The sequence below is a fragment of the Halomonas sp. BL6 genome, from assembly GCF_006228115.1.
Lineage (GTDB): Bacteria > Pseudomonadota > Gammaproteobacteria > Pseudomonadales > Halomonadaceae > Vreelandella > Vreelandella piezotolerans.
Map to the genome: position 1 here is coordinate 33,500 of NZ_VDGL01000002.1, position 115,343 is coordinate 148,842.

A 115,343-nucleotide genomic window follows, 5' to 3' on the forward strand; every position below is an offset into this window, starting at 1 on the left:
CGGCATATGCCAAGCGCCACATTAGTTGCGCTTGGCATGATATAGGTATTCCTATGGTGATTCATGAGATCTACTCTTTACAATCGAGCTCACGCTCTTAATCACGTATACACCCCACCGTCACAGATGAAACTTTTCTTCTACAACTTCGATATCCGGAAGGTTACTTGTCAAAAAACTCAACACTTTATCGCGCTCACCTTCCTTGCAATAAATCTCCCGGATACCTTCCGGTATCATCTCGTCCATTTCAGGGTGATACCAAGGCACATTCAAACCAATGATATCTCTTCCCGGATAAAGGTAAATTTTGTCAGCTTTACGCCAATCGTAGTCGTGGTGTTGCATTCCATGCAGCGCTTGATAGCCTTTTGATGTCCCCATCATCCAGGCCGCAAAGCCCATTGCCAGCGGCCCTAGGCTGGTAATGAGCAGCGAGGGGTCCATGAGAATCAGCACCAGAACAATCGGCATCAAAATAATAGCCGACCATTTCAAAAATGGTTTCACAGACTCCATCTGGGGTTTCCAGGAACACTCCTCTGCATATTTATCTGTAAAGCGGTAGACAAGAATGGTAGTCTGGTGGGTCATACTCATAGCAATCAATATTAACAAAACAAACATTCCCCCTCCAATCAGAGTCCTAGATAGCAAGCCCCCCCCTGCAAATGAAGACAAATAGGCTGAAACCAAACAAATCACAAAAAATACACAAAACAAAATATTAGCCACAAAAACATTATAGTTACGCGCTCTAATCTGCCAGCTCATTACGGCAGGCTCATCCCCATACTTCCATGGTATCTGAGAGACATAGTCCTGTTTGGGTTGTACAAACCACATATCAATATCCTTACTCTTCTAAACTCATGGGTACCGTGATGTCAAAGCGGGCGGGCAGGCTGATACCTTGGCCTTCTTCGCTATTGGGCTCGATCTCTTTTTTGCCTCGGGCGGCATTCGGCTTGTAAAAGGTAAAGCCTAGGCTGCTTTCTGATGATGCGAGCAGCGTCTCTGCATAATTCACTGTCATTACAAACGGCTCGCGCTCAGCCTGCTCACTGGCGGGAATCCAGGCTTGCCATACGCGTACATCGCCAGTGTCATAGCCAGCGTCGGCGGGTAGCACGGCCCCCCGTTCACCTTGTTGGGTGGGGCTTTGTTCATAACTGCTGGCAGGTGCCCAGAATCCGCCGCGGGCATTTTCGGATAGCTTGACGGTTTCACCCGCCAGCACAGCGGGAAAGGCGATTTGCACCCAGCAGCCCTGATACGTACTGCTCATTTTGCCCGTCCCGTAATAACTCATGTTGGATGTGTCAAACTCCAGATCAGTGACACTGGTGAGCTTCACAGTGGGCTGAAGCAGAATCTCCATCAAGGCCTGCCACTCGCTCTTATGCCCCTCATCACTGGCTTCCCATGCCAATTCTCCATTGCCCCACGTACTGGTATATAGCCACCCCCGCACCCCCTCACGGTTATAGCGTGCAGCAAAGTGAGAGGCGATTAGATGAACGACACCCGCAGCAAACAGGGCGATCGTAACCTTAGGGCCTAGTATCCAGGCAAATGCAAACCAGCGACCCAAAGCAGCACCACCAAGCTGAAAAACAGCCGTAGTGGTAATAGCTACTCCCGCTAACATTTTTACAGCAAGCGCCAATTGCTCTTGACCACTTGTCGCCTTCCCTAAATCACGATAGCTTTGATACGCCTCCAAACCAGCAGCAATTGCCCCAATAGCTGATAGCCCCGCCATGCGGGTAGCCAATTTAGCAGCAAGTCGTGCAGCCTGGGCGTTATTTGGTGAGGCACTCCATTTAGAAACACCAGCTCCTGCCACCGCTTTCATATTTCCTGATAGCCTGAATTGCTGCTTCGCATACTTGTTCCAAAACGGCATGACCCACAAACTCATGACAGCCACCGTCGCAGCCCCCGTGGTCGCGGCCAGTTGGCGCATGCCTTCCTCATCCACACCTTCCTTTTGGGCGGTGCGAGCGGCATCGATGAAGTTGTAGAGGTTCAACCCTGCGATCAATAGCGCCAGACCACCGCCTAACTGCTCTACACGGTTTGCCATGTGGCGGCGTGCGGCACTGGCACCACTGGCCAATTTCACACGGTGTTGTTCACGCAGTTCGTAATAGCCCGCACTGGTGAGGTTGCTGGCTCGGGTCTGGTTGCCTGCTGCGCTTTGATCGACAGCCCCACCTCCAGCTCCCTCGTTAGCCGTGATACGCTTGGGTTCGTTGAAGGCGTGTTCGTAGCGTTGCTGCTCTAATGCCTCCAGTCGTTGGCTACTGGCGGTGCGCTGTTGGGCACTCTGGCCTTCACGGCGGCTGCGTAACTCTTCCGTGCGAATTTCGCCAGTGAGTCGCCATGCCTGCTCCCGCCATTCGCGATGCCTGGCTTCGTAATCGAGATCGATCGTAATGTCAGTAGCGGCTACGTCCGGGTGGACCATGACCACCATCATGGAGTGCACCAAGGCTCTGGCGGCTTTCTCCATGGACACTTGCCCCTTGGCGCTCAACGAGGGCAGAAACTGGTAACCAACCGTTTCCCAAAGCTTTTTGGAGGCGCTGCTGACCTCGCTGCGAAGGGTATCGAACGCCTCCTGAACATGCGGGGCAAGCGCTTGATAGGCCGGGTGGCGTTGTACTTCTTCCAGCGAGAGCACGCCCAGCGCGGCATTGGCTTGGCTGACGACCCCTGTCGCTGTGACACCACTATCAGCGGGCTGACCATCCTCGGTGCCTTGCGCAATGAAGTGACGCGCAATGGTGTCGAGAGCTTCGGCAAGGGCCGGGTCGAAGTTGCTCATCGCCACGCCGATCAATGAATCACGGTTGTGAAACGTATCATCCAGCCATGCACGGCCAACCTGCGTGGCACCTAGCACTTCGACGACCATGCACCCCCATTCGTGCATCGCTCGGTTTTGCTCGGCATCGACGGTATCGAAACACAGCGATTGAGCTGAGAGGGGAAGCCGTTCGAGCCACACCGTCAAATCGGCCAGGCTGTTGTCGATATGGGCTTGCAAGCGTTCGAGCGGTGGTGCTTTTTCGGCCAGAAACGCAATGGCCTCCTCCAGCCTGACATCCAAACGTGGCAGTTCTTTTCCATGCCACTCTTCGTAGAGCGGGCTATGACGGTCCGGTGGCGTCGGCATGCCCAGCGCGATCAACTCCTCACGCAGTTGCGTGACGCGTTGCTCTCTACGAAGCAGGGTATGATCTGTCCCATTGGTGACATTTTTCATGGCATCGAGCAATTCACCGGTCTTGAGCATGATGTCTCGATAACGCTCAGGATCCTGGCGAACGTCGTCACTGATCAGGTCGTCAATATCGATCAGACACAGCGCTTTGACGACTTGAGCGATTTCAAGTTGATGGCCGTGCTCTTCCAGAAAGGCTTCTAACTCAAGCTGCCGTCCCACCAAGGCCATCGTCAGATCATTAACGATACCCAAATCGTCATCCAACGCGACGAACAAGGCTTCGTCATGGTTGTCCACGGCGGCCAGCACGCTGTCCTGGGTGATCTCGGGTTTTACGGCCAACAGCGGATAGACAACACTCTCCTCATCACCATCACTGGCATCCTCCGTCTCGGCTCTCTCAATGGTCGAGACGGTGGTGCTGGTAAAACCATCCACCGCACCATTGGGCGTGATATCCGCCACGTGCTCTGCCAACTGGGTCAAGGGACCCACATGGGCCGAGAGAGAGGTGCCATCGGCGGTGTCACTGATCGCCGACATCAGGTTCACGGAGCGCATGGTTCGTTGGCGCGCCTCGGCGTTTTCCAGCATGTGCTCGCGAATACGCTCGGTCCACTGCACCGGAGAGTAGGCCAGGGCGATAGCGTTGCACGTCGAATAGGTCAGGTGCGGCTCACCATTGAACGTGGCGCCTTCCACGACATACTCGTCGATCCGCTGCTCGCCATCTTCCTCAACCCATACGTAAAGCCACCCGTCGCGTAGCTGCCTCAGCGTGTAACCACGGGTGTCGATAGCCGGGTAACCGGGGCCTTGCCACTGTTCAGACAAGGGGTGAGGGTGGGGAGCACCCGCCTGTTCAGGCGCTTCATCGATGGCATAGCGCACGGGAAACAGGGTGACATCCAGCAGTAAAGGACACACACCGCCGCCAATGGGCGTTTCATCGAAGGCGGCATTGCGTGCCTGAGCATCCGTGTTATCCATGAGTGTCCTCGTCGTTCAAGAGTGATGCCGGGGCTCGGTCATGTGGCGTGGCTTCCTGAGTTCGGCTCCAGGCATCCAATGCATACAGTTGCTCTTGCCTTGAGCGCGGCTTCGGCTCGGGCAGTTGCGCCCACCAGCGGGCATAGAGCCCATACGGCTCGGTCATGAAGTGCTCACCCCACTCCAGGCTCAAGCTCAGCCAAATCGCCAACTGCCGTTCTGTATGAGCCCCCCACGCAATGGCATCGTCCAGGCGATCATCGAGCCATTGCCCGCGCTCCGCCGACGGCAACTGACACCACGACGCCACCGCGTGCTGGTTGAAATGATCCGCCAAGCGCTCTTTGAGCTGCCATCGATCGACGGCATCCAGCGCGGCGAGCTGCGCGCTTCCCATGGGAGGAAAAGAGCGCTGCCACCCATTTTGCAGGGAGGCCTGGCCAGCACAGAACGTCTGCCAGCTCACGGTACGAGGTGCGGCCCAGAGAGGCGCCCAGTCCGCCACCCACCAAGTGTCGAGGGGCCCCATCAGCTCAGCTGGCAAGGTATCGCCATAACTGCTCAGCCAGTGACGGGTGACCAGGGGGTCCGCAAAGCGAAGCAACTGCTCGTGCCCTTCCACACTGAACGTCACGAACTGGGCCAGGTGGTGGCTCAACTCCCTCATACTGGCGTGACTACTCAAGAACGACAGCGCCCGATATAGCTCGGCATCGTCGTTGTCGCACACGTCACCTAACAGGCCATCCCCCTTAAGATGCACCAGAATAGGCCCCTGCTCGGCCAGCGATGACCAGCGGGTCATCAGGTAGAGTGGTTCGATATCTCGAAGGTCATCACGGCGATATAAGCGCTGAAGCGCATTGGGGAAGCGTACGCCGTCTACCAATGCATGCGTCACTCTCTGGGGGCGTTCCATCTAGCGATTTCCCTGGCTCGAATCTTCGCAAATCTCGCAGCGGGCCGGTGCCTTGAGCAGCGTTTTAAGCTGGGCCGGGCGGTTAATGGGCGCAACCGGCTGATGGCTTTCTGCCTCTGCCTCCTCGGGCAGCCTCGGCCCCTGCGCCGCTTGTCCACTCCCCGAACCCGGGCTGCCGCCGGAATTGATCTTGACCTGGGGGCCCACCAGGGTAACGCCGCTGGGGTCGATCTTGAGGAAACTGCCGCCTGCTTTTAGGGTGATTTCCGCACCGGCTTCAATCACCACCTTCATGCCCGCTTTGTGATGAATCTCCTGTCCTGCTTCTAACAACTGCGACTGGCCCACCTTCTCGTGGCGGGTGCCATCAATGAGTAAATGATCGTCGCCATCGATTTGGGTGTGGCGGTTATTGTGCACCGTGTGGTGGTCGTCGTTGTCGATCTCGCTGATGCGGTCGTTGTGCACCTTGAGATGGCTGTCGTGGCGGATCTCTTCGGTGCGGTCGTTGAGGGTGAGCAGCTCCAGGTCTTTCTGGGCGTGGAGCCAGATCTGCTCTTCGCCTGCTTCGTCTTCGAAGCGCAGCTCGTTGAAGCCTTCCGCCTTGTGGCTTTGGGTGCGCAGTACCGTGCGGGTCTTGTGTTCCGGCAGCGGATACGGGGCGGTGTTCACTGCGTGATAGGTACGCCCAGTGACCAACGGCTGGTCCGGGTCGCCTTCCAGGAAGGAGACGATGACTTCGTGACCTATCCGCGGAATGGCGATACTGCCGTAACCGCCGCCGGCCCAGCCCTGGGCCACGCGTACCCAGCAGCTGGCGGTGTCGTTGGGTTCGGCGTAGCGATCCCAGGGGAACTGGACCTTGACCCGGCCGTGCTCGTCGCAGTGGATCTCTTCACCTTCTGGGCCCACCACGAAGGCGACTTGCGGGCCATCGACACGAGGTTTGGGATTGGGTGTGGCGCGCCAGGGGGTATCGCCGGGGATGAGGGTGACCTGGTTGTAGTAGCGGGTCATGCCGTTGGCATCCCCTTGGGTCACTCCATCCTCTTCCAGGGCCTGGGGCTGCTCACCGTAGTGCACCACGTCGATGGCTTGCCAGTCGCGGTTCAAGGTGTCGGTGTCGTGGTCGGTGAGGGTTAAGCGGACCCCGGGAGCAAGTTCGGGCAGGTCGCTGTCGGCGTGGGCGGTGGTGGTTTCCCGGCGCAGCTGTTCCAGGCGGATACGGCTGAAGGGCTTGCCGGAGGCGTCCTGCTTGTAGCGGCCGGGGTAGTCGTAGTGCTCGTAGTCGTCCCGCTGGCCGTGGCTTTCTACCTCGCGGCCCAGGTGCTCGTGTAGCTGGGCGTAGGCGGGTTTTTTGAAGCTGTAGTCCTTCAACGTCGCCGTGGCGGCGGCTACCCGAGCGGTCTGGCTGAGCTTGCACACATGGCGCGTAGGCGCGGTGCCACCTGCACGGCTGTGGTAAGTGCGCTCACCGACGTTGGTCAGTACCTTGGGGTCATCGGCGAAGATCAAGCGGTGGGCGCCCCCATCTCTCTCTTCAAATTCATGAAAGAAGAACAAGCCTTCTTCCGCGGCGAGGCGCTCGATAAAGGCGAGGTCGGTTTCCCGGTACTGCACGCAGTACTCGCGCTCGGCTAACTCGCGAGTCACGGCAAAGCTCACATCGGTAATGCCCCGCTCGTCGCACAGGGTATTGATGATGGTCAGCGGGTCGACCTTTTGGAAGATGCGCGAGTTGTGGCGCAGCGAGAGCCGCCATAGGGCGGGGCGCAGCACCAGCGAGTAAAACGTGCGGCGGTGGCCGCGGTCGCCGCGGCCAAATTCGCTGATGATGCCGTGTACACGGCGCAGCGGCTCGCCATCCTGCCAAATAGTGAGGCTCGCTTCGCGGTCCAGCAGGTCGGCGGCATCCAGGCTGCCGTCACGGCTGGCCAGGTTCAGCGTCAGTTCGAAGGGCTGGGAGAGGGCTTCACGATGGGTGAAGTCGATCACGGCCACGTCGACAACGCCGGGTAGCGTAAGTGTAAATTTTAGAGACATGTTTTCACCCTTGATTGGCTACGCTATCGCAATTACTTGCTCCACTTAGATCTTTTTTCTCGAGCTTATAAAACCAACCATCTAGAAATAACCATAATTGATGATCCACCACTTCGAATACATACCCTTCATTTGGGGCTGAAGCGTTATAAGCTCGAAACGTTACAACCGTCTCTCGTTCCACGCCATGACCGTAAAAACTCCCAAACCTTTGCTGATAATTGGGAACCTCACCCTCTTCGGTCATAATAGGATGCTTAGCAATTCTATAGAGAGGTCTTTCATACACTTCCTCGCCCCAGAGCGAAAACTCATCCTCACTAATCAGCACGATCTCATGCTGCCTGCTCAATGCCTGCTCACGGGTTGTCAAACCACCACGATACCTTTCTACATCTGTTACACAGTAAGTACCGTAAAAATCCTGATCAGATATTTCCTCTGAAGCAGCCACATGAAGAAAAACTGACGCAAAAAAAAAGCTGGCAGCTAAAACAGCCTTATAAAAATTCACCATCTTTCATATACTCCTCTTGAAAACATTTCCCACTCGGCATTTCGTCGATTAATCAGTCCTTGACTAATCTGTCCTTGTGTTTTATTCCACGCTTTCCAAGCATCCTCAAGAGAATGATAAGGAGTATCAGACTGGGGATCATTAATCAGTTTGACTACTGACGATGAGCTAAAACCACCTACACCAATATTGTAGGCAAGCATCACAGCCGCATCGAATTCATGAGTTTCAAGCGGGACATCAATGGAACTTTTTACAATTTCAATGAAGGGTTTTAAGTCATCTTGAAATAATTGTTCAGCTTGACTTTCGGTAACGCCAGACTGATAAATCGACCATTCTTGCCGTGAAATCAGATGTCCATAACCTATTGTTGCTCCAGGAACCCACTGATCAATATTCGCTCCATTTTGATCGTCGTAAGGAGTCAAGCGAAGTTGTTCAACACTTTTTAGCCAAGCTGCGCCCGCATGACTCAAAGTAACGGATTCCACTCCACCTGAAGCATTATGCTCACTTGCATCCAACTCTTCAGCAGGGAAAGTATTAACCACACTGACATTTGGATGGCTAACAAAACCACCTACTATATCCCCACCTTCTCCTGTGCCAGAACCAATAACAACGCCGCCGCAATCCACCGCGTGGCCTGTCAGCGCGGCGGGTTTGCCGTCGATCAGTATGGAGCCTGAGCCCTGGGCAATCGTGCGCGGGTGGGGTGGATGGTTGGGCTTGTCATGGGGTTCCAGCGGGTCGCCGACGCGGGCGACCGGTTTGCCATCCATGATGACCGTGCCGCTCCCGGCGGTGACGGGGGTGGGCGGGAACCCGTCATGATCGGTGCCCATGTCACCCACGAGTACGAACTTTTGACCCATCGTTGGTTCTCCTTTTCCTGTGTCACGCTATCCGACGATCATTCATCCCATTTGGCGGGTGCTTCGTAGGTGGCCACCTCGAACGCATCGACGTATTGACGCGTGAAGCCTGCAGCTTCGAGGCTATCCACAGCCGAGTAGCAGGTCAGCGGCAGGCGTATCTGCAGCGGCACGCCGCTCAAGCTCCGCCTGACGGCCCTGAGTAAGCGCGTTCCATGGCCGCTTCCTTTCCACTCTTTGCTAATGTAGAAAAAACGGAGCTGCCAGGCGGCTTCGTCATCCGGACGGCAAGCCAATACCATACCCAGTGGCGGCCCCTCACCATGACGAAGGGCCAGCAAGCGCCCTTGCCAGCGGGCCACTTGCCCCTCTTCGCGCTGAAGCCAAAGGCCTTGGTGAACGGTGAACTCCAAGGCCCGCCGCAAGGTGTCCAATGCGCTGTCATCGCGTAGCAGCCACGGCGAGTGTCCTTTGGCATCGGCTTGGTAAACGGCCTCGATAAAGCGATCGATGTCCTCTGGTCGCGCTTCTTCCAGAGGGCGCGAGCGTTTACCCCCATGTCGTGCTGGCCGTTTGGGGGAAGGTTGCGCGCTGAACAGCTGCTTAAGTTTGGTCAGCATCATCCCTCCGCTCTGCATAGAGCGCCGAGGGCAGCTGGAAACCAGAAGCCAACGGGCGAGTAAACGGATTGGGGGCGCTATCGGCGAACAGGCGATAGCGCATGCTGCCACCATCGACGTTGAACCGCAGTTCCAGCTCACGCTCGCTGACGCTGGTGATATCCGCTTGTTCAAGCAAGCGGAACCAGGCCCAGGCACCCTCCTGGCTAATGCTGCGCGGCGAACGGTTCACTTCACTGGGTACCATGGTGACGCGGCTTTCCGTGCCGCTACGCAGTGCATTGGGCCAAATCATCGATACCCGCTGGCTGGCACTATGCGCGTATTCAATGAGCTGACCATCGACACTGATCACGCTGCGCCGCTTGTCGGGACTTAAGCTGACAGGTTCTAGGGCAAACTCCACGTCAAGCGCGCCGTCGCGGCTAAAGTAGGCGCGACGAATCTGCTCGGCCTGCTGAACAGCGGTGTAGAGGCTGTCGCGCAGCAGGGAGTTTCCTTCTGCATCGACCAAGTACTCCGGCGCGCCTTCGATGAAGGGCTTGAGGCTGTCCTGGTAGAACGCGTCTAGGGTGCCGTTAGGCGCAAAGAACGCTTCGAAATCACTGAGCGCGACTTCCCGATTCGCACTGGGCGACAGCGGGTAGCGGCCCGCCAATCGCTCTTGATAGGGAGCCACCACTTCGTCCAGCCACTGGCTCTCAAGATGGCGTGTTGCGCTTACCATCATCAGTTCCCAGCTTTGGTTGGCCAAGTTATGCAGCATCCGGCCAACTGGCTCGGGGGTGTTGTCGGCTATCCGCTGTAAGTTGTAGATAGGGTCGTTACCACGCAGTGAGAGGCGGTCACGAACGGTAATGAAGGCAGCGCGTCCTGAGTCGTTCGCCTCCTCTATATCCATCAGGTAATCACGCAGTGCGGTGACGGCTGACTTGATCTCCTCAAGCGACGAGGGGTTGTCGTTACGCGCCTGACTGAGCTGATTGATCGGCGTGAAAGGCTGCTCGATGGCCAGCGCCAACTGGTAGCGCTGGGACTGCCTTAGTGCTTCTCTTGCCTGATCATCGTCGACGGGAAGCTCAGGGTACAGGCTGGTATTGCGAGCCACTGCATCCAACAGCCGGTCCAGCGGACGCTGCGCGCCGACGAGCGCATCGGCCACGACGATGGCTTGACGAATATCGGGCAGCGGCACCAGCTGCGTGTCGCGCAGGGCATCACGCCAACTGACGTGATAATCCGCTACGTAGTGCTCTCGTAGAGCCGCTTGCAACTGTTGACGGTCGGCGGCGCTAAAGTCGATGTCGTCGCGTTGGCCGAGTACCCAGGCGTCGATCAGCGCCAGCTCGGTGGCACGGTCTAGCTCTTGCAAAAAGTAGTTCTCGAAGCCATTGCGCGTCACTAGGTGCGGTAATTGAACGTGTTCGGGATTGTCATTGCGCGACATGAACACCGTATCGAACAGCGTGCCCACGCTGCGGCGTAGATCCAGCGGTTCACCCTGGCGGCTGCCTGCCGCCTTCAGCGCGGCATAAACACGTTCATCGATAGGCTGGCGTGCCAACTCCTCTTGCGCCGCCGCAATGCTCCCTTGCAGCGGCGCCATGGCCTGTTCGGCGCGGGGGCTGCCTGCCGCGATGCGCCCTTGTAAGTCACTATGCGCCATGGCGTAGTCTAGGTGAGTGAGCAGCCGCTGCTGAACATCGCCCTGTTGGGGAAAGAAGCTCTGCCAGCGCTGGGCCATGTAGCGCTCGACACGTTCGGGTTGACGGCCGCTGTCATCCGACATCATCCGCAGCACACGCAGCAGCGCTAACTTGGCATTGCTGCCCGGCTCGGCCCGGTTCATGTCATCCATGATGCCTATCATCAAAGCGGGCAAGAACTGATGCTCGAGCATCGCTAGGTAGGCTCGCTCGACCTGCGCGCCGATGATATGCCCTTGATACAACCCCATGTCCGCCAAATAGGGCGTATGAGTTTGGTAGCCCTCGAAGGTTTCCAGCGCGTAGCGCAACCGATCGAGGGGCTCCAATAACTCATACCCGGAAGGGTCATCACTTTGAAACGCTTCTGGCTGGGTCGCTAAGAAGGTCTCGGCACGCTCTTCCACGGCCGCCAGCGAGACGCTGTTTTTCTGGTAGAAATGCGCCCAGCCGCCGACTAAACCGACTCCCATCACCAAACAGGCAACGAGGCTGAGCGTGCGCATACGCTGGCGGCGCTGGGCCACCCGAGCATTATCACCCGCTAACCCTGCCTCGGGATAAATGATCTTTTCGAAGAGTTCTTCGGTAAAGTACAGCGCACTGCGGGTGGCCCGATGCGCGGGCTGCACGCTATCGTCCATGCCGTAACGGCGCGCCGCTGCATCCACGAAGGGGTCTTCCGGTACGCCCTGCTGATACACCGAGGTAAAGTAGGTGCCGCGCACCATGGCGGCGGTCGAAAAGCGGTCGCTGGAGAGCGCTTCGGTCAAAAAGCCCTGCAGCACGTCACGCAACCCTGCTAATTGGCGAACAAAACGGAAGACCGATTCGCGCTCTTCGCGGTCGCGACACTCGGAGAGCATCGTCGGTAACAGCTGGTTCAAGCGCGACAACATCGCGTCGTAATCCGCCTCGAACTCGGCTTCCCACTGGCCTGGCGTATGCATAGAGGCAGGGGTGAAGGTGAAGCCGAGTGGCGCTTTGCGAGCGGTGCGCGAGTAGTGGCGGAAGAAATCATCGAACCCGTGCAACAAATCCATCTTACTGAACGTGACGTAAACGGGCAGCCGCGTGCCGTGGCGCTCCATCAGCTCGCGTAACCGGCTGCGCAACAGCGCCGCGTAAGCTTTACGAACGGCGACCTGGGCATGGCTCAAACGAGCAAGATCCAATACGAGCACCACACCATCCAGCGGTCGCTGGGCTCGGTTGCGCTCGAGCCATCCCACGAAGTGGTACCAAAGCCGGCTCTGCAGCGCCTGGGGCTCGCCCTCTTCCATCGCGCCTTGGGTCAATAGCTCACCATCCGGGTCGATCAACACCGCTTGATCGCCAATCCACCAATCGAAGCCTAGCTGGCCTTGCTTGCTGCTCTGCCCCGAGGCCTTCATCACATGGGTGAGCGCAAAGTTTTGTCCAGACCGGTTGATCAGGCTGGTCTTACCCGCGTTTTCTACGCCCATGACGAGGTACCAGGGCAAGCGATACCGACTGTTAGCACCGCCGCCCAAACTCTCAGTAAGTTCACTCAGCACGCGATTGAGCGACGCTTCCTGCCGCTCGACTTGGCTCATGATGGGGTCTTGCTGCCGCGCCTCCTCTAACTGCCGCTGCTCGTCCAATGCCCGCAGGCGGCGAGCGAGGCGAACGCCCCACACAATGGCGGCTACCGTCACGACCGCCAGCGTGGCCAACAAGCGATTGGTGAGCGGTGCCAGCGGCCTCATGCCACGCACTTCCCAGCTTGGCCCCCACCACCAGATAGCGACAACCAGCACGATCAGCAGTACCGACCACAGCAGCGTAGAGAGCCTGAGCAAGCCTTTGGCTTTGTTACCGTGCGCATTGGCTTGGTTGTGCGCTGACTGTGCCCGCGATAACCCCGGCACCCAGCGACTTAGTTTCGACATGAAAGTTGACCACATGAGCCTTTATCCCTCGTCCCTTCTGATGATGTCCGTTGTTAGTGCGTCTCTTGAATCGCCGCTTTCAGGCGTGACACCAAGCCCGGTTCCCACTGCTCTAATGCAAGGGCCGTCACGAGTTGGTGCAGCGTTTGGTAGTGTTGCTGAGCGAGGCTTTCCAAACCCGCCTCTTGCAGCAGCTCCGCACTGGCCAACCGCCAGTAGGCGCTGTCGCGCGGAGATCGCGCTCGGCTAAGGCCTTGATCCAAAATTTTGAGCGCCGCGCCTACATCGCCGTTTTCCATGGTTTCCCGGGCTTCTTCCAAGCCCGACTGCCAGGCATCGTTTCCACTCCCAGCGCCATCGCTACTCCCTGGGCTACTCTGAACCCATCGCGCCGTCTCCCCATCGAGAAACGCCACGCCGTTGTTGAACGTCAACGCGTCAATCCCCGGCAGCCGCTCGACGAAGCGCTGCGTCTCGTCACGAATCGCTTCGGCACAGCGTAGGTGCCCGAGCTGTTTCGCCAAGCCAGCGCTCATGCGATGGCCCTCGAGCCAATAGGGGCTGAGCGCCAAACTATTTTCAATCCGCTGCCAAAGTGCATGATCGCCGCCTTTTGCCAGCGCTTCGCGGTAATCGGCGATCCTATCGGCAGACACGGGAGCCAGCTCGGTCTTGCCGTTCTCTTTTGCGGCCGGGAGTGCTTGAATGGTGTTCCACACCGCATAGCGACGCAGACGATACGCCAGCGGCTCACCGATGGATTGCTCTCCGAGAAACTCCGCCATTTTGAGCAGCGCTTGACGGTTGGCGCGCTCATTCCCCGCTTCCAGGCGCAGCTCGGGGGCTTTATGGGCAGAAGATGCCGCCGGTGCTGCGCCTGCCGACGGACGCGGTGCCGTGGAAGAGGACTCCGCGCTTGGCGGTGCCGATGGCTCAGTGGGTACCCGCTGTTTTGCGGGACGCAGCGCCAGCAGTTGACGACTGAACTCCTCCAGCGACTCGCTCGGCAGTGATTTCTCAGCCACTTGGTGCTGCAGCTCTTGCAGCGATGCTTGGCAAGCCTCGAACTCATCATCGGCGTTTTGGAAATCCACCCCCGCCAACAATTTGACGCTGCGCTGCATGAACTGCTGAAACAGTCGAGGGCGAAGCTTTTCACCCCGTTTCCCTGTAAAAGGATACGCATGCTCCCACCAGGGTTGGGCAATGCTGCGTGCCAGCAACCGCAGCGAAAGGGCAAACCGAACGCCATTGCCGTCGTGCTGTAGGCAGTGAAGCAGGTGGCCCACCACTTTTAGGTCTTTACCTCGTTCACTCAACATGCGAATGGCCAAGCTTTCCGAGGTTTCCCACTCGACGTGAGCGTGCTGCAGTGATCCCACTTTCATCATCTCTTCATCGAGCGCGAGATAATCGTGACTATCCTCCACCGGATCACCCACCAGCGCGCCCTCTGCGTTTGCAGAAAGCGGTGCCAGTATTGGCTCCAGGTGAGATTCTGACGTAATGCGCATCGTTCGTTGCTCCTTTACCAGCGGCACGCATTGCGCAGTGGTTGAATAGATTCTCGCAGCCCCGTCACGTCGAACCGCAAACCGTCTAGAGCGCCCACCTCGCTGCGCAGGGACAGCTCATTGGTGCTCAGCAGTTGCTGAAGCGTTTCGATGGCGGGAAGCCCCCGGCCGCCACTCAGCACTTGTCCGCCATCGCGCACGCGCCACTGCTGTTGCACGGAACCGCCCTCCCCTGAGAGTCGAAGGTCTACCCGGGCATCAGTCAAAGGGCTGGGGAGGTGCAGTTGAAAGCGAGTAATGAGTTTTTCGCAGGCCATCACCAAAACCGGGCGAGGTGGCGTCGTTCCCAAGGCAGGCGCGCTCATCAACACGTCATTGCCCGAGACTTGGACGATGAGACCGACATTCTCTTCTTCACGCGCCGCTTCTTGCTGCTCGATGTCGTACCACAGTGCGGGCATGTCGACGCTGTTCGACGTGCCCTCTCCGACTTGGAACACCGCGTCGTAGCAGTGCAAGCGTTCCAGCCGGGAGGGCTCTTCGCCGCAGTCGCGGGCTTGACGGAGCAAATCTGTCTCGGGCTCTGCATGGAGACGAGGGGGGATCAACACACTGATCAAAAGCAGGCCAGCCAACAGCCACCAATGTTTAAGCAGCATCGTGTTCATTTACCATCCAACTCCAGTTGCTGGCACTTATGCGCCAGCGTTCGCTTTGGTAGCCCCAGGCTTTCCGCTGCACGTGCACGGTTTCCTCCAAAACGCCGTAAACGCTGACGAATGATCGAGGTCTCCACCTCACGTAGCGCTTGGCGCAGGTCGTCGACTTCGTCCGAGAGAGGGAACTCATTGGGCATGACCGCCTCCAGGGCGGTAGGCGTTACCACGTCCTGATGCTCCCCAGGCAGAACATCGACGTCGATATCAGCGCCTGCGGGCGTCATGGCGCAGGCGTAGTCCACGATATTTTTGAGCTCTCGCACGTTGCCTGGGTACTCTCGACGCTTCAGTAAACGCAGGGCAGCTGGCGTAATACCGATGTCGTCGCGCTCTTCGCGCTGACAAAACGCGGTAATGAAGGCCTGAGCCAGTAGCGCAATATCGTCCCGTCGCTCGCTAAGCGGCGGTACATTGATGGGAAACTGGCCCAAACGGTAGTAAAGGTCCGCTCGAAAGCGCTGCTGCTTGATCTGCTCTTTAAGCGGTTGATGCGTCGCTGCCACCAAGCGTAAATCGGCGCAGCGCTCTTCACTGGCACCCAACGGCCGATACCGACCGCTCTCCAGTACGCGCAGTAGCTTCGCCTGTAGCGCTAACGGCATATCGCCAATTTCATCGAGAAACAGCGTGCCGCCGTCGGCTTGACTGATCAGACCTTCACGAGCCTTGTCAGCACCAGAAAAAGCCCCCTTGGCATGGCCAAACAGCTCTGACTCCAGCAGTGCTTCGGGAATGGCGGCACAATTGATGGCCAAAAACGGGGCCTTCGAGCGCGTCGAGAATTGATGAATGGCGCGCGCCACGCGATCTTTACCGGTGCCCGTTTGCCCTTGCAGCAAAACGGCAAGCTGTGTCTCTGCGGCGCGAATGATGTGCTGGCGCAGGGAGCTCATCACGGCCGACTGACCCAACAGGTCATCGGCGAGCCGGTCGGCCAAGGTTTGACGTCGAGCACCGTCGTTCAGTTTGGCCAACGATGCCTGCAGTGCTTGGGAGCGATGACGCTCTCCTTGCTCCCGCGTCAATCGCGACCACAATCGGCAAAGCAGCGCTTCGAACGCGCCCATTTCCGGCGTATTTTCCAAAGCCGTGAGCGTCTCTCGCTGCCCGACTAGCAAAAGTGCGCCCAGCCACTCCCGCGCGCCGTCCAGCGCACGTAGCGGCAGCACGTTGAGCTGCAAAGCGCCGCTCAACGCCGACAGCTGGGCCTGAAAGCCAGGATGGTCGAGCCGGATGCGCGCATCTGCCACGCTCAGCGCTAACGGCTTATTGCTGCGAATGACATGGGCATAGGGATGGCTGAAATCGGCACAGTCGAACTGCAGGTCGTCACTGTCCCGCCCCAGCCAGCGCCCGCTCCCCTCCACGTAGAGACACTCGGCTAGCGTCAAGCCCAAGTGCCGTTGCAGTAGTTTGGCCGCCTGCTGGCGTAACCCACTGGGAGAGCTGCTCTCGACCAACGTGAGGGCAAACGGCATACCCGCTAGCTCGACGGGCAGCCGTGAGGGGAAAGCAGTAGGGTAAGCAGCGGGCAGCGTCATGGTGTCAAGCCACCTCCGCAGTAAAGGTACCATCCGTTCGATCGATCCCGAGTGAGACGCGCTTGACGGTTTCGCGCTGCGCCATGCGCGCCAACAGCGCTCGCGACAGCGGTGGCAACAGCTCGCCATCGATCACTGACTCCAGCATGCGCGCGCCGTTTTCACTGCGCGTTGCGCGCTCGCAGATGGCATCCGTCAGGGCATCGTCGAGAGTGATCTCTGCGTCGCGGTGGCGCGCCTGAATACGTTTGGTCAGTGTCGCCAGCTTGGCATGGACGATATTGCGCAGCGTCTCGCCCGCCAGGGGCAGATAAGGAACGGTTTCCATACGCGCCAGGAGGGCAGGCTTGAAGAAGTCGGCGAGAACGGGGTAGAGCGCGGCGTCCAGCGCCTTGGCATCATCGCCATGGGCGACGATGGCTTCGTAGCCCAAATTCGACGTCAGGAAAAACACGACGTTCTTACAATCGATCAGCCGCCCCTCTCCATCCGCAAGCTCGCCCTTGTCGAACGCTTGGTAAAACAGGTTGAGCACGTCCGGGTGGGCTTTCTCGACCTCGTCCAACAACACCACCGAGTAGGGCCGCTGGCGGATCGCCTCCGTCAAGAGCCCGCCCTCGCCAAAACCGACATAGCCCGGCGGCGAACCAATCAGACGAGATACCGTGTGCTTCTCTTGGTATTCGGACATGTTGATGGTGGTCAAAAATTGGCGTCCGCCATAAAGCTGCTCGGCAATTTGCACGACCGTTTCGGTCTTGCCCACGCCGCTAGGACCGACCAGCAGGAACGCGCCCAACGGCCGCCCGGGGCGGCGCAGGTCGGCACGGGCGGTGAGCAGATGGCGATGGATCCGCTCGATGGCAGCCCCTTGCCCTTGAATTTGTTCGCCCAGATAGCGAGGCAATTCGGTTAGTCGCGTCAGCTCATCGCTGGTCATTCGCTCCACGGGCACACCGGTCCAGTCACCGATCACTTGCGCGATCTGCGCTTCTTCGACGCTGGGAGTCACGAGCGCAAAGTCTTCCTGAAGTTGGGCTAGCTGTTGTTCTCGCTCGGCTAACTCACGCTGCCACTGTTCAGGCAACGCCTCTTGCGAATCATGCTCGAGTAGTTGGCGGTGCAGCCCCACGATGGCATCCACGCACTCACGCTGCGCCTGCCAAGCTGCTTCAAGGGTCGATAGCTCGGTTTCAAGGGTCGACAAGCGCTCATCCAACGCGTGGCGGGCAGCCGTGTCCGGCTCGCGACCCAGCAGCGTCTCTCGGGCTAAGTGATCACGCTCGCGCAGCGCAGCCGTATGCTCGCTCTGCAGATGGCTCAGCTTGCGAGGCGGCGTATCCAGTGCCTGCGCCAGCCGCGTGCAGGCGGTATCCAACACATCGATGGCTTTGTCAGGCAACTGTCGCCCGGCTAGATAACGTGCGGAGAGTGCCGCCGCCGCACGTAAACCGCTATCGCCGATCAGCACTCCGTGAGCACGCTCGTACACATCCCGCAGGCCACGCAATATGACCAGTGCCTGTTCGACGCTGGGTTCAGAAAGCGCGACGGGTTGGAAACGCCGCGATAGCGCAGGGTCTTTTTCAAAGTATTTTTTATACTCACGCCACGTGGTGGCCGCGATGGTACGCAGCTCGCCCCGGGCCAGGGCGGGCTTTAGTAAATTGGCCGCATCACCGCCACCTTCCTGGTTACCGGCACCAATCAACGTATGCGCTTCATCGATAAACAGTAGCGTCGGACGCGGGGCATTCTTCACTTCATCGATGACGGCCTTCAGACGCTTTTCAAACTCACCTTTCACCGCCGCACCGGCTTGTAACGCGCCTAGGTCGAGTGTCAACAGCTCGACGTCCGCCAGGGCGGCGGGCACTTGGCCTGCCACGATACGTGCGGCCAAGCCCTCTACGACGGCGCTCTTACCCACGCCAGCGTCGCCAATCACGATAGGATTGTTTTTACGACGCCGCCCTAGAATATCGAGCATTTGATCGATTTCCGGGTCTCTACCAAGCACCGGGTCCAACTTGCCCTGACGGGCTTGCTCCGTTAGCGACGTGGCAAACCGTGCCAGCGCGGTGTCATCGTTCTGCTGGGTAGGCGATCGCGATGCCAAGGTCGACGCCTCTTGCGGCGCCTCGGCGGATTCAGCGGTTATCCGGTCAAAATGACGGCGTAAATGCTCACGATTGATGTCGGCTAGCAGGCGCACCGATCCGCTAGCCAAGTAGCGGTCTGGGTTATGCAGCAGCGCGGTGAAAATCACCCCACTACGCAGCGTCAGATGTTGATACTCGGTCGAGGCCAATAACCACGCGTCTTGTAGCAGCTCGATGAGCAGCGGAGAAAAGCTGGGGGTGGCCACCTCGAGGGTGCGTGGAGGACGCAACTCTTCGGCCAATTGGGCACGCAAGTGCGACGTATCCAGATCGATATGCTCACAGATGCGGCGTACATCGCACAGCGGCTGGTCGAGCATGGCTTGCAATAAATGCCCTGCCGTCACTTCTGGAGCTTGCTGCTGCGCGCATAGTACAGCCGCCTGTTCGAGGCCTTGTCTCGCCACCGTGTCAAGACGGCCAATCAGTGCGGATAGCTCTACCCTGAGCATGGTGACTCCTAACGATAAAGTTGGTTGAGAAGGGACGTAATTTGGTCCGCTTGTTGATCAAGCGACCAGGAGAACGCGAGGTAGACCCCGACCATGGCAATACCGAAGAGGGCAAAGATTCCCCATGTTGGGAAACGTGAGCCTCGGCGCTGGCGACCCTGAACGACGTTATTCAGCGGTGTCGTCAAAGACTCGTCGGCAGGCTCTTTCAGCCCCGCCAGCTGATCCCCCAAGGCGCGCACGACTTGCTCATACTCGTCGCGGCCATGCGACATCACCCGATAGCGTCCCTCGAAGCCCAAACAGAGGCACAGATAGATGAACTCCAGCATGTCGCGATAACGCTGCGGTTCTTGTTGCAAACGTGCCAAGATGGAAAACACTTTTTCCCCACCCCAGGTTTCATTGTGAAAACGCGTCAGTAACGAGTGTTCGGCCCATTTGCTTTGGCGCCCCCAGGGCATTCCCATGACCGCTTCATCAATGAATGAGCACAGCACATAGCGATACGCCAACAGGGTCGCCCGGTCATAGCCTTGTTCGGTCAACTCGATATCGATCGCCGCAATTTCGTCGACGACTTGACGGTACAAACGCTCCACATCGCCAGCACTGTCTAACTGACGTACCCGCACGACCATGCCCAAAAGACTACTGGCGGCATCGACCAAGGGGTTGAGATTGTGTCCACGCAGGCGAAACCAGTAATCTTCGTCGGCGTCGAGCTGCTCGGCATGGCTATGAATGAGATGCTCAAGGCCGCGCTCGTTGATCAAATCCTCGTGTCGCCCCTTTGCATGAAACGCGCGCTGCCGGGAGGTGCTCAGTCCATCACTCACTAATTGCTGCATGATTTAACTCCTGATCGCCCAGAACTGCATTTCCAACCCGGGGAACTCGCCCGCCACGTGGAACGCAAAACCGCTGGCACCGTTGAGCATTCCCCACGCTTCGCTTTGGCGGTCCAACTGGAAGTAGGTATAGCCTGCGTGATACGGCAGCTCACGAGGTGCCACTGGCAAAGGCTCGAGCGGTACGCCGGGTAGCTGTAAGCTGATCAAATCGCGGATACGCTCGACGCTGGCGACCTTCGTTTGCTGCAGAAATAGCTTGCGCAGCCGCTCGTTGGGCATGTCGGCACGCACCGCTAGAATGAACTCGGCGGATTCGATCAAGCTGAGATCAGACAGCGGCGCCACCAAGAGGCCAAATCGACGAGCCTGCAATTGAATCGCCACGGCACGTGGCTCGAGTACCGTCGAGAGCGCTTGACGCAGCATTTTCATCAGAGGACGGAACGCCCGCTCGGGATGATCGTGATCGTAAGCGGGACACTCTGGCGGCAAGCGCGACTCGTCGGTAAACGTGACCAGTTCACAGGCGATTTCGTGCATGGTGTCGTAGAGGCGCTCGGGATGGAGCTGACCTAGGCGCGCTAGGTGTTGGAAACGGGGCTGGGCACGGTTCAACAGTTGTAGCAGCATGAAGTCCGATACGTCCGCGACACCGGCTTGATGGGGTGTCGATAGCCGCTGAGCAATGTTGCGTGCACGCTCGCGCATCAACCCGGCCATTTCGCCGACAAAGCGCTGCAAGCCCGGAGCTGCCTGAACGTTGAGCAGCGTGGGCAGAAACTGCTCGTCCAGCACGAGGCTACCGTCAGGACGCCGTTCGACGATTCTGGCAACGGCTAAACAGGCGTAGCCGCTACGATCTTCTTTTTCTAGCAGCAAGCGGGGCGATACGCGGGCCACGTCTAGCTCGGCAGTGGCACCTTCCCGTGAATGCAGGTCGCGCACGCTACGGCTCAGTAACCGATAGCGAGCAGGCAGATCATCACCAGGCCAGCGCACTTCTCCTACGCCGTCTGTCGCTAGCGGTAATCCCAAATAAACCACTTGGTTCGTGATGCTGGCGTCGTCGATCTCCAACGGTGTGGGCTCGACATCATCGGCCGGTAAATGGAACGCCACGCCGTCCGGCATGACCCCACTGGCTCGACTAATCGCCACACGCCCGAAGCTGAGGAATTCGTTGTTCAATTCCAAAGAGAGAAAGCCGTATAGATAGTGGCTAACACCCTTCAAGCGGGTATCCAACAAGCCTTCCAAACTTCGCTGTTGCTGTTGGAAATGCTGCGGTTTGATGAAGAGCCCTTCGCTCCACACGACTCGGTTGCGGGTCGCCATTACTCTTCCTTCCTTAGTGCTACTTCGCGGTCACGCAGGTGCACCAACAGATGGTAGTGCTCGCCTTGGCTGGTGATTTTCACGACCTTTTTCCATTCCGCCTCGTTGGGCGAGGCATAAAACGCGATGATGCCGATGTAACGCGTATCCTCGTCTACCTCGAAGGGCTCGTAGAATTTCCACTGGCCGGGAAGCAGGGTGAAGTCATCATGGGTCAAGTAGTTGGTGCCCAGTGCCTCCTCTAGATCGCGCTGCAGCTGTCCCAGATCCGCGGCCATGAGCATGGAGTCATCTTTCAGTTGCAGTATCTGAAAGCGCAGCGGCGTGCCCTCGCCATCCGCATTAGGGTTGGCGTTGGGCTCGGCCACCATGCTGAGGTCCACGAGAGAGGGTCTCTCTTCTGGATACCCCACAGGGATAGAAGGATCACGGATCACTTGCCATGCCTTACCCGTGGCTTCCCGCGTTGAGGCACAGCCGACCAGCACTAAACAGAGGCACGCCACTGCCGCCAGCCGAACTAAACGGACGGTGCTCATGCTTCCTCCCGCTGCTGGCGTCGAACGGACTGGTCATAGCCCTGCTCGAAGACTTCCCAAAAGAGTTTTTGAAAGCCTTGCTGACGGCCAGAGTTAAGCTCCCGGTAATAGTGCTGGTACATTTCCCAAGCCCAGCCACCTTCATCGTCGATACGAGCGCCCGCGCCTCGGTACGCATGAAAACGCTTGAGCAGCGCATCGGGAGAGAATGCATCCAGAATGGCCCCCAGCGCTAAGCCAATGGCCTCTTCGACGGCGGCTTGGTGCTGCCCTTGATGACGCAAACTTTCGGCCACCGCCTCGGGAGCTGACAGATGCACGGGGCTGCGCTGGGCGGAAAACAGCGTTTGTGCCGTCTCATCAAAGGAGAGCCCCAAACGTAATGGGTTATCCTCGATGGGCTGGAGCCGACGATCCCGAAGTGGGTACTTACTGTCATTCTGCGCCTGTTGTAGCAAGCGCAAACCATCCACGGCGGCGCGTAGTGTTTGGCCGGCTTCTTCCAAAAATGCCTGCTGCTCTTCGCTATCACGAAAAGGTAAATCGAGCCCCATACCTCGCAATAGGGGATCAGCGCCTACATGGCCCAGCGCTTGTGTCGTAGGGGTTTGCCAGCGATCCTCGAGCTGTTCACCCACCGAGCGCTCTAGGTCGTTAAGTTGCCGCTCATCCATGTCACTGCTCCTCTGCCTAAATGTGCCGTTAAAGGTTTGCCTACCAGAAAGGTTGACCGTTTCGCTGCGCGGCGGGTGATGCCGAAAAGGGGCTTCCTCGAGAGGTTCTATCGGTGATACGGGGGCTGACCCGCGATCCAACGCCACCATAGGATCGTGCTGTAACGAGCCAGGCATGACACCTCCTAGTGCCTCAATGGGGTCGTCTTGCCTGGACTGCTGACGATGCGAGTACTCACTCCCAATGGGCGCTTTGTCATACGGGTGCGTCATATCCTCATGTTCTTCATCGATCAGCGTTGTGATCGAGTGCACGCCTGGCTGCCACCCATGGCGGTCGCCCAAATGCACTTTTAACCGATACTCACCTACGATCAGCTCATCGCCATCGCGCAGAGCGACTTTTCGGCCCCTCCCCACGGGCAGCGTCGCGCGATTGATGTAGGTATGGCCACTGGCATCCACCAAGCAAAACTTGCCATCGATCTTAAGGATCTCAGCATGATGAGGACGTATCAGGCCGACATGATCTTGAAGCAGCCAGTCATCTGCGTCGCTTGCTCCCAGCGTGCCGCCTTCTTCATAAAACACGTGGCTGCTGGAGGAGCGACCCTCTAGCTGTTCACTGTTCAACACAACCAACGTAATGACATCGAAAGGCTCGGCGTGCATGGTTTAACTCGTCATTTGAATACGGACACGGCGATGCGTCGCGCTGCCGTCGCCGTCAGGGTTTACGAATGTCGTCCAGCCCAGTTGGCAGGAATCAATCTCGCCCAACTGCATGGGCCTCACGTCGCGCTCAAGCAGCTCGAGCTCCAGGTCGTAAGCCAGCGGCTCGCGCAAAACGAAACTCACCAGTGTCCTCAACGGCTGATGCTCGACGCCATCAGGAAGAAAATCGCGAAACCTCTCCAGGGTTAGCCCGCGCAAGCAAAGGGCAAACTTGCCGTTCACATCGGCCACCCGTTCGCCTGCCACCATGTCCTCACCAAGCGTCATGCCCGTGAAACCAGCCCGGCTACGCTGGTCCAGCGGTATGTCGACCCAGCGGTGTACCCACTGCTCGATCTCGACCGTGGCAATGTCGAAACAGTGGCTGACGATGCCGCTGACCACGTCCGGCGAACGTGACCGACCGGCCAGCAAGCCGGCATACGCCAGCATCTTGCTCCAGTTGATCGGTGTCTCACCGCGTAGGTTGCTGTCGGCAAGCCCTACCAAAGCAAAGACGGTGGCGGAAAAACCATCCTGGGCATCGTCTTGATAGCGCACGTAGTGGCGATACTTGCGCCAGCTTCGATGCAGCAACGTCAATAAGCGGTGATTGAAGAAGTCTAAAAAATCACCCGCCGCCCCTTCCTGATGCGCCGACTCATGCGCCAATGCTTCTAGGTAGTAGCTAGGCAGCGGTGACTGCGCTCCCTGTAAACCAAGAAAGCTGACTTGCAGGGCATACTGCCCCTCCTCGTTCATTTCCAGAGCCAGCACATCACTACTCGGAAACCCCAACGACGCCGAGGTGGTATAACGCACCCGCTGAAAAGCAGGCACGCTACCGCCATGCCGCTGCTCCAAATCATCCCCGTGATGACGATGCAGCAGTTCGACCAGTTGAAAGAATTCGTAGCGACGCGCGCCGTTGAACAAGGGCGCCAGCGCTACATCAGAGGCTGCTGCCCCACTTGCAAGCTCCATACATAGCGCTCTTGGTTATGACGATTGACCACCTGCAATTCGTGAAACGAATTGATGCTGGCGTACAAAGACAGAAAGCGTGCTAATACGCTGCCAAAGAGATAGAGGCTGCCCTCATCGCCAAACGCCTCTTGATCAAGCGTCATGACCGAGCGCAATCCGCGTACTGGCAAACCTCTGCGTAAACGGTCGACAGGCTGCGTCTGAATATCCACGATCCCGGCCAGGCGCTTTTGTGCGATGCGTTCTGCTTGCCGGTCGACCAGCGCTCGAAAGTCGTAGGCTTTCAGCACGGCACATAGCGCATCTCTATTGAGTAGCGACAGATAGTTCAGCGATAAATTGGAAATCAGCACCCACAGCAAACCATCATCGATGGCGGGCCGCAGTACGGGCGTGGGCTTGGTGATATTGCGAAATGCTGCGAACGTGGGGCTTTTCTCGGTGCCTACGCACACGTCACCAATCGTGAGCTGCTCGGGCAGTTCACGATTACTGCAGGTCAGGCTCAATGAGATGGTCTCCCGCAGCCCCAGACACTGCTGCTCATCGCCTCGGATGAAGGCAATGTCGTGATCAAATCCATCACCTCTTACGCTGTTACACACCCGCACCCGGTAATGCAGCGTTTCGCGTCCTCGGTCGCGCTCGATTTGATGCTGAAAGCTCTCGAAGGGCACGTAACGACGCGCGGCTGCCTGTACGCTGTTTTTATCGCCCTCCAGACGCCCGACGACGTCATCGACACTGAACGTTTCGAAATGCGCGGGAGTTTGGCTACTAGGCCGAATACGATAGTCACTTCGCTCCCCCGTCAGGTCGATAGGTTCAGCGTCATGCTTGAAGAGGTTGATCGCTGGCGTGCAGTACAGTGCCAAATGCTCGTCTTGCACCCGCGCATCCGTCGGTAAAGGGCGAGAAAACTCGAAACGAAGCGTGGCTCGACGACCGGGGGTCGCAGGCAGGGTTTGCGCGAGATGTTCTACATCGAAAAAATGGAAGGCCTCGGGGAAGCAGAGATACTCCTGCAGGATTCGATACCCCTGATGCACGTTTCGCGGGTAGGGCAGCAAGGCTTGGTCTCCATCGAAGCCAACCGCCTGTAACGTATCCGCTGGCAGCCTGTACGCAACGCCGTCGATCTCCAGCTCTAGTCGCGCCAGATAGTGACTCATCCACAGATACAGCGTCCTTGCGGTATATGAATCTCCACCCAAATAGAGCCGTATCGCATCGATACCCAGCGAGTTCATAGGCTGGTCACTGTGCACGGACATCGCCAATTCGACGACGGAGCTCTCCCGGGTATGCCGCGCAGTGACACCGTCATGTGCCAATGGGTATAACGCAACATCATGACAGGTGCGAAATAAGCAAGCCGTGTTGTTAACCGCCACGCTCGCCAGCTCTGTCCCACGGTCAACGACCTGCTGTTGGCTCAACGCGTTCACCTGCGGCGTGAACTGCACGACCGTCATACTGGGCACCGGACGTAAATAGTTTGGCCACAGCATGCTGATCAGCGAGTGGGTCAGCTCAGGAAACTCATCCTCGACTTTTTCGCGCATGCGCCCCGTCAGAAAGGCAAAGCCTTCCAACAGACGCTCGACGTCCGGGTCGGTGCTGCGTTCCGATAAAAAACGGCTAAGGCCAGGGTTTGCGTCGGCAAACTCCCGCCCTTGTCGTTTCAGAAAATTGAGTTCGTCTCGGTAGTAGCGATTGAGCATGAGTGCCTCGTTGGTCTATCAGTTGAGACACTGATAACGCTTGTTGTTGAGCAACAGGTCGATCGTGGTGTGCGTACTGCTGTTTCCTAAAGCCACCGTTGCATGTACTTGAAAGCGCAGCTGGAGAGGGTCACCTGAGTTGGGCAACGACTCGACGTCGACATGCTGGACGCGTGGCTCATAGCGCTCGATACAGTGCCGAATGGCCTGCTTGATATTGAGTTCCAGATCCAACACACCGATGGTGGCATCATTGAAATCCAGCAGGCCAAGCTCGGGCACACTCGCACTGTTGCCAGGATGACTATTGAGCAAATCCACCAAATGCCGTTTGATGGACGCAACGACGACTTCCAGCGGACTCTCGCTCGCCTCTGCATGGTGCGGTTGAGGTGCGGCAAGACGCTCGAACAAACGGTTGCCTAATCGCCTACGACTGCTCTCCATTGCCATCCTGGCTCCACCCTCTTATTCCTTGTCGAGTCGACCGACCAAAGACAGCTCGAAGTTGGCCCCCATGTATTTGAAGTGCGGGCGAACGGCCATCGACACTTGATACCAGCCCGGATCGCCTTCGACGTCGGACACTTGGATAGAGGCGGCACGCAGGGGACGACGGCTACGAACATCGGCAGGCGGGTTCTCCTGGTCAGCTACGTACTGGCGAATCCACGTGTTGAGCTCGCGTTCCAGGTCTTGGCGCTCTTTCCAAGAGCCAATTTGTTCACGCTGAAGCACTTTCACGTAGTGCGCCAAGCGGTTGATGATGAACATGTAAGGCAGCTGAGTGCCCAACTTGAAGTTGGTCTCTGCGGCTTTCCCTTCCGCCGTATTAGGGAACACTTTCGGCTTTTGAACGGAGTTAGCAGAGAAGAAGGCTGCGTTATCGCTACCTTTACGCATCGTGAGCGAAATAAAGCCCTCTTCGGCCATTTCGAATTCGCGGCGGTCGGTAATGAGCACTTCCGTTGGGATTTTGGCTTGCAGCTGACCGAACGCCTCATAAGTGTGCACGGGGAGATTTTCCACCGCGCCGCCACTTTGCGGACCAATGATGTTCGGACACCAACGATATTTGGCAAAGCTGTCGGTCAGGCGCTCTGCGAGCAGATAAGCGGTATTTCCCCATAGATAGTGATCGTGGTTTTCGCTGACGTTCTCGCGGTAGTTGAACGTCTTAACCGGGTTTTCGATGGGGTCGTAAGGTGTTCGCAATAAAAAGCGAGGGGCCGTCAAGCCAAGATAGCGAGCATCCTCGGACTCACGCAGACTGCGCCACCGCGCATATTTCGGCCCTTCGAAGATCGCTTTGAAATCCTTGATGTTGGGCAGCTCTTCGAAACTGTCGATCCCAAAAAAGGAGGGCGCCACGGAAGACATGAACGGCGCATGAGACATGGCGCCCACCGCCGAAGTGTACTGCAGCAGCTTCATATCAGGAGTCGAGGGTGAGAAATCGTAATGACCGATGATGCCCGCGACCGGCTCACCGCCAAATTGGCCATATCCTGCATTATAAACGTGGTGATAAAGGCCACTCTGGCTGATTTCGGGGGCAAACTCGAAATCTTCTAACAGCTCCTGCTTCGTGGCATGGAGCACATCGAGCTTGATGTTCTCACGAAAATCCGTGCGATCTACTAGCAGCTTCAAACCGCGCCAAGCAGACTCCATTTGTTGAAAGCCACGATCATGGAGAATTTCATCGACTTGATGACTAATTTTACGATCGAGTTCGACGATCATACCGTCGACGAGCGACTTATTGACGTTTTGCACCGAATCACTATTGTTCAACAGCTCTGCAATGAACGCGGCCACGCCTTGTTTGGCGACATCATAGCCTTCATCGGCGGGTGCCATACGCGTTTGAGCCATTACCTGATCTAGCAGGGAAAGCTCTGATTCTGTCTCTGTCACTGCTGCAGACTGCTGCTTTGCCGTTTTGCTCATTGCCATGCCTCGAAATCGTTGACGGTGGGATCGCTAAGAGAACTGCCAAGGCTCACTCGCCCTGGCGGTCCGACTCCAGTAGCTCCAACTCGCTTAATAGCTGCTGGCGAGCGTCTTCGTCCTCCAGCAGTTTTTGCAAACGATCACGGAAGGCGGGCACATTGCCCAGCGGCCCTTTCAAGGCGACCAGCGCTTCACGCAGCTCGACCAGCTTACGCAGTTCGGGTACCTGCTTGGCAACGGCATCAGGGGAGAAGTCATCCAAAGACTTGAACGACAGGTCGACCGCCATATCGCTAGGCGTTTCATCGTCTGCAAGGCGGTTCGGAACAGAGGCCTGAAGCGTTAGCCCAGCCTCACGCATGACCGATTGAAAATTATTCTTGTCGACGGAAACTGCTTGGCGCTCCTCAATCGACGTCTCTTCCTCACCGCCTTTGAAATCACCCACGACCAATAGCTTGAGAGGAAGCTCCGTTTCTGATTGTTGATCCCCGGTTGCCGGCACATACTTGATGTTGATGCGCTCTTTTGGCGCGACAGTTCCTTGTTTAGCCATGCGGATAAGCCCTAGAGAAAAGTGACCGAATGTAACCGCGAACGGTTCTCAATCAGTGAAAATTACCGAATTATTCTTCTCCATGCCAACCGCTCTGAATATCAGATCCTGACAACCTAATCGCCAACTACTGCCTAGATAGCTACCGTTTCATTCATTTTTTTAGGAGTTAGCAGCTTTATAAAACAAAAATACTTGCAAAGTATAATTTGTAAGATATTTCTTACAAAAACTATCGGCAATCTCTTAAGCTAATAGACAGAAATCACTTACAACAGCCATAAAAAACGACCGTTTGATCCGGCCAATTAGTCAACTATGATCCCCCATCATTCATGTCTTTGACTTCATTTAAAGCTACATTTATTAACATCTGCGTGCGATCTGCCACAAAGACTTAATACGCCCTGTATGGATTAGGCAACCTTTTGCCAATGGCAAGAGGTTGCTTAATGACAGGCAAAAAATTGCCTAATTAAAAATAAATAGCCTCGATATAAAAATTCAAGTGCTTGTTTTTAAATCGAACAGCCAGAATGGCATCTGTATTGCAATAACACTGCGTCCATCGGACAACGTTAACTCAATCCGTCAAGGAGCAGACTTATGCCAACTCCATGCTATATCAGTATCGAAGGCCAAACTCAGGGCAATATCACTGCTGGCGCATTTACCCCTGATTCAGTGGGTAACATCTACGTGGAGGGCCACGAAGATCAAATGCTGGTTCAGGAATTCAAACACGTCGTCACAGTTCCTACTGATCCGCAGTCTGGTCAACCGTCTGGCCAACGCGCCCACAAGCCATTTATCTTTACCGTTGCATTGAATAAAGCCGTGCCGCTCATGTACAACGCGCTGGCATCCGGCGAGATGCTGCCGAACGTAGAGCTCAAGTGGTACCGCACGTCGGTAGAAGGCAAACAAGAGCACTTCTTCACCACGACCTTGACCGATGCCACGATCGTCGATATCAACCTGCGCATGCCGCACGCTCAGGATATGACGAAAGCCGAATTCACCCAGCTCATGGATGTTTCCCTCGCCTACCGCAAAATCGATTGGGAACACACCGTGGCCGGCACGTCGGGTTCCGACGACTGGCGCGCGCCCATCGAAAGCTAAGTCCCCTTTCGATACGCAAAAGGCCCTCCTTATGGAGGGCCTTTCTCGTTATTACCGCCAACTCATACCTATCACACGAACCGGCCTAGACCGACCGCAGAACGTAACCGGTCCATCGTGACCGTCGCCTCTTCTCTGGCACGCTCGGCGCCTTTTTGAAGTACGGCTTCGATATGTCCGGGATCTTCCATCAACGCATTATAGCGCTCCCTTGGCTCACTGAGATGCGCGTTGAGGTAATCGAACACTCGGTCTTTCGCCTCCCCCCAGCCAATGCCTTCAGCGTATTGCTCGCGCATATTCGCCGTCTCAGCATCGCTGGCGAAAGCAGCGTAAATCTGGAACAGCGTGCAGGTATCAGGATCTTTCGGCTCACCCGGCTCGAGCGAGTTGGTTTTGATTTTTCGCACCAGCTTTTGCAGCTTTTTCTCGCTAACGAACAGCGGGATCGTATTGTTGTAGCTCTTGGACATTTTGCGACCATCCAAGCCCTTCAAGACCTCGGCCTTTTCGCTCACCACCGCTTCTGGCTGAGTGAAGTACTGACCTTTGAAAAGATGATTGAAGCGACCCGCGATGTCTCTCGCCATTTCAATGTGCTGAATCTGATCGCGCCCTACCGGCACCTTGTTGGCGTTGAACATCAGTATGTCGGCGGCCATCAACACCGGGTAGCCAAACAGCCCCATGGTGATACCTTTATCGGGGTCTTGGTCGCCCGCTTCTTCGTTCTCGGCCACGGCGGCCTTATACGCGTGAGCACGGTTCATCAACCCTTTCGCGCAGACGCAGGAGAGCATCCACATCAGCTCAGGGATCTCATGGATATCCGACTGACGATAGAAAATGGCGTTGTCGGTATCCAGACCCAGCGCCAGCCACGTGGCCGCAATCTCTAAACGCGACGCTTGCACACGCTTGGGCTCTTGGCACTTGATCAGCGCGTGATAGTCAGCGAGAAAATAGAACGACTGCACGCTCGGGTCTTGGCTTGCTTCGATGGCAGGCTTGATAGCGCCCACGTAGTTACCAAGGTGCGGCGTTCCGGTCGTGGTAATCCCGGTCAGCACGCGGGTTTTGGCTGTCTGACTCATGATCTGAATCCAACTGAATGAAGGTCAAAAACGATACGCTATTGTACGCTTATTGCCAAACCACCGCTGCCTCTGCTCCTACTTCATGAGGGTTTTCGCGGCGAATGAGCAGCGGCGCACTTTGTGCGACCACCGTCCCGCTCCCTTCGAAGGTGGCTCCCATGGCCATGACCCATCGCTCGCTATGGTAAATGACCGGCATATAGAAACAGCTGTGCTGGGGACAGTGATGCGATGTCGATACTTTGGCGTGCGTGCCATACTCCTCAAAACGTGCCGTCTCGGGCGCATCCAGCAGTGGAGCGCCCTGCCAATCGAGTTCCTCCCAACGGGCCAAAGCTTCTGACGCCGCCGTTTCAGATCGCATTTGCGCTTGTATCGATGCACGAAAGTTACCTGCCAAGCGCTCGTCGATCAGTGCCGTTTGCATACTAACGAGCGCCATGACCAACGCGCTGGCCAGCAGTACCATGACGATGACCAAAGCCGCGCCCTGCTGTTGCTTCACTCCGCTCTTCTCCATGGTTATTCCCCTTGGGGTGCCAGTAGACTGGCACGGTGCGTTACATGAAAACGCAATTCGCTGCCGCCGGGGCCTAATGGCAATGACACGAGGCTATCGGCGCCGTCAGCCGTTTGGCTTCCCAACGGTACATCGCGTTCGCACGTACTCGTCGAGGGGGTGGCAAAATTGACCATGGGTTGAGCGCGCGACATGTCTTGCAACGTACAGCGGCACTCTTTGGCGACGCTCTGGCAACGTAAATGATAAAACGCCTGCCCCGACGCATCATAAGGCCCCTGCCGTCGCAGGGTTTGCGTCATCGTCGTCACTGCAAAAATCAGCGCTTCCTGCTGGCGACTCAGCATATCGACATGGCGATGGGTTTTCAGCGTGCCTAGAAATAGCTGCCCTGCCCCTAATACGATGACCAGCCCTATCGCCATCGCTACCATGACTTCCGTTAGGGTAAAACCGCGCTGCCTTTCCTTTAGCACAGAGACTCCTCGACCCTTACTTCAAAGCGGTAATAAGAACCGATACTCCATTCTGCCCCCGTTCTCATCCTGGGGCGTATCGAGTTGCACCGTGACATCGAACTGGCAGCCCGACCGGCCAATCCCACTTTGGCCCGGATTCACGCTATGTCGTAGAGGGGCCCCCTTCGCCAGAAACCAGGCGTCACGCCACGCGTTTTCAATCGAGGCGACCGGTACGTCTTGGCACGCTTCTATATGAGAGATGGCGGCCCACACACGCTCTTGCGCGTCCAATGCAGCCACGGAGGCCAGCGACCGTTGATAACCGCTGTGAGCGCTTTGCATCGATTTCAGCTGCATTGCGGCCACACTGAGCACTCCCACTGACAAAATGACGAGCGCGACCAGCGCTTCCACCATAGAGAGTCCTCGCTGGTGTGTCTGCATTACCAACAGACTACCGGCGTGCGCTCGCCGCGCGCATTGAGTTGAATATCGCCATGACAGCCATCGGCCTGAGGGGTGGTCGCAATGAGAAGAAAACCGCCGTCACTCTCCCCCCCTGCCGCGACAGAGAGGGTGTAGTTGCCATCAGGCGACGTCGTGGTGATGGCACAGCCGGTGTAGTTGTATCGACGAGAGTAGCAGCGCTCCATTTCAGAAGCGGCTTGCAGCAGCCCCGCATGCGCATCAGTGCGAAGCGAGCGTTCTACATAGCGTGTGTAACTGGGATAGGCGATACCTGCGACGATGCCAATGATGGCCACGGCAATCAGCATTTCGATGAGGGTAAAACCTTGCTGGTGAGTCTCCTGCTCGCCAGCAAGGGAAAATGAAGGGCTAGACACCGAGTCAGCTCCTGTATCGGTTAAACCATACTTCGAGTATGTCGGAAACCGATACGCTTTGCATCACTCGCTGACGTCTATTCACTCACGCAAGTTCACCGATGAGCGCTTCAGCACACTCATCTTGTAAAGCGCGTTACTCGCTGACGATCACTCGTTCACGCAGCTCTCTTGGCATCGAGAACGTAATCGTCTCTTCACGCCCCTGCAGTTCGACGGGGGCTTCCGCGCCCAGTGTCTGCAACTTATCAATGACGCCTTTGACGAGCACTTCAGGGGCGCTCGCCCCGGCAGTGACGCCAATACGCTTGACGCCGTCGAGCCAAGTCGCATCAATTTGCTCAGCGTTATCGATCAAATAGGCAGGAGTGCCCATTCGCTCGGAAAGCTCACGCAGCCGGTTGGAATTCGAACTGTTGGGGCTGCCGACCACCAAGACTAGGTCGCTATCCGCCGCCAACTCACGCACCGCGTCCTGACGGTTTTGGGTGGCGTAGCAGATATCGTCCTTACGCGGCCCCTGGATGTCGGGAAATTTTTCCCGTAGCGCGTCGATCACCTTGGCGGTGTCGTCCATGGAGAGTGTGGTTTGCGTCACGAACGCCAGTGCCGAGGGGTCGTTCACGACTAAGTTGGCCACATCCTGCTCGTCTTCGACCAAGTAAATCTTGCCGCCATGGGAGGTGTCGTAGCGCCCCATGGTGCCTTCGACTTCCGGGTGGCCTTCATGGCCAATCAAAATGCACTCCTGGCCGCGCTTGGCGTAGCGCAGCACTTCCATATGCACTTTGGTGACCAGCGGGCAGGTGGCATCGAACACCTTTAGGCCACGCTGTTCTGCGTCTTGCTGCACCGCGCGGGAAACGCCGTGGGCGGAGAAGATGACGATCACATCGTCGGGCACTTCGTGAAGCTCTTCAACGAAGACCGCGCCGCGTTCACGTAAGGTTTCCACCACGAAGCGGTTGTGCACCACCTCATGACGCACGTAAATCGGCGGACCGAAGACATCCAGCGCACGGTTGACGATATCGATCGCGCGGTCGACGCCCGCACAAAACCCGCGCGGGTTGGCTAGCTTGATCTGTACGGGCTGAGATGACTCTGATGACTGCATAAAAGCGCCTTGATGCAACCTGCATCGCTCAGGAAATTAGTGTTTGGTGATCGGCGTGACGTCGAGCACTTCGACATCGAATGTCAATGTGCGCCCCGCCAGCGGATGGTTGAAGTCGACCTCGACGCGGTCACCATCAATGGCTTTGACCACGCCAGGCAATTCCGTTCCCGCTTTATCGGCAAACGACATCACCATGCCGATCTCAGGCGATTCGTCACCAAAGTCTTCCCGCTTCAGCGTTTGAATGTTCTGCGGATTGTGTTGGCCAAACGCATGCTCTGGCGTGATATCGAACGAGCCGTTCTGGCCTGCGGCCATGCCTTTGATGGGATGCTCGAAGCCGGGCGGCAGATTGCCATCGCCAAATTGGAACGTCGCTGGCGCTTTCTCTTTGGTGGAATCGACGACCGTGCCATCTTCCAGCTTCAGGGTAAAATGCAGGGTGATTTCCATCCCATCGTCAATTAGGTAGTCCATGGTGCCTCACTCATTGATGTTAAGAAGAGGATGACTGCGCGGCTTTCTTACGCCGACGCTCACCCATGACCGACTCCCAAATCAAGCCCACGGCCCCTAGGGTAATGCCGATATCCGCCACGTTAAAGGCAGGGTAGTACCAGCCCGCCGCATGGAAGGAGAGAAAATCCACCACATAGCCGTGGATCAAGCGGTCGTACAAATTGCCCAACGCGCCTCCGATGATCAGCGGCAGCGCGATGGCCAACAGCGTCTCATCGGCGCGCACCCGAGATAGCCACACGGTGAGACCGATACTGGCACCGATGGCAATCGCCGCAAAGAACCAGCGCTGCCAGCCGGGATGCTCGGCTAAAAAGCTAAACGCCGCCCCCGTATTATGCAGCAGCGTGAGGTTGAAAAATGGCAGCACCTCGACCGGCTGAGCATAGTTCAGGAAATGGCTAGCGGCGTACTTGGTGGCCAAGTCCACTACGATGATCGCGACGGCAAGCCACAACCAGCGCAGCGGCCGCCGCATGGGCGGCCGCTGGGAGTGTAGATCGTTCGCTGAAGAGGCGTTAGGCATAATGACGAATCTCACCGCTACCGTCGGGTAAATTACTCACGCAGCGGCCGCACAGGTCAGGATGCTCGGCAATGCTGCCTACGTCCGCCCGATGATGCCAGCAGCGCTCACACTTGGCGTGCTCACTGGCACTCACCGCGACCTTCAGACCAGCAAGCTCGGTGCTTTCGGCATGGGCGGCCTTTGCGAGCGGCGCTAAATGCACTTCACTAGTGAGCATCACGAAGCGCAACTCGTCGCCAAGCTTGGTTAACGTTGCGTGCAGCTCCTCATTGACGAACAGCGTCACGTCGGCCGCCAGGCTGCCCTTGATCACTTTGGCATTACGCGCGTCTTCCAGGCACTTGTTCACCGAGTGCTTCACTTCAAGCACCTGCTCCCAGAACGCCCGGCCCATTTCGGCACCCTCGTCCAGCGTGGAGAGGCCAGTGTAGTAGGTCTCCAGCAGCACGCTATCGCCACGCTCGCCGGGGATATGCTCGAAAATCTCTTCGGCGGTGAAGGACAGAATCGGCGCCACCCAGCGACTCAGCGCTTCCACCACGTGATAGAGCGCGGTTTGCGCGCTGCGGCGGGCCAGCGAGTCGGTTTGGGTGGTGTACTGGCGATCCTTGATCACGTCCAGGTAGAAGCCGCCTAGCTCCCGGGCGCAAAAGCCGTGCACCTGCTGATACACATCCAGGAAGCGGTACTCCTCATAGGCGTTTTCGATGCGGCCTTGAAGCTGTGCGGCACGGTCCACCACCCACTGGTCCAGCGCCAGCATATCGCCAAACGCGACTTGATCCCGCGCGGGATCGAACCCGTTCAAGTTGGACAGCAGGAAGCGGGCAGTGTTACGGATACGGCGATAGACATCGGCGGTACGCTTGAGGATTTCATCCGAAACGGCCATTTCACCGGAGTAGTCGGTCGACGCTACCCATAGGCGCAAGATATCGGCCCCCAGCTTATCCATCACGCTTTGCGGCGCGACCACGTTACCAATGGATTTGGACATCTTGCGGCCCTGGGCATCCACCGTGAAGCCGTGGGTCAGCAGCTGGCGATACGGGGCATGACCATCGATCGCTGCACCGGTGAGCAGCGACGAGTGGAACCAACCGCGGTGCTGGTCGCTACCTTCCAGGTATAAATCTGCCCGCGGGCCGCTTTCATGACCGTGGGGGTGCGAGCCGCGCAGCACATGACGGTGGGTAGTGCCCGAGTCGAACCATACGTCCAGCGTGTCGGTGACTTTCTCGTAATCCGACGCCTCTGCGCCGAGCAGCTCGGCGGGGTCGAGCTTGAACCATGCCTCGATGCCCTGCTGTTCCACGCGTTTGGCGGCTTCTTCCATCAGCGACACGGTGTTCGGGTGTAGCTCACCGGTTTGCTTATGCAGGAAGAACGGAATCGGCACGCCCCAGTTACGCTGGCGAGAGATACACCAATCTGGGCGGTTGGCGATCATGCTGTGCAGGCGCGCCTGACCCCAGGCCGGGGTAAACTCGGTGGCCTCGATACCGGCCAGCGCGCGCTCGCGCAGAGTCTTGCCATCTTTGCCTTTGATATCCATGCCAACGAACCACTGGGCCGTGGCGCGGTAGATCACCGGCGTTTTGTGGCGCCAGCAATGCATGTAGCTGTGGGTGATTGGCGTGTGAGCCATCAACGCGTTCACGTCACGCAGTTTCTCGATGATGTTCGGGTTGGCTTTCCAGATCATCTGGCCGCCGAAGAACGGCAGGTCATCGGCGTAAACGCCGTTGCCCTGTACCGGATTCAGCATGTCATCAAAGCTCATGCCATGCTCACGGCAGGTGACGAAGTCATCCATACCGTAAGAAGGGGCAGAGTGAACGATACCGGTACTGCCGACTTCAGACTCGACGTAATCCGCCAGATAGACCGGCGATAGACGGTCGTAGAACGGGTGGCGGAAATTGATCAGGTCCAGATGTTTGCCCTGAGTCGTCGCGACCACCTCGCCTTGTAAACCAAAGCGCTCCAAGCAGCTCTCGACCAGCTCTTCGGCTAGCAGCAGCAGGCGCTCACCGGTGTCGACCAGCGCGTAGGTGAAGTCGGGGTGAACGTTCAGCGCCTGGTTGGCGGGAATGGTCCAAGGCGTAGTGGTCCAGATGACCACCGCCGCAGGCTTGGCCAGCTCGCTCAGACCGAACGCCGCTGCCAGCTTGTCGGCGTCTTCCACGGGGAAGGCCACGTCGATGGCATCGGACTTCTTGTCAGCGTACTCGACCTCCGCCTCGGCCAGCGCCGAGCCGCAGTCGAAACACCAGTTCACCGGTTTCAAACCTTTGAAAACGTAGCCCGCGTCGACCATGTCGGCCAGCGCGCGGATTTCACCCGCTTCATTGGCGTAATCCATGGAGCGATAAGGGTGGTTCCAGTCGCCAATGATGCCCAGGCGCACGAAATCCACCAGCTGGGTTTCGATCTGGGCACCGGCGTACTCACGGCACAGCTCACGGGCTTTATCCGCCGGAAGGTGCTTGCCGTGGGTGGTTTCCACCTTGTGCTCAATGGGCAGGCCGTGGCAGTCCCAACCCGGCACGTAAGGCGCATCAAAACCCGCCAGGTTTTTGGACTTAACGATAATATCTTTGAGAATTTTATTAACGGCGTGACCGATATGGATACTGCCGTTGGCATAGGGAGGGCCATCGTGCAGTACAAACAGCGGCGCACCCGCACGGGCTTCGCGCAGGCGCTGGTATAGGTTCATGTCCTGCCACTGGGAAACACGCCCTGGCTCCTGCTTCGGCAGCATGCCGCGCATAGGAAAGTCGGTTTCTGGCAGGTTTAGCGTGTGCTTATAGTCCATAGTCCGGTCAGCCGTCGTTTGTATCGGCGGCGTCATCCGCCGAAGTGAAATCAGAAGAAGCGGTCTCACGCCCAAGCGGGGCCGAGGCCAGCGGAAGAGAGAGTGCAATGCCAGTCTCTACGGCCGCAAAGTAACGGCGCGCCCTGGCTTGGTCATGGTGAATCTGTGTTTTCAGTGCCTCGAAATCGTCAAACTTCACTTCCCCCCGTAGCCGTGCGCAGGGGTAAACCGTCAGCCGCTGGCCGTACAAGTCGCCCTTAAACGCCAACAGGTGAACTTCCAGCGTCGGGCGTTTGGCACCTACCGTGGGCCGGAAGCCGACATTCGCCACGGCAGGGTGGCGCTCGCCATTCGCCAGCTCGGCCACCACCGCAAACACGCCCCGCAGCGTCAGCGGCTGGGGCAGCAGCGGTAGGTTCGCGGTTGGCACGCCAATGGTGCGCCCCAGTTGCTGGTCGCGCACCACGCGGCCATGCAGCGAGTAGGGCCGGCCCAACAAACGGGCAGCTACGTCGAAGTTGCCGCTGGCCAGCAGGGTGCGCACACGGGTGCTCGACACGCGCTCGTCATCGACCTTGAAGGTGCGGGTGTGCTCGACGCCAAAACCGTGGGTACGCCCGACTGCTTCCAACAGGCTGAAGTCCCCCTTTCGGTCGCAGCCAAAGCGAAAGTCGTCCCCCACCACCAAGTGCTTGACACCCAACCCCTCGATGAGCACTTGATCGATGAATTCACGGCCGGTCAGGCTACGCAGCGCATCGTTGAACGGCAGACAGAGCACCTGCTCGGCACCGTGGTCGCGTAGCAGGCGCACCTTTTCGCGTAGCCGTGTCAGGCGAGGCGGCGCTTGATCACCGGCAAAAAACTCGCGGGGCTGAGGCTCGAACACCACCACGGTCAGCGGAACGCCCAGGCGCGCAGCGTGCTCACGGCACTGCTGCAGGATCGCCTGATGCCCCCGGTGCACCCCATCGAAATTACCAATGGTCGCCACGCAGCCACGATGGGACGCTGTCAGATTGTGCAGACCTCGAATGACGTGCATGGCACCCCTGTTTTAAAAACGTTAGGTTTTAAAAGCGCTGGCCGTGATCAAAGCGTTTGATTATAGCGAACACGCAGGCCAGGTGCAGGAGTAGATCATCGCCCCCAACGCCTAACTTAACCGTTCATTCTAAAGTGGCGCAGCCGCAGGCCAAGCGCCGTTAACCAGATGAAGTAGAGCCCGCCGCCCAACACGACCAGGGCCGCCACCCACCCCACGCGCTGCCATAGGCCGAAGTCGAGCCATGCCTGCCACTCAGGCGAGACGATCAGGAGCGCGAGACTCATGAGTACGCTGCCACCGATCAACTGTACGCCAAACCGCCCCCAGCCCGGCTGGAACACCAACACCTGCTGGCGATAGAGCAAGTACCCCAGCAGCCCTGCATTCAAAAACGCCGAGAGCGCCGTCGCCAGCGCCAAACCCGCGTGGGCCAGCGGCCAAATCAGCAGCAGGTTGAAGACCATGTTCGCAACCATGGCGATAATGCCTACCTTGACTGGCGTTTTGGTGTCTTGGCGAGCAAAGAAACCCGGCGCGAGCACCTTGATCAGCATAAAGGCCACTAAACCGAAGGCGTAGGCACGCAGGCTCATGGCCGCCATCTGAATATCGTTATCGGTCATCGCCCCGTAGTGAAACAGAGTAATCAAAAACGGCTCGGCCAGTACCGCCAGTGCCAATGCCGCTGGCACGCCCAGCAGCAGCACCACGCGAAGCCCCCAGTCAAGCATGGCGGAAAAGTGCTCGGTGGACTGCTCCGCGTGCCGCTTGGAAAGTGCAGGCAAGATAATGGTGCCAATCGCCACTCCAAACACGCCAAGCGGTAGCTCTACCAACCGATCCGAGTAGTAGAGCCACGAAACGCTCCCCGCCGCCAACAGCGATGCCAGCACCGTATCCAACAGCAAATTGATCTGCGACACCGATACGCCAAACAGCGCCGGGGCCATCAGTTTTAAAATACGCTTGACGCCGTCATGGGCAAAGTTGGGCCACGGCGTGGGCAAAAGCCCTAAACGCAGTAAAAACGGCACCTGAAACGCAAGCTGAGCCGCCCCTGCAATCAGCACGCCCCACGCCAGCGCCATGGCGGGCTCTTCCATCAGGGGCATCAAAAACAGCGCCGCACCGATCAACGACAAGTTCAGCAGTACTGGGGTAAATGCGGGCACTGCAAAGCGGTTCCAAGTGTTCAGCACGCTGCCTGAGAACGCGGTGAGCGAAATGAGCAGCAAATACGGAAACGTCAGCCGCAGCATATCGGCGGTCATCGCTAGTTTATCAGGGTCGCGACCAAAGCCAGGGGCAAACAGCCACACCAGCCAGGGCGCGCCCAGCATCGCCAGCGCCGTGATCAGCGCTAGCAGGGCCGTCAGGCTGCCCGCCACCGCGTTCAAAAGCTCACGGATCTCCTGCTTGGTGCGCTGAGAAGAGTACTCCGAGAGCACCGGCACGAAGGCTTGATTGAATGCGCCCTCGGCAAAGAGACGGCGTAGGAAATTGGGAATCTTGAACGCCACGAAGAACGCATCGGAGCCATTGCCCGCCCCGAGGAACGTCGCTACGACCACATCGCGCACCAACCCCATCACCCGGGAGAGCATGGTCATGGCGCTGACCACCAATCCAGAACGCATCAGTCCTCGGCGGGGTGGCGGCATATTGGCATGCGGTGATGTATCGGCGCTCATCAAGTACTTTCCTACAGGCGGCTAGAGGCTAAATAGAGACTCGCACATCGCCTGCTAGGCGACGTTCAGGCACAAAAAAACCGGCCGCAGCCGGTTTTTTTATGGCGCCTGCCGGCTTACGCCGCCAGAGCCTTAATGCGCTTGTTCAAGCGGCTTTTCAGACGTGCAGCTTTCTTCTTGGAAAGAACGTCTTTGTCAGCGATACGGTCAACGACCGGCTGCATTGCCTTGAACTCTTCCATCGCTTTGCCATGGTCGCCGGTGTTGATCGCTTTGATCACACGCTTGATGTAGGTGCGGACCATGCTGCGCTGGCTGGCTTTCAGGACGCGACGAGTCTCGGCCTGGCGGGCGCGCTTGCGTGCTTGCTTGCTGTTCGCCACAGGTATCTCCTTGGAGAATAAGGGCTGCCTATCAACGGCAACGAATTTACTATGTGTTTGTCGGCTGGCAGTTGCCAAATCACGACATTTCCGTAACAACCAATTGATCTAGCAGGGTTTTCAACACTGCTAAATAGTGTAACGAGCAGTCTTATAGCTGCCCGCTCACGGGTCTTGTCTGAGAGGATGGCGTAGTCTATCACGCGCAAAGCGGGCTTACTAGCCGGTGTCAATGCTTTTCGATGGTGTACTTACGGCAGTGCCTGGCACGTGGGTGCCAAAACCTTGCGCAAAAAGCGCCGCGTGCGCTCGTCTTGGGGATTGGTGAAAAGCTGCTCTGGGGGGGCCTGCTCGACGATTTGACCTTCGTCCATAAATACCACGCGGTCGGCGACGTCTCTGGCAAATTGCATCTCGTGGGTGACCACGATCATGGTTTGCTTCTCGGCCGCCAGTTGCTTCATGAGAGCCAGCACTTCCTCCACCCACTGCGGGTCGAGCGACGAGGTCGGCTCATCGAACAAAATGACGTCGGCATTCGCCGCCATGGCACGGCCAATGCCCACCCGCTGCTGCTGGCCGCCGGAGAGCGATGCAGGGTAAGCATCCGCTTTATCCGCCAAACCGATGCGCGCCAGAATCTCCCTAGCGCGAGCGTGGGCCTGCACCTTGGGTAGCTTGTCCACCACGATCATGCCTTCGCTAATGTTTTCCAGCGCGGTTTTATTGGCGAACAGGCCGTAATTCTGAAACACGAAGGCGGTGCGACGGCGCAGTGCCAAAATATCCGCCCGACTCGCCTTTCGCGCATCGACGCGCACATCACCGACGGTAATATGCCCTGCCTCTGGGCGCTCTAGAAAATTGATACAGCGCAGCAGGGTCGACTTACCGGTGCCCGATGGGCCGATGATCACGATGATCTCACCCTGCTCTAGGTGTAAATCGACATGACTGAAGACCGGCTGCTGTCCAAACTGCTTGCTGACAGATTCAAGCGTGATCATCGCTGGTACGCCTTATTCAAATACGTTTCCAAGCGGCGCTGGCCCCAAGAGAGTGCTTCCACCACGACCCAGTAGATGATCGCCACCAACAGGAAGGCTTCCAGATACAAAAAGCTGCCCGATGCCTCTTTCTGGGTGGCCCCCATCAGCTCCGTCACGCCCAGCGTAAAGGCCAGCGAGGTTGCCTTGATCATATCGATGAAGTAGTTCATCAACGTTGGCGTGGCCACGCGGGTGGCTTGCGGCAGGATAATCCGCCGCATCAGCTGCGGCTGGGTCATACCTATCGAGAGCGCCGCTTCGGTTTGGCTACGGTCGATACCCACGATGGCCGCACGAATGGATTCCGCCATATACGCCGAAAAGTGCAGCGTCAGGCCCAATACCGCTGCGGTCACGCCATTAATGGAAATCAGCGCATCGATGAGCTGGGGCAGACCGTAGTAGAACAGAAATAGTTGCACCAACAGGGGCGTGCCGCGAAAAAACGAAATGAACAGCAGCGCGGCGCCGTTCAATACGGGAATCTTCAACACCCGCACGACCGCCAACAAGCAGGCAATGACTAACGCAAATACCATGGCGATGCTCGCCATCTGCAGCGTCAGCGGTAAATAACTCAGCAGGACCGGCAACAGGCCCCACATATACTCCACATTTAGCATCGTCGTATCGCTTATCAACAAAACGGCCGTGGTCATGCCACGGCCGCCATCATCAGAGGTTCGCCGAGCTTATGGCGTCGTGATGTCAGTATCGAACCATTTCTGGGAGATTTCACCCAGCGTGCCGTTTTCACGCAGTTCAGACAGCGCAGCGTCGACGCGGTCGCGCTGCGCCCGCCCCTCCTCGTCGTCACGGAACGGCAGCGCGTTTTCGATGGTGGTGAACGGTTGACCTGCCAAGGCGAGCGGCAAACCGCGCTCACTAATGACCTGGCTGGCGCTCACTCGATCCATCACGAAAGCATCGACACGGCCCAGCGCGACATCCTGCTCCACATTGGATTCGTAGGTGCGGATATCGATCTCGTCGGCGTTCGGCTGCTCACGCAACAGCTGCTCGTAGTTAGAGCCTAGGTTCACCGCCACGCTTTTGCCGGACAAATCGTCGACGCCTTCGATGGTGTCGTTACCGGCACGTACGACCACTTGGGCACCGTCGTATACATAAGGCGCGGTAAAGGCATACTTGGCTTTGCGCTCATCGGTGATAGTGATTTGGTTGGCAATGGTATCGATGCGACCCGATTCCAACATGCCCGCCAAGCCCGAGAAGCTCGCGGTCACGAATTCGATCTCGTCGCCGGTGATCTCCCCTACTGCATTCATCACATCGACTTCGAAACCCTTCAGCTCATCTTGCTCGACATAGGTGAACGGGAAGTAGCCACCCGACATACCGACACGCAGCGTGTCGGCCTGAGCAGCCATGGATGCCCATCCCGCAACGCCCAAGGAGAGCGCCATCACAGTCTTTTTCAAACGGCTTACGTTCATCATACGGTTTTCCTCATCGGGCCTTAGGCCCCTCGTAGAGACAGGGGCACTGGCGTCGGGGTGCCCGTCACCAGCGCAATGCCGACAAGATACCAGCAAAAAAGAAATAATAAACCGCCTGCTTATGGTTTTTTGGAACTAGCCATATCTCAAGTTGACTGCATCGACTCGCCGCCCAGGCCGACGACCTGCTCTAACTGCTCATAGGCATGACGAAGCCACACCTTCATACGTTGGCGCTCGGCAATGTTCATCAGGCGGCGGTCGTTGGCCACCGCCCAGAAGCTACTGTTATTGAAATCGATTTTTTGGGTGAGCTTGGCATGCAGTCTTGGAAGCTCGATGAGCGCCACCCCCTGGTCAAGAGCTTGCGTATAGGTATCTGACTGCAGAAAGCGCTCGAAATGTTCGCCGCGGCCTTTGTTCTGCACCACCACGATGTCGACGGGTTGCGATGCGTAGCGCGCCAACACCTGAGACAGCAGCGTCACCGAATCGGCGCCATCGTCCATTACGTGCCACCACACGACTTGCATACCCAACTCATCGAGCAGGCCGAACACATCGGTTTCATCGATCCAGCGATTGATGGGCTGGGCCGATTGCGCAGCCAAGTCGATGATCAAATCGCGATCCGGGTGCTCCTCGACCGCCGAGAGCATGCCGTCCAGGCTGTCGTCGTCGCCTACCACCACCGGCGAGGCGTACTCTTGATAAAAGCGTGAAAACGTACCGTGGGAGGCGTCGCAATCAAAGCCCAAAAACGGCCGTTCGTGATCGATGTAGTACTGCGCCAACACCCGCGCCGTCATCGACTTGCCCACCCCACCCTTCTCACCGCCAATAAAGTGAACCTTACCCATCCGTGTCTCTCCGCCGTCGGGCCCGATGCCCTGTTGAGAATTTAGCAGGAAATTAGTTAGCAAGCAGAATAGGTTGAACGAAGTAAAATAAGAAAGAAATGAGCGAAAACGTAAAGAAAATCAAATATAATAATGAAGACAACCATCCAAAATGCTCACTCGCTAACGGCATCAAAAAAAATAATCTTTAGCTACGAACTCTGAAACACATTAGTCAAATCAGCAACAACCAACGATGATGCTTAAAAACAGGCACCACACGAAATCTTAAAGACACCAAAACGAGATGATAGTTTGGCTAGGCATTAATCTTTTAAAGAGTAACGTCTAGCCTTCTTATAACTAAATTAAAGCATACGCTTCAAGTACCCATCTGGGGCAACCGTAATCATAAGCTTATTATGGATATCCTTATCTATTTTAAATCCGTCATGCTTTGAAAGATATTCCCATACAGCTGTTTTTGGGTTATTGCCAGGCCCCCAGGGGCGGTCAGGAAACATATCAGCAGACATATCTTCTACGATAGTGTCAAAGACTACACAATAGCTGCCAACACTCGTCAATGGCGCATAAGCTTCCAACTCGGCCAGGACGTGGTCATGGGTATGGTTAGAATCTAGGCATACCAACACGCGCTCATACCTCTTAGCTATTTGTTGAACCTGTTCAATCACCTCAGGTGCAATACTGGAGCCTTGAATCATTTCGATACGTGAGGACAATGGGTGAGCTTCAATAGCCTCCCTATTATGCGCGCGAATATCGATATCGATACCCAACACTTTGCGTTTAGAATACTTGGGATTAATGGTTTTGCCAGTTTCGATGGCTTCGCACAAATCTAGTAGCGCGAGCATGGATGCACTTAGCATCAATGAACCACCGTGCGCAATACCGGTTTCTATAATCAAATCCGGCTTAACCTCCCAGATAATCTCTTGAATAGCAATCATATCTTGAGGATACTGGATTATAGGGCGCCCAAGACACGAAAAATGATATGTATATTTATGAACAGCACTTCTATTTATCCAGTCTAATGACTTCTCCAACAAAACCTCATCATCCCCCAAAGCAGCAGTGTTTTTTTTAAACTCATCAAGAAAGATTTCTTTTTGATTCAACATCATCAAGCCTCATTTATTAGTTTTCACTACTTTCCCAGGATTACCTACGACTACTGAATAATCAGGGACATCTTTAGTAACCACTGCACCAGCACCGATAGTGGCCCAACGACCTATATTAATTCGAGGAAGAATAGTTGCATTTGTGCCTATAAATGCTCCATCGCCGACTTTACAGCAGCCTGAAATACTAACAGCATGGGCTATAAAAACAGAGCACCCGATCTTGGACTCATGACCGACAACAGAAGCCATATGAATGCTTGTATTATCGCCTATTTGAACCCCTGCCTGGAGAATAACTGATTCTTGCAAATAAACACCCACACCTATCTCCGTCATCGCCAGGTCTATACTTGGATGGATTAAATTAACTAATCGCCCACCGGCATCAATTATTGATTGAGTTGTTTGGTGACGGACAGCCGTATTCCTTGTAATCAAATTGACAAAGCCAACATTTTCTGCCTTCAAATCTGAAACTTTCTCCACACCACCTAAAATAGGCAGCCCATAAAAAGAAAGGCCCTTTTTTTCAGGATTATTATCAAGCATACCTCGAAATTTAACATTTGGAGAGACACGCTCTACAGCACGTATCACACGCATGGTTTCAGGATTTGACGCTCCAAGAAGATAAACATTCATTGAGAACTCCGCGCTTTTCCCAGCATTTTCAGAAGTACTTCTATCACTCTCTCAATTTCGTCACTATGTATATCATGATAGCTTGGAAGATTGATCGCTCTTTGATGAAGAGTGTAAGAATAGGCATTAGACAAAACTGGCTTGAACATAGGTAAGCTAGATAGCGGCCAAAAAAACACACGAGCATCTATATTTTCGGCGGCAAAAGCATTCTGTAGCATTTCTCGCGAAATACCTGTCTCAGGTGCAAAGACGACTGTCGGCATCCATGCCCCATTTATTGTCCCAGGGGGCTCAAGGTTAATACTGACTTCAGTAACGTAAGCTAGCTTTTCATGGTAAGCAGCCAATATTTCTCTTTTTTTATTTATTAACTCATCGATACGCTCCATTTGCGCACACCCTATTGCAGCTTGAATATTAGATATTTTGTATTTAAAACCAACTTCATCAGGCCAAAACTGCTTTACCTGACCACGCGCTCGGCCATGATTGCTTAAGGTTAGCACTCGCTCATAAAGTCCCTCATCGTTAGTAACGAATATCCCCCCCTCCCCAGTCGTGAGGGTCTTGGTGCCATGGAAAGAAAAAGCACCAAAACTCCCCATAGAACCTGCCCGCTTACCATGATATACGGAGCCGATAGCCTCAGCTGCATCTTCAATTATAGGAAGACCGTATTTTTCACCAATCTCCAATAACCGATCCATTTCGCACAGGTTACCGTACAGATGCACAGCGACTATGGCTTTTGTGCGAGGGGTAATAGCAGCTTCTACTTTTTCTGGGTCAATGCACCAGCTATCAGGCAATATATCCACAAAGACAGGTTCTGCACCTAAGTGTACGATTGGAGCCGCAGTAGCAATCCAGTTGCTATCAGCCATAATCACTTCATCACCAGGGCCAATACCGAGCGCAGCCATCCCCATATGCAGTGCTCCGGTACAACTAGAAGTCGCTATAGCGTAATTTACATTCAAGTGCTGTTTAAACAACTCCTCAAAACGGTAAATGTAGTCATAACACTGCTCTCCCCAGCCATTAGCAGCAGCATCGGTTGCATAACGCACTTCTAGATCCGTGATGGAAGGTTTAGTGTACGGTATTCTCGTTTTCATAAGACCCTCAGCTCTGGAACAGCTGTTATAAATTTCACCCCACTCTTTTCAAGATCTGCATTCTGATGCCTGACTTCTTCACAAATATTCCACGGTAAAATCAAAACATAGTCTGGTTTTTTAACAAAAAGCTGATTCGGCGAAAAAATTGGAATATGACTGCCTGGCATAAATTTCCCTTGCTTGGATGCCGCAGCGTCGCACACTAAAGGAAGCAAATCTGGCTTAACTCCAGCATAATTAAGCAAAGTGTTTCCTTTAGCAGCTGCGCCATAAGCAGCAACTATTTTTCCTGCATTTTTTTGTTTTATTAGAAAACAAAGCAGGTCATTCTTGATTTTGTTAGCGCGAAATTGAAAGTCAAGATAAACATCCAATTGCTGCATACCACGGATTATCTCTAGGTGCAATATTTTCGAAACTGATTGATGATCTTCTCTATCATCATCATCATGACAGCCGTATATACGCAAACTTCCCCCGTGAGTATCCAACTCTTCAACATTCCAAATACGTAGGCCCGTGGCCTGGAAAATACGGCTTACAGTGGATAGCGATAAATAAGAGTAATGCTCATGATAAACAGTGTCGAACTGACAATGCTCAATCAATCGCATTAGATGGGGAAATTCTAGAGTGATAGTACCACCTGACTTAAGCACCGACTTAAGCCCACGCGTGAAATCATTAATATCAGGCACATGAGCATAAACATTATTACCGATAATTAAATCTGCCTGCCTGCCTTCATGAGCCAGTTGTTTACCCAGCGCTTCACTAAAAAAATCACGCAGAACAGGAATGCCTTTCTCTTCCGCGACCATAGCAGTGCTGTCGGTTGGCTCGATGCCAAGGCATGGTATATCCATGGCAACAAAGTTTTTCAGCAAATACCCATCATTAGATGCCACTTCGATAACTAGACTGTCAGTATTAAGATTCAGCTCACTAGATATCTGTGTAGCGTATTGTTCAGCATGTGCCAGCCAGCTGCTAGAAGTACTGGAGAAGTAAGCATAATCTGGGCTAAAAAGTTCGCTGGCATGAGCATGATCTTCCGTCTGCACTAGCCAACATTCATCACAAACCTTAACTCTTAACGGGAAATATTTTTCGGGTTTAGCAAGATCAGCTAGCGTAAGATAGGCATTGGAGTGTGGAGCAAAACCTAGGTCAAGAAACGTGTGATTTAAAGATGCCCCACAATGTCGACAGTTCAAAGCACAACTCCTTCAAAATTATTGTCAATTAGTTTATGAGAAGCGTCTCGATCCGATAATTTTTTTATAGGTAGTGGCCAATTAATCGCTAGACGAGGGTCCTGTGGATGCACCCCTCCTTCCATAGCAGGCATATAACTTTGAGAATGAAAATAGAGCATTTCAACGTCATCACTCAAGGTTTGAAATCCATGTGCAAAACCTTCCGGTATCATCAAGGATCTCTGGTTATCTGCACTCAATTTTTCCGCGTGCCAATGGAGAAAAGTAGGTGAACCGTGACGTAAATCGACAGCCAAATCCCACACCGCACCCTTCAAGCAAGTCACTAATTTCATTTCAGTGTAAGGTGCATATTGAAAATGTAGGCCACGAACAGTACCATTAAGACATGTAAAAGTATGATTAATTTGCATGATAGGAGCATGCCAACCGGCCTGCTTTAAAAATTCAGCACAAAATAATCGCTGAAGATAGCCTCGATGATCTCCAACTTGATGCCTTTGCACAAGCATTAATCCATTCAACGGGGTGTTGCTCACGTTCAGCAAGCGCATTATGATTTCATACCTTAAATATGTGACTCATAGGTAGTAATATTTTCTAGACAAAGGGCTTGCGCTGACTCCCCTGCAAGCTGTCGTCGGTACCAATTCATCGTACAGGCTATAGATTTCGCCAAGTCCCATCGCGACTCAACACCTAGTGTAATACGTGCTTTTGCTGTTTCTAGAGCCAACCAATTTGCTTCATGCGGCCCTCCACAACCATCACCCCACTCAATCTTACCGCTCCCAAATGATTTGCACGCCTGTGAAATGACATCTCTTACAGTAGCTGCCTCATGAGAGCGGGGGCCGAAGTTATAAGCACCTGCTTTTTTGGGATCTTTATAGAGCTGCTCTGCCAGATTCAAATACCCATAAAGTGGCTCTAGCACATGCTGCCAGGGGCGAACCGATTTTGGCCGTCTAATGTATAATGAGTGCCCAGCGCTCCAGGCACGCACGGCATCAGGCAATAAGCGATCCTCCGCCCAATCACCTCCACCAATTACATTACCGGCACGGGCCGTCGCCACAGCAACACCTTGCTCTAACAAAAAAGCATCCCGATAACTGGCTACTACCAGCTCAGCAGCAGCCTTACTAGCACTATAGGGATCATGGCCGCCAAGATTATCAGTTTCGCGATACGGATATGGCTGCTCTAGGTTGCGGTAAACCTTATCCGTAGTAACCGTAACAACTACACGCGCGTTCTCCAATCCTCGCAAGCTATTAAGCACATTGGCTGTACCTTGAACATTGGTAGCATATGTAGCCAGCGGGTCTTTGTAGCTAGCACGCACTAATGATTGTGCAGCTAAGTGAAATACTATTTCTGGTTTAGCTTCTTGTACAACGCGCGAGACGTTATGAGCATCGCGGATATCGCATTCGTAGCTCTTTAAGCTGTTATCTACATTGGCAAGCATGTACAAATTTGGGTGCGTATAAGGCGCTAAAGCCAGCCCTGTCACTTCAGCACCCAAGCGCTGCAACCACAAGGCTAACCAGCCTCCCTTGAAGCCTGTGTGGCCGGTCACCAGCACTCGCTTGCCCTGCCAGAAAGACGATGATTCCTTATTCATGACCACAGTTTCCAAGGAGCTTTACCGGAATCCCAAAGATGCTCTAAATAATTTTTTTCACGCAGAGTATCCATGGGTTGCCAAAAACCAATATGTTCAAAAGCTTCCAACTGTCCACTTTTAGCAATGTTTTCCAGTGGACGGCCCTCCCATGAACTTTGGTCCCCATCAATAAATTCCAAAACTTTTGGATGGAGTACAAAAAAACCACCGTTAATCCAAGCGCCATCACCTGGTGGCTTTTCCTGGAAACCACTTACCGTAGTTCCATTTCGAAGCAATGCTCCATAACGACCTGGAGGTTGTACTGCCGTTACAGTAGCGAGCTTTCCATGCTGCTGATGAAAAGCAAGTTGAGCGGCAATATCTATATCGGCCACTCCATCGCCATAGGTAAAACAAAAAGATACTTCATCACGTACATATTTTGCGACCCGCTTGAGGCGCCCGCCTGTTAAAGTTTCTTCCCCTGTATCAACCAATGTGACCTTCCATGGTTCGGCATGTTTATCATGCACTTGCATTGTATTGCTTGACATATCAAAAGTTACATCTGACATATGCAAAAAATAATTAGCAAAATACTCTTTGATAACATAGCCTTTGTACCCGCAACAAATAATAAAGTCATTAACCCCGTAAATAGAATACAACTTCATTATATGCCAGAGAACCGGCTTACCACCGATCTCAATCATCGGCTTTGGCTTTAAGTGTGTTTCTTCAGATATTCTGGTACCAAGCCCGCCAGCTAATATCACGCACTTCATAAACGTCTCCTTTTAACCGAACCTAGCCCTGAGAATGTCATCCACACTCACAATAAGTTTTTTACGAATCAAGGGGTCAGAATCTTTAGACAACTTACTCAAATCATCTAAGTAATAATCAAAGAAATCTTTCCTCTCAAGCTTCAATGGTCTTCCTGCAATTCTTTCATCTTGACTTTCCTTCCTTTTACCAAAAAAGCGTCTATAATAAAAAACATTTGACAAGTTCTTTAGCTTTCCATGCCAAAGAAGATGACTTATCAAAACATGATCAGGCGACAAGGTCACTCTAAACTCAAAATTCTCCAAAGCCTCACGAAGAAAAATTGCGTGTACCACAGTACAATTTGAAAGCTCAGCAACAGACTTCAAATAGCGACTTTCCTTTTTATCATCAAAAAAATCATAAACCCCGCTCTCTAAAAAGCCAATTTCTTTTGAGTTTTCAGCTACCGCCACTGGTTTACCCATCACCATGGATACGCCCGAATCTCTCACTATACTTTCAATAACCGTTGAAAGATAAGAGTCTGACAGAAAATCATGTCCACCTAGCCACATAAAATATTTCGACCGACTATTCTTAAATGCGAACTCAAAATTACCAGCAGCTCCTACATTACCTTGGTGTTGAAATATTTCAAATCGGTCATCCCCTATCACCTCTTCACAAATGATATTCAACGTATTGTCTGTGGAGCAGTTATCTGAAATCAGAAACTTTACATCGCCAAAGTCTTGTTTTTTCAATGACTTAATGGTTTCACGTATATATTTTTCTTCATTATAAACCGGCACTCCTACACACAGGGTAAATTCACGCTGGTTACACTCAAGCTCGCTGGGGTCATAAATCACTTCACGCTTCAACTCTGGCTGTTTCATTTTATTAGCCAAGCCATCCACCACCAAGTACCCCTGAGCTTTCTCCCCATCCACCTGAGCTAACAACGCATACGCCATATCCTTGATGCCGTACACCGTATACAAAAAGAACGCGAGCCTCATACATTGTTCTTGGCTCAACTCCGCCATACGCTCATGATTTGGCAGGAAAATAGCATCGGCACTTGCCAATTCTGTCGCTTGTCGCTTCTCTGCGGGCATACTTAAGGGTAGGTAGCTGCGGTACTGCTCGTTGTTGAAACGATAAAAGCGGAAACCGTGGCGAACCATCCAATTCTGCACTTCGGCTAAGTTGGGCTGGCGCTGGTGGGTTGGCTGAAAAGCTAACTTCACCTGCACAAGTAAGGTATTAGCCAAATATATATGGCCATTTTCCAAAATAGCTATAGCATCGTTCAAGCTATCTAATAAAAGTAAATCAATACCTGGAAGCCCTTCAATAGCATTAAGCGGCACCGTACTCGTAGGCAGCATTGACAGCACACGAAGAGGATCATCCTGCTCACCAGTTTGCTGCTCCTCTAAAGGTTGGAGTGTACCTGTTAACTCAGGGTCCAACGTTGCGTACAACGTAGCATCCTTACCATCTCCTAATGTAGCGTGAGGGTAGTGGTGCCATTCGCCAAGCTGTTTTAGATCACCAGCCTGCTTAGTTAGTAAACTCCCAGGATCGAAGGTAATGACGGCAAAGTTGCCTGTTTGCATCCACTCGGTGAATTTTGGATGTCTGGCAAACAATGTGCCATTGTCAATGACGGTAATGGGGCTTTCCAGGTTCCACTCAAAATCCGCTTCTTGAAACTCTGGTTTTGCTTCTACCTTCGCTAGCTCAATTGGCTGACCTTCATCAGTAAACCAAGCATCTCCCTCTTTATTAAAAGTGAGTGCTTCTGGCGCTTTGCCTTCACAGTGACGCTGCCATATACCACGCATCGCCTTCGTAAAATTTTTAGCAAAACGAGCACCGTCACATACAGGAGACTCTTTTAAAATCGTGCGCAACGCGGCGCGTATGACCGCTAAATTAGGTAAATCGCTGGCAAGCTCTTTTGCTCGTTTCCGGAAGTCATACCAGTTATCGGTAACAAGCTCGGGTAAGCCCGCATTTGCTAAGTGCGTTGCACTATGTCGACCGGCAAAGGTCGGCCCCATGCATGTCACTACCGGAACTCCCATTGCGAGTGCTTCACACGTAGTTAAACCACCGGAGTATGGCCATGTATCTAATGCAATATCAATGCTTTGATAGGTAGTTAAAAACTCTTGGTGTCTAGCGGGCCCCTGTAATATCAAACGATCACGATCTACACTATGCTCAAAGAATCGAGACTCCATACGTTTACAGAACTCTTCTCCTTCAAACTGAATGCCACGTAATAACAGCTTGCTATTAGGAATTTCTTTGAGCAAATCAGCCCATTCTTTTATTAGTAGAGGTGACAACTTAGCAGGGTTATTCAAGCAGCCAAATGTTATGTAGCCATTCTTTAACGCAGGCAGACCATTAACATCGGGGATATAATCAGGGATATGGTAGCAAACGTAATCGTCTGGCAGGCGAATCAGCTTTTCAGTATATAGCATATCTACGCCCAAAGGTGTCTCAATGCCGTCGCTTAGGAGATAATCGAAACAGTCAAGCCCTGTAGTATTGATCAACATCCCCACCCATTTGACGATCAATGGCGCTGGTTCTCTTGAAATCACTTGGTAGCGAGACCCTTCACCACCACCATTTAAATCGATCAGGATATCAATCGCATCTTGACGTATTTGATTATCAAGCTCATCATCATTTAAGCCAGCCACATCAATCCATTTATTGACGCACTTCTTAATCTTCTGAGTTAAATTATCAGTTTTTTGATTAGTACTATAAGCAAAGAGCTCTAATTCTCTATTATCCAAATTCTGCAGTGCTGGCAAGATCATTTGTCCAACAGGGTGAATTCTAAAGCTGCCCGACAATAGTCCTATACGCACCCGCTTATTCGAATATTTTTTTGTACTCGCCCTGTTCACCAGATCACTATTTACATACTTTTTCTGCCACTCACGAGCAGATTTATAAATATCATCTACTGTATATGTGGGGTTATAATGTTTGGCCACCAACAGATTAGTAGCCACACTTGAATTATCTTGGAGCTTTAGCTCATCATTGAAATGCTGCTCAGCACTCTCATAAAGTCCTTCGCGGAGGTCTAGACTAGCAATATGATTGCTAATACCTAAACGGGCAGGCGCAATTTTTTTTAGCTTGACAGCTGCTTTGCGGGCCTCCGTAGGTCTTTTGGCTTGATCCATGATTCGGCTTCGCCACAAAAGTGCCTCAGGGTCATTGGGGCTTATATCGCATGCTTTATCATTGGCATCTAGTGCATGCTCAATACGCCCCAAAACATGGTAAGCACGACTTGTCCATGTCCACACCTTGACGTTACGAGGCTCATATTTGTGCAATGGCAGTAGTACTTTCAATGCTTCTTCAGCAAAACCAGCAAGCAAAAGATACTGTGCATATTTTATTGACGCTTTTGTATTTTGATGAGGCAGTAAAGAGCATGAAGTCGCCATGGCAGCAGACGCTTCTCGCATTCGATCAAGATTACCCAAAGCGTTTGCTTTTAACTCCCATGATTCTGGAGACTTAGGAAAAGCATCTATCAAGCGATTTGCTATAGCAAGTGCTTGGGCATAACGTCGGTTGTCGAAATGCTCCTGAAACTCTTTCAGGTAGTGATGCATAGCTGGTTTCAGCGCACTAGAGTTAGCTGGTTTATTTGTACGTTTCGACTTTTTCCGAGACATTCTTTCCTAACCCTGCAGACATGAAGTGAGATGCCATTGTAACGCGATCTGGCATACAAAAAAGGCTGGCCAATGGCCAGCCTTCGCTTCTATTTCTTGCTTTAACTGCGTAGCAATTAGCCCAGCAGAGACAGTACCGACTGCGGCGTCTGGTTCGCCTGAGCCAGCATAGAAGTACCTGCCTGTTGCAGAATCTGTGCACGAGTCAGGTTGGATACCTCTTCGGCGTAATCAGCGTCTTGGATACGTGAACGAGCTTCTGACAGGTTAGTGACGTCAGTGGTCAGGTTCTCAAGTACTGATTCGAAACGGTTGATGGTCGCACCTAGTGTAGCGCGGTTGTCATCGATGGTTTGTAGAGCACTATCAACAGCATCGATTGCCGACTGTGCAGAATCGAAATCAGCAACGCTGAGAGCATCGATTCCCAGAGTGCTTGCTGTAGCATCCACGGTACTAATGGAAAGGTTATCAACATCAGCGGTGGTATTGGCGCCCACTTGAATGTTCAAAGTACCGTCTGCGTTCAGCAAGTTAGTACCGTTAAATGTAGTCGCGTTGGCAACACGAGTAATTTCAGAAATACGCTCGTCGATTTCTAGCTGGATAGATGAGCGGTCTTCTGCTGTGTTGGTATCGTTAGCTGCCTGAACCGCCAGCTCGCGAATACGCTGAAGGTTGTCGCTGATCTGGTTCAGACCGCCTTCTTGAGTCTGTGCCAGAGAAATACCGTCATTGGTGTTACGCTGAGCTTGCTGCATGCCCGTGATTTGAGCGCTCATGCGGTTGGCGATGGCTTGACCAGCAGCGTCGTCGGCAGCGCTGTTGATACGCAGGCCAGAAGACAGACGCTCTTGCGCCTTGGCCAGCATGGCCTGGGAGTTAGACAGGTTGTTCTGACCGATCAGGGCAGTGATGTTCGTATTGATCACAGACATGGAAGTGCTCCTTGAAGATTAACTGGCCATCAGGCCTGCTTTGCGGCGGTCAACCGCCGTTATTTTAATTAACGGCAGGCCAGTCAGAATCTTTAAAAAATTAAGCGCTTTTTTTGTAAAACAATGTAACCAGCTTAGTTATTATTCTGCATGGCGTTCAGCATGCTGAACTGCTGTGCTAGGTAGGAGCCCATCGAGTTCATCTGTGCGATCATGCCATCCAATTGAGCGAACTGAGTACGATAGCGGGAGATGTTGCGCTCGATGCTCAGCTCCATTCTGGCCTTCCGTTCCTTGAGATTGTCGATTCGCTGCTCTGCGCTGTTCACAGAAGTTTGAATCAGACCATCGTCACCGGTAATCGACTTGAGCGTCGCGCTCAACCTGCCCGCAAACCCCTCTTCTGATGACTCACCTGCAAAAAAAGCGCTGAGAGCTTCAGGGCTGTTGGAGATTGCCTCGTCCAATTTCGTATCATCTACCTGAAGACGGCCACGCTCATCGATCGCGATGCCAAACTGCGCCAAACGAGTAAAGTCGCCAGTACCCACTGGATTTGTCACGTCACGGCTTAGCCGTGTTTCAACAGTGCGTACGGTGCGGTCGCCTAGCAGCTCGCCAGACGTCTCTCCCTCACCATTGAACGCTGTCATACGGCCTACGGTGGACTTCATTTCATTGTAGGTGCTGACAAACTCCTTAATGGCTTCTTTTAAAGAGTCTTCATCGCGCTCAATGACAAGACTAACGGGCGTTTGTGAAGCCGCTGTCAGGTCGAGCGTTACGCCTTGGATAGCACCTTCCACCCGGTTGCCACTGCTTGTAATCGCAATGCCATTCACTTCCAGAGCGGCATCCTGGCCTGCACGTCGTGTACTGGTATCCATGGACAGGCCATCTAGACCCGAAAAACCAATAATCGAAGCTTCTTTACCGGTTTCTTTTGAGCTCAAGGCTAGCCGGTAGCCTGTGCCGTCATTCACGATAGAGGCCGTCACGCCAGCGTCTGCATCGGCATTAATTTGATCGCGCACGCTAGCTAATGTGCTGCCTGCAGAAATATTGATCGTTTTGCTGCTCAAGGCCGGCGCATTCGGATCGAACGCGCCGTCGGTATAGGTGGCGCCAAAATCTAACGTTAGGGTGGTGTCGCTGGCAGCCAGGACTTGATCCATCGTGACGCTGTTAGACGCCACGCTGCCCGCCCGTGCCAGCTGTGTCACATTGATATCGTAACGTCCAGCGTTGGCCGACTCTCCTGCTGTCGCGCTGACCCCTTCGCCAGTCACCGTACTTTTTTGCTGATTAAACGTGGAAGCATCGTTCAACGCGGTAATCGACTCTTGCAGACGATCCATTGCCGACTGCAGGCGACCGTACGCCGATATTTTGGTTTGTTGAGTATTCTGTTGCTGCGTGAGCGGCGTTAGCTTCTGCCGCTCAGACGCTTGCAGCTGAGTCAACAGGCCATTCAAATCCAAACCTGAACCAACGCCAAGAGAGGTAATCGTCGCCATGTGGCTCAGCTCCTTTTCGTTTAAAAGTTATAGACTGAGTAGATTATCGGCAGGGTGGAAAAAAACTTTAGCTTTGCAAGGATCAAAGAGCTAAAAAAGGCCTAGAGGATACTCTAGGCCAACATGACTTCGTATTCGAGTTTAGTTTTGGCCTATCTGGCCTAGTGTCGCAAGCTGCTGAGTCAGGTAGGCGCTGGTCTGATTCATTTGACCTACCATGCTGTCCATCGCGGCGAACTGAGCCCGGTAGCGCTCAACCGTTTGGTCGATACGGCTTTCCGTTGTCGCGAAGCGATCGTTTAGCGACGAAACCCGACGCTCTGAGCTGCTCACAGCGTTTTCCAGTCGTCCGCTTGGCCCGACGAGCTGTTCGATCGTCGCTGAAATTTGTCCTGCCATGCCATCCTCACTGGAGGTGCCTGCAAAGAAGTCCATTAACTGATCGGGTTGATTAGCGATGATGCCATCAAGCTGCTCATCATCGATTGCTAACGTTCCATCCAACTGAAGAGAGATGCCAATATCGGAAAGCATATTGAAGCCATCCCCTCCAAGGCTACGACTTAGTGCTTGGCGCAAGGTAGTTTCGACTGCCCGTGTGGCGCTGTCACCATTCAGCTCGCCCGCACTATCGCTTTCCGGATTATAGGCAGTCAGGCTGCCAATGGTATTTTTCAGCGCGTTGTAATCATCGACAAACGCCGTGATCTGCTCACGAATTGCCTCACTGTCCTGAGACACCGTCAAAGTGCTGCTGGCGTTGGCTTCTGATAGGGTCAGCGTCACGCCTTGAATAGCATCCTCAATGCGATTGGTGGCACTGACGATATCAATACCGTTGACATTGAACGCCGCATCCTGACCTGCTTGCACCACCTGCGTGTCGCTAGTGGCAACATTCGCGTCTAAAATTTGTGAAAAATTAGTGCTTTGAATGCTGGCCGCAGCTCCTGTTTCCGTTGCATTCACAGAAAGACGATACCCTTCCCCATCATTAATGATCGAGGCACTCAAACGTCCATCACTTTGTGCGTTGATAGCATCCCGCATGTCATTGAGCGTGCTTCCATCCTCGATCACAATGGGGTCTATGGCACCATCAGCGAGAGAAAAAGACAGCGTTTGTTGACCAGAGACAAGTGCCACATCCGGGGCGTCTAAACGCTCCGTGACTAAACTGCCTGCCGTGGCTAGCTGATCGACTTGGATATCGTACTGGCCTGGCTGGGCATCATTGCTACTCACAGCAGCAACGGCACCCCCTTCCACACTCGTACTTAGACTTTGAAAAGCGTCCTGCTCGTTCAATGCTTTAGCCGACGCCTGAAAAGCAGAGAGCGCGCTTTGCAACTGCCCATAAGCAGAAATTTGCGCCTGCTCTGTTTCGATCTGTTGCTGGATGGGTTCGAGTTTGGCACGTTCCGCCTGCTGCAGTTGCGTCAGTAAGCCATTGAGATCCAAGCCAGAACCAATACCTAACGATGTAATAGAAGCCATAATCAAGCCTTTATTGGTGCGTTTTTACTCGCTATTAGTCACTCCTAATCAAGAGGCAACGTATTTTCTAGCGCAGTCGACATTTCTTAACATCATTAACCGTTTTCTTTATCTTATATTTTTCGGCAGTGCACAGCACTACTTAACCAGTATGACGAACTTTTAAGTTTCTATATGTAAATACAAGTAACGTGAAGAATCTCACGCCAGTCATTGGATAACTTGTATCAACCATAGACCTTAAAGACTTCATTTTCTTGACAGTTAGCTATGGGTACCGCTCAGAAAGCGCTGAGAGCCTCACGAAATATAGACCTTGGTCTAATCCCCCTCCTGCATTATAATGCACTGCAGCACACCCATTTTGCTGCGAATGCAGGAGCCTCCCCCCATGCCCGCCGAAGCGTTACCCTCTGCGTCGACCGCCTCCTTCCATATTCAGCGCAGCTTACGACACTGTCTCTCCAGCGTAGCCGAAATGCTGTATGAGAGCGGACACGTGCTCGAAACCATCACACTGACACAGCGAGGTCTGTCCCGCCAAGAGCTGGATAGGCTTCGCCAGCAGCACCCGCGCTGGGCGATTTGCCAAACCACCTTGGAAAAGAGCGACGCCGCCATGTTCAATGACTATGGCCGCTTGGTGTTGACGCCATTGGGCCGAGAGCTAATGTTCGATATGTTTGGTCAAGGTGCCGCCGACTGCGCTTGAGCATCATTAGCGATATGAAAACGCCCGCTGAGAAAGCGGGCGTTGGCAGATGCTGATGTCGCGCTGCGTTAGCACTGATATTTCAGTACTAATGCTTCGATTCTGAGAGAACCGCTTAGCGCAGCCCTAACAGCGAAAGAATAAACAGCACGACAACGATCAGGCCGATGATATAGATGATGTTACGCATAATGGCACTCCTTGCTTTTGCGTTTCATGGAAATCAAAGGGTTGCTTCCCTTCAACGGGTGCTTTTAGCGTAGCAGGCTTTTTATCGATTTGCGTAATGTCCGTCAGCGTTCCGCTGAGGGAACCTTGTCTGTGCATGGCTTTCAGAGCCGTACCACTCTCTTCTCAGGTATCGCCATGAAAACGACGGCTTTTATGCTGGCGTGTGCAATAAGTGCGTTGACCGTTACGCCGGTCCTTGCGTCAGCCCCTTCATCGGAGGCGCTGCAAGCACTCGATCGACAGGCCCGAACCCTCGATCGTCTACACACCGTCGTGGTGGCACATGACGGTACGATCATTCATGAGCATCATCAGGGCGGTCCCGGCGTCGCGGAGCCTGCCAACGTCAAGTCGCTTTCTAAAACGGTATTGGCCGCCGTGACCGGCGCGGCCATCGAATCAGGCATTATCGAATCGGTGGATCAGCCCCTCGTGGCGCTACTCGATAACGTGCCGAGCAGCGCCGATCGTCGAGTCAACGACATCACGGTCGCTCACCTGTTGGCCCAGCAGGCTGGGTTGGAGCGCACTTCCGGCAGCAACTACGGCGCTTGGGTAGCTAGCGCTCACTGGGTAAACGATGCGCTTACACGCCCGTTCGTCGACCGTCCTGGTGGTCGAATGCTCTACTCTACTGGCACCAGCCATTTGCTGTCGGCAGCGCTGACTCAGGCCAGCGGCGAAAGCACGCTTGCACTTGCGCAGCGCTTGTTGGGCGAGCCGCTCGGTATTGCGATTCCCCCTTGGCCGCAGGACCCTCAAGGGATCTATTTTGGTGGGAACGACATGCAGCTTTCCCCACGCGCGCTCATTGCGATTGGGGAGCTATACCGTAATGACGGCAAGAGCGATGGCCAGCGCGTGCTGCCAGAGGGTTGGGTAGAAGACTCTTGGACGCCCAGAGGCCAATCGCCTTGGACAGGCGATGGCTACGGTTTTGGCTGGTTTATGACGACGCTCGCGGGTGAAGACGTTGCTTACGGGAGAGGATATGGCGGGCAGGCGCTGTATGTGATTCCTGAGCGCGACATGACGGTGGTGATCACGTCAGACCCAACGCCGCCCTCTCCCGGCGGCCAATTTCAGCAACGGTTGAATGAGCTGGTCGTCGGTTTATTGGAGGATGAGTAGCGCGGCGCAAGAAACGTCATGCCCTCGCCAACTACTCCCCTTTATGCGCCAAACTCATCAAGTAGAGCGCAGCGGCCAGCGCCAGCACGGACAGTGCCAAGTAGATCGCATCCAGCGGTGTGGCAAAGCGAATGTCCACCACGGCGCGGAAGAACTCGATGATCACGGCCAGAATCACCACGCGGGCGATTTTGTCTTTCAACTGATCCAGCGAGGCGACGTTGAAGGGGTGGGCGGGGTAACGCACCTCGGCTTGGTCGATACGCGAGACGAACAATCGATACACGCCCAGCCCGAAAATCAGCAGCACGATGGCAATCAGATAGATATCCACCGCGATAATGATGTCGGGCACCAGGGTGTCATGGATATTTTGGCTGTCATCCACCAAGTAGTAGTGCAGCACATCCCCCACTACCTTGAAAATATCCAACGTACCGACGATAAACAGCATCAGCGAGCCCAGCAGGCTTGGCACCACCGCCAGCATGACCAAAAAGCGCGAATTCCACAGCGCCGTCTCGATACGCCTCTCCCAAGTAGACTGCTCGTGAGGCGGCTTGGGTGGCGGTGTCGACTGAGGTGAAGGTGAGTGACTCATCGTAGACGCATTGCTCCTTATGGTATCCAAGCCCATCACAAACATACCTTGACTCTGCCTAACACGTCGACCAGCGGAGCCAGTTCACAAGCAGCGCTTGGTAAGCATTAAATAAGATTCATCAAGACGACCGTAAACGTCACGCCCGTCAGCAAAAACCCCAGCGCGAGCATCAGTCCATCTCTCGCCACCAGCCCCAGCCCAAACAGCGAAAGTGCCAATCCAGCGCCATTGGCACTGAAAGGGATGAACTCCATGGGTGGCATCGCTAACGCCACCAGCAGGCAAGCGAAGGCCGTCACCCGAATACCGATATAGCCCGTCATCCACGCCAAGCGCACGCCCAGCAGTCCATCGACCCAACGGGCCGGTTTTTTCATATAGTGCAGCCCTTTATCGAATTTATGCCGAGACAAAGAGCGGTTGAGCAACCAACTAGGTAGCCAAAACGTTGCTCGACCGATCAAAAGCTGCACCGACGTGAGCAGCACCAAGGCGGCCATCAGCGTGGGCATCCCGGGGATATCACCAATGATCGGTGCCAGTGTAATCAAGCCTGCCAACAGCAGCAGCGGACCAAACGAGCGCCGCCCCACCGCATGCACCACATCATCCACGCTCACTTTCGCGTTTTCCCGCTCCATCCGTTCCATGGTGTGGATCAGTTCGGTTAAATTCGTTGCTTCCTGCGTATCGCTCATGGGCGTCTCGGCGCTCCTTTGCCGTGAGTGTTGTGATGGATAGCGCGCTCGTCGGGTGAGTGGCTGAGTTTGCTGCGAATGAAGTCGCTATGACTGACGTAAAGTAGATCCGCCAGCCGACGGATGCGATGCTCTTCCAGCGGGTCAAGCGAGCCATCGGCCCAGGCCAGCTCCCACATGAGGTTCACCAGTTCCAGGCGCTGATCGTAGTCGTAGTGCTGTTTGATCAGGCTAACGAACTGATAGTGATCCACTGCATCGTCGACCTCCGCCTCTGCCAATGCCATCAACTGGCTGACATCTTGCTCATCGAGCCGGTAGCGCGCCATCAGCATCTTCTTGAGGGCCGCGCGCTCTACGTCGCTCTGATCGTAGTCCGCGCGCATCACCTCACACAGTAGCGCTGCCGAGGCTAGCTCCAGGGTCAGGCTTTGGTCATCACGCTGCTCAGGCGCAGAGAGGGCCTGTTGAAAAAAAGAGTGAATAGCATCCAGCATGGCGAACTCCTCCTGTCAGTGGCTAGCTTAGGACTCCAAGATGCCTCGAGAGTGCCGCCTCAATCTTTGCGCTTGGCAAGCTGCTCTTTGAGCTGTTTGGGCACCTGTTTGATGATCAGCCGATCGTGGGTTTCGTCATATTCAATACTGGAACCCAGCAGGTGTGAATCGAAGCTGATCGAGACGCCGCCAGAGCGACCGGTAAAGCGGCGAAACTGGCTAATGGTGCGTTTGTCCGGCGGTATTTCCGGCGAAAGGCCGTAGTCGGCGTTGCGAATATGGTCGTAAAACGCCTTGGGCTGCTGCTCGTCGACGAGCTCGGAGAGCTCTTCCAGCGTCATGGGTTCGCCACGGCGTAACTGCTCGTTGGCGTAGTCGACCAGCGTATCGGTTTTTTCACGGCTGGCATCGTCGTCCAGGTCCTCTTTTTCGACGTAGTCGCTAAAGGCTTTCAGCAGCGCACGGGTTTCGGCAGGAGCATCGATGCCCTCCTCCATCCCCAGCAGCGACGCGACGCCGTCGGCCAGCTTTTTACCGCCGCGGTCCTTCAGGAACGATACGTACTGCGTGCTTTCCGTACCGCTCTGCCACTGGGTCAGGTTGATGCGGGCCGCCAGGGTGAGCTGGCTCGTATTGAGTTGGGCGGCGGGCACCGCCTGGTGTGCGTCGTTGAAGCCAATGCCTTCCCGCTGATGCACGAGCGCCATGAACAGCGTTTCGGTGTCACCTTGACGAAGGTGGGCGATGACCAAGAAACCGCCCACCGAGAGCTGGCCCTGCAGCGTTTGAGCCAGCCGCTCGGCCATGGCGCTGGCCAACTGGGCAAAGGTTTGCTCGTCGGCTTGATACGCCTTGAGCCACGCCACCAAGGGGCCCGCCTGCTCACCCTGCTCGGCAAAACGCCCCCAGCCTTTTGTCTTGGTGTTGTAAGTGTCGTTTAGCGCGTTCACCAAGCTTGCCATCACCGCGTCATCGCTAGCGGTGTCGGCCTCGGTAGGTGGGGCAGTCACACTCAAGCGTTCGCCGTCGAGGGAAGGCTCCAAGCGGTAAACGGTACTGTGTAGCAGCGGCATAAACAAACATCACCTTTTGAAAAAACGTCGACTAGCGCACATCGATATCAAGGCTTCAAGCGGTAGCCAGTGCGGAAAATCCAGGCAATGGTGGCAAGACTGGCCGCCAGAAACAGCAAGATCATCGCCACGCTGGCCCCTAAGCTGACATCGCTGATGCCGTAGAAGCTCCAGCGGAAGCCGCTGACCAGATAGACCACCGGATTCGCCAGGGTCACGCTCTGCCAAAACGGCGGGAGCATATCGATGGAATAGAAGCTGCCGCCTAAAAACGTGAGTGGCGTAATCACCAACAGCGGCACGAGCTGCAGCTTGTCGAAGCCATCTGCCCAGATGCCGATGATGAACCCCAGCAAGCTGAAGGTGACGGCGGTCAGCACTAGGAACGTCAGCATCCAGAACGGGTGGGCGATCTGCAACGGCACAAAGAAGCTGGACGTGCCGAGAATGATCAGCCCCAGCAGTATCGATTTCGAGGCCGCCGCCCCTACGTAGCCCACGACGATCTCTAGATAGGAGATCGGCGCCGACAAAATCTCATAGATGCTGCCGGAAAACTTGGGAAAAAAGATGCCAAACGAGGCGTTCGAGACGCTTTGGGTCAGCAGCATGAGCATGATCAAGCCAGGCACGATGAAGGCGCCGTAGCTCACGCCGCCAATTTCCGTGATCCGCGAGCCAATCGCCGCGCCAAACACCACGAAGTAGAGCGAGGTGGAGATCACCGGCGAGACGACGCTTTGCAGTAGCGTGCGGCGGGTGCGCGCCATCTCCGCCATGTAAATCGCGCGAACGGGATAGAGGTTCATGAACGCTCCTTCACCAAGTCAACGAAGATGTCTTCCAGCGAGCTCTGCCGGGTGTGTAGGTCTTTAAAGCCAATGCCCGCCTGCTCTAGCTGCGTTAACAAGGTAGAGATCCCGCGCCCTTCCTCTTCCTGGCGACCATCGTAGGTGTACACCAGCTCATGACCGTCGGCGGCCAAGCTGAGCGCTTCCTGCGCCAGTGCGGGCGGCAATTCCGCCAGCGGGCTATGCAGTTGCAGGGTCAGTTGCTTGCTGCCCAGCTTTTTCATGAGCGCGGCTTTTTCTTCCACCAGTACGATCTCGCCGCGATTGATGACGCCAATGCGGTCGGCCATCTCTTCGGCTTCTTCGATGTAGTGGGTCGTGAGAATGATCGTCACCCCCTCATCGCGCAGCCCGCGCACCACGTCCCACATGTCCCGGCGAAGCTCGACATCCACCCCGGCGGTCGGCTCATCCAAAAACAGAATGCGCGGCTCGTGGGAGAGTGCTTTCGCAATCAAAACCCGGCGTTTCATACCGCCGGAGAGCGTCATCAAACGGTTGTGACGCTTATCCCACAGTGAGAGCGACTTGAGCACTTTTTCGATATGGGCTGGATTGGGGGCTTTGCCAAACAGGCCGCGGCTGAAACTCACCGTGTTCCACACCGTTTCGAACGCTTCGTTGGTGAGTTCTTGCGGCACGAGACCGATCCGCTCGCGGGCTTGGCGGTAATCGCGCACGCTATCGAAGCCGTCGACGATGACATGGCCTTCGCTTGGGTTAACCAAGCCACATACCACGCTAATCAGCGTGGTTTTACCCGCCCCGTTCGGGCCGAGCAGAGCAAAGATTTCACCGCGTTGGATGGTCAAATCCACACGGGTGAGCGCCTGAAAGCCACCTTCGTAGGTTTTATTCAGGCCATCGATGGTGATGATAGGGTCGTTCAAGGCGTGCTCCTTACATCGCGGGCCAGCGCAGTACCGGCACAGCACGATGCCAATGGCACCGCGACGGCAGCCGCGGTGCATGACGGCCTTTAAAAGGGATTAGACGATGTCTGGAAAAGCGGCGTGCGCCGCCAGTCAGACAGAGTGCTAGGTGCGGCTGGTGATTTCGAGCAAGTGATAACCAAACTGAGTCTGTACCGGCCCATGCACTTTATTGAGTTCACCGCTGAAGACGACCTTGTCGAATTCAGGCACCATTTGGCCGGGGCCAAAGCTACCCAGGTCACCGCCTTGGCGACCAGAAGGACAGCTAGAGTGCTGCTTGGCGACATCGGCGAAATCACGACCGTTTTCGATCTCTTGTTTCAGCGCGTTGCACTGCTCTTCGCTGCTTACCAAAATATGACGGGCGCTGGCACGTGCCATAACGAACTCCTTTAATAAAACCAATTTGGCGGGCCAGTTTACCACGCCTGCCGCTAGTCGTGACCCAAGGCACCGCTATAACGAAGCGCCTCGCCCACCTTCGCCAAAGCGCGCTCGTGCGCCTGCACCGAGAGCGGCCCACGGGTACACGCCACCACGACCCAAGGGCCGTTTCCGGCGCGGCTCTCCTGGGAGGCGAGCACCTCGCGAGAGGCAATGCCAGCATCACAGCTTCGCCGATGCTGCGTGCCCGTTTTGTGCGCAAAGGTAAATGCGCGGCCCATGCCCCGTTTCAAACGGTGCTCACCGGATTGGGTTCGTTGCATGATGCCAAGCAGCGTTTGGCGCTGTTCGGCATTCATATCCTCCATGCCACCGCGATGCAAGCTGGCCAGTAGGTCGCCATAGGCGCGCAGCGTGCCGACGTTTTCACCCGTGGCTTCATAAGCATCGAAGGCGTGGTCATAGTCGGGTTGGCCGAAGCTTTCTTCGCTCACGTCCAGCACACGGGCCAACGCAGCGGAGCGCTGGTTCACACCGTATTGTCGCAGGGCGATAAAATCTAACCCGCTCAGCTGGCGAGCCCCGGGATGCCATTGGCCATACACGCCTTGGCGAACGTCCACCAGCTTGCTGATGGGGCCGAGATGCTCCGGCTTGCCGTTGCTGGCAGCGATCATACGGCGGGCACGAGCATTCACGGCATCCAGGCCGACGCGGTCGATCAGCATGTCCGTGGCGGTGTTGTCGCTGACGGTAAGCATCTGCTCGAGCAGGTAGCGCACCGAGATCGGCGTGCCGGGGTCGTGCCAATTGACCGGCCCTGCGCCATCGACAAAGTCGCTACGTGCCAGGATCAGGCGTTCATCCAAGGAGAGCGTGCCCGCCTGACGCTCGGCCAGCACCTGAGCCGCCACGGGCACTTTAATCAGCGATGCCAAATACCAGGGGGCGTCTGCCTGCCACGCGTACGCCTCGCCCGTTGCGAGATTCTGAACGTAAACGCCAAGTGCTCCGCCAAATACGTCTTCAATGGCGCTTATTCGGGCGTCTAGATCGCCTTGCCAAGGGCTCTGCTTATCGACCTCGTAATACCAGTTCGTGTTAGCCCATACCGTGGCGCTGGCGGGCAATAAAACACCTACCAGCGCTGCCGCTAGCCAGCATTTAAACTGTCGCAACCGTACCTCCTACCGCTGATGGTGGCGAATTATTTGTATCGGGCGATCCAGCGCGTTAGCCAAATCCACAGCGCGGCCCCAATAATCAACAGCCCACCGACGCCAAGCGCCTGTGGATAGGTGTACATGCCTTCTCCTTCCAGCAGAAAACGCAGCACCAGAAAAATCATTACAATGTGAAAAATGAACGCTTTGAGGGCATCGCTACCCACGACCGTCAGCGGTGTCAACACCCGAGATGCCGCCGACCCACCCGCCAGCGCCATGCCTAGAATCACCAGCGCACCACCCACGCTGTACAGCGTGAATTTTAGCCCAGGCGGGTGCTTGCCATCGTTATTCGCCACCGCCAACATCGCAGCGGACACATCGCCTTCGGACAAGGCCAATCCAAAGAACGCGGCGACCATCACCGCCCCTGCGCCCAACAGCGTCAGCACCAGCCGTCGCCGCAGCGCCGTATCAAAATAGCAGCGTAGCAGGGCTTCACCGATCAGCAGGCCCGTCAAAATCAGCGGCGCGCGGCTGAGCTGCCCCCAGGTGTAGTGGTCTTCATGATCGACCAGCAACGCTTTCAAGGTATCGTTACCGCCAAAGCTTAACCCCTGCAGCCAAGCAGAAAGCGCGGTCAAGCCAATAATGAGCGTACACCGACTCCATAGCGGTGCGCGCGCCCATAGCGGCAGCACGAGCGGCACCCAGAGTAGCGCAATGGCGTAAAAGCCGAGAATCTCTACCCAAATCGCAAAGCGCTGGTAAAGCAGCGCATCGACAATATCGCCAGGCGCGTAATACGGCAGCATCTCGACGATGGTGAGCGCCTTGTACCAAAACCACACTTCTATCGCGCGCACCCACAGTTTTAGCCGCCTTCTTGGCCATGCATCCGTTTGGGTAGACGCTAAAAACGCCACGGCCAGCGCAATCCCAAATACTAAAATGAACAGAGAAGAAGAGAACTTGGTAAGAAAGTGGACGGGCACCATGCCCCAATCGGGCACGTTGCGTATGCCAATCAGCCCGCTCACCGTGTGGCTGAGAATCATCAGCCCAATCGCTATACCACGGGCGAGATCGATCGCATCTATACGCCCTTCCGCACGGGGAAGGTGCGGCACTTCTTGCCAGGTAAACACGTTAGCAACGTCCTTGTAGGGTGTTCGTGTTAGTGAAGCGTTGCTTTTACCATAGCCTATCCGTCTAGTGTGATACGGCGCGTTATTAAACGTTGCCACTCTTCCAACACAATAATTTCAACACAATAATTCCAACACAACAGTGCCCCGCAATGGCGGGGCACTGTGCTGCTCATCCATGAGCGTGAGGTGAAGGACTTCCTTTCGCTAAGAGGGGGTTACTGGCCTGACGTGTCGTTCTTTTCCGTTTCCCACTGCTCCTGCTCTTCTTCCTCTTCTTCATACGTAAATTCTTGCTCTTCCTCTTCGTACTCGGTGGTCACGTCATCCGTCGTGGCATCCTGCTCCTGACCGGTGTCGTAGGAGTTATAGGTGCCTTGCTCGTCCTGCATGGTCTCTTCTTGCGGTGTTGTAGGCTGCTCTTCGTGCTCTTCCATCGCAAACGCCAACGGGCTTGCTACCAGACCAAACGATACACCCAGAATACCCAGTTTCTTGAGAGCTTCCTTTTTCATGGTCGTGCCTCCTAATGGCAACTCTTTCGTTCAATTCAGCGTTCAATATTCACAACGTTGCATCTTCACGATCGATAAGAGCGGCGAGTCGTCCTAACTTTTCGCTCTTGCCCAGTCATTGCAGCCACCGTACCAGAGCATACCCAAAACCCATGTATCATATATTTTTCAGAAGCTTATTGAATAAATACGCAACTATATATCCGCTGATCCGCGACTTTTAATTAGCGAAAACTTGTTTATGTTTGACACATGGGACCCAGCGATTCATGCCATTCAGCACGCAGGCTAATTAAGCATCAGAGATAGCGGTCAAAGCAGAAGCGTTGGCGGGAGAGGTTGCAAGGCCAGAAAGGCTTATTTTAACCCAACATAACTGCTGGTATCTTTTGGTCACCGTTCATCGTATCGAGAAAACAAATGTCTACCCAACAAGCATCCACGTTTCGTTTAGTGACCCGCAGCGATTTTGATGGTTTGGTTTGCGGTGCCCTGCTCAAGCATTTGGGCCTCATCGACGACATTACCTTCGTGCATCCGAAGGACATGCAGGACGGCAACATCGAGATCGATGCCAACGACATCACCACCAACCTGCCCTACGTGCCTGGCTGCCACTTGGCTTTCGATCACCATTTGAGCGAAACGGTGCGTAACGTCGAGCGGGCCGACAACCACATCATCAACGCAGACGCCCCGTCTGCGGCCCGCGTGGTGTGGGAGTACTACGGCGGACATGAGGCCTTCCCCGCCCGCTGGGACGACATGATGGACGCCGTCGATAAAGGTGATTCTGCCCAGTTCAATAAAGACGAGATTCTCGATCCTCAGGGGTGGGTGCTGCTGAACTTCATCATGGATGCCCGCACGGGCCTGGGCCGCTTTCGCGATTTTCGTATTTCCAACTATCAGTTGATGATGAAGTTGATCGATTACTGTCGAGAGCACACCATCGATGAAATCCTCGCCCTCGACGATGTAAACGAGCGCACTACGCTTTACCGTGAACACGAAACGTTAGCGAAAGAGCAGATCAAGCGCTGCGCTACCGTACATGGCAACGTGGTGGTGCTGGACCTACGCAACGAGGAGATCATCTACGCGACCAACCGCTTTGTCATCTACGCCATGTACCCCGACTGCAATATCTCGATTCACGTAATGTGGGGGCTCAAGCAGCAGAACACCGTGCTAGCGATTGGTAAATCGATCCTCAACCGCTCCAGCCGCACCAACGTAGGCGAGCTGTGCCTAAGCTACGGCGGTGGCGGTCACCTGAACGCGGGCACCTGCCAAGTCGATAACGACCAGGCAGAGAAAGCGCTGGCGGAGATTATCGAGAAGATTAGAGCGGATGGGTAAAGAAGCTACTTATCTACCTTCGTTCTTCTAATACCCACCTCGTCTTCGCCCCTCACGTCACCGGCGTCTAAGGGGCGAAGCAAACGACTCTTCTTCAATACCCCATGACATCGGGCAGCCATGTGGCCAGCCCAGGTACGGCAATCAGCAGCAGAATGGTCGCCAGGATGGGCAGCAAGAAGGGCAGTATCGCAGTCACCACTTGGTCATAGCGTAAGCGTGTAATGCCCACCATCAAGAACAGCACGGTGCCGAAGGGCGGTGTAATCACACCCACCGACAGCGTAATCACCATGACGATACCGAAGTGTACGGGGTCCAGCCCGGCGCTCAGCGCGGCGGGTACCACAATGGGGGTAAAAATTAGGATGCTTTCGATCACCGACATGAAGCAGCCGATCAGCAGGAAGAACAGCGCAAAGCAGAGCAGCAGCACGAACATGGGCATATCGATACTAGCCACTTGGCCCGCCAGCGCCTGGGGGATGCCCATACGCACGAGAATCCAGCCATAGAAGCTAGATACCGCGATAATCAGCAGGATCACCGCACTGAACATCAGGGTGCGACGGAAAGCATTGAAAAGATCCCGCCAACTCAAATCGCGATAGATCAAGCCACCCAAAATCACCGCATAGAGCGAGGCAATCGCGCCTGCTTCCGTCGGTGTGAAAAAGCCGCCCCAGATGCCACCGACAATGATCGCCGGCATCATCAACGGAAGAATGGCGCGTTTTCCCGTGCGGACGACTTCACACGCATCGAAGGGAACCGGCTTCGGCATCACCACCTTGCCACTGGTCGATAGCAATAGCGTCATGCCCATGAGCAGCAGCGCCATCAATATGCCCGGCAGTAGCCCCGCCATGAACAGCCCACCGATACTCACATTGGCCAGCCAGCCATAGACCACGAGGGCGATGCTGGGCGGGAGGATGGGGCCGATCACACTAGAGGCCGCCGTAATGCCGGTCGAGTACCCCAGTGCGTAGCCACGCTCCTTCATGGCTTTGATTTCGATGCTGCCAAGCCCGGCAGCGTCGGCCACGGCAGTGCCCGACATAGTGGCAAAAATAGAGCTGGCGACCACGTTAGCGTGGCCCAGGCCACCCTTGGTAAAGCCCACCAAAGCGGTGGCAAAGTCAAAAATGCGCGTCGTGGTGGAGCCGATATTCATGATATTGGCGGCCAAGATGAACAGCGGGATTGCTAAAAGCGTAAAGTTATTGAGGGTTTGTACCATCCGTAACGGCAACAGTTCGACGGGCAACCCGCCGGTTCCCGTCACGACGAGGGCAACAAAGGACGTCACGCCGATGGCGACCACGACAGGCAAGCCTATTGCCATGAGCACTAGCAGGCCGCCGACGAATATCAGTAGTTCGGTCATGGCCGAGAGGCCTCCTCTTCACGGGCCGCGCCCAACCACACCACGGGACCACGCACGCATTGCCACAGGGCGATCAGCGCCATGCCAACAAAGCTGAAAAAGACACCGTAATAGAGGTAACTGAAACTGATGCTAAGCGAGACGGTTTTATTGTTGGCGCTCACGTCCGACATGATCCACGCCCCCCAAGCGGCAAGCGCGAAAAAGCCAAACGAGATCAGCGCTGTGAGACGATATTGAACATGCCGACCCAGGCCGGAAAGCTTGTGACTAAACAGATCAACGGCAAGGTGCTCGCCGCGCACCCAAGCCGATAAAGACCCAAAACCAATGGCATAGATGGCTAGCATCGAAGCCACCTCTTCTGTCCAGGGCATCCCAATGCCGAGCAGGTCGCGGGCAATCACGGCCGCCACGATCAGCAGCAGAATAGCGGCCATGAGCGCAACGCCCACCCCGTCGCAGAGACGAGTCACACTCCTTAGCGTATAGAAAGCCACTCGATCCAACCCTTTGCTGGGCGCTACCGCGTCTTCCACCAGAAAGCTCCTTATCTGAACGTTTTTTGATCGCCTATGGAAACCAGTCGTTGATAGCGTATTGACCTGACGTCTAAAACAGCGACGACCCAAGGGGCCGTCGCGAGCGCTGTGCTACGTGTGTTACGGGTCTTGATGACCCAGCGCGTCTTCACGAACACCGTCGGCCATATCCGCCATGACGCGGTCAATGGCCGGTAACGCGGCTTCACGGAAAGGCGTAACGTCTGGCTCGATCACGGTCATGCCTTCCTCTTGAAGGGCCTCGAGATAGAACTCGTCGAGTTCGCGCTCTTGCTCTGAACCGTATTGACGGGCCACGTCGATCGCTTCTTCGATCAGCGCTTGGTCCTCGGCTTCGAGGCCGTCCCACCAGCGTGAACTGGCCACCCAGCTCCACGGGAATTGTACGTGGCTGGTCATGATCAGGTAGTCCTGTACTTCCCAGAGACGGCGAGTGTAGGGGGAGGAGAGCGAGTTCTCATGACCATCGACCTGACCGGTCTGCATGGCAAGATAAATTTCGGGCGCGGGCACGTTGACGACCTGAGCACCGATCTCTTCCCACACTTCCAGCCATACTGGCAGCGACGGTAGGCGCAGGCGGAAACCCTCCAGATCGTCCGGCGTGTGGATCTCTTTATTCGCCGTCATATGGCGGGGCCCGCGGTGCTGCAAACCAAAATACTTCAAGCCGCCCTGGCTTTCGGCTTGCTCCACCAGCGCTTGGCCGGAGGGACTCTCCATGTAGGCATCCACGTCCTCCCAAGTGGTGAATACGAAAGGAACCGTAATGGCGTCATATTCAGGCGCATACTGCTGGCGCCAGTTACCGCCGGTGATGGAGAGCTGGGTTTGACCCAAGTTGAGCAGTTCCAGCACGGCGTTTTCGCCGCCTAGCGAACCGGCTAGGAAAGGCCGCACGTCAAAGCGACCGGGCGCTTTCTCTTCCAAATACTCAGCGAAGCGCTCTACGGCGGCACTTTCGGAACCACCCTCGCTCATGGTGTTATTGACTTGAATCTCAATGGGGTTGGCCAGCGCGAACGGGGCTGTCGTCAACATGCCTAAGGTCGCCAGCGTGGCAAGCAGGTGTTTCCGCATGGGAAGGCTCTCTATGGTTGTCGTTATTGGGTGTGATGCTGGCTCGATCTTGAAACAAGCCGCCAAGGTGCTCAAATCGGCGTTCGAGAAGGCAGGCTTCGTCAATGACGATGGCTGCAATCGCCCAGAGAATGGCGCCTTTTCAAAGATGCGGCAAAAGAGTGCGACTAAAGATGGATACTCAAGCGCTCGGATTCGTCACCCAATGACGCTTTCCCGAGCAGTTCAATAACAAGTCACTGTGGGAGTATTCTCCATGCACGAAACCAAGCAGGTCGTGTTCATCACCGGTGCGACGTCCGGCATTGGGCTCGCGTGCGCTCACCTCTTTGCCCAGGCAGGCTGGGCACTCGTTTTGACAGGCCGGCGCCAGGAACGTCTAGAGCAGCTACAGGCGACCTTTGAAAAACAAGTGCCGACTCATACGGCGACGCTGGACGTCAGCGACGCCAAAGCGGTAGCCAACGTCGTGGCGGCCTTGCCCGAGCCTTTTCAGCGGGTGCGCACGCTGATCAACAATGCCGGGTTGGCGCTGGGCAAGGATCCGGCACCGCAAGCATCACTGGATGACTGGCACCGTATGATCGATACCAACATCAAAGGGCTGGTCAACGTCACCAAGCACTTGCTGCCGCATCTGTGCGCTTCTCCCTCAGGGGCCACGATCATCAACCTGGGCTCCATTGCCGCCAATACGCCCTACCCGGGCGGCCATGTATACGGTGCCACCAAGGCTTTCGTGGAGCAGTTCAGCTATAACCTACGCTGTGACGTGGGCCCGCTGGGCATTCGCGTCACGGACCTGGCCCCCGGCATGACGGCCAGCGAGTTCACCCTGGTGCGCATGAAGGGCGACCAGAGCGTCGCCGACCGCTACTACGAAGGTGCTCAACCGCTCCAGCCGGAAGACGTGGCCACGCAGGCGCTGCATGTGGCCTCCCTGCCTGCCCACGTCAACATCACCCGCCTGGAAGTCATGCCCGTGTGTCAGCAGTGGTCAGCACCGACCATTTTGCGCAATCAAACGTGAGTGTTGGGCTCGGCGCATTACGTCGCTGGGCCAACCACATGCTTCACCTCTAGGTAGGCACTCAGTCCCCAAGGCCCCAACTCGCGGCCAATGCCGCTACGCTTGAAGCCGCCCCAGGCGGTTTCGGGCAGTACGAGCTGCTCGCTGTTGTACCAAATACTGCCTGCCCTCAACTGGCGGCCAATGCGCTTGGCGCGTTCCGGATCACCACTGATCACCGTGGCGGCGAGGCCAAAGTCACTGGCATTGGCAAGCCGAATGGCTTCGGCATCGCTGGTCACGCTATGGCCGCAAAGCACGGGGCCGAAGATCTCTTCTTTCCACAAACGGCTCTCTACCGGCACATCCCGGTAAAGTGTGGGTGCTAGAAAATAGCCTTGCGCGGGTAGCGTGCGGTGCCGCCCATCGCGCACTACCGTGAGGCCTTCCTGCTCGGCAATATCCAGATAACGCTTTACCGCATCGCGCTGCTTGGCGCTGGTCAACGGCCCTAAGTCGGTACCTTCGGCAAGCGGGTCGCCCAGTGTCAGCGCATCCATCCGTTCGGCAAGCGCCGCATAAAGTGCTTCGGCAATGTCTTCGTGTACCAATAGACGCGACGTGGCTGAGCAGATCTGCCCAGCGTTGAAGTAGATACCGGCCATCACCCAGTCAGCGGCTTGGGCAGGGTCTGCGTCTTCCATCACTACAATGGGCGATTTACCGCCCAGCTCCAGCGATACGCTCGCGGTGCGGGTACTGGCAGCCTGCATGACGGCCTCGCCCACGCGGTTACTGCCGGTAAAGGAGATTTTATCCACGCCAGGGTGGTTCGTCAGCGGCGCACCGATGCCCTTACCGTCACCATTGAGCAGATTCAACACCCCTGCGGGCAAGCCGATTTCCAGCGCGATCTCCGCCAGCACCCGTTCAGGCAGTGGCGTCACTTCCGACGGTTTGAGCACGGCAGTACAGCCTGCAGCCAAGGCAGGCGCCAGCTTCCAGGCACTGGTCACTAGCGGGAAGTTCCAGGGTGCGATCAGCCCCACGACGCCGACAGGGTCGTGATACGTGCGTGCTTCAACGCCGTCCATGTCGACATTGACCCGTTCCCCTTGCCGGGCATCCAGCGCTTTGGCTTGCTTGGCGTAGTAGCGATAGCAGGCAATCGCATCGTCCAGATCAACACCTGCTTCCACCAGAGGCTTACCGTTATTGGTGGCCGACAGGGTGATCAATGCCTCTCGACGAGACGCTAGTGCATCAGCAAATCCATCGAGGTAGTTGGCACGTGCGGCCCCTCCCAACGCCTGCCATTCAGGTTGAGCCTGTTGAGCGGCGTTTACGGCAAGATCGACATCTGTCGCATCTCCCGCTGTGACCTGGGCAATACGCTCCTCGAGGTAAGGATTCATCACGTCGAGCAAACGGGTGCCCTTCGATGCAACCCACTGGTTGTTGATGAACTGCTGGTTGAGTGTCTGCATGGAAACGTCCTAGTCAGAAGGTGAGCACGCGCGCTGCCAGGCAGCGGCGTCGATCTCGATCAGTAGCGGCCCGCTGGGAGCACGGTTGGCGAGCGCCTCGGAAAGCTCGTCGGGGCTCTCTACCAGCATGCCCGGGCAGCCGAAGCCTTCGGCCAGAGTCAGGAAGTTGGGCGCTTGAATATCGACCCCCAAGCGAGCTACGCCGTTGGCATCCATATAGCGGCGGATCTCTTCATAACCGGCGTTATGCCATAGCACGACGACCACGGGCAGACGAGCTTCCACGGCGGTGGCGAGTTCCGAGAGTGTAAACATCACCCCGCCATCCCCCACCAACGCTACGACGGGTAAATCTGGCCGGGCTAGCTGCGCCCCTAGTGCCGCAGGTAGCCCATAGCCCAAGGTGCCGTAGCCAGTAGACGCATTGAGATAGCGGCGCGGCGCGGGCTGGCTGACGAGGTGGTTGCCGGCATACACCGGCGCGGTGGAGTCGCCCACGAGAATGGCGTCAGGCAAATGGTCGGCCAGCGTTGCGTAGAGGGGCACGAAATCGCTAAACGCGGGATCGTTGGCCAAATCCAAAGCGTTCAGAGTAGAGGCCGTTCGCTCGACGCCCTGACGTTTCAGAGGCTCAGAAAAATGCTTGAGCAGAAGCTGCAAACTCCGCCCGGCATCGCCCACCAGGCCGAGCGTAGTACGCTGATTGCGCACCAGCTGCTCGGGATCGATGTCGATACGAATCAGCGTGCCGTTGAGATGAAAGCCGTCGTCGAAAACGACGTCATAGTCGGTTTCGCCCAGCTCGGTGCCTATGGCCAAAATCACATCGGCACTGGCAGCCAGCTCCCTCACAGCGGGCAGTGCGGCATTGGCTCCCAGGTCCAGCGGGTGATCACGCCCCAGCAGTCCCTTGGCGTTGATGGTCGTCACCGTGGGGGCATCCAGCTGCTCTACCAGGGCCCTGGCGGCGTCTGGCGCTGACACACAACCACCCCCTAACAGCACCAGAGGCTGCTGCGCCGCCTTGAGTAGCCGAGCCGCCTCGGCCAGCCCTTCCGGGTCGGGAGCCGCGCGGTATAGCGTGGGCGCTTGCCAGCTAGTCGGCACGCTGACAGGCGCATTAAACAGATCGATAGGGATTTCGATATGTACCGGGCCTGGGCGAGCACCACTGAACACGGCAAAGGCGCGGGCCAGTACTTCCGGCAGCGTGCTGGCATCCAGCAGCGTGTGGCTAAACCGCGTCACGCCGCTGATCAGTTGCTGCTGGCTGGGCAGTTCGTGCAGCCGCCCCTGACCTAAACCCAAGGTATCGCGTCGGTTGACGCTGGAGATCACCAGCATAGGAATGGAGTCCGCCAGGGCTTGGCCCATGGCGGTGGCTATATTGGTCATCCCCGGCCCGGTGATGATCAAGCACACCCCCGGCTGACCGCTGGCACGGGCATAGCCATCGGCCATGAAGCCAGCCCCCTGCTCGTGGCGCGGGGTGATGTGCTCTACCTCACTGCCTTCCAGGCCACGGTACAGCTCGACCGTGTGTACACCGGGAATGCCAAACAGTGCCCGCACGCCGTAGGTATCGCGCAGCAGGCGGATCAACAGGTCGGCGCAGGTCATCGTCGTTGACTCGTTCATACATGACCTCTTAGAAGAAAAACGTATGGGCCATGAAGGCAATGATTGGCAGCGTAATGGCCGTACGCAGCAGAAACACCACGGCTAGCTCCCAGAACCTGATGGGAATCTTCGACTTGAGCAGCAGCGCACCAATTTCCGACATATACACCAGCTGCGTCATGGAGAGGCAGGCAATCACGAAGCGGGTCAGCTCGCTATCGATGTTGGTGGCCAGCACGGCAGGCAGGAACATGTCCGCGAATCCTACCAGCGTGGCAGGGGCGGCCGCCTGGGCTTCGGGAAGCCGCAGCAGCTCCAGCACCGGCACCATGGGGTAAGAGAGCCAGGTAAATAGCGGCGTGAACTCGGCCAGAATCAGCGCTACGGTGCCAATCGCAAACACCAGCGGCAACAGCGTCAAGAAGATGTCGATAACGTTGAGCAGCGCCAACCGTGCTAGTTCTTTTGGCCCTGGCGCGCCTGCCGCGCGGCGGGTGGCCTGCAACAGGCTGTAGCGGAACAGGCCCACGTTTTCGGTGCGCTCCTCGCTTAACTGGCAGCCGACCGGCTCGTAGTAGTCATCGGATTTACGCGACAGCGGCGGAATCCGCGAGACAACCACCGCAGCAATTAAGCCCGACACCACGACGGTAAAGTAGAACGGCACGAACAGGTGATTGAGATTGACGAAATTGACTACTAACAGACTAAAAGCGATGGACGCGACAGAGAAGTTCGTTGCAATCACCGAGGCTTCGCGGCCATTGTAATAGCCCTGCTCGTACTGTTGGGCAGTAATCAGCACGCCCACCGTTCCCGACCCCATCCAAGAGGCAGTCGCATCGATAGCGCTTCGCCCAGGCAAGTTGAAAATGATGCGAAACGGTTTGCGTACCATGGTGCCAATGAACTCCATGAAACCGAATTCGACCAGAAATGGCAGCAATACGGCAGCAAAGAAGAAAAAGGTCAACAACACGGGGGCTAAGTCATTGAGCATGACACCGCCGGTAAACGACGCAGTGACGAACTCAGGCCCAAACTGGAAAAAAGTCATGATGACAAAAACGGCACCCAAGACCCGCATGGCTATCCAAATCGCGCCCACATTGAACATATCGTGGAAAGGCCCACTTTTCGCCCAGGCAGGTTGGGTGACTTTAACGTAGAGCGTCACGACGACTGATAGGCACAATACGAACAACGCGATAGCGGGTAAGGCGTCCTCCAGCAGAGATTGCAGCCCATCTGCCATGATCCCCATGCCAATATTGATCGAATCACCTATTTGGAAAGGCACCAAAAACAGCATTACCCCAATGATGGAAGGGATCAGAAACTTCAGTAAATCTCGGCTAGGGATGGGGGCCGTCGATGTCGGTTCTTCCGACTTCGCTTGAGAATGAGACATACGATTCACCTTTTGAGTGTGATTATTGGAGGTGGGCTGGCGGCGTCCGGAAGGGAAGCGAGACTTCCCTTCTCATGTATTGTCATCTGCGCCTTGTTAGGTCAGCGCGTTTTCATGAATCCGTGCGTATTGGGGTTAGGTATTACGTTTAACGCCCGGCAAGACACAGAGCATTTCATACAGCAGCGTGGCCCCCATGAGCGCTGTATTGCCGCTGGGGTCGTAGGGTGGCGACACTTCCACTAGATCGCCACCAACGATATTCAAGCCCGCAGCGCCCCGCACGATTTCCAAGCCTTGGGCAGAGGTCAGCCCGCCCATTTCCACCGTGCCGGTACCGGGGGCGACCGAAGGGTCCAGACCATCGATGTCGAAACTGATGTACACCGGGGTATCGCCCATTTGCTCACGCACTTCGGCCATCAGTGGGGCCAGCGAGCGATGCCAGCACTCTTCGGCGGGCACTACGCGGAAACCCTGCTCCCGGCACCAGTCGAAATCTTCGGGGGCGTAGCCGGTGCCGCGTAGGCCGATCTGCACGACTTTGCCATGAGCCAGCAAGCCTTCTTCCTGGGCACGACGGAACGGCGTGCCGTGCGCAATGGGCTCGCCAAACATGTGCTCATTCACATCCGCGTGGGCATCGATATGAATCAGCCCCACCGGGCCGTGTCTTTTCGCCATAGAACGCAAGATTGGTAGCGTCAGCGTATGCTCGCCGCCCAGCGTCAGCGGAATGCAGCCGTGCTTCAGTACGTCATCGTAAAAAGCGGTGATGATGTCGACACTTTTCGGTAGATGAAAGGTGTTGATGGGCACATCACCGATATCGGCAACCTGAAGGTGCTCGAACGGCGCAGCGCCTGTTGCCATGTTATAAGGACGCAACATGCGCGACTCGTCACGAATCTGGCGGGGTCCTAGGCGCGTACCGGGGCGGTTCGATGTACCGATATCCATGGGAATGCCGATAAACGCTGCATCCAGCCCTTCGGCACTCTCTTGTGTGGGCAGGCGCATCATGGTGGCAGGGCCTGCAAAGCGCGGCATGGTGTTGCCGCCCAGCGGCTGATTGAATTCCGACATCGTTCTCTCCTTGGATTTATTGTGGCTAGCCTGACGGCCTAGCGATTTATCTAGCTCATACACAGGTACTGCACAGACCATGCCAAGTTACCCGCGCTGATAAATAGGTAGGTTTCTTGCTTTATCGATGCAAAAATGAATCGATTAGCCGATGAAACGATGCAAAAATGAATCAACGAGTCATCTTTGCATCACTCTGTTCATCCAACGCTATAAAAGCGGCGGCGGTAGATAAGGAGGGACGCATGAGTGAAATCGACAGGCGCGTACTGCAAACCATTGTGGAAACCGCGAATGACCACTTTTTTATTGTCAGTGGCGACGGTCAAATCTTGGATATAAGCCCAGGTGCCGAGGCGGTGTACGGCGTCTCGCGGGAAGAGCTGCTCTCCAGCAGCGTTCAACAGCTGCAGGCGGCCGGCGTTTTGAAACCTTCCATCACCCTGGAAGTGATGCGCACCCGCCAGCCCGCTCAGCTAATGCAAATCACCGGCACGGGTCGCCGCGTCATCGCAGAAGCCTACCCCGTGTTCGTCAACGGCAAGCTGGAGCGCATTGTCAGCCGCTCACGGGATTTGACCGACCTTCAGCTGCTGCAGGACGAATACGCCCTGCTGCAAAAACGCTTTAGTGAGCACTTGAAACGCAGCCAGGCCGCCCCCGATGCCGAAGAGCAAGCGCTGGATGCTGCGCTGGACCACCTTCAGGTCAGAAGCCATGTGATGCGGGAAATCGCCCTGTTGCTCAAGCGCGTGGCACCATCGGATGCCAATGTACTGATGCTGGGGGAGTCCGGTGTGGGCAAGACAGCCTTTGCCAAGCAGCTACACCGCTGGAGCGCGCGCCATCGAGGCCCTTTCATCGAGGTCAACTGCGCATCAATTCCCGACAACCTGTTTGAGTCGGAGATGTTCGGCTACCAGCCCGGCGCGTTTAGCGGTGCAGCACGGCAAGGCAAAGCGGGGCTGCTGGAACAGGCCGAAGGGGGCACGCTGTTTCTGGATGAAATCGGCGAGCTGCCGTTGTTAATGCAAACCAAGCTGTTGAAAGTCATCCAGGATGGCAGCCTGACGCGCCTTGGGGATACGCGCTCCCGCCGGGTCGATTTTCGCTTGGTGGTCGCGACCAATCAGGATTTGGGCAAGCAGGTGGAAGCGGGGCGTTTCCGCCTCGACCTTTACTACCGCCTCAACGTCATCCCGGTCACCCTGCCACCGCTGCGCGACCGACGTGAGGATATTCCCGACTTGGTGGAAGCATGCTTACAACGGCTAAACCAGCGCTATGGGCGGCAGAAAATTCTCGGTAATCACGTATGGTCGACCCTCATGGGCAGCGACTGGCCGGGTAATGTCAGGGAGCTGGAAAACTGGCTGGAGAGAGCCTGGCTTTCAAGCCCCACCGATCAAATTGAAGTGCCTGCAACGCAGGCCTATACCGAACAGCATACCCACCGCTTGGCGAATGTATCTGCTTCACCTATCGCGGCACCGCTCGCCTCAGGCGAAAGCTTGAAAGAGTACCTAGAGCGGTTAGAGCGGGACGCGCTACGAACGTTGTGTCACACGCTGCCCAGCACCTACGCCATCGCCAAGCGGCTGGGTATCAGCCAGTCCAGCGTCGTACGCCGGTTGCAGCGTTACGGCATTAACATCTCTCGTTGATGCTTAGCCCCATACGTCACACCCCTGCCACACGAGCGTCATTCAACCGCAACACCTCCATCACATGATTGACCTATAAGCCCACGGCCAATCTTGGAGGTGCTATGTCACAACAGCCGCAAATACGCCTTCAAAGCGTCTCCAAGCACTGGGGCGCGACCACGGCAGTCAACGACATTTCCTTCGACATTCAGCCTGGGCAGTTCGTCATCCTGCTGGGGCCGTCAGGCTGTGGAAAATCCACCACGCTGCGCATGATCGCAGGTTTGGAAGAAGCCAGCAGAGGGGAGATTCATATTGGTGAGCGCGATGTGACACGCCTGCCACCTGGCGACCGTGGGCTGAGCATGGTGTTTCAGTCCTATGCGCTATTTCCGCATTTGAGCGTGGCCGACAACATCGTCTTTGGCCTGCGCAGCCGGAAGGTAGCGAAGGCAGAACGGCAGCAGCGCCTGGCCCAGGTGGCCGAGCTGGTGGACCTGACGGATTACCTGCACCGCAAACCGGCCCAGCTTTCCGGCGGCCAGCGTCAGCGGGTGGCGCTGGCGCGAGCGATTATCTCAGAGCACCCCATCTGTTTGATGGATGAGCCGCTGTCCAACCTCGATGCGCGGCTGCGCAGCGATATGCGCAGGGAGATCAAAGCCCTGCAATCACGACTCGATATGACGGTGGTTTACGTCACTCACGATCAGGTGGAGGCCATGAGTATGGGAGACCGTGTGATCTTGATGCAACAGGGACATATCGTGCAGGACGGCACACCCGACGAACTTTATAACCAGCCCGCCAGTGCGTTTGCCGCCAGCTTTATTGGCAGCCCAGCCATGAACCTTTTGCCTCTAGTGCAAGGTGACCAGGGGGCCGTTATCGAGGGCGAACCCTCGACTCCAGTGGCTCCCATGGAGGCCGCCGGGGGGCAGCTGGGCGTGCGCCCTGAAGATATCGAACTGCGCCCAGCATCCGAGGCAGGCATTCCGGCCCAGGTACTCAGTGATGAGTACTTAGGTGCCGACACGATTGCCCATGTCGCCGTCAGCAATCACACCGTGCGCGTTCGCCTTAGCGGTAAGCAAGCGCTCTCGGGTAAGCCCTGCAAACTCTACTGGACGCCAGATAGCGCCCATTTGTTTGATCAACAGGGTCTGCGTCAGCAAGCGTTAGCGCCTCTTGCCTTACCCGCTTCGCATCGAAGCGTACCGCGCCCGCCCGCCGTGGGCTCTTTCCAACACTGACCGCTCTCATCCTGACAACATCACAAACACTTGTGGAGTCTCTCATGCGTTCTCAGTTCTCTTTTGCAATGACAGCCATCGCCGCAGCACTGTTAGGTGCCGGTCACGCCAGCGCTAACAGTGTCGACTTGACGATGTACTACCCTGTTTCCGTAGGTGGCGCACTGACCGAGGTCGTTGACAACTTGGTGGACGAGTTCGAAAGCGAACACCCGGATATCAACGTAGAAGCCATCTACGCAGGCAACTACGACGACACTCGCGTGCGCGCCATGTCTGCCATGGAGGCAGGGGATACGCCTCAGCTCTCGGTGCTGTTCTCCATCGACCTGTACGAGCTGATCGAGCAGAACGCCATCGTGGCCTTTGATGACCTCATCGACACCGAGGAAGAGCAAGCGTGGCTGGATGGCTTCTACCCCGGCCTGATGGAGAACGGTCAGTTGGATGGCAAGACCTACGGCATTCCCTTCCAGCGCTCCACCATCGTGCTGTTCTGGAACAAGGACGCCTTTGCAGCCGCTGGCCTGGACCCGGAAACGCCGCCGGAAAACTGGGAAGAGATGGCCGAGATGGCGGCTGCCGTGCGCGAAGCCTCGAACGGAGAACAATGGGGCGTGATGGTACCGTCCACCGGCTACCCCTACTGGATGTTCCAGGCGTTCGCCTTCCAGAACGGCCATCGCCTGATGAACGACGATGGCACCGAGGTCTATTTTGACGACCCGGCCGCCATCGAAGCTCTCGAATACTGGGTGTCGCTGGCTACCGAGCACGACGCCATGCCCAGCGGCACCATCGAGTGGGGCACCCTGCGCCAGAACTTCCTAGAGCAGTCCACCGCCATGATGTGGCACACGACGGGTAACCTGACCGCCGTGCGCAACGAGGCCAATTTCGAATTTGGCGTCGCCATGCTGCCCATGAAGACCCAGCGCGGCAGCCCCACCGGTGGCGGCAACTTCTACATCTTCGAGGATGCCAGTGAAGAGGAGCAACGCGCGGCGATGACCTTCATCCGCTGGATGACCGCCCCCGAGCGTGCCGCCGCATGGTCGATCGAGACCGGCTACATGGGCGTTAGCCCCGCCGCTTACGAAACCGACGCGCTACAACGCTATGTGGCAGAGTTCCCACCCGCAGCGGTCGCCCGTGACCAGCTGGAACACGGCACGGCGGAGCTTTCCACTTACCAAGGTGGCCGCATTCGCCGCGCCTTGGATAACGCTGTACAAGCGGCGCTGACCGGACAGATGTCGCCAGAAGAAGCACTTAACCAAGCACAACAAGAAGCCGACAGCGTGTTGCGCCGCTACGCACGCTAATCGTCAGACATATGACTGTTCGCCGGGGCATGCCCCGGCTTTTCCAACGTCTGGTACTGCTCTATGTCATTCAACGACCACCGCAAAATGCAGCTCTATGGCGCGCTTCTGCTGCTACCCGCTGCGGTGCTGCTGACAACGTTTGCCTATTTGCCGACCGTTTCTACGGTCATTAACAGCCTTTTCTTACCCGGCTTCCGCGGTGCGCCCCCTGAATTCGTGGGCATCGAGAACTATCAGGTGCTGTTCGATGACCCAACGTTTTGGCAGGTAGCCCGCAATAATCTGGTCTATGCACTGGGTACCATTCCCACCTCTATTGCGCTGGCCTTGGGCATGGCGCTATTCGTCAACGGCAAACTGCCGGGGCGCGGTTTTGTACGTATGGCCTATTTCACGCCCACCATTCTACCCATGATCGCCGCGGCCAATATCTGGATGTTTTTTTATGCGCCGCAGATTGGGCTGTTCAACAGTGTGCTCGGTGCGCTGGGATTTTCCGGCGTTAACTGGCTAGGCGATCCAAGCGTTGCGTTAAGCTCGGTCATCGTCATGTCGGTGTGGAAAGAAGCCGGCTTTTTTATGATTTTCTATCTCGCGGCGCTGCAGAGCATCCCACCCGAGTTAAAAGAGGCTGCCGACCTTGAAGGGACGAACCGTTGGAGCTTTTTCTGGCGGGTCACCTTTCCGCTACTGATGCCCACCACGCTGTTCGTGCTGATCAACGCGCTGATCAATGCAGTGCGGGTGGTCGACCACCTGTTCATTCTGACCAAGGGCGGGCCCAATAACGCCACCAACCTGCTGCTCTATTACGTCTACGAGAACGCGTTCTCCTTCTTCGACCGCACCATGGCGGCCACCATCACCGTGGTCATTCTGCTGGTACTGGCGGTGGTGGCCACGCTGAAGTTCACGATCCTGGACCGCAGGACGCACTACCAATGAGTACCTTCTCTTTTCCGGTGTCGCCACGGCGCACCCTGGCGCTGCCCCGCCTGGAAACCCTGGCGGCCTGGCTGCTGGCCGTGATCTGGATCTTTCCGCTGCTTTACGCGGTGTGGGCCGCGATTCACCCGCCCGCCTACATGGTACGTTTCGACCTGCTGGCGCCTTTGACGCTGGACAACTTCACGAACGCCTGGGCCCAGGCCCCCTTTGCGCGTTACTACCTGAACACCTTCGCGCTGGTGACCGGCGTGGTACTGGCCCAGTTCGTGGTCTGCACGCTGGCCGCCTTTGCCTTTGCCCGCTTTCCGATCCCCGGCAAGCACCTGCTGTTCATGCTGGTGCTGATTCAGCTGTTCGTGTTTCCCGAAGTGCTGATCGTCGAGAACTACCGTATCGCCAGCGAGCTGGGGCTGATCAATACCATCACCGGCATTGGCCTGCCCTACGTGGCCAGCGCCTTCGGCATTTTCCTGCTGCGTCAGACCTTCAAGACCATCCCCCGAGAGCTGGAGGACGCCGCCCGTATCGAGGGGTGTGGCTGGCTGGAAATCCTGTGGAAGGTCTACGTACCGCTGGCCAAGCCCACCTATCTGGCCTACGGGCTGGTGTCGATCAGCCACCACTGGAACAACTTCCTGTGGCCGCTGGTGGTGACCAACTCCGTGGAAAGCCGCCCGCTGACGGTGGGATTGGGCGTGTTCTCCGCGCCAGAAACCGGCGTCAACTGGGCCACCGTCAGCGCTGCCACACTGCTGAGTATTGCGCCGCTGCTGGTGGCTTTTCTGCTGTTCCAGCGCCAGTTCTTGCAATCGTTTTTACGGGCGGGGATTCGCTAACCCAACTCACTCGAGTTTTCGTGCGACAATTCTCCTTCACGCACACGACAAGGAGAGCAGCGATGCACGGCGACCCGGCAGCCCTCAAGGTACTGCAAGACGTCTTTGGCTTTGAGCGCTTTCGTGGCCCGCAGCAGGCCATCATCGAGCACGTGACGGGCGGCGGAGACGCGCTGGTGCTGATGCCCACCGGCGGCGGTAAATCGCTGTGTTATCAGGTTCCGGCGCTGCTGCGTGAAGGCACTGCCATCGTGGTCTCGCCGCTCATCGCGCTGATGCAGGACCAGGTGGCCGCGCTGATTCAGAACGGGGTGCGCGCCGCCTATCTCAACTCCAGCCTTGAGATGCATGAGGCGATGGAGGTGGAGAACCGCCTGCGCGCAGGCGAGCTGGACCTGCTCTACGTCGCGCCCGAGCGGCTGGCCACGGCGCGCATGCAGATGCTGCTGGAGCAGACGCGCATTGCGCTGTTCGCCATCGACGAGGCCCACTGCGTTTCCCAATGGGGGCACGATTTCCGCCCCGAGTATCGCCAGCTCTCCCATCTGCACCAGCGTTTTCCTGACGTGCCGCGCATCGCGCTCACCGCCACCGCCGACGTGCCTACCCGGCACGACATCATGGAGCATCTTCAGCTTCAGGAAGCCGCGCTCTACAACAACGGCTTCGACCGCCCCAATATTCGCTACCACATCGCTGAAAATCAGGGCAATGCCAAAGAGCAGCTGCTGAGTTTCATCCGCGAGCATCACGACGGCGAGGCGGGCATCGTCTACTGCCTCTCCCGCCGTAAGGTGGAAGAGACCGCCGCCTGGCTGGCCCGCCAGGGACTCACCGCGCTGCCCTACCACGCCGGACTGTCAGCCGAGCAGCGCCAGCAGCACCAAACCCGCTTTCTGCGCGAAGATGGCGTGGTGATCGTCGCCACCATTGCCTTCGGCATGGGCATCGACAAACCCGACGTACGCTTCGTGGCGCACCTCAACCTGCCCAAAAGCATCGAAGCCTACTACCAGGAGACCGGCCGCGCCGGACGCGACGGGCTGCCCGCCGATGCTTGGATGGCCTACGGCCTTCAGGACGTGATCACCCTGCGCCAGATGCAGCAGGACTCCAGTGCCGCCGACCAGCAAAAGCGCATCGAGCAACAGAAGCTCGATGCCATGCTGGGGCTCTGCGAGATCATCAGCTGCCGTCGTCAGGCGCTGCTCCACTACTTTGGCGATTCGCTAGATGAACCCTGCGGCAACTGCGACAACTGCCTCACCCCGCCTGACACCTGGGAGGCCACCGTGGCCGCGCAGAAGGCGCTGTCGTGTGTCTACCGCACCGAACAGCGCTTTGGCGTCACTTATCTGGTGGATGTGCTGCTCGGCAAGCGCAACGAGCGTATTGGCCGCTTTGGCCACGACAGCCTGAGCACCTTCGGCATCGGCCAGGAGCTCACCGCCAGCGAGTGGAAAGCGCTGTTTCGTCAGCTGATCGCCAGCGGCTATCTAAGCGTGGACATGGAGGGCCATGGCGCGATCAAGCTCACCGCCAACGCCAGGCCCATACTGCGCGGTGAGCAACGTCTCACCCTGCGCAAACCCAGCAAGCCCGCGCGGCGCGGTGCCAAAGGGGCGTCTGCCGCCAAGGGCCACGGCGTACTGTGGGAAGCGCTGCGCCAGCATCGCAAAGCGCTTGCCGATGCCCAGGGCGTACCCGCCTACGTGATCTTCAACGACGCCACCCTGGCCGAGCTGGTAGCACAAAAACCGCAAACGCTGCAGGCACTGGGCGCCATCTCAGGCATCGGCGCACGCAAGCTGGCCGATTACGGCGAAGGATTTCTTGCAGTGGTATTGGCGCACCCCAATGAGCCGGAAACGCCCACTGACATTGGCAATAGCGCCATGGAATCCGCCACGCTGCTGCGCCAGGGGTTCACCCCCGAACAAGTCGCCGAGCAGCGCGGGCTGGCCGCCAACACGGTCTACCGCCATTTGAGCGATGCCATTCAAGGCGGCGAACTGGCCCTGGAAGAGGTGGTCAGCCTGGACCCGGCGACCCTGGCGCAGATTCACGCCGCCTTCGAACAGTTTCCAGGCCAGGGGCTGAAAGTGGTGTTCGAAGCGCTGGAAGGCCGTATCGATTACTCGGTTCTGCACTGCGTGCGGGCATCTCTGGCCGCCAAGGGTTAGCGCCATCCCCGCAGATGCTCGCCCCGAGCAATCGCCGCTGAGTCGAACACGCCGGTATCCAACACCCAGGCGGTGACCAGTGACGCGGGCGTCACGTCAAACGCCGGGTTCCACACCGGCGCCTCAGAGGGCGCCCACTCCACCTCCCCAAACGCCCCTGCAACACCGCGCACTTCCGCGCCATCGCGCTGCTCGATGGGAATCGCCGCGCCGGTCGCGCAGGCGGGGTCGACCGTGGTGTAAGGGGCCACCACGTAGAACGGTACCTGATGGTAGTGTGCCGCCACCGCCAGCATGTAAGTGCCCACTTTGTTGGCAAAGTCGCCGTTGGCGCAGATGCGATCCGCCCCGACCATCACTTTATCCACCTTGCCCGCTGCCATTAGGCTGGCCGCCATGCTGTCGGTGATCAACTGGTAGGGAATGCCCAGGTCCGCCATTTCCCAGGCGGTCAAGCGGCCGCCCTGCAGCAGCGGGCGGGTCTCATCCACGTAGACATGCAGATCGATGCCGCGCTGTTTGGCGATGGCCAGCGCGCCAATTGCGGTACCTACGCCCGCCGTGGCCAGCGCGCCGGTGTTGCAGTGGGTTAGCACGCGGTCGCCGGAGGCCAGCAGGTCGGCGCCCCGCTCGGCCATGCGTTGGCACAGGGCACGGTCCTCTTCGAACAGCGCTTTGGCACGCTCGGCCAGGGCGTCCGCGCCCTGGGCAAAACAGGCTTCCATGGCATCCAGGCAGTACATTAGGTTCACCGCCGTCGGGCGCGTTGCCCGTAAGCGGTCGCTCACTAACTGCCAATCGCTTTGCGGATGGCGCGCCGCGTACTGGGCCAATACGAAGGCGGCGCTCAAGCCGATCAGCGGCGCCCCGCGAATGGCAAGGCGTTTGACCGCGTGCTGCCACGCCTCGGGAGAGTCGCAGCGCACCCACTCTTCGGCCTGGGGGAGCCGAGTCTGATCCAAATACTCGAGCGCGTCGGCATACACCCGTAAACTGCGTGACTGTAAATTGACCATGAAGGGCTCCTTGAGGTCTTGAACCGGAGAACGCGGCGCGCGGCTTATCAGGCGCGAAGCTTATCATATAGAATGGCCGCCACTAGACGAGGCGATGCTGACCCGATGAACACCTTACACACCGAACTGCTGGACGCCATCTCCTGGGCGGCGCAGCAAGGCTGGACGCCCGCCACCGGCGGCAACTTTTCCGCGCGTACCGAGACGGGCTATATAGTCACCGCCTCCGGGCGGGATAAAACCCGACTCCAGCCGGACGATCTGCTGCACTGCGACTTTGATGGCAATGTACGCTCCGGCGATGGCAAGCCAAGTGCAGAAAGCGACTTGCATGCAGCGCTTTATCGCTATGAACCGACGATTGCTTGTGTGCTGCACGTTCATACCGTGGCCAGCACCGTGCTGTCGCGGCGCTTTCCCGACGGCATCGAACTGAGCGGCTTCGAGATGCAAAAGGCGCTGACAGGTAATGAGACCCACGAAGCCACTATTCGCTTGCCGGTCGTACCTAATGAACAAGATATGGTTGAGTTGGCTAGACATGTACGACTCGGCTGGCCGATGCCCTGGGGCTTTTTGGTCGAGGGCCACGGTATTTACGCCGTCGGCGATAGTATCGCCAGTTGCCGCCGTCACCTGGAAGCGATTGAATTCTTACTTGCCTGTGTACTGGAAGAGAGCCGGTGGTCCTAATGAGTCAACCAACCGTTCGCGCCATCGTGACCGATATCGAAGGCACCACTACCGATATCAATTTCGTCCATAACGTGTTGTTCCCCTACGCCTACGCCAAGCTGCCCGACTTTCTGCGCGAGAACGCAGAGGCCCTGGCGGTGGCCGAGCAGATCCATGCCGTGCGTGATGTCATGAAGGACGCCAACGCCTCGCTGGAAGCGGTAATCGCCACGCTGCTGCACTGGATCGACACCGACCAAAAAGTGACGCCGCTGAAAGCCCTTCAGGGCATGGTGTGGGCCGACGGCTACCAGCGCGGCGACTTCACCGGCCATTTATACGCGGATGTCGCGCCAGCCCTGCGCCAGTGGCAGGCGGAAGGCAAGGCGCTGTATGTGTACTCGTCAGGCTCGGTGCAGGCGCAGAAATTGCTGTTTGGCTATAGCGATGAGGGCGATTTGACCCCGCTCTTCAGCGGCTATTTCGACACCCATATTGGCCATAAGCGTGAGGCCGCGGCCTATCAGCGCATTGTCGAGGCGCTCGATCTACCTGCAGAGTCGGTACTGTTCCTGTCGGATGTGGTCGAAGAGCTGGACGCGGCCCAGCAGGCGGGCATGCAAACGCTACAGCTGGTGCGTGAAGGTACCCAGGCGGGCACCCGCCACCCGTGCGTCACCCGTTTCGACGAGATCCCCCTGTAACGTTTCTGTCTCGTCACTTTCAAGGAGAGCTTACGATGTCGCAACTCAAAGTATTTGCCGATAACAATCCCCATGATGCCCTCATCGACACCACCGACGGCGAACGGATTACCGCTGAGCTAAACCAGGTAGGCGTACTGTTCGAGCGCTGGGCAACCCCAGGCGAGATTGCCGACGATGCCACCCAGGAAGAGATTCTGGCGCTCTACCAGGAGGACATCGACCGGGTCAAAGCCAAGGGCGGCTACCAAACCGTCGACGTGCTGCACATGGTGCCCACCCACCCGGATAAAGACGCGATGCGCCAGAAATTCCTGAACGAGCACCGCCACCACGAAGACGAAGTGCGCTTCTTCGTCAAAGGCCAGGGGCTGTTCTGCCTGCACATCAAGGATAAGGTCTACCAAGTGCTTTGCACCCGCAACGACCTGATCAGCGTACCCGCCAACACCCCACACTGGTTCGATATGGGGCCAGAACCGGAATTCACCGCGTTGCGCTTCTTCGACAACGTGGAAGGCTGGGTGCCCCACTGGACCGAAAGCGACATCGCCGGGAAGTTCGATCGTTTGGATCAGCTTTAACGGTTAAATAGTGAATGGTCAGTCGTGAATAGTAGGAGGCCGCGTTAGCGTTTGTGCACTAACGCGGCCTCTTTTGTTGTGCGCTTACAACACCGCTTTCTGGTTAAACGTTTTGGCCAGCTCTGCCAGTGCGTTGAGATCACAGTAGGCTTCCGGCTCCATGATCAGCGTTTGCCCCATCAACACGTTGCGCGCTTCCAACTCGGCGCGTAAGCCAGTGTCTTCGATCTCTTCGAAGTCGGCGTTGTGGGCCAGCGAGAGCACGCGGCGGTGCATTTCGATGCCGCAGTAGGCCAGGGCATCTTCACGAATCTCATCCAGCAGCGCATCGCAGGCGTCGTCGGCGCTGTTACCCTGATCTTCGAACAGCGCTTTGGGAAATAGAATCCCGGTGCGCTCGGTTTGCCAGAGATGGCGAAACGTCTCGTCGAAGCGGTTAAAGCACTCGGTGATCACTTCTAAAATCCACGCTTGGTAGGCGTCTAGCTCGGCTTCCGCACGGTGAGCGGGCTGGCTAAAGTAGGCCATGAAGAAGTTCGCCACCGCCATGCCCAGGTCGAACGCCATAGGGCCGTACTGGGAAAACTCGGGGTCGATGACGCGCACGCTGGTGTCGGTGGCCATGATGGAGCCGGAGTGCAGGTCGCCGTGGAGCATGGTTTCGGTGTTCGAGGTGAACTTCATCAACAGCCGCTGCACCTTGGCCTTCAGGCGGGCGTTGCGGCGCAGCTCATCCACCACGGGCGATAGCTCCGGCGTATGGCGGTTCATCTCCGCGCCGTAGTAGGGGTCGGTGAACACCAACGATTCGGTGATCGCGGGAATCGCAACATTTCCAGAGAACAGCCCCACGTCGGCTTTCTTGTCCGGGCTCGCCATGGAGAGCTCCGAGCCGCGAAACGCCGTGCGCGCACAGAATTCACCCAACGTAGCGCCCAGCTTCTCTACCCGTTCGCCGCTGATCAGCTTGCGCCGCAAAATCACGTGCGGATGCAGATACTCCATCACGATCAGCGCCTGGGGCTTGTCGAAGTAGTACACCTCGGGCGCCACGCCGGGCGCCCGCGCGGCTTGGCGCACCAGGGCAAAGTACTCGTAGTGGGCGCGATAGAGCGGCAGCGGCCAGCTCTCGCCCACCATGCGCACGTAGGGCAGCGCCTGCTTGACCACCACGCTACCGATGCTGCCGGTGACGATGAATACCAGGTTGAGGTTGCCGTCGCCCACCTCACGGATGCGCCACTCGGCAGGATCTCCCCCCACGCGGCTAGCGACGGCCTCCACCTCCCCTAGCCGCTGCCCCAGGGTCTCCACTGCTAGCGCTCGATACGTCTGCTCGTTTGCCACCGCTGCTTCCTCGCACAAAATGAAGTCGTGTTTGTCATACCCCGTTAGCGTTGTCAATTCGCTGCCGGAGACACGGTCAACCCCGTCGATGGGCGCGGCGGTGGTTGCGAAGACGGTTGCGGAGACAGTTGCAAAGAAATGTTAAACAGGAAACCGCTCAATGGACAACTTTTGTACTAGTTTTATAGTGAATACCTGACCAATCCCATCAGGTACTCCATCATGAAAAACAATGGCACCGTGACCCAGGTGGAACATCCTCTCCGTGACGATGATGTGCTGATTTCCAAAACCGACAACAGCAGCTACATCGCCTACGCCAATCATCGATTCGTCGAGATCAGCGGCTTCGAGTACGACGAGTTGGTGGGCTCGCCCCATAACATGGTGCGCCATCCAGACATGCCGTCGCCCGTGTTCGCCGATATGTGGAGCGATCTGAAAGCGGGTCAGTACTGGAGCGGCCTGGTCAAAAACCGGCGTAAGAACGGCGACCACTACTGGGTACGCGCCAACGTCGTGCCCATTCGGGAAAACGACAAAGTGACCGGATTCGTCTCGATCCGTGTCAAACCCTCCCAGGCTGACGTCGAGAATGCCGAGCACATCTACCGCGATATGCGTGAGAATCAGGGACGCTTTACGATCAAGCATGGCGAAGTCATGGCCCGCAACCCGCTAAAACGGCTAGCGAGCGCCACCTGGTGGGCGCCTCGGCTGGCCAACGTATCGGGCGTGCTGTACACCTTGGCCGCCACCGGCATGCTGATGCTAGCCAGCACCTGGTGGCTGGGCGGCCAAGTTGCCAACGGCGTGCTCGCCCCGCTGCTCGCCATGGTGTTGGCCACGGGTTTACTGTTGAGCCTTCATCAGTGGCGTCAGGCGCGCCGACTCCGGCGCTTTCTACACAAGGCCAACGACTTCGCGCTGCAAATCGCGGCGGGGGATCTCAACGCGCAGGTGCCCTCGGTCGGCCATGTCGCCATGGATAACACGCTCGCCACCATGAATTTCATGCGCCGCTCGCTCGAAGCGCTGATTGGCGATGTGGACCAGCGTATTGCCCAGGTCATGCCCTCGGTGGAAGCGCTGACCCACCACAACCAAGCCATGGGCCATCGTGTGGATCAGCAGGCCTCCGCCGTGCAGCAAACCGCCGCCAGTGCAGAGCAAATCGCCTCGACCGTTCGGCAAAGCTCGGACAACGCCCAGCTTGCCAGCCAGGCCTCGGTGGGTAACGTCAGCGAAGTCGATAACGCGGTGGCGATTATGCATGAGCTGGCCGAAGCGATGAACGGCATCACCGCGACGTCTCAAGACATGGCGGGCATCGTCAAAACGATCGATCACATTGCTTTCCAAACCAACATCTTGGCGCTGAATGCGTCGGTGGAAGCGGCGCGCGCCGGTGAGCATGGCCGTGGCTTTGCGGTGGTAGCCGAAGAGGTACGCCGCCTGGCACGCCAGTCTGCGGAAGCCGCCCATCAGGTACAAACGCTGATCGAGACCGCGCGTCAGCGCATCGAAGCCGGGCAGCATAAAGCCGGCTCGGCGGGCGATGCCATGGGACGCATTCGCCAGGCCAGCCATAACGTCAACGACTTGATGGAGGAGATTCGTGCGGCCGCTCGGGAGCAGAGTGAGGGCATCGCGCAGATCAGTCAGGCCATTTCCCAGATCGACCGAGGCACCCAGGAGAGCGCCGCCAGCATGGATGCGTATCTAAACGCCGTCGACGTGCTCTCTCGCGAGGTCAACTACCTGGCCCACAGCGCCCACGCGTTCATGCCGGTCACGAACACTCAGGCATCCGCCCCTGTGCTGCCACGAACCAGCAACAACGTTTACCAGCTTCCCATGGCTAAAGAAGCCCCCGCATTCCCTAGAGCGCAAGCGGTATGACCCCGCGCCGCGGGTGGCGCATGCCACCCGCGGCTATGTCCCCTGCAGAGCAAAAGGGACTGAAAGAACCGTCTGGATGCCCATGCCATTGGCTATTGAATGGATATGCTTAAGCCATCGCCGCTAAGCGCATCCGGTGAACTGATCATCACCACGCGGTTACGCCCTTGTCGCTTGGCCTCGTAAAGCGCCTGGTCGGCGGCCCTGAATAGCTGAGAGGCGTTGACGCCCACAGTGGGCTGCAGCACCGCCCCACCCACGCTAATGGTGACATAATCAGGCGCGACCCGGCCCAGGTGGGGTAGCTGCAGCGCTTCCACCGAGTGGCGCAGCTGCTCGGCTTGATCCAACACCGCTTGATGCGGCTGCCCTTTGCTCAATACGACGAACTCTTCACCGCCAAAGCGCGCCACCACGCAGGCGCTGCTCGCATGGGTAGCTAGCGTGCTGGCGACACTTTTTAGGCAGTGATCGCCCTGCAAATGGCCGTAGTAGTCGTTATAAGCTTTGAAACAGTCGATATCGATCACCATCAGGCCTACCGTGGCACGCTCCTCCACGGCTTGCTGCCAATAGTGGTTGAACAGCGCATCGAACTGGCGGCGGTTGGCTAACTCCGTCAACGGGTCGGTCAACGACAACTTGGACAATTCCGCATTACTGCGCAGCGCATGCCCGGTCCGATGGGTTTCGCGCAGCAACAGCAGGTAGGCTTTACGTTCGCTGGCTTCCAGGCGGTAATTGGCCACCAAGGTGAATACTGCTTTGGCACAGATCGAGAAAATCGCCAGTCTCTTGACCTCGGTGGGCATCGGGTCGTAGCCAATGACGAAGTACACCATAATCGCCACGCTCAACAGCGACGACCCCAGGGCATAGGAAAAGCGCAGTGAATAGAGAATATTCCCAACGACTAAAATAAGGCCAAACGAAAAAATATCGAGATAAGAGTAAGGCGACTTCGACGATACAGAGATCAAGCACGATGCCACCATGCCGACGACGACCGTGCTTGCCATCAATGTTTCGCGTGCGCTTCCCGATACCCCTTGGTGGACTGCCCATAAGATGGGCAGGCCAAACGGTATAACGACGAGTCCTCTGATCAGCACAGAGAGCCAAAACACCTCTGGGCGGAAGCTGTAATCGTTAATGAGAAACAGGCTGTAGATCAGTGCCGCTATCAGGCCCGCCACGACCATATTGCGGTTTCGCTGCGGCTGGGTGTCGCGCTCGAAACGAGCTTCTAGCGCGCGCGAAAAACGCAGATGCCATTTAGGGTGAGATAACTCGTGCTCAATGGTGCTAGCAAAAGAGTCACTGGTCATTCACACCTCGCGAAGAAACTGCGCTTCTCAATCGTGCAGATACGAGAACTTGACATCATGTTGCCAGACGATCATGACAGCCGTCAGCGCTCGCTTAATAGCACTAGTTAATCTATTTTCATGTCCTCTTACAACTATCTAAAAACTGCAATTCAAGAAAGTGGTTTAAATTTTTCTTTTTTTCACAAAGGAGCACACATGACCCGACAAACCGTCTCGTCAGAGCGTGATCTCACCTTTACCATGGGCCGCGAAGAGCTGGTCATTCACCGCCGTTATGAGGTGCTCGGTATCGTCAACGACTTTCTAATCGGCATCTGGTTCGTCATCGGTAGCGTCTGTTTTTTTTACGAGGGTGCAGTACAAACCGCTGGGGTTTGGCTCTTCGTCATTGGCAGCGTGCAACTATTGATACGCCCAGCGATCCGCCTGCATCGCTACGTCTATTTCAAACGTCTGCCCGACGAGCAGCACGATGCCTAACCGCCACTCATGAAGCGCACGCCCTGGGCAGCTAACGGGCTTCTCAGCCGGTCGGGCAAGGGGCTGTCGGTGATGACGGCGTGATAATCTGCCAGGGACCCGGCGGCACAGCGTAGCGGCAGGTCGAATTTGGTCTTGTCCAACACGAGAATGCGGTACGCCGCATGGGCCAGCAGGGCCTCGCGGGCCATCACTTCGTCGTCGTTGTAGTCGTAAAGCTGGCCGTGGCTATCCATACCGCCCACAGAGACAATGCCGACATCTACGCGATAGCGCTGAAAAAAGCGCCACGCGTCACCGCCAATCACATCCTGATCGCGGCGACGCACGCGGCCTCCGGCCACCACCAGCTCACACTCCAGCGCGCATAGCTTGATCAACGCATGCAGGTTATTGGTCATGATCTGCAGCCCCTGCTTATCGTGCAGCGCATCGGCTAGCTGCTCTACCGTCGTACCCGTCCCCAAGAAAAGCGACTGGTGATTGGAAATCAACGACGCCGCCTGCCGCGCAATATGCCGCTTACCCGCCTGATTGACGATTTGGCGCTGGTCGTAGCCCACGTTCTCTTGGTCGGGAAAGGGCATCACTTCGCCGTGACGGCGTAAAATCAGCCCCTGCTCCGCTAACACGCGAATATCCCCACGCAGGGTTTGCACGGAGACGCCAAAATGATGGGCCAGCGCCGCAAGCGTTTGCCGCCTCTCTTCTCGCACGTGCGCTAATACCGCACGCCGCCTCTCTGTCACGTTCATACCGTGCCACCTTTCCTTTTATCGTTTCCATTGGAAAAACGAAAAAACCATTCCCGCTAGCGAAAGCTTTTCGCTATCAAACGAAAGCGTAGTGTCACGATGTTGTAAGCCGATGACAGTAGTGTGGTGACTGTTCACCTACTGGAGGTTTTCTCGATGTTGAAGCGCTCGTTGTGTTCCGCCGTGACTCTCGCAAGCATTGCCCTCTCCACCTCGTCGTTCGCTGATGAGAAGCTGGTGCTCTATACCAGCCAGCCTAATAGCGATGCCCAGCAAACGGTCGATGCTTTCCAAGCCGCCTATCCAGACATCGAAGTGGAGTGGGTGCGCGACGGCACCACCCGCCTGATGACACGGCTGCGCTCGGAGCTGGCGGCCGGTGTCAGCAACCCCGACGTGCTGCTGATTGCCGACAGCATGACCATGACCTCGCTGAAACAAGAGGGCCATTTACAGCCCTACCTCAGCCCCGAGCGCGACGCCTACGACGAAGCGCTTTACGACCCGGAGGGCTACTTCTACGGCACCAAGCTCATCACCACCGGCATCGTGTACAACACCGGCGCCGAGCAGCAGCCAAAGCGCTGGGAAGATCTGACCGGCTCTGAATATGAAGGCCTCGTCACCATGCCTAGTCCGCTGTACTCCGGCGCAGCGCTGATTCATATGGCAGCCATCGCGGAGAATCCAGCGTTAGGACTCGAGTACTACGAAGCGCTTCAAGCCAACCGCACGGAAGCCCAGGGCGGTAACGGCGGCGTGTTCAATGCCGTGGCCGCGGGCACCAAGCCCTACGGCATCGTGGTGGATTTTCTACCCATCCGGGAAGCCGCGAAAGGCTCGCCCGTGGCGTTCGTGTTTCCTGAAGAGGGCGTGAGCGCCGTTACCGAGCCCGTGGCCATCATGCAGGAGGCCGAGAACCTGGACGCCGCTCAAAAATTCGTCGACTTCGTGCTTTCCCAAGAGGGGCAAACACTGGTCAGCCAGCAGGGTTACCTGCCTGCTCACCCGGACGTGACACCGCCTGAGGGCTTCCCTGAGCGGAGCAGCATCGACCTCATGCCGGTGGATATCGAACAGGCACTCGAGCAGGAAGAGACGCTCAAGCAGCGTTTTAGCGATCTGTTCGGCGGCTAATCATGACCCCTTCGCTCAACCTTGGCAGCCAGCACCGCTGGCTGCTTAGCCTGATCACCCTGCTCGTCGTTCTGCTCAGCCTCGCGCCCAGTGTGCGTCTGCTCGTCGAAGCGCTTAGCGACCTTGGCCAGGGCAGCCAGGCACCGCTGTGGAAAGTGCTCAATGCCGCCAGCACGTGGCGTGCGTTATGGCACAGCCTGTATACCTCGGGCCTGGGTATGCTGATCGCTCTGGTGCTGGGCAGCCTGTTCGCCTTCGTGATCACCCTGACGGACATTCGCGGCAAAGCGTGGCTGGTGTTCTGCTTCATGCTGCCCATGATGATTCCGCCCCAGGTCACCGCGCTGAGCTGGCTGCAGCTATTCGGCCCGGCCAGCCCGCTATTGAAGAGCATCGGTATGGCGCCGCCCCTGGGTAGCCCGCAGCCGCTCTACTCCGCAGAGGGTATTGCCCTGCTGCTAGGTATCCAGAGTGCGCCGCTGGTATTTTTGGCGCTACGCACCTCCTTGCTATCGCTACCCCGCGAATTGATCGAAGCCGCCCGCATCAGCGGCGCGCGACAGGCTCAGGTGTGGGGCCATATCATCTTGCCCATCACCCGCCACGGCTTGGTGACGGGAGCCGCCATGGCGTTCATCTCCAGCCTGGGTAACTTTGGCATTCCCGCGATGCTCGGTATTCCCGCCGGTTATTACGTGCTGCCCACGCTGATTTATCAACGCATGGCCAGCTTTGGCACCGGCGTGCTGGCAGAGATGGCGGCGCTTTCGATGCTGATCGGCGTCCTGGCACTGGCGTGCGTGGCCTTGCAGCAGCATTGGATGAACCGCAGCCGCTTTGGGTTAGGCGGCCATAGCGGCCGCGCACACGATTTTTTGCTAGGCCGCTATCGCCCGCTGGTCACGGCTCTGCTGGTCGGCGTCCTGATGGTGATCCTGGTCGCGCCGCTGGCCGCTCTGGTGGTGAGCTCTTTGGTACCGGCGATGGGCGTGCCGCTTAGCGCTGACACCGTCACGCTCGATGCCTACCACGAGGTGATCGGTCGTCAAGGCGCCACTTGGCGGGCAGTGAGTAACAGTCTTTGGCTGGCGGGCGGTGCCGCGCTAGTGCTCATGCTCTGCAGCCTGCCGCTCGCCTACCGTTTACAGCGGCTTCCCCCGCGCCTGCAGCAGCTCACCCTGAGCGCCATCGAGCTGCCCTACGCGCTGCCCGGCGTGGTGCTGGCGATTGCCTGCATTCTACTGTTCGTACGCCCCTTACCGCTCATCGACCTAGCGCTTTACGGCACGCTCGGGCTGATTTTCGTGGCCTATTTGGCGCGCTTTCTGGTGGTCTGCCTAAAACCGGTGAGTGCCAGCTTGGCCCAGCTAGATCCCTCCTTGGAAGAAGCTGCTCAGCTGGCGGGCGCGGGCCCCTGGCGTCGGCTCATCACCATTTTGCTTCCGCTAATGGCGCCCTCGCTGTTCGCCGGAGGGCTGCTGGTGTTTCTGCTGGCGGTGAACGAACTGACCGTCTCCGCGCTGCTCTGGAGCGCCGGGAATGAAACCCTGGGCGTGCTGATTTTCAATCTGGACGAGGGCGGCGAGAGCGTGCTGGCAGCGGCCGTTTCCGTGCTGGTGGTGATCATGGTCGCCACGCTGATGCTATCGCTCAGCCTGCTGGCCCCCCGTTTACCTAAAGGAGTCGTGCCGTGGCAGGGCTAGCGATTCATCGTGTTACCAAGCAGTTTGGCGATCACCGGGCGGTGGATGATTTGTCGCTGGAGATAGCCCCTGGCGAATTCGTCGCCCTGCTCGGCCCCAGCGGCTGCGGCAAAACCACCATGCTGCGGATGCTGGCCGGGTTCGAGCAGATCAGTAGCGGCTCCCTGACACTCAACGGCACCCTCCTCGCCAGCGACCAGCATCACATGCCTCCTGAGCAGCGCAATATGGCGATGGTGTTTCAGTCCTACGCGCTATGGCCGCACATGAGCGTGGCCGACAACGTGGGCTACCCGCTGAAACTTCGCCGCGTTCAGGGCAGCGAGTATCAGCGCCGGGTCGCTCACGCGCTGGAGCAGGTCGCGCTTACCCCCTACGCCCAGCGCTCGCCGCAAGAACTCAGCGGCGGCCAGCGCCAGCGGGTGGCGCTGGCGCGCTGCCTGGTCACCGACCCCGACGTGGTGCTGCTCGATGAGCCGCTCGCCAACCTGGACCGCAACCTACGCGCTTCCATGGAGCACAGCTTCGTCGACTTCCACCGCCGCACCCAGGCCACCATGGTCTATGTCACTCACGACCAGAGCGAGGCGATGGCCATGGCGGATCGCATTGCGGTGATGCGTGACGGCGCGCTGGTGCAGTGGGCGACGCCTGAAACGCTCTATCGAGCGCCGCGCAGTGAGTGGGTCGCTCAGTTCATTGGCCAAGGCAGTCAGCTAAAGGTCGCAGGCGGTACCCCGGGCCAGCGGCTGGATGAGTCAGCGCTGATGCAGGGTTTGTCCGCGCCGCTCACGGCGCGCACTCAGCCCGTTTTGATACGTCCTGAACATAGTCGTGTCGAGCCACGCGCGCACTCGTCAAACGCCAGCGCGTTGACCGGGCGCGTCGAGCGGCTCACCTTTCGCGGTGAACGCTATGAGCTGCACCTGCGCTTAGCCACGGGAGAAGCGCTGCTGGCCTATCATCACACCGCACTCGACGAAGGCCAGCACGTCGCGGTGCATTTGTTGGAAGGCTGGTGCCTGGAGCCTGACCAATGAGCGCCACGGTTCAGATCCTCAGCGGGCTGGGCGACAAAGGGCCCGCGGCCATCGTGGTCGAAGCGCAAGGCAAACGCCTGCTGCTGGATGCCGGCGGCGCACTGCACCCCGGCGAGCCGGTTACCTGGGCACAGGGGCTCGCCGTGGACGCCGTGTTGATCAGTCATGACCACGTGGACCACATTGGCGGCGTCGTGGAACTGCCTGCGCAGATACCGCTTTACTGCACGCCGTTAGTCGCCAAGGCGCTACCCCCGCAGCGGGCGTGGCAGCCGCTGCCCTATCGGGGCCGTCTTGACGTTGAAGGCATTGCGGTCACCACCGGTCAAGCGGGGCATTCGCTGGGCGGTGTCTGGCTGCATCTCGACGACGCGGGCGGTATTTTTTACAGTGGCGATGCCTGTTTCGAGTCGCGCCTGTTTCCGTTCGATGCGCCCCCACCCGCCCACACGGCGCTGCTAGATGCCTCCTATGGCCGCTACGACCAGCCCCAAGCGCAGTGCATCCACGCCATTGGCAAGGCGTTGGACCACCCTTTGGTGCTGCCGGTACCGGAAACGGGGCGTGCCCTGGAAATGGCGCTATGGCTCTCGGAAGAGGCGGACCAACGCCACCTTCCTTTGGCGATTGACCCGATCATTCGCGATAACCTGGCCGCCCTACTCGCGCTGCCCAATGACCTTCGCCGAAAAGGATTGGACGCGGCTATCCAGGCGCTTTTGCAGCGCCCCAATGCCCGCCATCCGGCGCTTTGGCTGGTCAGCGACCGTGACGATGATCCGCCCGACTGGCCGCATCATCGTCTGCTGCACACCGGCTATTTGACGCCGCAGCGTCGCCAACAGCTCGCGGCGGGCGAGGTGCTCTGGCAACGCTGGAACGTCCATTTGCGCGCCTCGCATTTGGTAGCCCTGGCCCACCAGCTCCAAGCGGTCCAAGTGGCACCGCTCTTTACGCCGCTCCATGCCGATGCTGAGACCGCCTGGCGTGACCTGCTGGGCACACGGCTCATCACACAACCTTCGCTTGACGTCGAAGCGCAGACGAAAGTGCTCTCTTCGCCCCTGTTAACACCCTAGGAAATATCTCTATGAACGCAGTCATTGTCGATGTCGACGGCACGCTGGCCGAATTTCATCCTGCCGATGTCCACGAATGGGTACTGGGTCCCGCCAAACAGTGGGATCCCTTTTTCGCCCACATGGCCAACGCGCCGGTCATCGAGCCCGTCGCCCGGCTGGTCAAGCTGCTAAAAGCCCAAGGCCAGCAGATCGTCATTTGCAGCGGCCGCCCGGACAGCCATAGAGAGCACACCCACACATGGCTTACTCGTCATGAAATCCCCTTCGACGCCATGTACCTGCGCCCAGAAGGCGATGACCATGTGGATGACGAAGAGGTGAAAGCGGCGCTACTGAATCAAATGCACCGCGACGGCTTTGCCCCTTGGCTCGTGCTGGACGATCGCGACGCCGTGGTCGCCCAGTGGCGCGCACTCGGGCTGACCTGCCTACAGTGCGCGCCGGGAGACTTTTAAGCATCGGCGAGGCCCGAGCGCCGCTGCCACAGGAGTACCGCCACGGGCACGAGTGAAATAGGCATCAGCACCAGATTGAGCGTTGCCCAGCCTAAACCGCTGACCAGAGGGCCTGCCAACAGGGCAGTGCAAGCAGCGGTGCCAAACACTAAAAACTCGTTGGCTGCCTGAGTGCGCGCTTTATCCGCCGGGCGGTAGCTCTCGGTGAGCAGGCCCGTGGCGAGCAGGAAGGTGAAGTTCCAGCCCAGCCCAAGCAGCACCAGCGCCACGTTGAAACCGGCCAAGCCGAACTCCCCCTGAGCCACCAGCGCGCAGGCCACCAGCAGCAGGCACCCCGCGACGATGACTGGCTTGGCGCCGAAGCGAGCGGCCAAGTGGCCGGTAAAGAAGGAGGGCAGAAACATCGCCACGACATGCCACTGAATGGTCATCGAGACATGGTGAAAGTGGTGCCCCGCGCTCTCCATGGCCAGCGGCGTGGCGGTCATCGCTAGGTTCATCACCCCGTACCCCACCATCGCGGCACTCACCGCCACGATGAATCCCGGCTGGCGGAGTATCTTACCCAGCGGCAGCGGCGTGCCCTCGCTGTGGGTTTTGGAAGCAGGCGGTAATCGAGTCACGATCAACACCAACAGAGCCAGTGAGTAAAGCACCGCCAACCCAATGAAACTCCCCAAAAACGGGACGTCGCCCAGTTCACGGCTTGCGCGTGCCAGCCACGGCCCGGCAAACGCCGCCAGCACGCCGCCCCCCATGACCAAGCCAATCGCCCGGTCGCGCAGTGGCGCGGGCGCGGCCTCGACGGCGGCAAAACGGTAGAGCTGACCAAACCCAATGCCCACACCGATCAGCCAGGTCGCTAACAAAAATAGTCCAAACCGCTCGCCGATGAGTGCCTGAGCGGCCAACAGAGCCCCCACCAGCCCCACGAGGTTGCCCATCATAAAGCCTCGTTTACGTCCCAACCGCGCCATGATCAGCGAGGCTGGAATGGTCGCACACATTAGGCCGAGCCATTGCGTCGCCACGGGAGCCGTCGACCATACGGCGCTGGGCGCCAGCGACGCGCCGATCAGCGGCGAGATACCGATCAGCAGCACATTGCCGGTCACCAGTAGCGCTTGGCACAGTGACAAGAGAGAGACGGTTATGGGCATGAGCGGGCCTCCTGACAGACAGCGGCTCGGGAAGAGGCAAAGCGTTGGCGATACACCGAGGGGGAGACGCCGTAGTAGCGCTGAAACTGGCGGCGCAGCTGTTCGGCACCACCCAGCCGCCAGCGCTGTGCAAGACGCTCCAGGGAGAGTGGTTCTCGCTCGTTGAGCAGCGCCAACCGGGCTTGTTCCAAGCGTAGCTGCGTCACATACGCGCCCGGCGTGGTGTTTAAATGCCGCTTGAATAGCCGTGTCAGATGACGTGGCGAAACCGCCATCTGTTCGGCCATGCTCTCCAGGTCGACGGCTTCGCTGGGATCGGCATGCAGTCGGTCCAAGAGACGGCGCAGTGGCCCTGCCGACTGCTGACGACGCAATACCTCACTGAACTGGGACTGGCCGCCAGGGCGCTGTAGAAACACCACTAGCTCTCGGGCCACCTGTCCCGCGAGCTCTGCACCATGATCGGCCTCCACCAGCGATAGCGCTAGATCAATGCCGGCGGTCACCCCAGCGCTGGTATACCTGCCATGGCTTTCGATATAGAGCGCATCGGGCTCCACCCACAGCGCCGGGTACTCTTCCGCTAATTGCTGGGCATGCCGCCAGTGGGTCGTCACACGGCAGCCATCCAGCAAGCCAGCCTCAGCCAGTAAGAACGCCCCGGAGCAAATGGAGCCAAGCCGTCTGACGTCGGGGGCTATCTCACACAGCACTTGCTTGACGGCAGCGACGTCTCGCTGCTGCATCACTCCGCTGCCGCCTGACACTAACAGCGTATCCAACGGCCGTAATTGAGGGAGCTGTTGGTAGGTGTGGGTCGCATGGACGCCCAAGCCGCTATTGGTCAACACGGGCCCCGTGGCCTCGGCCACGAGCGTCAACTGGTACAGCGGCTGAGGGCTCAGCGCGTTCGCGCTGGCAAAAACCTGCCAAGGGCCGCTGACATCCAGCAGTTGGCAGTCGGGGTAGGCAAGCAGAGCAACATGTCGCGTCACAGACTCTCTCCAATAAGAAAATGGAACTAGAGAGAGTCTCGGTGCTACGCCCTATGTCGGCAAGGACCATCACCCCACCGATAAAGACATGACGAGGGTGCTTGGGCTCGGCGTTAGCCCGTACGCTCCATCGGCGCTTCCATACGGCGCACGCTGGCAACGAAGTCGCTGAACCGCTCGCCTTGGATCAGCACGTGGTCGCAGAGCGCCTGCTGGGCCTGGGCTGCGTCGCCCTGCTCGATGGCGTCGACGATCGTCTGGTGTTCATGGAGCGAGTTGTGCATGCGCTGGCGTACCTGGAGCTGTAAACGGCGGTAAGGCTTCAGGCGCTGCTTGAGCTGGCGGGCTTCGCTGGCTAGAAACGTGTTGTGGCTAGCGGTGTAGATACAGTCATGAAACGCTTCGTTCTCGTAATAGTACTCATCCGTGTCGCCCGCCAATGCTGCCGCTTCGCAACGTTGGTGCGCATCCTTGAGCGCCGCAAGTTCAGTGTCGCTGATGCGCCGCGCGGCCAGGCGGCCACACATGCCCTCAAGCTCAGCCATCACTTCGAACATTTCGATGAGCTGATCGATCCCTACCTTAGCGACGAACGTACCCTTCTTTGGCGAGACCGTGACTAGCCCGCTGGCAACCAACTGCTGAAACGCTTCGCGTACCGGCGTGCGCGAGACGTTGAACTCTCGTCCTAGGGCCTCTGGGTCTAGCCGCTCACCAGGAGCACGCCGTCCGTTAATGATGTCATCTTCTAACGAGTCTCTTAGCCGCTGTGCGTTAGAGCGCTTTGTATCCACCATCGAGTACCTCCTTCAATAACGCCGCAGGCGATGACATTAATATGGCATAAATTTGACATTAGCATACATAACCGCTATTGAAATATATATCAGCTCGCCTGATAAACACACAATGCCAATCCAAACACACAACGTTAATCCAAAAACACAACAACAACGGTTGGAGACGCTACATGAAACGCTTTTTACTACCCACCGCAGCGGCCCTCGGCCTCGCCATTGCCGCCTCCCACGCCAGTGCCGATACCGTACTGCGAGCGTCGCACCAGTTCCCTGGTGGTCAGGGCGATATTCGCGATGAAATGGTGCAAATGATGGCCCGCCACGTTGCCGATGCGGATGTCGGCTTGACCATCGAAGTCTATCCCGGCCAGTCGCTGTTCAAAGCGCGCGAGCAGTGGGGTGCCATCGCCCGGGGCCGCCTGGACATCACCTCGCTGCCGCTGGATTACGCGAGCGGTCGCCACCCGGAATTCTCTGCCACGCTGATGCCGGGGCTAGTACGTAACCAGGCCCACGCCCAGCGGCTGAACGACTCCGAGTACATGACGATGATCAAAGACGTCATCCTCGATGGCGGTGCGCGCGTGCTCGCGGATGCTTGGCTGTCGGGCGGTTTTGCCTCCAGCGAGCAGTGCATCACCTCACCGGAAACGGTCGCAGGGCAGAACATCCGTGCGGCGGGACCTGCGTTCGAAGAGATGCTGGAAGCAGCCGGGGCGTCGATCTCCTCCATGCCTTCATCCGAGGTGTATACCGCCATGCAAACCGGCGTTTTGGACGCCGCCAACACCTCCTCCATGTCGTTCGTCTCTTTCCGTCTGTATGAGCAGGTGGAGTGTCTGACCGAACCCGGCGAGTTTGCCCTTTGGTTCATGTACGAGCCCATCTTGATCTCCGAACAGGTGTGGCAGGGCTTGACCGAAGAGCAGCAGGCCGCGCTGATGGAAGCGGGCGAGGCTGCCGAGATCTACTTCGCAGAAGAGGCGGCTGCCATCGACCAGCAGATGGTCGACGTGTACCGAGAGAATGGCGTCGAGGTGGTCAGCATGAGCGAGGATGACTACAACGCTTGGCTCGAAATTGCCCGCGACACCTCCTACAAAAACTTCGCCGATAACGTTCCCAACGGTCAGGCCATCATCGATGCGGCGCTCGCCGTCGAGTAAGGCGCTTGCTATTTGACCGTGCTGGCCACTCGTTGAGTGGCCACGTTTGTCCGCTGCTTGCTGAGCTTGACGAGGGAACTATGGCAACTTCAACCACTCACCCCCCTGCCCTGCGCAGTGGGGTTCTTGGCGGCTACATCCGCCTGATGGATACGCTATCGCGCGTGTCGGCTTACTTGGCCTGCGCCATGTTCGTGGCGGGCGTTTTGGTGATCTGCCAAATGGTGTTCATTCGCTACGTGTTGGGCATGAGCACGAGCTGGCAGACGGAATTCACGATTTTTTCGGTGACTGGCGCCATGCTGATGGGCAGCCCGTATGCCCTGATGACTGGCGGCCATGTGGCGATCACCATCGTGCCGGATGCCCTTGGCGGCCTGGCGCAAAAAGCCATGCGTTTGGTGGCATCGCTGTTTGGCTTGCTGTTTTGCGCGGCGCTGGCCTACGCCTCTTGGGTGTACGTGTTCGAAGCGCTGCACGGCGAGTGGACCACCGGCTCGGTGTGGAACCCGCCACTGTGGCCTGCTCTTCTGCCCATGGCCGTGGGAGCCACGCTGCTCTCGCTACAGTACGTGGCTGAAATCATGCGCGGGGAGGGCTGACCATGGATCCCATTACACTAGGCATCATCGTCGCCGTCGGTTTGATCGTACTGATGGCGATTGGCACCCCCATTGCGTTCGCGTTGGGCGGCGTGTCGCTGCTGGCGCTGCTCTACGACCGGGGATTGCCGGAACTCACCTACTTTGGCGAAACGTTTTTTGATCGCATCGCCGAGTTTGGCTTCGTGGCGATCCCGATGTTCATTCTGATGGGCGCAGCAGTGGCTTCCTCTCCAACCGGGCGCGATCTTTACCGCTCGCTCGACCTATGGATGGGTCGTCTGCCTGGAGGCCTTGCCGTCTCCAATATCGGGGCCTGCTCCATTTTCGCCGCGCTCTCGGGCTCTTCCCCGGCCACCTGCGCCGCCATTGGTAAAATGGGCATCCCTGAAATGCGCACTCGTGGCTACCCCGACGGCGTGGCGGCGGGCTGTATTGCAGCAGGCGGCACATTGGGGATTTTGATTCCCCCCTCGGTCACCATGATCATCTATGGCATCTCGACCGAAACCTCGATTGGCCGCCTGTTCATTGCCGGGGTAGTGCCCGGCTTCATGCTCGCCGGCCTGTTCATGATCTGGACCATGATAGCCTGCAAGCTGGCCGGGGGTTACAACAACCCGCTGGCGGCCTCTGCTGAAAAACTGAAAGAGAACATCAAACAGAACGTCGATAGCAACATGAAGGCGCTCGTACGAGTGCTGCCCTTCTTAGGCGTCGTCGCGGGTATTCTGTTCGCCCTTTACGGAGGCGTGGCAACACCCTCGGAAGCCGCAGGTGTCGGCGCATTCCTCTGTTTGGCGTTGGCGATTTTGATTTATCGGATGTGGCAGCTTGGCCCCATCAAGCTAATCATGCGCGACTCGCTGCGGGAAAGCGTGATGATCATGCTAGTGATTGCCACTGCCGAAGTATTCGCTTACGCGCTTTCGTCGATGTTCATTACCCAGACCGTAGCGGCCGCCATTGCCGATTTAGAGGTGAATCGCTGGGTACTGATGGGCGTCATCAACTTGTTTTTGTTGGTGGCAGGTTTCTTTTTGCCGCCCGTGGCCGTGATCGTGATGACCGCGCCGATCCTGCTACCGATCATTTTGGCGGCCGATTTCGACCCCTATTGGTTCGCGGTGATTCTGACCATCAATTTGGAAATCGGCCTGATCACACCGCCGGTGGGGCTCAACCTGTTCATCATCAAAGGTATCGCACCCGATATCTCGCTGCGGGATATTTTGATGGGCAGCCTACCCTACGCACTGTGCATGGTGTTGGGCATTCTGCTTCTCTGCCTATTCCCAGGTATTGCGCTATGGCTACCCAACCTGATCATGGGTTAACGGGGGACGCATCGTGAACATGACTTTTCTCCAAGAGATGTTTAACAGCATCACCCAGCGCGACGCGCTGTTACGGCGAAAACATCCAGAAACACTGACGCCCGACCATCATCAACTGGTCAAAGCCTGCCAAGCGCTGCTGGCCAGTGACGGCGAGGCCTCCAGCATCGCGCTGGCCAGCCGCGCACTGGCCTTGTACCAGCGGCTCTCGGAAGGGGAAAAGCGCGCGTTTTTTAAGCGCCTGGCCGACGACTTTGCCGCTGAACCCAAGCAGATCGATAGCGCCTACCAAGCCTATCAACAGGCCCGCGACAACCACACGCTTCAAGCGCTGTTCGAGGCTTGCGAGCCGCGCCGCCAGGAGCTATTTAGGCGCTTGAACCTCGCCACCGACGGCACCTATGACCTGGTCAAAATGCGCGAAGATCTGCTGCAACTGCTGCGCGAGGAGCCTGACTTAGCGCCTATCGACGATGATTTTGCGCACCTGTTTGGCTCCTGGTTCAATCGCGGCTTTTTAATGCTCAAGCGAATCGACTGGAATACCCCAGCGTCCATTCTGGAAAAAATCATCCGCTATGAAGCCGTGCATGAGATTCAGGACTGGAACGATCTGCGGCGGCGACTGGATGCCCGAGACCGCCGCTGCTTCGCATTTTTTCACCCCGCGATTGGCGACGAGCCGCTGATTTTTGTGGAAGTAGCGCTGCACAAAGGATTGCCCAGCCGCATACAGCCGATTTTGGCAGGGGAAGAGGATGGCTTGGCGGACCCCGATGATGCCGATACCGCCGCCTTCTTTGGTATCAGCAACTGCCAAACCGGGCTCCGCGGCATTTCGTTTGGCAACTTCCTCATCAAACAAGTCGTGCAGGAATTGAGTCAGGAGCTCCCCCAGCTCAAGCACTTCGTTACCCTCTCCCCGGTGCCCGGCTTCGCCCAGTGGCTGGCCGAACAGCAGCAGGAAGATCAGTGGCCCGAGCCTATCCGCGAGGCGCTCGACGCGTTGGAGACGCCCAACTGGCAGCAGGATAAAGCCCGCGAAGAGCGCCTCAAAACCGCCATTCGCCCGCTCGCGGCCCACTATCTGGTCGATCAGAAGAATCGCCACGGCCTGCCGCTGAACCCAGTGGCGCGTTTCCACCTGGGCAACGGTGCCGAGCTGCATCGCATCAACTGGCTGGGCGATGTCTCGACCAAGGGAATGAAACAAGCGGCAGGGCTGATGGTGAACTACCTCTACGTGCTCGACGATATCGAGCGCAATCATGAAAACTATACCGCAAAGGCCACCGTTGCCTGTTCGAGCGAGGTGCGCGACCTCGCTCGCCGCGCCCGCAAGCTGGCCAAGGGAGAGACCACCAAATGAACCACAACTTATTCGATACCTTTGCCGCGCGCATGCGCGAGCGTGGCAACGCCCCCTTTATCACCACCCGCGAGGGCCGCTACTACAGTTACCAAGACGCGCTGAATGAAAGTGCCCAGCTTGCCGGAGCGCTGACCTCGCTAGGCGTGAACGTAGGCGACCGCGTGGCGGTGCAGGTGGATAAAAGTCCGGAAGCCATTTTGCTCTACCTCGCCTGCCTGCGCATTGGCGGCGTCTATTTACCGCTCAATACCGGCTATACCGGCGATGAAATCCGCTATTTTTTGAACGATGCCGAGCCCGCCCTGTTCGTCTGCAGGCCCGCCGATATCGACACCGCCCGTACCATAGCCCGCGATACCGGCTGCCCGGCGGTCGAAACCTTGGGCACCGATGCCGATGGCAGCTTGATGGAGAAAGCGCAGCAAAGTGCCCCCCGAGACGACATCGTCACGCTGGGCGAACGGGATTTAGCGGCGATTCTATACACCTCGGGCACTACCGGGCGCTCGAAAGGCGCCATGCTGACCCACCGCAACCTCGCCTCGAACGCTGAAACGCTGGTCTCGTCCTGGCACTTTAGCGCCGACGATCGGCTGATCCACGCGCTGCCTATTTTTCATACCCACGGCCTGTTCGTGGCGTGCAACGTCACGCTGATGGCCGGGGCCAGTATGTGTTTTTTGCCCAAATTCGATGCGGATGTCATTTTCGACGAACTGCCCAAAGGCAGCGTGATGATGGGGGTCCCCACGTTCTATACCCGCTTGGTTCAAGACCCACGCCTCACCCCCGAAGTGACCGCCCAGATGCGCCTGTTCGTGTCGGGTTCGGCGCCGCTCACCGCGGAAACCCACGAAGCGTTCGAAGCCAAAACCGGCCACGCCATTCTCGAACGCTACGGCATGACCGAAACCAATATGAATATTTCTAACCCCTACACCGGCGCACGCCGAGCGGGCACCGTCGGCATGCCGCTGCCGGGGGTCGAGATGCGTATCACCAGCCGGGAAACCGGCGAAGAGGTACCACAGGGTGAAATCGGCATGCTGCAAATTCGTGGCCCCAATGTCTTCATTGGCTACTGGCGCATGCCAGAAAAGACCCGTGAAGAGCTTTTAGAGGATGGCTTTTTCATCACTGGCGATCTCGCCATGGTCGATGAGCAGGGCTACGTGCACATTGTGGGCCGAGATAAAGACTTGGTGATTTCCGGCGGGTATAACGTCTACCCCAAAGAGGTCGAGCAGGTGATCGATGAGCTGCCGCAAGTGGCCGAGTCTGCCGTGATTGGCCTGCCCCACCCCGACTTCGGCGAAGGCGTCACCGCCGTGGTGGTGCCCCAGCCAGGCGAGCAGGTGGATGAAGCCGCCATTCTGGATCATCTCGCCGGGCGGCTGGCCAAATACAAACAGCCAAAGCGGGTCTTTTTCGTCGATTCGCTGCCGCGCAACACCATGGGTAAGGTACAAAAGAACGAGCTACGCAAGCGCTTCGACACCACCTACCACGCCGCTTAGCCGATTCTTTAAAATGGCCCACCAAAAACACCCACGCCCCGCAGTGCGGGGCGTGGGTGTTTTTTCTTGAACGCTACTTTCAAATGTTGGCGTGATTCGACTCTGCCTGAAAAGTCGGCGCGCGAAGGCCAGACAAGGCAAAAATCGGCGAAAAGACGGAGTTTACATGTCGTAAATGAGTACTTTGAGCCGATTTTTAACGCCGTATGGTCGAGCACAGCCAGTTTTCAGGCAGAGTCTAGCCGCCTGCAAAGGAGGCGTACATGATCACCACCAGGATCACCAGCACGATACCGGTGGGCACCGCGCCTTTCCACGGCGTGAGATCGACATCGCAGGAGTCTTCCTGCACCCAGTCCGTGGCACGAGGGCGCAGCTTACCGATCACCAGCATCACCGCCACCAGCAGCACGAACACCGCCGCGACGAAGTGGAATTCGTGCATTACCATCGGCAGCTTGTTGAACGGCGGCACGAAGTAGCCTGCCGCGATCAGCAAACAGCCCCCGACCAGCGCGACTTTTGCAGCCATCGGCGGAACGCGCTTGGTCAGCAGGCCAACTAGCACCACGGCGAGAATGGGGATGAAGTAGATTGCGTTCATCTTCTGCAGGTAGCCAAACAGGCTCTCCTGGCCCGCCAGCAGCGGCGCAATGATCATGGTCGTAATCGCCATGATCCAGCCAAACACCTTGCCGGATTTCACCACCTGCTCTTCCGTGGCGTCCTTTTTCAGCACGCCTTTGTAGATCCCCAGGCTGAAGATCGTCGTGGTGCTATTCAGCGCGGAGTTAAACGAGGAGAGAATCGCCCCGACCATCACCGCCGCAAAGAAGCCGGTCAGGTAAGGCGGCAGCACGTTGAAGACCAAGTGGCCGTAAGCCTCGTCCGCGCGAATACCCTGGTCGGCATACAAGTGGTAGGCGATGATGCCAGGCAGCACCAGATACAGCGGCCCCAACAGCTTGAAAAAGCCGGTCAGCAGCACCCCTTTCTGACCTTCTGCCAGGTTCTTAGCGGCAAAGGTGCGCTGAATGATCTGCTGGTTGGTGGTCCAGTAGAAAAGGTGAAGCAACAGCACGCCGGTAAAAATGGTCGAGAACGGCACCTGCTGATCCGGCCCGCCGAGGGAGTTGAACTTGCTAGGATCACTCTCTTTTAGAATGCTCCAGCCCTCCATCACACCACTGCCACCGCTGACCGCTTGTAAGCCAAAGTAAACGATGATGAAACCGCCAATCAGCAGGCCGACACCGTTCAAAGTGTCAGAAACGGCAACGGTGCGCAGGCCGCCAAACAGCGCGTAGACCGCGCCAATCAGCCCCACCGCCCATACCGTCGCCCAGAGCAGCACCGTGCTGGAGCCAATACCGGTCAAGCCCTGTAAATCCAGCATGCCCTGAAGACCAATGGCACCGGAATAAAGAATGATCGGCAGTAGCACCACCGCGTACGCAATCAGGAAAATGACGTTGGCAATCAGCTGTGTGCCCGTGTCAAAACGAATCGCCAACAGCTGCGGCAGCGTGGCAATACCGCTTTTCAAAAAGCGCGGCAGGAAGAACAGCGCCAATGCCACCAACGCAATGACGGCGATCACTTCCCAGGCCATGACGCTCAAGCCGTCGGTGAAGGCCGAACCGTTCAGCCCCACCATCTGCTCGGTGGAGAGGTTGGTCATCAGCATGGACGCCGCAATCAGTGGAAACGTCAGCGTTCGGCCTGCCAGAAAATAACCACTGGTGCTGCGATGATCGTCACGCCGTGTGATGCGCCACGTGACAAAGGCCACCAGGCCCGTAAAAAACAGAAACGATGCCAGGGTTAGGGCATGCATGGGGGAAAGTCCTTCGGTGCGGTCGCGTCTGAAGCGGTGCCCAACACGGGCACGAAGAGCGGTATCAAGCGATACGACACGGTGAATTTAGGTAAAAATACCAATCATCGCGGGATTCTAAGCGGGTGACACGTTTCATCTATTAGCCTTTAGTATTAATAAATTGTCATAAAGACGTTTTTTAACCACGTATAGCGTCGACAACGAAAGAGGGGCGGTAATGCCCGCTCCTCCGCTAAGCTATGTCACAATGTCGGCTGTTGATTGACCGCACGTCATTAACCACAAGGATGCTCATCGCCGTGCTGCACTATTTACAAGGACTCCCCTCTTTCTTTGCCTACCTGCTTGGCGCGCTCGCGCTGCTGGTGGCGTTTATGTATTGCTATAGTCGCCTGACCCCTCACCATGAGTGGGCGCTGATTCGAGCAGGCAATGCGGCGGCGGCCACCGCCTATGGCGGCTCTATCCTGGGTTTTACCCTCCCGCTCTACAGCGCCATGGCCCACTCGATTAGCTATCTCGACTTCATACTGTGGGGCGTGGTGGCGTTCGGCGTGCAGATCGCCACCTTCTTTGGCCTGAAACTGTTTCTGCGTCGTCAGGGCGAGAGTTTGTCTCAGCACATCACCGAAGGCCACCAGGCCTACGGCACGCTGGTCGGCAGCATCTCGATTGCCGTGGGCCTGATCAACGCGGCTTCAATGACCTGGTAACGGAGCGCTCTCATGGAAAAGCAGACCCAACCTACCCACCTGCCCCGCCGTAAGCGCAGCGCGCGCCTCTCGCTGGCGATGATGGGCGCGAGCGCATTCGGTTTGACCGCCTGCACCCAGCCCGCCGAAGATGAGCATTTGACCGACGTACGCTTCGACGAGCCTAGAAGCTATCAGGGCGTCGAGGAGTGCGTGGCCGCCAACGTCTACACCCGCAGTGCCTGCGAAGACGCCTACGAGGCCTCGTTGGCGTCCGTCCCCCGCTTCGATACTCTGGAAGCCTGCGAAGCCGAACACGGCGAAGGCGCCTGCGCAGCCCCCACCGACGCACAGGCCCAGGCCGCGGGCGGCGGCAATTGGTTCATGCCTGCCATGATGGGCTATATGGTCGGTAATATGCTGGCGAATACCAGCCGAGGGCGCTCGTTCGAGCGCGTGTATCAAGAGCCGGTCTACCGCAACCGCCAAAACCAGGGCAACTGGAATGCTGCGGCCAGCCAGGCGACGCAACGGGTCAATCAGCGCAACGAGGCCCTGCGCAGCTCGGTGGTGCAAAACCGCCAAGCCACGACCCGTCGCGGTTTGGGCACACGATCGGCCTCTTGGGGTTCCTAGCGTTTTGGGGTATTGACCACCGTTTGGGAGCGACCATGCTGCGCATCAACGTCTCTGAACGACCGCAATGGAAAGCCCTGGCCAAAGAGCTGGGGTTTCATTTTCACACCATCGATGGCGAGCCCTATTGGAAAGAGGACGCCTACTACCAGTTCACCCTGGCACAGGTGGAGAGAGAGATCGAAGCACCCACCGAAGCCCTTCACGAGATGTGCATGGCGCTAGTGGATAAGGTGTGTCACTCCAATGCCTTGATGCAGCGTCTCGCGATTCCTGAGCACATGTGGGACATCATCCACCACTCCTGGCGAAGCGGGCAGCCGCCGCTCTACGGGCGTATGGATTTTGCCTATTCAGGCGACGGCCCTGCGAAGCTCTTGGAACTCAATTACGATACGCCCACCTCGCTTTATGAAGCGGGCTTTTTCCAGTGGGTGTGGTTGGAACAAGCCATCGAGCAAGACATCCTGCCCCGCCATGCCGACCAGTACAACTCGATACAAGAGCGTCTGCTCAACGCCGTGGCGCATCTTGGCGATCGTCTTCCGAATCGTACGCTCTACTTCTCTTGCGTCAAAGGCAGCGACGAAGAACGAGCCACCGTTCACTACTTGCAAGACATCGCCGTACAGGCGGGCTTGCAGGCGCCGTTCATTTACATCGAAGACATCGGCGTAGCGCCGGGGGTCGAGCACTTCGTCGATTTGGACGACCAGCCGATTGCCGCGCTGTTCAAGCTATACCCGTGGGAGGAGATGGCGGTAGAAGCCTTTGGGGAGGCCGTCACGCAGCTCAACACCCACTGGTTCGAGCCACCCTGGAAAGCCGTTCTTTCCAATAAAGGAATTCTGCCGCTGTTGTGGGAAGAGTACGAAGGACACCCCAACCTGCTACCGGCCTATTTCGAGAAGGATAGTCACTCGGCGCTAGCGCCCGGCTGGGTGCGCAAGCCATTCTTTTCGCGGGAAGGAAGCAACGTCAGCCTAGTTACGCCGGGCGGGCAAGCGGAGAGCGTGAGCGGCCCTTACACCGATAGCCCATGGATTCGTCAGGCCTATCAGCCGTTGCCTCGCTTTGGCGATAAACACGCACTCATCGGTAGCTGGGTGGTGGGCGACCGCGCTTGTGGCATGGGTATTCGCGAAGACGTGGGACGTATCACCAAGGATACGTCGTGCTTCGTTCCCCACGCAATCGTATGACGGAGGGCAACCTAGGCGGCGTTCGCCCCCGAGCTATCGCTGTGCTGCGACAACCGCCAAACAGGGGACATACTCGCAGCTTGCTCCTCTGCCAAGACCAAGCGCTCGGTCTTCGGCTCGGCTAGGCCGGGTAAGAAGTGGCGAGCTCCCACCCAGCGCAACGGCTCGGCTAGCTGTACCTCTTCAGGCATTCCGCCCTTCATCATTCTCAAGAGATAGTCATCGCTCTCGGTTGGGTGCCAGTGGGTCAGTAACTCAAAGGGCGCTTGAGGCGAACGACGTGCGGCCAGCACACCCAAACCGGGCTGGCAGTGCAGTTCGATGATATGCGCAACGCCTTTCGCCAGTAGCGCACGGTAGGTGTGCTTATCCAATGTCGAGGTCGAGACGGCCGTGATG

Annotated in this window: 103 protein-coding genes (1 of these 103 cut by a window edge); 29 read left to right on the forward strand and 74 right to left on the reverse strand. The window is 57.0% G+C overall.

Annotation, left to right across the window (positions count from 1 at the left end; genetic code table 11):
• Positions 1-120 precede the first annotated feature (120 nt).
• From FHJ80_RS03715 to tssB, 21 genes are read right to left on the reverse strand one after another with little or no spacing between them, the layout of a single operon-like run.
• On the reverse strand, positions 121-846 hold the full coding sequence (locus tag FHJ80_RS03715) for a hypothetical protein (protein WP_139525703.1): 726 nt from the start codon (positions 844-846) through the stop codon (positions 121-123).
• 10 nt (positions 847-856) lie between these two features.
• Positions 857-4,225, reverse strand: a complete 3,369-nt coding sequence (locus FHJ80_RS03720) for a T6SS effector BTH_I2691 family protein (RefSeq protein ID WP_139525704.1) — start codon at positions 4,223-4,225, stop codon at positions 857-859.
• Positions 4,218-5,144, reverse strand: a complete 927-nt coding sequence (locus tag FHJ80_RS03725; protein WP_139525705.1) for a DUF4123 domain-containing protein — start codon at positions 5,142-5,144, stop codon at positions 4,218-4,220. Before FHJ80_RS03725 ends, FHJ80_RS03720 begins: the two co-directional genes overlap by 8 nt.
• Positions 5,145-7,187 carry a type VI secretion system tip protein TssI/VgrG gene (gene tssI / locus FHJ80_RS03730; RefSeq protein ID WP_139525706.1) on the reverse strand — a complete coding sequence of 681 codons (2,043 nt, stop codon included), beginning with the start codon at positions 7,185-7,187 and terminating at the stop codon, positions 5,145-5,147.
• Positions 7,188-7,191: 4 nt separating this feature from the next.
• Positions 7,192-7,704, reverse strand: a complete 513-nt coding sequence (locus FHJ80_RS03735; protein WP_139525707.1) for a hypothetical protein — start codon at positions 7,702-7,704, stop codon at positions 7,192-7,194.
• Positions 7,698-8,582, reverse strand: coding sequence for a type VI secretion system PAAR protein (locus FHJ80_RS17365; RefSeq protein ID WP_196781560.1), 885 nt, complete (start codon positions 8,580-8,582; stop codon positions 7,698-7,700). The genes FHJ80_RS03735 and FHJ80_RS17365 overlap by 7 nt, the downstream gene beginning before the upstream one ends.
• Before the next feature lie 38 nt (positions 8,583-8,620).
• Positions 8,621-9,202: a GNAT family N-acetyltransferase gene (locus tag FHJ80_RS03750; protein WP_139525708.1), complete on the reverse strand. Its 582-nt coding sequence runs from the start codon at positions 9,200-9,202 to the stop codon at positions 8,621-8,623.
• Complete coding sequence (tssM, locus tag FHJ80_RS03755) at positions 9,186-12,821, reverse strand: type VI secretion system membrane subunit TssM (RefSeq protein WP_255303864.1); 3,636 nt, start codon at positions 12,819-12,821, stop codon at positions 9,186-9,188. The genes FHJ80_RS03750 and tssM overlap by 17 nt, the downstream gene beginning before the upstream one ends.
• 53 nt (positions 12,822-12,874) lie before the next feature.
• Complete coding sequence (gene tssA, locus FHJ80_RS03760; RefSeq protein ID WP_139525710.1) at positions 12,875-14,335, reverse strand: type VI secretion system protein TssA; 1,461 nt, start codon at positions 14,333-14,335, stop codon at positions 12,875-12,877.
• A 14-nt stretch (positions 14,336-14,349) separates the two neighbouring features.
• A complete protein-coding gene (gene vasI, locus FHJ80_RS03765; protein ID WP_139525711.1) occupies positions 14,350-15,003 on the reverse strand; it encodes a type VI secretion system-associated protein VasI in 654 nt (217 codons plus the stop codon).
• A complete protein-coding gene (locus tag FHJ80_RS03770; RefSeq protein WP_139525712.1) occupies positions 15,000-16,595 on the reverse strand; it encodes a sigma-54-dependent Fis family transcriptional regulator in 1,596 nt (531 codons plus the stop codon). Before FHJ80_RS03770 ends, vasI begins: the two co-directional genes overlap by 4 nt.
• Before the next feature lie 4 nt (positions 16,596-16,599).
• Positions 16,600-19,209, reverse strand: coding sequence for a type VI secretion system ATPase TssH (gene tssH / locus FHJ80_RS03775; protein ID WP_139525713.1), 2,610 nt, complete (start codon positions 19,207-19,209; stop codon positions 16,600-16,602).
• An 8-nt stretch (positions 19,210-19,217) separates the two neighbouring features.
• Positions 19,218-20,060, reverse strand: a complete 843-nt coding sequence (gene icmH / locus FHJ80_RS03780) for a type IVB secretion system protein IcmH/DotU (protein ID WP_218013962.1) — start codon at positions 20,058-20,060, stop codon at positions 19,218-19,220.
• 3 nt (positions 20,061-20,063) lie between these two features.
• Complete coding sequence (gene tssK, locus FHJ80_RS03785) at positions 20,064-21,398, reverse strand: type VI secretion system baseplate subunit TssK (RefSeq protein WP_139525714.1); 1,335 nt, start codon at positions 21,396-21,398, stop codon at positions 20,064-20,066.
• Positions 21,398-21,937 (reverse strand): type VI secretion system lipoprotein TssJ, encoded by a 540-nt coding sequence (gene tssJ, locus FHJ80_RS03790; protein ID WP_139525715.1) that lies wholly within the window; start codon positions 21,935-21,937, stop codon positions 21,398-21,400. Before tssJ ends, tssK begins: the two co-directional genes overlap by 1 nt.
• Entirely contained in the window at positions 21,934-23,283 is a 1,350-nt protein-coding gene (tagH, locus tag FHJ80_RS03795) for a type VI secretion system-associated FHA domain protein TagH (RefSeq protein WP_139525716.1), read from the reverse strand. The genes tssJ and tagH overlap by 4 nt, the downstream gene beginning before the upstream one ends.
• Positions 23,284-23,286: 3 nt before the next feature.
• On the reverse strand, positions 23,287-24,309 hold the full coding sequence (gene tssG / locus FHJ80_RS03800) for a type VI secretion system baseplate subunit TssG (RefSeq protein ID WP_139525717.1): 1,023 nt from the start codon (positions 24,307-24,309) through the stop codon (positions 23,287-23,289).
• Positions 24,273-26,036 (reverse strand): type VI secretion system baseplate subunit TssF, encoded by a 1,764-nt coding sequence (gene tssF / locus FHJ80_RS03805; protein ID WP_139525718.1) that lies wholly within the window; start codon positions 26,034-26,036, stop codon positions 24,273-24,275. The genes tssG and tssF overlap by 37 nt, the downstream gene beginning before the upstream one ends.
• Before the next feature lie 18 nt (positions 26,037-26,054).
• A complete protein-coding gene (tssE, locus tag FHJ80_RS03810; protein WP_139525719.1) occupies positions 26,055-26,489 on the reverse strand; it encodes a type VI secretion system baseplate subunit TssE in 435 nt (144 codons plus the stop codon).
• Positions 26,490-26,504: 15 nt separating this feature from the next.
• Positions 26,505-27,989, reverse strand: a complete 1,485-nt coding sequence (gene tssC, locus FHJ80_RS03815) for a type VI secretion system contractile sheath large subunit (protein WP_139525720.1) — start codon at positions 27,987-27,989, stop codon at positions 26,505-26,507.
• 52 nt (positions 27,990-28,041) lie between these two features.
• Positions 28,042-28,548: a type VI secretion system contractile sheath small subunit gene (tssB, locus tag FHJ80_RS03820; RefSeq protein WP_139525721.1), complete on the reverse strand. Its 507-nt coding sequence runs from the start codon at positions 28,546-28,548 to the stop codon at positions 28,042-28,044.
• Between the two features lie 606 nt (positions 28,549-29,154).
• On the opposite strand from tssB, the gene FHJ80_RS03825 reads away from it, so the two are divergent.
• Complete coding sequence (locus FHJ80_RS03825; protein ID WP_139525722.1) at positions 29,155-29,673, forward strand: Hcp family type VI secretion system effector; 519 nt, start codon at positions 29,155-29,157, stop codon at positions 29,671-29,673.
• Positions 29,674-29,744: 71 nt separating this feature from the next.
• Here FHJ80_RS03825 and FHJ80_RS03830 read toward each other — a convergent pair whose 3' ends face one another.
• The 27 genes from FHJ80_RS03830 to fliD (FHJ80_RS03960) all read right to left on the reverse strand — a co-directional run bounded on the left by FHJ80_RS03830 (position 29,745) and on the right by fliD (FHJ80_RS03960) (position 58,267).
• On the reverse strand, positions 29,745-30,767 hold the full coding sequence (locus FHJ80_RS03830) for a tryptophan--tRNA ligase (RefSeq protein ID WP_139525723.1): 1,023 nt from the start codon (positions 30,765-30,767) through the stop codon (positions 29,745-29,747).
• A gap of 49 nt (positions 30,768-30,816) precedes the next feature.
• Complete coding sequence (locus FHJ80_RS03835; RefSeq protein WP_139525724.1) at positions 30,817-31,290, reverse strand: PilX N-terminal domain-containing pilus assembly protein; 474 nt, start codon at positions 31,288-31,290, stop codon at positions 30,817-30,819.
• A gap of 2 nt (positions 31,291-31,292) precedes the next feature.
• Complete coding sequence (locus FHJ80_RS03840; protein WP_231125590.1) at positions 31,293-31,766, reverse strand: PilW family protein; 474 nt, start codon at positions 31,764-31,766, stop codon at positions 31,293-31,295.
• A 21-nt stretch (positions 31,767-31,787) separates the two neighbouring features.
• Positions 31,788-32,195, reverse strand: coding sequence for a type IV pilus modification protein PilV (pilV, locus tag FHJ80_RS03845; protein WP_139525725.1), 408 nt, complete (start codon positions 32,193-32,195; stop codon positions 31,788-31,790).
• Positions 32,195-32,596 (reverse strand): type IV pilin protein, encoded by a 402-nt coding sequence (locus FHJ80_RS03850; RefSeq protein WP_255303868.1) that lies wholly within the window; start codon positions 32,594-32,596, stop codon positions 32,195-32,197. Before FHJ80_RS03850 ends, pilV begins: the two co-directional genes overlap by 1 nt.
• 136 nt (positions 32,597-32,732) lie before the next feature.
• Positions 32,733-33,713, reverse strand: coding sequence for a 4-hydroxy-3-methylbut-2-enyl diphosphate reductase (gene ispH, locus FHJ80_RS03855; protein ID WP_139525726.1), 981 nt, complete (start codon positions 33,711-33,713; stop codon positions 32,733-32,735).
• Positions 33,714-33,749: 36 nt separating this feature from the next.
• On the reverse strand, positions 33,750-34,193 hold the full coding sequence (gene fkpB / locus FHJ80_RS03860) for an FKBP-type peptidyl-prolyl cis-trans isomerase (RefSeq protein ID WP_139525727.1): 444 nt from the start codon (positions 34,191-34,193) through the stop codon (positions 33,750-33,752).
• A gap of 19 nt (positions 34,194-34,212) precedes the next feature.
• Complete coding sequence (lspA, locus tag FHJ80_RS03865; RefSeq protein WP_139525728.1) at positions 34,213-34,761, reverse strand: signal peptidase II; 549 nt, start codon at positions 34,759-34,761, stop codon at positions 34,213-34,215.
• The gene (gene ileS / locus FHJ80_RS03870) at positions 34,754-37,585 is read right to left on the reverse strand and encodes an isoleucine--tRNA ligase (RefSeq protein ID WP_176558212.1); all 2,832 of its coding nucleotides are present in this window, start codon (positions 37,583-37,585) and stop codon (positions 34,754-34,756) included. Before ileS ends, lspA begins: the two co-directional genes overlap by 8 nt.
• 7 nt (positions 37,586-37,592) lie before the next feature.
• Positions 37,593-38,630, reverse strand: a complete 1,038-nt coding sequence (gene ribF / locus FHJ80_RS03875; protein ID WP_139525729.1) for a bifunctional riboflavin kinase/FAD synthetase — start codon at positions 38,628-38,630, stop codon at positions 37,593-37,595.
• A gap of 116 nt (positions 38,631-38,746) precedes the next feature.
• On the reverse strand, positions 38,747-40,324 hold the full coding sequence (murJ, locus tag FHJ80_RS03880; protein WP_139525730.1) for a murein biosynthesis integral membrane protein MurJ: 1,578 nt from the start codon (positions 40,322-40,324) through the stop codon (positions 38,747-38,749).
• A 116-nt stretch (positions 40,325-40,440) separates the two neighbouring features.
• A complete protein-coding gene (gene rpsT, locus FHJ80_RS03885; protein WP_083024671.1) occupies positions 40,441-40,707 on the reverse strand; it encodes a 30S ribosomal protein S20 in 267 nt (88 codons plus the stop codon).
• A 251-nt stretch (positions 40,708-40,958) separates the two neighbouring features.
• On the reverse strand, positions 40,959-41,714 hold the full coding sequence (locus FHJ80_RS03890; RefSeq protein WP_139525731.1) for an amino acid ABC transporter ATP-binding protein: 756 nt from the start codon (positions 41,712-41,714) through the stop codon (positions 40,959-40,961).
• On the reverse strand, positions 41,711-42,379 hold the full coding sequence (locus tag FHJ80_RS03895) for an amino acid ABC transporter permease (RefSeq protein WP_139526218.1): 669 nt from the start codon (positions 42,377-42,379) through the stop codon (positions 41,711-41,713). Before FHJ80_RS03895 ends, FHJ80_RS03890 begins: the two co-directional genes overlap by 4 nt.
• 69 nt (positions 42,380-42,448) lie before the next feature.
• The gene (locus FHJ80_RS03900) at positions 42,449-43,216 is read right to left on the reverse strand and encodes an amino acid ABC transporter substrate-binding protein (RefSeq protein ID WP_139525732.1); all 768 of its coding nucleotides are present in this window, start codon (positions 43,214-43,216) and stop codon (positions 42,449-42,451) included.
• Positions 43,217-43,362: 146 nt separating this feature from the next.
• Complete coding sequence (locus tag FHJ80_RS03905) at positions 43,363-44,076, reverse strand: mobilization protein (protein WP_139525733.1); 714 nt, start codon at positions 44,074-44,076, stop codon at positions 43,363-43,365.
• 347 nt (positions 44,077-44,423) lie between these two features.
• On the reverse strand, positions 44,424-45,209 hold the full coding sequence (locus FHJ80_RS03910) for a cephalosporin hydroxylase family protein (RefSeq protein WP_218013963.1): 786 nt from the start codon (positions 45,207-45,209) through the stop codon (positions 44,424-44,426).
• 6 nt (positions 45,210-45,215) lie between these two features.
• Positions 45,216-45,854 (reverse strand): acetyltransferase, encoded by a 639-nt coding sequence (locus FHJ80_RS03915; RefSeq protein WP_139525734.1) that lies wholly within the window; start codon positions 45,852-45,854, stop codon positions 45,216-45,218.
• Positions 45,851-46,975 carry a DegT/DnrJ/EryC1/StrS aminotransferase family protein gene (locus FHJ80_RS03920; protein WP_139525735.1) on the reverse strand — a complete coding sequence of 375 codons (1,125 nt, stop codon included), beginning with the start codon at positions 46,973-46,975 and terminating at the stop codon, positions 45,851-45,853. The genes FHJ80_RS03915 and FHJ80_RS03920 overlap by 4 nt, the downstream gene beginning before the upstream one ends.
• The gene (locus FHJ80_RS03925) at positions 46,972-48,195 is read right to left on the reverse strand and encodes a class I SAM-dependent methyltransferase (RefSeq protein ID WP_139525736.1); all 1,224 of its coding nucleotides are present in this window, start codon (positions 48,193-48,195) and stop codon (positions 46,972-46,974) included. The genes FHJ80_RS03920 and FHJ80_RS03925 overlap by 4 nt, the downstream gene beginning before the upstream one ends.
• Positions 48,192-48,752, reverse strand: a complete 561-nt coding sequence (locus FHJ80_RS03930; protein ID WP_139525737.1) for a dTDP-4-dehydrorhamnose 3,5-epimerase family protein — start codon at positions 48,750-48,752, stop codon at positions 48,192-48,194. Before FHJ80_RS03930 ends, FHJ80_RS03925 begins: the two co-directional genes overlap by 4 nt.
• 14 nt (positions 48,753-48,766) lie before the next feature.
• Positions 48,767-49,828, reverse strand: a complete 1,062-nt coding sequence (gene rfbG / locus FHJ80_RS03935; protein ID WP_139525738.1) for a CDP-glucose 4,6-dehydratase — start codon at positions 49,826-49,828, stop codon at positions 48,767-48,769.
• Entirely contained in the window at positions 49,825-50,598 is a 774-nt protein-coding gene (gene rfbF, locus FHJ80_RS03940; protein WP_139525739.1) for a glucose-1-phosphate cytidylyltransferase, read from the reverse strand. The genes rfbG and rfbF overlap by 4 nt, the downstream gene beginning before the upstream one ends.
• 12 nt (positions 50,599-50,610) lie before the next feature.
• Positions 50,611-54,315 carry a glycosyltransferase gene (locus tag FHJ80_RS03945; RefSeq protein ID WP_139525740.1) on the reverse strand — a complete coding sequence of 1,235 codons (3,705 nt, stop codon included), beginning with the start codon at positions 54,313-54,315 and terminating at the stop codon, positions 50,611-50,613.
• Positions 54,316-54,431: 116 nt separating this feature from the next.
• Positions 54,432-55,253, reverse strand: coding sequence for a flagellin (locus FHJ80_RS03950; RefSeq protein WP_139525741.1), 822 nt, complete (start codon positions 55,251-55,253; stop codon positions 54,432-54,434).
• 134 nt (positions 55,254-55,387) lie between these two features.
• Positions 55,388-56,770 carry a flagellar filament capping protein FliD gene (gene fliD, locus FHJ80_RS03955; RefSeq protein ID WP_139525742.1) on the reverse strand — a complete coding sequence of 461 codons (1,383 nt, stop codon included), beginning with the start codon at positions 56,768-56,770 and terminating at the stop codon, positions 55,388-55,390.
• A 141-nt stretch (positions 56,771-56,911) separates the two neighbouring features.
• Entirely contained in the window at positions 56,912-58,267 is a 1,356-nt protein-coding gene (fliD, locus tag FHJ80_RS03960) for a flagellar filament capping protein FliD (RefSeq protein ID WP_139525743.1), read from the reverse strand.
• A 391-nt stretch (positions 58,268-58,658) separates the two neighbouring features.
• Between fliD (FHJ80_RS03960) and FHJ80_RS03965 the strand changes: the two genes are divergently transcribed.
• Positions 58,659-58,979, forward strand: coding sequence for a hypothetical protein (locus FHJ80_RS03965; protein ID WP_139525744.1), 321 nt, complete (start codon positions 58,659-58,661; stop codon positions 58,977-58,979).
• A gap of 366 nt (positions 58,980-59,345) precedes the next feature.
• A complete protein-coding gene (locus FHJ80_RS03970) occupies positions 59,346-60,341 on the forward strand; it encodes a serine hydrolase (protein ID WP_139525745.1) in 996 nt (331 codons plus the stop codon).
• A 31-nt stretch (positions 60,342-60,372) separates the two neighbouring features.
• On the opposite strand, the gene FHJ80_RS03975 is transcribed toward FHJ80_RS03970, so the two are convergent.
• The 10 genes from FHJ80_RS03975 to FHJ80_RS04020 form a co-directional block, all read right to left on the reverse strand.
• The gene (locus tag FHJ80_RS03975; RefSeq protein WP_139525746.1) at positions 60,373-60,942 is read right to left on the reverse strand and encodes a YqhA family protein; all 570 of its coding nucleotides are present in this window, start codon (positions 60,940-60,942) and stop codon (positions 60,373-60,375) included.
• A gap of 107 nt (positions 60,943-61,049) precedes the next feature.
• Positions 61,050-61,643 carry an exopolysaccharide biosynthesis protein gene (locus FHJ80_RS03980; protein ID WP_139525747.1) on the reverse strand — a complete coding sequence of 198 codons (594 nt, stop codon included), beginning with the start codon at positions 61,641-61,643 and terminating at the stop codon, positions 61,050-61,052.
• Complete coding sequence (locus FHJ80_RS03985) at positions 61,640-62,140, reverse strand: TerB family tellurite resistance protein (protein ID WP_139525748.1); 501 nt, start codon at positions 62,138-62,140, stop codon at positions 61,640-61,642. The genes FHJ80_RS03980 and FHJ80_RS03985 overlap by 4 nt, the downstream gene beginning before the upstream one ends.
• A gap of 59 nt (positions 62,141-62,199) precedes the next feature.
• Positions 62,200-63,213, reverse strand: coding sequence for a nucleoid-associated protein (locus tag FHJ80_RS03990; protein ID WP_139525749.1), 1,014 nt, complete (start codon positions 63,211-63,213; stop codon positions 62,200-62,202).
• 47 nt (positions 63,214-63,260) lie between these two features.
• A complete protein-coding gene (locus FHJ80_RS03995) occupies positions 63,261-64,022 on the reverse strand; it encodes an ABC transporter permease (protein ID WP_139525750.1) in 762 nt (253 codons plus the stop codon).
• Positions 64,019-64,954, reverse strand: coding sequence for an ABC transporter ATP-binding protein (locus FHJ80_RS04000; RefSeq protein WP_139525751.1), 936 nt, complete (start codon positions 64,952-64,954; stop codon positions 64,019-64,021). The genes FHJ80_RS03995 and FHJ80_RS04000 overlap by 4 nt, the downstream gene beginning before the upstream one ends.
• Positions 64,955-65,101: 147 nt before the next feature.
• Positions 65,102-65,380, reverse strand: coding sequence for a peptidylprolyl isomerase (locus tag FHJ80_RS04005; protein WP_016915098.1), 279 nt, complete (start codon positions 65,378-65,380; stop codon positions 65,102-65,104).
• 53 nt (positions 65,381-65,433) lie between these two features.
• Positions 65,434-66,528 (reverse strand): serine hydrolase, encoded by a 1,095-nt coding sequence (locus FHJ80_RS04010; protein ID WP_255303885.1) that lies wholly within the window; start codon positions 66,526-66,528, stop codon positions 65,434-65,436.
• A 62-nt stretch (positions 66,529-66,590) separates the two neighbouring features.
• Positions 66,591-67,697, reverse strand: coding sequence for a heparan-alpha-glucosaminide N-acetyltransferase domain-containing protein (locus FHJ80_RS04015; protein WP_139525753.1), 1,107 nt, complete (start codon positions 67,695-67,697; stop codon positions 66,591-66,593).
• A 218-nt stretch (positions 67,698-67,915) separates the two neighbouring features.
• Positions 67,916-68,212, reverse strand: coding sequence for a hypothetical protein (locus FHJ80_RS04020; protein WP_139525754.1), 297 nt, complete (start codon positions 68,210-68,212; stop codon positions 67,916-67,918).
• A gap of 420 nt (positions 68,213-68,632) precedes the next feature.
• Between FHJ80_RS04020 and FHJ80_RS04025 the strand changes: the two genes are divergently transcribed.
• Complete coding sequence (locus FHJ80_RS04025; RefSeq protein WP_139525755.1) at positions 68,633-69,574, forward strand: exopolyphosphatase; 942 nt, start codon at positions 68,633-68,635, stop codon at positions 69,572-69,574.
• Between the two features lie 94 nt (positions 69,575-69,668).
• Here FHJ80_RS04025 and FHJ80_RS04030 read toward each other — a convergent pair whose 3' ends face one another.
• From FHJ80_RS04030 to FHJ80_RS04040, 3 genes are all read right to left on the reverse strand, one after another.
• Positions 69,669-70,964 carry a TRAP transporter large permease gene (locus FHJ80_RS04030; RefSeq protein WP_139525756.1) on the reverse strand — a complete coding sequence of 432 codons (1,296 nt, stop codon included), beginning with the start codon at positions 70,962-70,964 and terminating at the stop codon, positions 69,669-69,671.
• Positions 70,961-71,503 carry a TRAP transporter small permease gene (locus FHJ80_RS04035; protein ID WP_139525757.1) on the reverse strand — a complete coding sequence of 181 codons (543 nt, stop codon included), beginning with the start codon at positions 71,501-71,503 and terminating at the stop codon, positions 70,961-70,963. Before FHJ80_RS04035 ends, FHJ80_RS04030 begins: the two co-directional genes overlap by 4 nt.
• 123 nt (positions 71,504-71,626) lie before the next feature.
• Entirely contained in the window at positions 71,627-72,607 is a 981-nt protein-coding gene (locus tag FHJ80_RS04040; protein ID WP_139525758.1) for a TRAP transporter substrate-binding protein, read from the reverse strand.
• Positions 72,608-72,863: 256 nt separating this feature from the next.
• On the opposite strand from FHJ80_RS04040, the gene FHJ80_RS04045 reads away from it, so the two are divergent.
• A complete protein-coding gene (locus FHJ80_RS04045; protein WP_139525759.1) occupies positions 72,864-73,637 on the forward strand; it encodes an SDR family NAD(P)-dependent oxidoreductase in 774 nt (257 codons plus the stop codon).
• Between the two features lie 17 nt (positions 73,638-73,654).
• Here the strand turns inward: FHJ80_RS04045 and FHJ80_RS04050 are convergent, their stop codons facing one another.
• The 4 genes from FHJ80_RS04050 to speB all read right to left on the reverse strand — a co-directional run bounded on the left by FHJ80_RS04050 (position 73,655) and on the right by speB (position 79,220).
• Positions 73,655-75,103 carry an aldehyde dehydrogenase family protein gene (locus tag FHJ80_RS04050; RefSeq protein ID WP_139525760.1) on the reverse strand — a complete coding sequence of 483 codons (1,449 nt, stop codon included), beginning with the start codon at positions 75,101-75,103 and terminating at the stop codon, positions 73,655-73,657.
• A gap of 9 nt (positions 75,104-75,112) precedes the next feature.
• A complete protein-coding gene (locus FHJ80_RS04055) occupies positions 75,113-76,741 on the reverse strand; it encodes a 5-guanidino-2-oxopentanoate decarboxylase (RefSeq protein WP_218013965.1) in 1,629 nt (542 codons plus the stop codon).
• Positions 76,742-76,751: 10 nt separating this feature from the next.
• Positions 76,752-78,134, reverse strand: coding sequence for a YjiH family protein (locus FHJ80_RS04060; RefSeq protein WP_139525761.1), 1,383 nt, complete (start codon positions 78,132-78,134; stop codon positions 76,752-76,754).
• 135 nt (positions 78,135-78,269) lie between these two features.
• Complete coding sequence (gene speB, locus FHJ80_RS04065; RefSeq protein ID WP_139525762.1) at positions 78,270-79,220, reverse strand: agmatinase; 951 nt, start codon at positions 79,218-79,220, stop codon at positions 78,270-78,272.
• Positions 79,221-79,465: 245 nt separating this feature from the next.
• Here speB and FHJ80_RS04070 point away from each other — a divergent pair, with 245 nt between their 5' ends.
• The 6 genes from FHJ80_RS04070 (at position 79,466) to recQ (ending at position 87,414) form a co-directional block, all read left to right on the forward strand.
• Positions 79,466-80,884 carry a sigma-54-dependent Fis family transcriptional regulator gene (locus tag FHJ80_RS04070; protein ID WP_139525763.1) on the forward strand — a complete coding sequence of 473 codons (1,419 nt, stop codon included), beginning with the start codon at positions 79,466-79,468 and terminating at the stop codon, positions 80,882-80,884.
• Between the two features lie 104 nt (positions 80,885-80,988).
• On the forward strand, positions 80,989-82,119 hold the full coding sequence (locus FHJ80_RS04075; protein ID WP_139525764.1) for an ABC transporter ATP-binding protein: 1,131 nt from the start codon (positions 80,989-80,991) through the stop codon (positions 82,117-82,119).
• A 44-nt stretch (positions 82,120-82,163) separates the two neighbouring features.
• On the forward strand, positions 82,164-83,444 hold the full coding sequence (locus FHJ80_RS04080; protein ID WP_139525765.1) for an ABC transporter substrate-binding protein: 1,281 nt from the start codon (positions 82,164-82,166) through the stop codon (positions 83,442-83,444).
• 63 nt (positions 83,445-83,507) lie between these two features.
• Complete coding sequence (locus FHJ80_RS04085) at positions 83,508-84,392, forward strand: carbohydrate ABC transporter permease (protein ID WP_139525766.1); 885 nt, start codon at positions 83,508-83,510, stop codon at positions 84,390-84,392.
• Positions 84,389-85,231, forward strand: a complete 843-nt coding sequence (locus FHJ80_RS04090; RefSeq protein ID WP_139525767.1) for a carbohydrate ABC transporter permease — start codon at positions 84,389-84,391, stop codon at positions 85,229-85,231. Before FHJ80_RS04085 ends, FHJ80_RS04090 begins: the two co-directional genes overlap by 4 nt.
• Positions 85,232-85,293: 62 nt before the next feature.
• Positions 85,294-87,414, forward strand: a complete 2,121-nt coding sequence (recQ, locus tag FHJ80_RS04095) for a DNA helicase RecQ (protein ID WP_139525768.1) — start codon at positions 85,294-85,296, stop codon at positions 87,412-87,414.
• Here the strand turns inward: recQ and mtnA are convergent.
• Positions 87,411-88,430 (reverse strand): S-methyl-5-thioribose-1-phosphate isomerase, encoded by a 1,020-nt coding sequence (gene mtnA, locus FHJ80_RS04100; RefSeq protein ID WP_139525769.1) that lies wholly within the window; start codon positions 88,428-88,430, stop codon positions 87,411-87,413. The genes recQ and mtnA overlap by 4 nt on opposite strands.
• Positions 88,431-88,535: 105 nt before the next feature.
• Here mtnA and mtnB point away from each other — a divergent pair, with 105 nt between their 5' ends.
• The 3 genes from mtnB to FHJ80_RS04115 are packed head-to-tail and all read left to right on the forward strand — an operon-like array spanning position 88,536 to position 90,393.
• Positions 88,536-89,123, forward strand: coding sequence for a methylthioribulose 1-phosphate dehydratase (gene mtnB, locus FHJ80_RS04105; RefSeq protein ID WP_139525770.1), 588 nt, complete (start codon positions 88,536-88,538; stop codon positions 89,121-89,123).
• The gene (gene mtnC, locus FHJ80_RS04110; RefSeq protein WP_139525771.1) at positions 89,123-89,809 is read left to right on the forward strand and encodes an acireductone synthase; all 687 of its coding nucleotides are present in this window, start codon (positions 89,123-89,125) and stop codon (positions 89,807-89,809) included. Before mtnB ends, mtnC begins: the two co-directional genes overlap by 1 nt.
• Positions 89,810-89,844: 35 nt before the next feature.
• Complete coding sequence (locus FHJ80_RS04115; RefSeq protein ID WP_139525772.1) at positions 89,845-90,393, forward strand: acireductone dioxygenase; 549 nt, start codon at positions 89,845-89,847, stop codon at positions 90,391-90,393.
• A gap of 84 nt (positions 90,394-90,477) precedes the next feature.
• On the opposite strand, the gene mtnK is transcribed toward FHJ80_RS04115, so the two are convergent.
• Positions 90,478-91,740 (reverse strand): S-methyl-5-thioribose kinase, encoded by a 1,263-nt coding sequence (gene mtnK, locus FHJ80_RS04120; protein ID WP_139525773.1) that lies wholly within the window; start codon positions 91,738-91,740, stop codon positions 90,478-90,480.
• A gap of 222 nt (positions 91,741-91,962) precedes the next feature.
• On the opposite strand from mtnK, the gene FHJ80_RS04125 reads away from it, so the two are divergent.
• A complete protein-coding gene (locus FHJ80_RS04125; protein ID WP_139525774.1) occupies positions 91,963-93,642 on the forward strand; it encodes a PAS domain-containing methyl-accepting chemotaxis protein in 1,680 nt (559 codons plus the stop codon).
• Positions 93,643-93,734: 92 nt separating this feature from the next.
• Here FHJ80_RS04125 and FHJ80_RS04130 read toward each other — a convergent pair whose 3' ends face one another.
• Entirely contained in the window at positions 93,735-94,970 is a 1,236-nt protein-coding gene (locus tag FHJ80_RS04130) for a diguanylate cyclase (protein ID WP_139525775.1), read from the reverse strand.
• Between the two features lie 198 nt (positions 94,971-95,168).
• Between FHJ80_RS04130 and FHJ80_RS04135 the strand changes: the two genes are divergently transcribed.
• The gene (locus FHJ80_RS04135) at positions 95,169-95,453 is read left to right on the forward strand and encodes a YrhK family protein (protein ID WP_139525776.1); all 285 of its coding nucleotides are present in this window, start codon (positions 95,169-95,171) and stop codon (positions 95,451-95,453) included.
• Here FHJ80_RS04135 and FHJ80_RS04140 read toward each other — a convergent pair.
• Complete coding sequence (locus FHJ80_RS04140; RefSeq protein WP_139525777.1) at positions 95,450-96,208, reverse strand: DeoR/GlpR family DNA-binding transcription regulator; 759 nt, start codon at positions 96,206-96,208, stop codon at positions 95,450-95,452. The genes FHJ80_RS04135 and FHJ80_RS04140 overlap by 4 nt on opposite strands.
• A gap of 156 nt (positions 96,209-96,364) precedes the next feature.
• Between FHJ80_RS04140 and FHJ80_RS04145 the strand changes: the two genes are divergently transcribed.
• Genes FHJ80_RS04145 through FHJ80_RS04165 form a run of 5 tightly spaced genes read left to right on the forward strand, consistent with a single transcriptional unit; the run spans position 96,365 to position 101,625 of the window.
• Positions 96,365-97,345 carry an ABC transporter substrate-binding protein gene (locus FHJ80_RS04145; RefSeq protein ID WP_139525778.1) on the forward strand — a complete coding sequence of 327 codons (981 nt, stop codon included), beginning with the start codon at positions 96,365-96,367 and terminating at the stop codon, positions 97,343-97,345.
• Positions 97,346-97,347: 2 nt separating this feature from the next.
• A complete protein-coding gene (locus tag FHJ80_RS04150; protein ID WP_139525779.1) occupies positions 97,348-99,048 on the forward strand; it encodes an iron ABC transporter permease in 1,701 nt (566 codons plus the stop codon).
• Complete coding sequence (locus tag FHJ80_RS04155; RefSeq protein ID WP_139525780.1) at positions 99,036-100,088, forward strand: ABC transporter ATP-binding protein; 1,053 nt, start codon at positions 99,036-99,038, stop codon at positions 100,086-100,088. Before FHJ80_RS04150 ends, FHJ80_RS04155 begins: the two co-directional genes overlap by 13 nt.
• Entirely contained in the window at positions 100,085-101,167 is a 1,083-nt protein-coding gene (locus tag FHJ80_RS04160; protein ID WP_139525781.1) for an MBL fold metallo-hydrolase, read from the forward strand. Before FHJ80_RS04155 ends, FHJ80_RS04160 begins: the two co-directional genes overlap by 4 nt.
• Positions 101,168-101,178: 11 nt before the next feature.
• The gene (locus tag FHJ80_RS04165) at positions 101,179-101,625 is read left to right on the forward strand and encodes an HAD family acid phosphatase (protein ID WP_139525782.1); all 447 of its coding nucleotides are present in this window, start codon (positions 101,179-101,181) and stop codon (positions 101,623-101,625) included.
• On the opposite strand, the gene FHJ80_RS04170 is transcribed toward FHJ80_RS04165, so the two are convergent.
• The 3 genes from FHJ80_RS04170 to FHJ80_RS04180 all read right to left on the reverse strand — a co-directional run bounded on the left by FHJ80_RS04170 (position 101,622) and on the right by FHJ80_RS04180 (position 104,577).
• Positions 101,622-102,785, reverse strand: a complete 1,164-nt coding sequence (locus tag FHJ80_RS04170; protein WP_139525783.1) for an MFS transporter — start codon at positions 102,783-102,785, stop codon at positions 101,622-101,624. The two genes, FHJ80_RS04165 and FHJ80_RS04170, sit on opposite strands and share 4 nt — an antisense overlap.
• Positions 102,776-103,780, reverse strand: a complete 1,005-nt coding sequence (locus FHJ80_RS04175; protein WP_139525784.1) for a GlxA family transcriptional regulator — start codon at positions 103,778-103,780, stop codon at positions 102,776-102,778. The genes FHJ80_RS04170 and FHJ80_RS04175 overlap by 10 nt, the downstream gene beginning before the upstream one ends.
• Positions 103,781-103,893: 113 nt before the next feature.
• A complete protein-coding gene (locus FHJ80_RS04180) occupies positions 103,894-104,577 on the reverse strand; it encodes a GntR family transcriptional regulator (protein WP_139525785.1) in 684 nt (227 codons plus the stop codon).
• 173 nt (positions 104,578-104,750) lie between these two features.
• Between FHJ80_RS04180 and dctP the strand changes: the two genes are divergently transcribed.
• The 5 genes from dctP (at position 104,751) to FHJ80_RS04205 (ending at position 110,574) form a co-directional block, all read left to right on the forward strand.
• Positions 104,751-105,746 carry a TRAP transporter substrate-binding protein DctP gene (gene dctP, locus FHJ80_RS04185; RefSeq protein WP_139525786.1) on the forward strand — a complete coding sequence of 332 codons (996 nt, stop codon included), beginning with the start codon at positions 104,751-104,753 and terminating at the stop codon, positions 105,744-105,746.
• An 80-nt stretch (positions 105,747-105,826) separates the two neighbouring features.
• Positions 105,827-106,348, forward strand: coding sequence for a TRAP transporter small permease subunit (locus FHJ80_RS04190; protein ID WP_139525787.1), 522 nt, complete (start codon positions 105,827-105,829; stop codon positions 106,346-106,348).
• A 2-nt stretch (positions 106,349-106,350) separates the two neighbouring features.
• Positions 106,351-107,685, forward strand: a complete 1,335-nt coding sequence (locus tag FHJ80_RS04195) for a TRAP transporter large permease (protein WP_139525788.1) — start codon at positions 106,351-106,353, stop codon at positions 107,683-107,685.
• A gap of 13 nt (positions 107,686-107,698) precedes the next feature.
• On the forward strand, positions 107,699-109,054 hold the full coding sequence (locus FHJ80_RS04200; protein ID WP_139525789.1) for a malonyl-CoA decarboxylase: 1,356 nt from the start codon (positions 107,699-107,701) through the stop codon (positions 109,052-109,054).
• Positions 109,051-110,574, forward strand: a complete 1,524-nt coding sequence (locus FHJ80_RS04205) for a malonyl-CoA synthase (RefSeq protein ID WP_139525790.1) — start codon at positions 109,051-109,053, stop codon at positions 110,572-110,574. Before FHJ80_RS04200 ends, FHJ80_RS04205 begins: the two co-directional genes overlap by 4 nt.
• 238 nt (positions 110,575-110,812) lie before the next feature.
• Here FHJ80_RS04205 and FHJ80_RS04210 read toward each other — a convergent pair whose 3' ends face one another.
• Entirely contained in the window at positions 110,813-112,411 is a 1,599-nt protein-coding gene (locus FHJ80_RS04210) for a solute:sodium symporter family transporter (RefSeq protein WP_139525791.1), read from the reverse strand.
• Between the two features lie 302 nt (positions 112,412-112,713).
• Here FHJ80_RS04210 and FHJ80_RS04215 point away from each other — a divergent pair, with 302 nt between their 5' ends.
• Genes FHJ80_RS04215 through FHJ80_RS04225 form a run of 3 tightly spaced genes read left to right on the forward strand, consistent with a single transcriptional unit; the run spans position 112,714 to position 114,944 of the window.
• The gene (locus FHJ80_RS04215) at positions 112,714-113,127 is read left to right on the forward strand and encodes a DUF350 domain-containing protein (protein ID WP_139525792.1); all 414 of its coding nucleotides are present in this window, start codon (positions 112,714-112,716) and stop codon (positions 113,125-113,127) included.
• Between the two features lie 12 nt (positions 113,128-113,139).
• On the forward strand, positions 113,140-113,742 hold the full coding sequence (locus tag FHJ80_RS04220) for a DUF1190 domain-containing protein (RefSeq protein WP_139525793.1): 603 nt from the start codon (positions 113,140-113,142) through the stop codon (positions 113,740-113,742).
• Positions 113,743-113,777: 35 nt separating this feature from the next.
• Complete coding sequence (locus FHJ80_RS04225; RefSeq protein WP_139525794.1) at positions 113,778-114,944, forward strand: glutathionylspermidine synthase family protein; 1,167 nt, start codon at positions 113,778-113,780, stop codon at positions 114,942-114,944.
• Positions 114,945-114,955: 11 nt separating this feature from the next.
• On the opposite strand, the gene FHJ80_RS04230 is transcribed toward FHJ80_RS04225, so the two are convergent.
• Positions 114,956-115,343, reverse strand: the end of a protein-coding gene (locus FHJ80_RS04230) for a hypothetical protein (protein WP_176558213.1). The gene runs 569 nt beyond the window's last position; the window shows 388 of its 957 coding nt (coding positions 570-957); the start codon falls outside the window, past its right edge — the gene reads right to left on this strand; its stop codon occupies positions 114,956-114,958.

Bases quoted from the DNA above. Each gene is read 5' to 3' on its own strand.
- FHJ80_RS03715 (WP_139525703.1), bottom strand. From the start codon at position 846: ATGTGGTTTGTACAACCCAAACAGGACTATGTCTCTCAGATACCATGG.
- FHJ80_RS03720 (WP_139525704.1), bottom strand. From the start codon at position 4,225: ATGGATAACACGGATGCTCAGGCACGCAATGCCGCCTTCGATGAAACG.
- FHJ80_RS03725 (WP_139525705.1), bottom strand. From the start codon at position 5,144: ATGGAACGCCCCCAGAGAGTGACGCATGCATTGGTAGACGGCGTACGC.
- tssI (WP_139525706.1), bottom strand. From the start codon at position 7,187: ATGTCTCTAAAATTTACACTTACGCTACCCGGCGTTGTCGACGTGGCC.
- FHJ80_RS03735 (WP_139525707.1), bottom strand. From the start codon at position 7,704: ATGGTGAATTTTTATAAGGCTGTTTTAGCTGCCAGCTTTTTTTTTGCG.
- FHJ80_RS17365 (WP_196781560.1), bottom strand. From the start codon at position 8,582: ATGGGTCAAAAGTTCGTACTCGTGGGTGACATGGGCACCGATCATGAC.
- FHJ80_RS03750 (WP_139525708.1), bottom strand. From the start codon at position 9,202: ATGCTGACCAAACTTAAGCAGCTGTTCAGCGCGCAACCTTCCCCCAAA.
- tssM (WP_255303864.1), bottom strand. From the start codon at position 12,821: ATGTCGAAACTAAGTCGCTGGGTGCCGGGGTTATCGCGGGCACAGTCA.
- tssA (WP_139525710.1), bottom strand. From the start codon at position 14,335: ATGCGCATTACGTCAGAATCTCACCTGGAGCCAATACTGGCACCGCTT.
- vasI (WP_139525711.1), bottom strand. From the start codon at position 15,003: ATGAACACGATGCTGCTTAAACATTGGTGGCTGTTGGCTGGCCTGCTT.
- FHJ80_RS03770 (WP_139525712.1), bottom strand. From the start codon at position 16,595: ATGACGCTGCCCGCTGCTTACCCTACTGCTTTCCCCTCACGGCTGCCC.
- tssH (WP_139525713.1), bottom strand. From the start codon at position 19,209: ATGCTCAGGGTAGAGCTATCCGCACTGATTGGCCGTCTTGACACGGTG.
- icmH (WP_218013962.1), bottom strand. From the start codon at position 20,060: ATGCAGCAATTAGTGAGTGATGGACTGAGCACCTCCCGGCAGCGCGCG.
- tssK (WP_139525714.1), bottom strand. From the start codon at position 21,398: ATGGCGACCCGCAACCGAGTCGTGTGGAGCGAAGGGCTCTTCATCAAA.
- tssJ (WP_139525715.1), bottom strand. From the start codon at position 21,937: ATGAGCACCGTCCGTTTAGTTCGGCTGGCGGCAGTGGCGTGCCTCTGT.
- tagH (WP_139525716.1), bottom strand. From the start codon at position 23,283: ATGCACGCCGAGCCTTTCGATGTCATTACGTTGGTTGTGTTGAACAGT.
- tssG (WP_139525717.1), bottom strand. From the start codon at position 24,309: ATGGAGCTTGCAAGTGGGGCAGCAGCCTCTGATGTAGCGCTGGCGCCC.
- tssF (WP_139525718.1), bottom strand. From the start codon at position 26,036: ATGCTCAATCGCTACTACCGAGACGAACTCAATTTTCTGAAACGACAA.
- tssE (WP_139525719.1), bottom strand. From the start codon at position 26,489: ATGGCAATGGAGAGCAGTCGTAGGCGATTAGGCAACCGTTTGTTCGAG.
- tssC (WP_139525720.1), bottom strand. From the start codon at position 27,989: ATGAGCAAAACGGCAAAGCAGCAGTCTGCAGCAGTGACAGAGACAGAA.
- tssB (WP_139525721.1), bottom strand. From the start codon at position 28,548: ATGGCTAAACAAGGAACTGTCGCGCCAAAAGAGCGCATCAACATCAAG.
- FHJ80_RS03825 (WP_139525722.1), top strand. From the start codon at position 29,155: ATGCCAACTCCATGCTATATCAGTATCGAAGGCCAAACTCAGGGCAAT.
- FHJ80_RS03830 (WP_139525723.1), bottom strand. From the start codon at position 30,767: ATGAGTCAGACAGCCAAAACCCGCGTGCTGACCGGGATTACCACGACC.
- FHJ80_RS03835 (WP_139525724.1), bottom strand. From the start codon at position 31,290: ATGGAGAAGAGCGGAGTGAAGCAACAGCAGGGCGCGGCTTTGGTCATC.
- pilV (WP_139525725.1), bottom strand. From the start codon at position 32,195: ATGCAGACACACCAGCGAGGACTCTCTATGGTGGAAGCGCTGGTCGCG.
- ispH (WP_139525726.1), bottom strand. From the start codon at position 33,713: ATGCAGTCATCAGAGTCATCTCAGCCCGTACAGATCAAGCTAGCCAAC.
- fkpB (WP_139525727.1), bottom strand. From the start codon at position 34,193: ATGGACTACCTAATTGACGATGGGATGGAAATCACCCTGCATTTTACC.
- lspA (WP_139525728.1), bottom strand. From the start codon at position 34,761: ATGCCTAACGCCTCTTCAGCGAACGATCTACACTCCCAGCGGCCGCCC.
- ileS (WP_176558212.1), bottom strand. From the start codon at position 37,585: ATGGACTATAAGCACACGCTAAACCTGCCAGAAACCGACTTTCCTATG.
- ribF (WP_139525729.1), bottom strand. From the start codon at position 38,630: ATGCACGTCATTCGAGGTCTGCACAATCTGACAGCGTCCCATCGTGGC.
- murJ (WP_139525730.1), bottom strand. From the start codon at position 40,324: ATGAGCGCCGATACATCACCGCATGCCAATATGCCGCCACCCCGCCGA.
- FHJ80_RS03890 (WP_139525731.1), bottom strand. From the start codon at position 41,714: ATGATCACGCTTGAATCTGTCAGCAAGCAGTTTGGACAGCAGCCGGTC.
- FHJ80_RS03895 (WP_139526218.1), bottom strand. From the start codon at position 42,379: ATGCTAAATGTGGAGTATATGTGGGGCCTGTTGCCGGTCCTGCTGAGT.
- FHJ80_RS03900 (WP_139525732.1), bottom strand. From the start codon at position 43,216: ATGATGAACGTAAGCCGTTTGAAAAAGACTGTGATGGCGCTCTCCTTG.
- FHJ80_RS03905 (WP_139525733.1), bottom strand. From the start codon at position 44,076: ATGGGTAAGGTTCACTTTATTGGCGGTGAGAAGGGTGGGGTGGGCAAG.
- FHJ80_RS03910 (WP_218013963.1), bottom strand. From the start codon at position 45,209: ATGATGTTGAATCAAAAAGAAATCTTTCTTGATGAGTTTAAAAAAAAC.
- FHJ80_RS03915 (WP_139525734.1), bottom strand. From the start codon at position 45,854: ATGAATGTTTATCTTCTTGGAGCGTCAAATCCTGAAACCATGCGTGTG.
- FHJ80_RS03920 (WP_139525735.1), bottom strand. From the start codon at position 46,975: ATGAAAACGAGAATACCGTACACTAAACCTTCCATCACGGATCTAGAA.
- FHJ80_RS03930 (WP_139525737.1), bottom strand. From the start codon at position 48,752: ATGCGCTTGCTGAACGTGAGCAACACCCCGTTGAATGGATTAATGCTT.
- rfbG (WP_139525738.1), bottom strand. From the start codon at position 49,828: ATGAATAAGGAATCATCGTCTTTCTGGCAGGGCAAGCGAGTGCTGGTG.
- rfbF (WP_139525739.1), bottom strand. From the start codon at position 50,598: ATGAAGTGCGTGATATTAGCTGGCGGGCTTGGTACCAGAATATCTGAA.
- FHJ80_RS03945 (WP_139525740.1), bottom strand. From the start codon at position 54,315: ATGTCTCGGAAAAAGTCGAAACGTACAAATAAACCAGCTAACTCTAGT.
- FHJ80_RS03950 (WP_139525741.1), bottom strand. From the start codon at position 55,253: ATGTCTGTGATCAATACGAACATCACTGCCCTGATCGGTCAGAACAAC.
- fliD (WP_139525742.1), bottom strand. From the start codon at position 56,770: ATGGCGACGATTACCTCTCTTGGCGTTGGTTCAGGTTTGGATTTGAAT.
- fliD (WP_139525743.1), bottom strand. From the start codon at position 58,267: ATGGCTTCTATTACATCGTTAGGTATTGGTTCTGGCTTGGATCTCAAT.
- FHJ80_RS03965 (WP_139525744.1), top strand. From the start codon at position 58,659: ATGCCCGCCGAAGCGTTACCCTCTGCGTCGACCGCCTCCTTCCATATT.
- FHJ80_RS03970 (WP_139525745.1), top strand. From the start codon at position 59,346: ATGAAAACGACGGCTTTTATGCTGGCGTGTGCAATAAGTGCGTTGACC.
- FHJ80_RS03975 (WP_139525746.1), bottom strand. From the start codon at position 60,942: ATGAGTCACTCACCTTCACCTCAGTCGACACCGCCACCCAAGCCGCCT.
- FHJ80_RS03980 (WP_139525747.1), bottom strand. From the start codon at position 61,643: ATGAGCGATACGCAGGAAGCAACGAATTTAACCGAACTGATCCACACC.
- FHJ80_RS03985 (WP_139525748.1), bottom strand. From the start codon at position 62,140: ATGCTGGATGCTATTCACTCTTTTTTTCAACAGGCCCTCTCTGCGCCT.
- FHJ80_RS03990 (WP_139525749.1), bottom strand. From the start codon at position 63,213: ATGCCGCTGCTACACAGTACCGTTTACCGCTTGGAGCCTTCCCTCGAC.
- FHJ80_RS03995 (WP_139525750.1), bottom strand. From the start codon at position 64,022: ATGAACCTCTATCCCGTTCGCGCGATTTACATGGCGGAGATGGCGCGC.
- FHJ80_RS04005 (WP_016915098.1), bottom strand. From the start codon at position 65,380: ATGGCACGTGCCAGCGCCCGTCATATTTTGGTAAGCAGCGAAGAGCAG.
- FHJ80_RS04020 (WP_139525754.1), bottom strand. From the start codon at position 68,212: ATGAAAAAGGAAGCTCTCAAGAAACTGGGTATTCTGGGTGTATCGTTT.
- FHJ80_RS04025 (WP_139525755.1), top strand. From the start codon at position 68,633: ATGTCTACCCAACAAGCATCCACGTTTCGTTTAGTGACCCGCAGCGAT.
- FHJ80_RS04030 (WP_139525756.1), bottom strand. From the start codon at position 70,964: ATGACCGAACTACTGATATTCGTCGGCGGCCTGCTAGTGCTCATGGCA.
- FHJ80_RS04040 (WP_139525758.1), bottom strand. From the start codon at position 72,607: ATGCGGAAACACCTGCTTGCCACGCTGGCGACCTTAGGCATGTTGACG.
- FHJ80_RS04045 (WP_139525759.1), top strand. From the start codon at position 72,864: ATGCACGAAACCAAGCAGGTCGTGTTCATCACCGGTGCGACGTCCGGC.
- FHJ80_RS04050 (WP_139525760.1), bottom strand. From the start codon at position 75,103: ATGCAGACACTCAACCAGCAGTTCATCAACAACCAGTGGGTTGCATCG.
- FHJ80_RS04055 (WP_218013965.1), bottom strand. From the start codon at position 76,741: ATGAACGAGTCAACGACGATGACCTGCGCCGACCTGTTGATCCGCCTG.
- FHJ80_RS04060 (WP_139525761.1), bottom strand. From the start codon at position 78,134: ATGTCTCATTCTCAAGCGAAGTCGGAAGAACCGACATCGACGGCCCCC.
- speB (WP_139525762.1), bottom strand. From the start codon at position 79,220: ATGTCGGAATTCAATCAGCCGCTGGGCGGCAACACCATGCCGCGCTTT.
- FHJ80_RS04070 (WP_139525763.1), top strand. From the start codon at position 79,466: ATGAGTGAAATCGACAGGCGCGTACTGCAAACCATTGTGGAAACCGCG.
- FHJ80_RS04075 (WP_139525764.1), top strand. From the start codon at position 80,989: ATGTCACAACAGCCGCAAATACGCCTTCAAAGCGTCTCCAAGCACTGG.
- FHJ80_RS04080 (WP_139525765.1), top strand. From the start codon at position 82,164: ATGCGTTCTCAGTTCTCTTTTGCAATGACAGCCATCGCCGCAGCACTG.
- FHJ80_RS04085 (WP_139525766.1), top strand. From the start codon at position 83,508: ATGTCATTCAACGACCACCGCAAAATGCAGCTCTATGGCGCGCTTCTG.
- FHJ80_RS04090 (WP_139525767.1), top strand. From the start codon at position 84,389: ATGAGTACCTTCTCTTTTCCGGTGTCGCCACGGCGCACCCTGGCGCTG.
- recQ (WP_139525768.1), top strand. From the start codon at position 85,294: ATGCACGGCGACCCGGCAGCCCTCAAGGTACTGCAAGACGTCTTTGGC.
- mtnA (WP_139525769.1), bottom strand. From the start codon at position 88,430: ATGGTCAATTTACAGTCACGCAGTTTACGGGTGTATGCCGACGCGCTC.
- mtnB (WP_139525770.1), top strand. From the start codon at position 88,536: ATGAACACCTTACACACCGAACTGCTGGACGCCATCTCCTGGGCGGCG.
- mtnC (WP_139525771.1), top strand. From the start codon at position 89,123: ATGAGTCAACCAACCGTTCGCGCCATCGTGACCGATATCGAAGGCACC.
- FHJ80_RS04115 (WP_139525772.1), top strand. From the start codon at position 89,845: ATGTCGCAACTCAAAGTATTTGCCGATAACAATCCCCATGATGCCCTC.
- FHJ80_RS04125 (WP_139525774.1), top strand. From the start codon at position 91,963: ATGAAAAACAATGGCACCGTGACCCAGGTGGAACATCCTCTCCGTGAC.
- FHJ80_RS04130 (WP_139525775.1), bottom strand. From the start codon at position 94,970: ATGACCAGTGACTCTTTTGCTAGCACCATTGAGCACGAGTTATCTCAC.
- FHJ80_RS04135 (WP_139525776.1), top strand. From the start codon at position 95,169: ATGACCCGACAAACCGTCTCGTCAGAGCGTGATCTCACCTTTACCATG.
- FHJ80_RS04140 (WP_139525777.1), bottom strand. From the start codon at position 96,208: ATGAACGTGACAGAGAGGCGGCGTGCGGTATTAGCGCACGTGCGAGAA.
- FHJ80_RS04145 (WP_139525778.1), top strand. From the start codon at position 96,365: ATGTTGAAGCGCTCGTTGTGTTCCGCCGTGACTCTCGCAAGCATTGCC.
- FHJ80_RS04150 (WP_139525779.1), top strand. From the start codon at position 97,348: ATGACCCCTTCGCTCAACCTTGGCAGCCAGCACCGCTGGCTGCTTAGC.
- FHJ80_RS04160 (WP_139525781.1), top strand. From the start codon at position 100,085: ATGAGCGCCACGGTTCAGATCCTCAGCGGGCTGGGCGACAAAGGGCCC.
- FHJ80_RS04165 (WP_139525782.1), top strand. From the start codon at position 101,179: ATGAACGCAGTCATTGTCGATGTCGACGGCACGCTGGCCGAATTTCAT.
- FHJ80_RS04170 (WP_139525783.1), bottom strand. From the start codon at position 102,785: ATGCCCATAACCGTCTCTCTCTTGTCACTGTGCCAAGCGCTACTGGTG.
- FHJ80_RS04180 (WP_139525785.1), bottom strand. From the start codon at position 104,577: ATGGTGGATACAAAGCGCTCTAACGCACAGCGGCTAAGAGACTCGTTA.
- dctP (WP_139525786.1), top strand. From the start codon at position 104,751: ATGAAACGCTTTTTACTACCCACCGCAGCGGCCCTCGGCCTCGCCATT.
- FHJ80_RS04190 (WP_139525787.1), top strand. From the start codon at position 105,827: ATGGCAACTTCAACCACTCACCCCCCTGCCCTGCGCAGTGGGGTTCTT.
- FHJ80_RS04195 (WP_139525788.1), top strand. From the start codon at position 106,351: ATGGATCCCATTACACTAGGCATCATCGTCGCCGTCGGTTTGATCGTA.
- FHJ80_RS04205 (WP_139525790.1), top strand. From the start codon at position 109,051: ATGAACCACAACTTATTCGATACCTTTGCCGCGCGCATGCGCGAGCGT.
- FHJ80_RS04210 (WP_139525791.1), bottom strand. From the start codon at position 112,411: ATGCATGCCCTAACCCTGGCATCGTTTCTGTTTTTTACGGGCCTGGTG.
- FHJ80_RS04220 (WP_139525793.1), top strand. From the start codon at position 113,140: ATGGAAAAGCAGACCCAACCTACCCACCTGCCCCGCCGTAAGCGCAGC.
- FHJ80_RS04225 (WP_139525794.1), top strand. From the start codon at position 113,778: ATGCTGCGCATCAACGTCTCTGAACGACCGCAATGGAAAGCCCTGGCC.